Source organism: Rhizobium mayense (assembly GCF_030272705.1).
GTDB classification, from domain to species: Bacteria; Pseudomonadota; Alphaproteobacteria; order Rhizobiales; family Rhizobiaceae; genus Rhizobium; species Rhizobium mayense.
In genome coordinates this window covers 56,496-171,838 of sequence record NZ_JARFYM010000001.1, presented here as the reverse complement: position 1 = coordinate 171,838, position 115,343 = coordinate 56,496, and the positions used below count along the sequence as shown (strand labels likewise).

The window sequence follows — 115,343 nt, the reverse complement described above, 5'->3', positions numbered from 1 at the left end:
GCAATATGAAATATTTATCTATGCCCCCTGCTCTGCCCGAATGCCGCGATTGTCAACTGCATTTTTGCCCGGATCGGTAATTTGCCGTCGCAGCGCGAAGACCTAGAGATCAAATCGTGGTGAAGAGCGACTGAGCACCTTAGTCTTTGCATCGACCGACCATGCGCCAGCCAGGTTAGCGGCGAGGGTGGCGATCAATCTCGGCACATCAAGGCCTGCCGTTTGATGCATGGCCTCGGCAACGATCAGCACGGATCGCGTATCCTCCCGAACGGCAGAAAGTCCGCTCTGCCTGTTGGTCCAGCGCCGTGCATGCGCCCTATCCTCGCTATCGGCAAAGATGACCTCGCGGGGCTCCGGAAGCTCCGTCTCGCCGGCAAAGGTCAGATAGGTCTCTTTCCCGGTCGCATGTCTGACTTCGAGATCGCCGGAAATCTTCGCAAGATCGAAGACAGCGACAGGAATGGCGAAGGCGATCGAAACGGCGTTGCAGAGGTCGACCAGCGGATGCAGTTGCGGCAGCGATTTTTCCTGGCGGAATCGTCTGAGCAAGGCCTCGGAAGCACAGCGACATTGCGTCGGCTTCAGTCCCATTTTGGAGAAGGTGCGCCGCCAGGCCTGGATCTCGGGCAACTCACCTTCCGAACTGCTTGCCAGCCGTTCCTCGGCTATCGCATGGAACTTCCCGACACGATCAGCGACCACAACGTCTGCGGTGACCCCTTCTACGAAGAGTGCGCCGGGAACCAGATCGGGGAATTCGTTCCACATCTCGTTCGAATGGCGGAAATACATGGTTCTTCCTTCTGCGCGGTTTTTGACTTGGAGCAGCAGAAAAAACCGATCCGGGCATCCGGTCTTGAACGAAATTGCATATGCCGTCAGCGCATCGTGTCGGCATATGCGCGTGGCGACACACCAAAATTGCGCACGAAAATCCGTGTCATATGGCTTTGATCGGCAAAGCCGCTGGCAAAGGCCGCTTCCGCCAAGGGCATGCCCCCGGCAATCAGCCGCCGCGCGCCATGGATGCGGCGCTGAAGCAGATAGGCGTGCGGCGTCAGCCCGGTCGCCTTGGCAAAACCGCGCAGGAGCTGAAAACGGCTGAGCCCGCTCACTTCGGCGAGATCGGCGAGCGTGAGCGCCGCCGCCGGATCATCATCGATGAGATCGCGGGCGCGCATGATCGCGGCGGGAGCCGCGATACAGTCATCCACTTGCCGTTGCTCACGCATCACGTCCGCGACAACAGATAACAGCAGTCCATCGCGCCGCAGCGCGGTTTCCGGGCCATTCTGGATGATCACCGTCGAAAATAGCGTCCTGAAACGTGCTGCCGCCTGCCCACCGCGAATGACGGGGGAAGGAAATTCCGAGCCACGGGCGTCACCTCGGCCGATATCATCTAAAAGATCTGTAATCAGCTGCGGATCGAAATAGAGCATTGACCAAGCTCGGCTTTCGCCAACCGGCATGCCATCATGCACCTCGTTCGGATTAAGCGTGATGACGTCGCCGGCCTCGGCCTGCACCACGCCACGCCCGCTCAGTGATATCTGCGCGCCACGCTCGACGACGCCGATGCCGAACTGATCATGTGTATGCCTGGGAAAACTATGCCCCGTCTCCGCTGTCACCGCTTCGATGCCGGCGACGGAAGAGCGGAACATCCTGAACTGGCCGGGCTTCATGCGTGCCGCTCTTCTAGTTTGCTGAAATCCGTCATCTCAACGCTTGGCCGCGCAGCAATACGCGACCACCATGACGCCAATTTCGGATGATGCCCAATCATCTCACGTCCTTCGGGCGCCATCAGAAAATAGTCGAACATCGGCGCCACGTACAAATCGGCGAGCGTGAGATCCGGGCCGCAGAACCACTGTTCATCGCCTATGAGATCGGAAAGGGCGGCCAGGCTGATGGCGGCTTTGGAAAGGCTCGCCGCAATCCGCTCTTCGTCGGCGGCGATGCCCTTCGCCGGCTTCGATACCCGTTCCACACAAACGCCCCACACCAAGTGAGGATAGAGGTATGCATCGGCAATGCTGACGATTTGGTTCATCCGTGCCCGCTGCCGAGGGGGCACGGGCTGCAGGCGCGGCCCATCGAATGCCTCGTCGACATAGCGTGTAATCGCAGCCGTCTCATACAGCCGAAAATCGCCATGCTCGAACGCCGGAATCCGGCCGAATGGATGCCGCTCCAGATAGGATGCCGAAGGCCCGCCCTCGGCGAAAATGTCGATCGGCACCCTCCGATGATCGACGCCTTTCTCAAGCAGTGTCAGCCGCGCAATTCGCACATAGACGCTATAATCTGCGCCAAACAGGCAGGGCTTTTCCATGTCTCAACGCCGCTCCGTTCATCAACCGGCATTTTTTTCGAACTCGGTCGCTCGGTCAAGGCGAGTTCTATCGCCTCAACCTTCCCGCGCTCGCCGCACCTCGTAGGCCTTGAGATGCGCATAAACCGTCTCCAGCATGAAATAGGACGGACGCTTTGCCGGATCGGCGCGATTCAAGAGATCGCCGATGATCTGGTCGCTTTCGATGCGGCCGCCGGCCTGGATGTCGCGCAACATCGAAGCGGTGATCGCAGAGCCGGCGCGCGTCAGATTTTCACGGATCCGTTCTTCCGCGGCCTTGGAAAGCGCGAAGCCGTGTCCGGCTGCGATCTCGGCGCATTCACCGATCAGCTTCAATACCAGATTACCGGCGCCAGCGGCAACGAAGTCGCCGATGGAGGAGCGCATCAGGCAAGTCATCCCGGCCGTCGCCGCGATGAAAATCCACTTCTCCCACATGTCGCTGAGGATTGTCTCGCTCGCTTGCGCCGTAAAGCCGGCATCGGCGAAGACCGCGGCAATGGTTTCGATCCTCGCCGGCATGCCGCCGCGGCGATCGCCATAGGTCAGGCGGTGGAGATCGTTCATATGCAGGATCTCGCCATCTTGTCCGATCGTCGTCGAGATGAAGCAAGTGCCGCCGAGCACAGCTTCGGCGCCAAACCTCGCCTCCAGCCGGTCGAGATGCGCCATGCCGTTCAAGAGCGGCAGGATCGCCGTTTCAGGTCCAACAGCCGGCGCGAAGGAGGCTATGGCGTCTTCGAGATCATAGGCCTTGCAACTCAGCAAAATGAGATCGAGGGCCCCGCCGAGGTCGTCAGCGGTAACGAGTTTCGGCGCGGCGATATAGGCGTCACCCAGCGGGCTGCGGATGACGAGACCTTTTTCGCGTAAAATCTCCGCCCGCTTTTGTCGCACGAGAAAGGTAATGTCACGTCCAGCCGCTGCCAGCCTGCCCCCAAAATACCCGCCAATACCACCGGCGCCGACCACGAGAATACGCATACTGAAATTCCTTTGCCTGTAAGATAAGGAGTTTCAGGGTCGCCAAAATCGAAGGAAGGTCAAGCAACGAGATGACATGGCTGGGAAGCGATAGGCGCAAGATGCGCCTGCCCGACCCTTGTGATCCCGAACGTTAAGGCCTCCGCCATGCTAGTTGCGGTAAACTAACGATATCGGAAATTCGCCGAATCGGTAGGCTTGCATTAAAGTGACCGGTCATATAAATTTGGCGCTAGTTTTATCAGGATAGGTCGTCATGCCCAGACCCAGCGTGCGCGGAAAATTGGTGGATGCCGGATATGAAACCCTTTTTTCTCAAGGATTTCAGGGCTCCTCCATTCAGGACATCACCGAAGCCGCTGGCGTGCCAAAAGGTTCTTTCTTCAATCATTTCAAGACGAAGGAAGCATTGGTGCTTGAGGTGTTGGCGCGTTACGAAGAGGTCGGCCGCGGCGATCTGCTATTCGATGAAACCAGACCGCCGTTGCAGCGATTGCGGCAACATTTCGAGTTTTTGGCTGAAAGACTCGAGGGATGGGATTTCAATCGGGGCTGCATGATCGGCAATTTCGCAACGGAAATGGCAGACGCCTATCCGGCGATACGCGAAGCCCTGTTCGGCGCATTGACACGCTGGACCGATGCGGTCGCTGCCGTCTTACGCAACGCCCAGGCGGCCGGCGAAATCGATCCGCGCCAAGATGCCGATCTACTGGCGCGATTTCTCGTAAATAGCTGGGAGGGCGCGGTTATTCGCTTGCGTGTCATTCGAAGCCGACAGCCGCTGGACGAGTTTTTCACCATCTGCTTTGGAATGTTGCTGAAATAGGGCCGCTTCCGTGAGCGACCTTGTCAAAGGGTAGAAACTTTTCATTTGACAATTTAAAGTGACCGGTCATATTTGAATGCATCGTCACGATGGGAACCGGCTAAACATGGCAGGCAACCCGAACGTTGAGTTGAGGAATTTAAGATGCTTGCCATTCATTTGAACGCCTATGGCGATCCCGCCGAGAACCTTGAACTCGTCAATCTTCCCGAGCCGCCGACGCCGAGGCCCGGAGAGGTTCTTGTCGGTGTCGAATATTCGCCGATCAATCCGGCCGATCTTCTGCTCGCCATGGGCTACTATGCACTGCGTCCTGCCCTTCCGAGCGTCATCGGCAACGAAGGCGTCGGCGTCGTGCTCGCCGTCGGCGATGGCGTTGCAAACGTCAAAACCGGCGACCGCGTCGTCCCGCCGCTGTCGAGCTTCCTCTGGAGGGAGCGCGTAACCATTCCCGCCAAAAACCTGGCAGCCCTGCCGACCCAGGCCGATCCGAAACAATTGGCAATGCTTGCGGTCAATCCGGTGACTGCCGCTCTGCTGCTCAGCGAATTCAAGACGCTGAAGCCCGGCGATTGGATCGTCCAAAGTGCTGCCAATTCCGGCGTTGGCCGATCGGTCATCGCTTATGCGCAGCAGCGCGGCCTGAGGACCATCAATATCGTTCGCCGCGAGGAACTGGTGGCGGAATTGAAAGCCAAGGGCGGTGAAGTCGTTCTGGTCGACGGGCCTGACATCGTCGAGCGTGCCAAGGCATCAATCGACAATGCCGACATCGGTTTCGCTCTTGATTGTCTGAGCGGACCGGCCACAGCCATGCTCGGCGGTATCCTCTCGCAGGGCGGCATGCTCGTCAGCTATGGCGCCATGAGCGGTACGCCAATCTCGCTCAATCCCGGTGACTTGATCTACAAGGCGCTGACGATCCGGAGTTTCTTCCTGGGTCACGAGCAATATACCGCCAAGCTTCCGGCCTTGATCCAGGAATCGGCATACCTTGTCGCCTCCGGAAAACTGCATGTGCCGGTCGCAGCAACCTATCCGCTGACAGCCATCAAGGACGCCGTCGCCCACGCAAAACGTGGAGGCAAGATCCTGCTGGACATTTCCGGCGACTAAACGCCCAGAGCATCCCGCTTTCAGGTGGGCCACCTGAAAGCGGATAAGATGCTCCAGATTCAAAAAGACTAGAGCGACCTTTGTGCGTTCATGAACGCACGGCGCTCTAGGCAACATCTCTGAACTTTGGATCTCGCTGCCCACGCCGCGCCGAAGAGGCGCGCGACGAATACTGCATGCCTTTGATTTCGCGCAGAGTTTCATGTCTGAGGATCACAGGCTCCCGGGAACCTGCGCCAACACGGGAAAGGACCCGCTTATGCCCAATACCCTGAAAACCCTCACTTTTTCCACTGCCCTGCTTCTGTCCGCAGTCACTCTGCCGACGATCGGCTTCGCGCAGCAACACGGTAAGGTGCTGGTCATTCTGTCCAGCGCCCATCAGCTCGAACTCCGTGACGGCAAGAGCTACCACACCGGCTATTATCTCGATGAATTGGAAATTCCCCTCCGCAAGATCGTCAATGCCGGTTATACGCCGGTCTTCGCCAATCCCAAGGGTGACAATCCCAGCTTTGACCCGGTTTCCAACGACAAGATGTTCTACGGCGGTAGCGAGGCAGCCCGTGCAGACGCAGCAAAGTACGTCGAGGGGATCAAGGAATTGCATCATCCGAAGACGCTGGCGGCAATCTTGGCTGAAGGCACAAGCGACTATGTCGGCATCTTCATTCCCGGCGGCCATGCGCCAATGCAGGATCTGTCGCAGGATGAAACGCTCGGCAAGATCCTCGCGACTTTCCACACAACCGGCCGCCCCACAGGCATTATCTGCCATGGTCCGACGGCGTTGCTGTCGACGCTCGCCGATCCCGTCGCCTTCCGCAGAGCGATGGTTGCTGGTGATTTCAGCGCGGCTGCCAAACTTGCTGCCGGCTGGCCCTATGCAGGCTATCGGCTGACGGTATTCTCGTCCGGTGAAGAACATGCAATCGAAGGTCAGGGCAATCAGCTGGGCGGTTCGGTCCAGTTCTATGCCGCCGACGCATTGGCCCAAGCGGGCGCCCATGTCGATCGTATCGGCGCCTGGCAGGTCAATGTCGTAGAGGACCGCGAAGTGGTGAGCGGCCAGCAGCCCTTCTCTTCGGATGCGTTCGGCGATGCGTTCGTCGCAAAACTCAACGCCGCTAAATCGCTATAACATCCTCCGAGCGGCATTACCTCACTCCCCGGTCAGCCCCCGCTGGCCGGGTTTCCGCGTTCAGAATGGCAAAATCATCCCCACACTAACCCAATGAAGCCATGATTTCGCGATAGGCGGCCTCGGGGAACGCTTTCAGTGTACGCGTACGCACATTGCCGGCCATCCCAAGCTCCAAAGCGAAACGGGCGATCACCGCATCGTCGGGCGCCTCGCAGACAGAGACCATGTCATACTCACCCATGGTCAGGAAAAAATGCTTGAACGAACCGCCCATGTCTCCCAGCAGCTTCTTGGCTGCGTCCAGCCGCCGCGGCGACTCCTTTACGCTACGCACACCCTGGTCGGTCCAATTGAGCAGAACGATATAAGTGGTCATCTCACACCTCCTCGGCTGCGTCTCGCGCCATTGAACGCGCACGCAGTTGCGGTTTGATCCACACGTAGGCCCCTTTGAAAATCCACCCTGATTTTCGGGGTTACGCGCCGCCGCCTCGGTGTTTTGATGTCCCCTCCCGCAGATGCGATCCCCCAGGAAAAATCATAGGCTTATCAGCTCGCAGCGACAATAAACCTAATCCCCATTCATTCGGGTGACGAGGTGATGGGATCGCCGGCGATGCATCACCTGTCTGGTGTCTCGGCCTGCGCTTCCTGCGCTGTGGCGAACGATGCCCGAGTATCTGCTGCAACCGCTGCCGGCAGCGGAGTGCCCCGTTTGCGCTCGCGCGCGAGCGTCAGCAGGCCGGAAAAGATGATGAGGAGGATACCGAGCGCCATCGGCAGGTCGATATCGTCGTTGAACAGCAGATAACCGAAGCCGATCGCCCAAATCATCTGGCTATATTGCGGCGGCGCGACGAGATTGGCCGGTGCCAGATGCGCGGCAGTCATCAGCAGAACGGTACCGACAGCGCCGAGAAGACCGTAGCTTGCCAGGAATGTCCATTGCCACGCTGTCGGCCACATCATTTCGGGCAGCATAAGCAACCCGCTGACGATCAGCGAGCCGAACAGCGCCGCGCCATAAAGCGAGACTCGCTTCTCCTTCGACCCGAGCGCGCGATTGGTGACGATCGAGACTGCCCCACTTAAGCCGCCGATCGCCGCGCAGAGATGACCGATCGAAAGCTCACGAAATCCTGGCCGCAGCACGATAAGCACACCGACGAAGCCGAGGATCACCGCCGTCCAACGCTGCCAGCGCACATCCTCCTTGAGAAAGACGACTGACAGGATGGTGACGAAGGACGGCAGCAGGAACAACAGCGCGAAGGCTTCCGCCATCGGTAGCTTGGTAAAAGCCACGATCGAAACTATGGCGCTGGTAGCGCCTGAGGCAAAACGCAGCATCCACAACGGCCGGTTCGTCGTCTTGACGATATCCAGCCACCCATCTCCGCGCGCCTTCAAAAACGGGATCGCCGCAAATCCGAACAGCGAGCCGATGAAGGCCACCTCGTAGGAGGGCAGCGTCCCATTCAATATCTTGATTGACGCGTCACTGAAGGCGAAGACGGCATAGGATGCAAATGCCACGAGGACGCCACGAAGCGTGGAATGGCCGGCGGCCATCGAATTGGAATCAGCTGTGATCGATGTCATTGAAACTGTGCAATGCGAAGGGAGGGAATGAATCAGACGTTATCAGCCCCAATTGTATGATGAAATGGGCCGAATTTCGATCAGGCGAAGGAATAAACTATTGTTTCAAGCTGATGAGGCAGGTGTTGTCCTTCAATTGCCAGCAGCGCCGATCCTATCCAACTGGTTTGCGGAAACGTGACCTCTAACCGCATAGGAGAAGGCAACCACCTTCAAGGCCGCATCGTCAACGTTACATTTGAATGCCACCCTTAGCCAACCTTTCGGTGTCAGCACACCAGCTCCGTCGCCGACGAGATCAATATCCGACAGCATGGCCGGCGTAACCAGTGAGTTGAAAAAACCTTTCGCTTTTAGGTCATACCCGAATTGCAGCTTTTCCTCGCTATTGCAGAGCTGTTGCACTCTCGTACGTCGTGGCAACTTTTTCCAAGCATCCATTTCGTCCTTCGACAAACGCGCCATCTCCGTACCGGAGTAGAAACGTTTGGCCTGGATGAATTTGCCCTGCGGGCCGCCGGCCTTTTGCTCAGTCTGCGGCGGATCGGTCTTTGATGCCTCCTGTGTGCCATCTGCTGACGCCTGTTGTTGCGGCCGAGATTGAGGCTCTGGAACGAAGGCGGTTCCGGCCGTTGGGTCACTGGTGCTGCCGGATGTTGATTGATCCTGTGATTGCTGCTGTGGCGCCACGCCGCCAGTTGTCGGAACGGCGACATCCGGCGCGACCTTGGGATCAGCCGCAGCCTCCTGTTGTGCGTTCGGATCCACCTGCCCTTCCGCAGTTTTCGCCTGCCCCATTGCGAGGTCGGATGCGGTTCCGGGCTTCTGATCTGCCTGCGTGCCTGCTGCATCCGTCGAAGGCTTATCCGGTTCGGCAACCTGGGTGTCGGACGGCTGGTCCGTCGCCAGCTCTTGAGGTGTCAGAGCCGATGCGGGATCGCGGGCGTTCGGATCGGTTGCGGACGCCGCAGCAGCCGCCTCGGCTGCTTTTGCTTCCGCATTGGCCTGCGCCGCCTTCGCTGCCTCGGCTTGTTGCTGCGATTGCGTATCGGCATCGGTTGCGGGCGGCGTTGCGTCTTTTTGCTGCTGCGCTGCGGCTTCTGCGGCAGCCTGTTCGGCAGGCGTCGGCTGAGCCGGATCGTCGGTCGGCGGCTTTGTGCTGGCCTGATTCGCCTGCGTGTCTGGCTTTGGCTGATTCGCCGTTGCCTGCTCAGTCTGCCTATCAGGATTGGTAGTGGACGGCGTCTGATTCTGCTGTTGTGCGTCTGGAGGCATTGGCGTCTGATCTTGCGGCTTCGCTTGATCATCCGCCGGTGTCGGTGACGGTGCGTCGCCCGGCTGCGGCTTCGCATCCGCTTGCTCCGTGGGCGGAACTGACTGGTCAGCCTTTACATCAGCAGGCTTGTCAGCCTGCGCCGGCTCCTGCGATTTCGCGTTCTGATCCTGCGCATTGGGATCGGGAGCCTTCTCAGTCTTCGTCTTGCTCTCGTCGCTCAGCTTTTCGGCAGTCTGCTCGCCCTCTGTCTTGTCGGTGGACGCGACCTTCTGTTCCTTCTCAGGCTGCTTCTGGTCTGGCTTGGGTGTCGGAGTCGGTACGCGGCCGGATCGCTCGACCGGCTTTGTGGCATTCTTTGCCTGCTCCTGGGGCTGCGGCACCATTTCGACATTGATGCTCTGTTCCGGCTGCGGTACCGGCACGGCGACCACCGGCAAGAAGAAAAGCGCGGCGAAAAACACGATATGCAGCAGGATGGAAGGGATCAGTCCCCATCCACGCTTTTCCGGTTCCCGCTGTTCGGCGACGCGCTCCATCGGTCAGCGGTCGCCAGGCTGACGACACGGGGCAGACGGAGAGGCGGTCAATATTTTCATCCAAACCTTACCGAACAAGCGACATCCGATGATGCCTAGACTCCCGACATATGGTGTAAAAGATCAAGGCCGGAAAGAGGCAGTCGGGAAATTGTAAACTGTCCCTCCAAACCACAGCCTCGCGATGGCCGGAAAACAAACCTGCGTGATCCCGCCATCCCTACCAGTGCGTCCGCAGATATCCAAGAACGGAGGCGCGAGTTCTTGTCGAAATGCGCTCGGTGCTCCAGCAGGCCAACGCAATATCCCGACAGCGAAAGAGCGGTCAAGCGCTTCACGTTTGAGCGACAACCTGCAGACTGACGGTGCGAGGATATCCGGATAAAACAAAACCCGGCTCGCTTCCACGAACCGGGTTCTGATTTCGTAGCAATGCAAATCACTCAGCTATCGAGGAACGAACGCAGCTTGCGGCTGCGGCTCGGATGCTTGAGCTTACGCAGCGCCTTGGCCTCGATCTGGCGGATACGTTCGCGCGTAACCGAGAACTGCTGGCCGACCTCTTCAAGCGTGTGGTCGGTGTTCATGCCGATGCCGAAGCGCATGCGCAGCACGCGCTCTTCGCGCGGCGTCAGCGAAGCCAGCACGCGGGTCGTCGTTTCACGCAGGTTGGCCTGGATGGCCGCATCGATCGGCAGCAGCGCGTTCTTGTCCTCGATGAAATCGCCGAGATGCGAATCTTCTTCGTCACCCACTGGGGTTTCGAGCGATATCGGCTCCTTGGCGATCTTCAGCACCTTGCGCACTTTTTCGAGCGGCATGGCGAGCTTTTCAGCCAGTTCTTCCGGCGTCGGCTCGCGGCCGATTTCGTGCAGCATCTGGCGCGAGGTACGAACGATCTTGTTGATCGTTTCGATCATGTGCACCGGAATACGGATCGTGCGGGCCTGGTCGGCGATCGAACGGGTGATCGCCTGACGGATCCACCAGGTAGCGTAGGTCGAGAACTTGTAGCCGCGGCGGTATTCGAACTTGTCGACCGCCTTCATCAGACCGATGTTGCCTTCCTGGATGAGATCGAGGAACTGCAGGCCGCGGTTCGTGTATTTCTTGGCGATGGAAATGACGAGGCGCAGGTTGGCTTCGACCATTTCCTTCTTGGCGATACGCGCTTCGCGTTCGCCCTTCTGCACCATATGCACGATGCGGCGGAATTCCGAGATCGAAATACCGGTTTCGGTCGCAAGGTTCTGGATTTCCTGGCGGATGTCGCGGATCGTGGTGTTTTCGCTCTTGGCGAATTCCTTCCAGCCGCGAGCGGCCAGATTGCCGATCGACTTCATCCAGTTCGGATCGAGTTCGGCGCCCTGATACTGCTCCAGGAAGCTATCGCGCTTGACACCATAAGACTCGGCAAGACGCAGCAGCCGGCCCTCGTTCTGCACGAGCCGCTTGTTGATGTCGTAGAGCTGCTCGACGAGAGCGTCGATGCGGTTCTGGTTCAGCGACAGCGACTTGACCGATTTGACCAGCTCGTCCTTCAGCTCCTTGTAGCGGCGCTCCTGGGCCGAAGACAGCGTGCCGGAAGCCGACAGGCGCTGCTCGACCTGCTGGTCCTGCAGCTTGCGCAGCTTCTTGTAGGTCTCGGCGATCGTGTCGAGCGTCAGCATGACCTGCGGGCGAAGCTCGGCTTCCATGGCGGCGAGCGAGAGGCTGGATTCGTCCTCGTCCTCTTCCTCCTCCTCGATCGGCAGGCCTTCGCCGCCGACATCGGTAATGTCGTCGTCGCCCGAAGGACGACCACGACGGGCCTTTTCCTTCTCTTCGGCCGCCTTGCGGTCCGCCTCGATCTTTTCCGGGCTCTGGAACTGCGGCGCAGCCTTGGCCTCGGGACCGGAATAGGTGGTCTCGAGGTCGATGATCTCGCGCAGCAGCGTGGTGCCTTCGTTGAGTTCGTCGCGCCAGATAATGAGCGCCTGGAACGTCAACGGGCTCTCACAGAGGCCGCCGATCATGGTTTCGCGGCCGGCCTCGATGCGCTTGGCGATCGCGATTTCGCCCTCGCGCGACAGCAGTTCGACGGACCCCATCTCGCGCAGATACATGCGCACAGGATCGTCGGTGCGATCGGTCGGCTCTTTCTTCTTGGTGGTTGCCAGCGCCGAGCCACCGGAAGGCGCGAGTTCGCCGCCTTCACCATCCTCGTCGCCGCTGGAATCGTCGTCGTCGCCGCCGCCGGCTGCCGCGCCCGCCTCTTCGACATCCTCGTCTTCAATGACGTTGATGCCCATATCGGAGAGCATAGCCATCGTATCTTCGATCTGTTCGGACGTCACTTCTTCGGACGGCAGAACGGCGTTGAGCTCGTCCATCGTCACGTAGCCGCGTTTCTTCGCGGCCTTGATCATCTTCTTGACCGCGTCGTCGGAAAGATCGAGAAGCGGGCCATCGGAGGCGCCGTCGCGTTCGACTTCAGCTTCTTCGTTCTCTTTGACCTTGGTTGCCATCTCTATATCGTCGCTTTCCCTGACGCTTAAAACTTACACGCGGTGAATGGCCGCGCTGGCCCGGCGCGCCTCGCGCCAGCCCCGAATCACCGACAAACACCTAACGGAATGACCTTTAACGCCCAATTAACCACGATCACCGGCACCGGACAGCAAAGCTGGATTGCGTTTGGATTTCCGGCCATGGTATTATGTGATCCGCCTGATCCAGTTCACCGTTTTTCCGAGGACAAACGGTGATTCCTACAATTTTTGCTCCCGTCAAGCTTTTCCAGCAAAAAAGCCCCTTAAAAACGTGAAAAAGCCTTATCCACAGGCTCGAGCACGCCACAAACAATTGCTTCCGGTATTTAGGAAGTCCCTGCGCGATGACAAGAGCGTGTTTTTGAAACCGCCTGAATTTCCGCAGTTTGGCTGGCGTTGGTGATGCGATTAGGCCGCAAATCGGCTCAAATCCAGTCCATCACCACCTTGCCGGAGTTGCCTGTGCGCATCGCTTCGAACCCTTCGCGGAAATCATCGACGCCGATGCGGTGGGTAATGACCGGCGAGACGTCGAGTCCACCCTGAACGAAGGCGATCATCTTGTACCAGGTCTCGAACATTTCGCGCCCGTAGATGCCCTTCAGGTTCAGCATCTTGAAAATCACCTTGTTCCAATCGATCTCGAAGCCCGCCGGTGCTATACCGAGAATGGCGATCTTCCCGCCATTGTTCATCTTGTCGATCATGTCGCGGAAAGCGGGGGCGGCGCCTGACATTTCCAGACCGACATCGAAGCCTTCGGTCATCCCGATAGACCTCATCACGTCGGCAAGATTTTCTTTCGAGGCGTCGACGACATACTCGATGCCGAGCTTGCGGGCGAGTGCCAGCCGATTGGGATTGATATCGGTGATGACCACCTTGCGCGCGCCGGAGCGCTTGGCGACCATGGCGCCCATGATGCCGATCGGTCCGGCGCCGGTGACCAGCACGTCCTCACCCACCAGATCGAAGGAAAGCGCGGTATGCACTGCGTTGCCGAAGGGATCGAAGATCGCCGCTACTTCATCCGGAATATCGTCGGGAATCTGCACGACATTGGATTCCGGAATGCAGACGAATTCGCCGAACGAACCGGGACGATTGACCCCGACGCCCAGCGTATTACGGCAGAGATGTCCCCTGCCGGCACGGCAGTTGCGGCACTTGCCGCAGACGATATGTCCCTCGCCGGAGACACGTTCGCCAACATGATATTTGGTGACCGCCGAACCGATCTCGGCAATCTCGCCACAGAATTCGTGCCCGACGACCATCGGCACCGGAATGGTTTTTTGCGCCCATTGGTCCCAATTCCAAATATGCACGTCCGTGCCGCAGATCGCCGACTTCTTGACTCGGATCAGCACATCGTTCGGCCCGACCTCGGGCACCGGCACATTCTCCATCCACAGCCCGACTTCAGGCTTCGATTTGACCAGCGCCTTCATCATGTTCGACATAAGCTGTCGTCTCCATCCAATTCAAATGATTCCGAGTTCACGTCCCGCCTCTGCGAAAGCGGCGATCGCGCGTTCGACGTCGGCCCTCGAATGCGCCGCCGACATTTGGGTGCGGATGCGCGCCTGCCCCTTCGGCACGACCGGGAAGGAGAAGCCGATGACATAGACGCCCTTTTTCAGCATCAGCGCAGCCATCTCCTGTGCCAGCTTGGCATCGCCGAGCATGACCGGGATGATCGGATGATCGGCACCGGCCAAAGTGAAACCGAGCTTGGTCATCTCGCTGCGGAAGAACTCCGCGTTACCACAGAGCCGGTCGCGAAGGTCGTCGCCGTTTTCGATCAGATCGAAGACTTTCAGCGAAGCGGCGGCGATGACTGGAGCCAGCGTATTGGAGAAGAGGTAGGGGCGCGAGCGCTGCCGCAGCCATTCGACGATCTCGGCTTTCGCCGAGGTATAGCCACCCGACGCACCGCCGAGAGCCTTGCCGAGCGTACCGGTGATGATGTCGACCCTGCCCTCGACGCCGCAATATTCCGGCGAACCGCGACCATGATCGCCGACAAAGCCAACGGCGTGGCTATCGTCGACCATGACCATCGCGCCATATTTTTCGGCAAGATCACAGACGCCCTGGAGATTGGCGATGATGCCATCCATGGAGAAAACGCCATCGGTAGCGATCAGCTTGAAACGGCTGCCCTCGGCCTTCTTCAGCTCCTCCTCCAGAGCCGCCATGTCGTTATTGGCGTATCGGAACCGCTTCGCCTTGGAAAGGCGCACGCCGTCAATAATCGAGGCGTGGTTCAGCGCGTCGGAGATGATGGCATCCTCTTCCGACAGCAGTGTCTCGAAAAGCCCGCCATTGGCGTCGAAACAGGACGAATAGAGAATGGTATCCTCCATGCCGAGGAAAGCCGATATTCGCGCCTCGAGCTGCTTGTGCTCTTCCTGCGTACCGCAGATGAACCGCACCGAGGCCATACCGTAGCCGTAGCGATCGAGTGCCTGTTTCGCAGCTTCGGCCAGTTCCTCGTTGTCGGCGAGGCCGAGATAGTTGTTGGCGCAGAAATTCAGCACCCGCTTGCCGCCAGCGACCGCGATTTCGCCCGCCTGCTTGGAAGTAATGACCCGCTCGGATTTATAGAGGCCCGCATCCTTCAGACCGGCGATTTCGGATCGAAGATGGGAGATGAAGGCAGAAGTCATGATGAATGCGCTTTCTCTAAAAGAGATGGAACCGTCTGACGACGACATCATCGAATTAGCACATCTGCCCACGCCATGTCGCGAGGAAGGCGTCAAGGCGACGGCCAAAAGTGTCGCTGGTTTGAATATCGCCTTGATGATATATAGATATACAAAGGAGATATACATCGATGGCACTTTATATTCGCGATGCGGAAGTGGATTCTTTAGCCGCTGAAATCCAGAAACTGACGAATGCACCCACGAAAACGGAGGCCGTTCGCCAAGCGCTGAAACACGAGCTCGCACGCGCACGGAAGGAGCTTCCCCTACGCGAGCGATTTGCGCGCGCCAAAGCTATGGCTGACGCTTTAGGCCCCAATGACCCAAATTTCGATATGAAGGCGTTCACTGATGAAATGTGGGGCGATGCCTGATGTTTATCGACGCATCGGCAATTGTCGCAATACTTGGCGAGGAGCCCGGCTACGAAGAAATTGAAAAAAGCCTCGCGAAGGTCAACGGCGATTTCTTTGTATCTCCGCTCGTGAGGTTCGAGGCAACTTTAGCCCTCGCCCGCCGCAAAACGGCCACCCCAGGACAGAAACCATCACCGTCTCTTCTTCGACGGGCCGGACAAGCTGTCGATGCACTTATCGAAGATATCGGGGCACAAGAGATCGAGATTTCATCGGACATTGGCAAAGCCGCACTGGAAGCAAGCGCCCGATACGGCAAGGCGGTGGGTCACAAAGCCGATCTCAATTTTGGCGATTGCTTCGCTTATGCCTGCGCCAAGACCCTGAATGTGGACTTGCTCTACAAGGGAAATGATTTCTCTTTGACCGATATCGGGTAACGGACAACGCGCCCGCCGCTCATCACTCCTCAAACGCGCGGATCACCTTCAGGAACGCATCGCCGTAACGTTCCAGCTTCGCCTGCCCGACGCCGGAAATGCCCAGGAGCGCATCGCGGCCCGTTGGCCGCTCCGTCGCAAAAGCAATCAGCGTCGTATCCGGGAAGACGACATAGGGCGGCACGCCGAGCGCCTTGGCGATCCTCGCGCGCTCGCTTCTCAACGCCGCGAACAATGGCTGGGCCTCGCTCGACAGGTTTGATTGCCGCTTCTCGATCCGCGCTGCCTTCTTGGTGCGCCGACCAGTATCCGGCCTGTCCTTGCGGAAGAAAACCTGGCGCTCGCGCTTGAAAACAGCCCGCGCTTCCGGCTCCAACTTCATCGCGCCGAAAGCCGTATGATCGATGCTGACGAAGCCGCTCGCCAGCAGTTGACGGAAGACGGACTGCCAGGTGCGCGCCGGAATGTCCTTGCCGGCCCCGAAGACCGGCATGTCCACATGACCGAAACGCTCGATCTTCTCATTAACCGTCCCGATCAGCACATCGATGACGTGGCCCGTGCCGAAACGCTCGCCCGTGCGATAGACGGCGGCGAGCGCCTTGATTGCCGCTTCCGTCCCATCCCAAGTCTCGACCGGTTTCAGGCAAGTGTCGCAATTCCCGCAACTGCCGCCATGCCCCTCGCCGAAATGCGCAAGGATCGCCTGTCGGCGGCATCCGGCCGTTTCGCAGATGGCAAGCAGCGCGTTGAGCTTTGCACGCTCGACACGCTTGATCTCCTCCGCCGCATTGCCCTCGTCGATCATGCGCCGCCGCTGGATGACGTCGGCCATGCCATAAGCCATCCAGACTTCGGACGGCACACCGTCGCGTCCCGCGCGTCCCGTCTCCTGATAATAGGCCTCGACGGAGCCGGGCAGATCGAGATGGGCGACATAGCGGACATTCGGCTTGTCGATGCCCATGCCGAAGGCGACCGTCGCCACGAGGCAAAGATCCTCTTCCTTCAAGAAGGCATCCTGATTGGCGTCGCGAAGCGACCGATCCATGCCCGCGTGGTAGGCAAGCGCACGAATACCCTGCCCGTTGAGCCACTCGGCCGTATCCTCGACCTTGGCCCGCGACAGGCAATAGACGATGCCGCTATCGCCACGATGACCGTCGAGGAAACGCAGCAATTGCTGGCGCGGCTGATCGCGCTCGACGATCTCATAGGTGATATTCGGCCGGTCGAAGCTGGTGGTGAATACCTTGGCGTTGTCGAGCGACAGCCGCTCAATGATGTCGTCGCGCGTGTGTGGATCGGCCGTCGCCGTCAACGCTATGCGCGGCACATCTGGAAAGAGGTCCGCAAGCCTGCCGAGGTCGCGGTACTCCGGCCGGAAATCATGCCCCCATTGCGAGACGCAATGTGCCTCGTCGATGGCGAACAGGGCAATCTTTGCCCTGGCGATCATCTGCTGAAAGCCGTCCGTCAGAATGCGCTCGGGCGTGACGTAAAGCAGATCGAGCGTGCCGCTGGAGATGGCACGATAGACATCACTTGCCTCTTCCCGCGACAATGACGAATTCAGCGCCGCTGCCCTGATCCCGAGTTGCTTCATCGCCTCGACCTGATCGCGCATCAGAGCAATCAGCGGCGAGACGACAATGCCCACTCCATCGCGACACAGAGCCGGAATCTGGAAACACAGCGATTTGCCTGCACCGGTCGGAAACAGCACGACCGCGTCGCCGCCGGAAACGACATGGTCGACGACCTGCTGCTGCTTGCCGCGAAAGGCGGAATAGCCGTAGACCCGCTTGAGGATATCGAGCGGCGCGGCCCGCAAATTATGCGCGCCGAACAGCGCATCATCGGCGGAAAACCGCGGCTCCTGTCGATCTGGCTGTGACATCTATCCCTATTTCCCCGCGGCCCCTTTGATGCGGCCCGACAGCACGCCAAAACCGTCGATGATCGCTTCCTGGTTTTCCAGTCGCAAGGCTTCGAGCTGCACTTCCTGCAAAGCGCGCATCAACTGCTCGATGAGATCACCGTCGCCCTCTTCGGTTGCCTCGGCGATCGCGGTTTGCAGCTCGATCTTGTGCCAACGCAGTGCTTTCGAGCGTTTGTGAAGCGCAAGGGCCTGGCGATACCCCTCACGCGCATCTTCCGTGGCGGCTTCCTCGGTCGCCGTCCAAAGGCGGGCATTGCGCACCTGCTGGTCAAGGCTCTTCAGCAATGCCGCGAAGCCCTGCTCCTCCAACTGCTCGAGCAGCCGTTCGCGCGTGAGCTGCGGGCCGACCGTGGCTGCCGCCGCGCCGAGCATGGCGGACCACAGACGCTGCAATTCGCGGCTTTCATAATCGATGGCGGCGATCTCATCATATTCGTCCTGCAAAAGCAGCGGGTGATTGACGATGGTCACCGCCAGCACGCTCTCGCGCAGGCCCGGAATATCTTGATGGCCCTTGATCATGCCCGAACGCGTCAGGCGATCCGACGCGGTTATGTTGGCGACCTGCTGCCGATCCCTGCCCTGGCCGCCACGGCCGCCGAAATTGCGGCCTCTGCCATCGCGGGAAAAGCTGCGTCCCTGCTGATTGCTGCCGCGCTGGAACTGCGGCTGGAACAGCCCGTTTAGCCGATCGCGCATGTCCTGCTGATAGTGCCGGCGGACGTTCTCATCGGCGATGACCGAAACCATCTGCTTCAGCCGCGCCTCAAGCTCCGCGCGCGCCTCGGGCGTGTCGAAGGTGCCGCTGCCGGCTTCGCGGGTCCATATCATTTCCGCCAGCGGCTTTGCCTGCGCCATCACCTTGTCGAAAGGCGCGCGGCCATCGTGACGCACCAGATCGTCCGGATCCTTCCCATCCGGCAGGAGAGCAAAACGGACCGTACGGCCGGGCTTGATGTGCGGCAGCGCCAGATCGGCGGCGCGATTGGCGGCGCGAATGCCGGCGCCGTCGCCATCGAAGCAGAGCACCGGCTGCGGCGTCATTTTCCACAGAAGTTCGAGCTGGTTTTCCGTCAGCGCAGTACCGAGCGGCGCAACGGCGTTTTCTACACCTGCCTGATGCAGCGCGATGACGTCCATATAGCCTTCGACGGCGATGATCGTGCCGGCGCCGTCGTTCCCCTGAGCGGCGCGGCGCGCGCGGGCGAAATTGTAGAGCACATTGCCCTTATGAAAGAGCTCGGTCTCATTGGAATTCAGATATTTGGCCGGTGCGTCCGGCGACATGGCACGGCCGCCAAAGGCGATCACCTTTTCGCGCGAAGACAGAATCGGGAACATGATGCGGTCTCGGAAGCGGTCATAGGAGACCGGCACATTTTCATGCACGACCAGGCCACAGGCTTCCATCTGCTCCTTCAGCACGCCTTTGCCGGCTAGAAACTCCTTTAAGGCATTGCGGCTGTCCGGCGAATAGCCAAGGCGGAAGGTCTCGATGGTTCGGCCGGTCAGGCCACGATCGCGCAGATAAGCGCGCGCCCTTGCGCCGTTTGCCGTCTGGAGTTGATCCTGAAAGAACTGCGACGCCATCTCCATGACGTCGAGCAGCGACGTGCGTTCCTTCTCGCGCTTCGCCTCCAGGGGATCGGCGACCGGCATCGGAACGCCCGCCATGTCGGCGATCTGCTGCACCGCTTCGGGAAAACTGAGCCCCTCGAGGTCGGTCAGGAAACGGAAATGATCGCCTGTGACGCCGCAGCCGAAGCAATGGTAACGGCCCTTGCGGTCTTCGCAGTGAAAGCTCGGCGATTTTTCGCCATGGAACGGGCAGCAGGCCCAGTAATCGCCGCGCGGCACATTCGTCTTGCGCCGGTCCCAGGTCACACGTCGACCGATCACGTCCGAAATGGGAACGCGGTCGCGAATCTCATCGAGAAACGTATTGGAAAATCGCATGATTACCTCTGGCCTGCCTCCATATAATCAGGAACGCAGCTTATTGCCACGAGAACCGACCACCACGTACCGCTATTCACAGCCCCCTCCATGGGATGGACGAATTCAACTTTTCCGATCACAACTCCGTGAAAACCTCGGCACATCTAATGTTCGCACGTCTGCTTGGGAGCAGATTTGGGCATCGCCTCACAAACAATCCAATTGGCTCTCTGCAGCCTATATGTGCACAAAGGAAGCCCGCGATCACAGCTTTACCGCGCAATAAAAGTCAGCAAAAGCAAAGAGTTACTGATTATAAGAGAGGATGAGCAAGGACGTGCGATGATGCCTTCAACAACCATCGGCGAAGGGCGATGGGCACGCCGCCTCGCCCATTGGTGGCGCATTTGCGGCGCGGTTCGTAAGCCAAACATTATTTTTTTGTAATTTGATTGTTCGTGTGCAGCGCAATAGCGTTCTTCTCACGGGGCGAGACAAGCCGGCGAACAAAATGCTTCGCGACGCGACATGCCTAGACGCCCCGCCGAACGGAAAGCCAAAGGTACAGGTTTTCAGTTTAGGAGAATTCACAAATGCGCGTTCTGCTCGTACCCTCTGCTGCCGCTGCCCTCTTCGCCACAGCTACCTATAGCTCGGCTACGACAACAGACAGCGTAGCCCCAGCGGTAACGACAGACGTGCTTCCGGCACTTAAAGCCGGCATCAAGGTTCAGGCATCCTGGTCGCAGACGCAAGACGAGTCTCAGCAAGTCAGGATCATCAGGTAAAGTTCACCCCATACTCAGGTGAGGCACCATCCCTACCCCCGGCGCCGCCTCGCCTGAGTGCCTTTGCAATAGACGTTTGATTTTTGGGCCCCACCCTGCGTCATCAAACGGCTGCAAAGCGCAAGAAGGCAGGAGCTCCCCCAGCTCCTGCCTTCTCTATTTTTGCCGTTGGCGACAGCTCGCAATGCCCATCGACATCGCGTCATCAGAGCAAAGCAAATTCAATTGACAATCGTCTTCACCGTGCCAATGAATTTCCCAGTTCATCGGGAACCCGTGCATGCCGTTTACCGCAGACGAACTCGCATCTGATCCTATTTTCTTCAGGACTGTTCTCGGCTGCTCGCGGCAGATGGTTGCCGCCTATGCTGAAAATCCACGTATGAGCTCGATTTTTGCATCGCAGCAACGCTGGCTAATGGCACAGGCAGGCTTTGCGCTGTTTTACGGCGGAATCGACGGAGGGCAACCAGGCATCCATGCCGGCCGCTTTGCCGACTACGTTCTCAAGCATGAAATCGCCAGCCACAATACGGCGCTCAGCTTCATCCACGAAATGCTGGCCTATCGCTACCTGCGCTATCTAGCCGATTCGCCCAACAGGCGTGTGCGACCGATCGAGCCGACCGAAACGGCGGTCGAAAACTTCGCCAACTGGTTCCACATCCATCTGGCGCTACTCGACAGCCTGGATGGCGGCACGCGTGCCATGACTTTCGTCGAACGGCCGGAGATCGTTGCGGTACAGCAGCCGGCAATTGCGGCAAGGATCATCGCCAGCGACAAAGTCCGTCATCCCGGCGAAACCTTCGATCTTTTCACCTGGGCAAATTCCGGCGGCGTGATGATGGACTACCTGATCTCCCGTATCGAGACGTTCGATCCAATGGCGGCAAGAATCGCCATCGGCCCGATTTCATTCACTGAGATCTGCGACCGATTCCTTATCTCCAGAACGCATGTAAAGCGGCTGATGAGCAAGGCATCGGCCATGGGGAGCGTGGGCTGGATAGGCACTCCGGGAAAGAGCGCCTTCTGGCTGTCGCGCGGCTTTATTCAGGAATATTGGGACTATCAGGCCGAAAAATTCGCCATCATCGCCGCTGTATGGGAAGAGACTTTCGGCGCCCAGCCGGAGCCGGCGCCGACGGAAGGGCAGAAACTTACTTCAGCAGCTCTTTGAGGATCGCCGAAGCCTTGGCGAAATCCATCTGCCCGGCATAGCGCTCGCGCAGGGCGGCGACACATTTTCCCATGTCCTTCAAGCCCTGCGCACCGAGCTCGGCCACGACGGCGACGCAGATCTCGCGCACCTTCTCGTCGGAGAGCTGCTCAGGCATGAAGCCCTGGATGACAGCGATTTCCTCGCGCTCCTTGTCGGCCAGTTCCGGACGGCCGCCATCCATGTAGATTTTAACTGATTCTTCGCGCTGCTTGACCATCTTGGCCAGCAACTGGAGGATTTCGTCGTCGCTTGCCTGTTCCTTGCCGAGACCACGATTAGCGATGTCCTTGTCCTTGATCGCGGCGAGGACGAGGCGCACGGTCGAAAGCCTCGCCGTATCCTTGGCCTTCATGGCATCCTTCTGGGTGTTGGAAAGCGTTTCGCGGATCATGTTTTTAACTCCCTAAGCAGGCCGGCGACGATCACCTAGCCTCTCATTTCGCGTTGCCAGTCTCATAGACCATGAGCGGCGATCAATGCAATTGCGTCAGACGCACCGAAAGCCGGCGAATTCCTTGGCAGGAAACGAACGCAGCGCATTGACCGGCACGCCTTGTTTGGCTATGTCCAGCACCTGCACATTAGATCGATATTAAGGTCTCGAGCCGCGACAAGCGTCGCCGGCTGCAAATCTGCGATAAACATGGCGGAAGCCCCCGGTCTTTTCAAGGCCGCGCACGACGCCGGAAACGGGATGATAATGACCGCGACAGCCCCATGGACAAATGAAAAGCCGAGTGCCCTGCTCGTTCTCGCCGACGGCACCGTGATCGAAGGCAAGGGCATCGGCGCGACCGGCAAGGTCCAGGCCGAAGTCTGCTTCAACACGGCGCTGACCGGTTACGAGGAAATCCTGACCGACCCCTCCTATCTCGGCCAGATCGTCACCTTCACCTTCCCCCACATCGGCAATGTCGGCACCAACGACGAAGATATCGAAGATCTGACACCCGCCGCCCGCCACGGCGCCGTCGGCGTCATCTTCAAGGCCGACATCACCGATCCATCGAACTACCGCGCCGCAAAACATCTCGACCAGTGGCTGAAGGCTCGCGGCATTATCGGCATGTGCGGCATTGACACCCGCGCATTGACCGCCTGGATCCGCGAAAACGGCATGCCGAACGGCGTTATCGCCCATGATCCAAACGGCGTTTTCGACATCGATCAACTCAAGGCGGACGCCAAGGCGTGGAGTGGCCTGGAAGGTCTCGACCTTGCCAAGGTCGCCACCTCTGGCCAGTCGTCGCAATGGTCGCAGACACCCTGGATCTGGAACGAAGGCTATGGCGAACTCAACGCCGACGATGCCAAGTATCACGTCGTCTGCCTCGATTACGGCGTCAAGCGCAATATCCTGCGCCTCTTCTCCGGCCTCGACTGCAAGGTCACAGTATTGCCGGCAACCGCATCCACCGAAGACGTTCTGGCACTGAAGCCGGATGGCATCTTCCTCTCGAACGGCCCTGGCGATCCGGCGGCGACCGGCGAATATGCAGTACCCGTCATCAAGGACCTGCTGAAGACGGAAATTCCGTTGTTCGGCATCTGCCTCGGTCACCAGATGCTCGGTCTCGCGCTCGGCGCCAAGACCGCGAAAATGCATCAGGGCCACCACGGCGCCAACCATCCGGTCAAGGACCACACGACGGGCAAGGTCGAGATCGTCTCGATGAATCACGGCTTCGCAGTCGACTCGAACACCCTGCCGGAAGGCGTTGAAGAGACTCATATTTCTCTCTTCGACGGCAGCAATTGCGGCCTGCGCGTTTCCGGCAAGCCGGTCTTTTCCGTGCAGCACCATCCGGAAGCCTCTCCCGGCCCGCAGGACAGCCACTACCTCTTCCGCCGCTTCATCAATCTGGTGCGCGAGAAGAAGGGCGAAGCGGCGATGGCCGAGCGCGCCTGACGGAACTGGCCACCTGAACCCACAAAAAAGCCTCGGATTGGCAAGCAATCCGAGGCTTTTTTATGCGTCGACTTGGGAGGAATATGTCTTCACATCGGCTTAGAGCAATTCCAGGAAAAGTGCGAAGCGGCTTTTCGTCCAGAATTGCGTAAAAACAAAGGGATAGAGCGTGAAAGCGATTCCGTGAAACGCTGAACCGCTCTATGCCTGCAGACGACGCTGCTTCACGACTTCCAATTCGCTCGTCATGATCTCCTGCAGGAACTCGAAATCGGACTCCCCAAAGGCGACAAGTCCGGATCTCAATCTGTAACCCCAGTTCTTGTCCTGGGTAAAATCCAGCCAGCCCAGCAATGGGCGGAGCGGCTGTTCGGGTGCATCGAGCCAATCGACATCGCGCCGATAGGCCTTTCCGCAATCCATCTGGGCCGGATAAGGCTCGCCGTCACGGACATAGCCAATGGCCGTGAAGCTCTGGAAGCCGTCCTTGTCCCCCATCGTCAGCGATGGAGAATAGTAGACGATGCCGTCACCCGGCTTGACGCGCTTCAGCGGCCCCGGCCTGCCGTGGCAAACCTGCATGAAGCCCTGTGCCCTGCCGTGGCGAACATGCTCCGCGCAGGCAACTGCCAGCCAGTAGGATTTCCGTGCCGGTTCGGGTCGACGGCCGGATGCGTTGGCGTGAGGGAAGAGGCGAACCATCTTGCCCTGATCAATGGAATCTTCCCGCGGGAAAAGCGCGGCGTCAATACGATCGCTTGCTGTGAATGTCATGGTCATCTCCCGTCTTTGGTATGAGACGACTATAGACGAGCATGCTGTCAATTTTTGTCAGCAGTCTCCCGATCCATGATCGATTCCGCCGTCAGTTGGCCACCCGCTCCGAGCGCACCAGAATGTAGAACCGCGTGCAGAGCATCGTCGCGGCCGAGGCCAGCCCAAGGAGGAAGCCGAACCAGATGCCGATGCCGCCGAAGCCGAGCGGGAATGCCAGCAGCCAGGCGAGGAAGAAGCCGATCGGCCAATAGGCGATGAGCGCCATGATCATCGGCACGCGCGCATCCTTCAGCCCGCGCAACAGGCCGCTCGCAATTGACTGCAGGCCATCGACAAGCTGGAACAGGCCAGCCACGACGATCAGCGGCGCCGCATAGGCAAGCACCTGCGGCGCATCGGCCGACTTGACGTCAAGGAACCAGCTTCCGAGCCAGGCCGGCGCTGTCGCGAACAGGATGCTGCCACACAGCGAGATGAAGCTCGAAACGACGATCACGACGATCGCCGCACGCCTCAGCCCCGCGTGGTCCCCCTGTCCATGCGCAACCCCGACCCGAACAGTCGCCGCCTGGCTGAGGCCAAGCGGGATCATGAAGGCGATCGACGCCCATTGCAGCGCGATGCCATGCGCGGCAAGCTCGATCGTGCCGATCTGCCCCATCAGCAGCGACGCGGCCGTAAACAGGCTGACTTCGGCCAAAACCGTGACGCTGATCGGAAAACCAAGGCGAACGACTTCCCACAACGCATGCCAATCTGGCCGCCAAAGTCGGACGAAGATTTCGTAGCGGCGCGTCTCTTCGCGGCTTTGCACATAGGCGACGATGAACAAGAAGCCCGCCGTCTGCACCGCGACCGACACCATGGCAGCACCATGCAGCCCGAGCGCCGGCATACCGAAATGGCCGAGCACCAGGCAATAGGCAAGCACGGCGTTCATCACCAACATGGTGATGGTGACACAAAGGATGACGCCGGCTCGGCCGATGGCGCTGACCAAGGCGCGGATAACGTTGTAGAGCAGGCCCGGCAGCACGGCGAAATGGCCGATGGCGATATATTCGCTGGCAAGCTTTGCCACGTCGGGCTTCTGCCCCGCGGCCAAGAGGATCTGCTCGGAATAGAGAAAGGCCGGCTGCGCAATCAGCCAATAGACGCTCACCACCCAGAGACCCATGCGCAGTGCCCGTCGAACCGACGTGACATCACCCTGGCCATAGGCCTGCGCCACCAACGGCACGACGGCGATGGCGAAACCGGAACCGAAGAGCAGAATCGTAAACAGGAACTGGCCGGCAAGAACCATGGCAGCCAGTTGTTCGGCACCGAGACGGCCGATAATCATCACGTCCGTCGTATTAATGCCAAGCTGCGCCAATTGTGCGCCGATCAGCGGGATGCCGAGCGCCAGGGTGGCGCGGAGATGCGCAGACCACGAATTATTGTTGTCGTGCGCGAACGGGCGCGCAGCCACCGGCATATCCATCTCTAGAACTCGATTTTAAGACAGCGCAAACCGCCCTACCTAAGGGTGCGCAAGGCAGCCGCATTAACGCAACTTCGCCTAAAAAGCCAGTCCGCAAGGCCTTGATGCTGAAGAATTCATCAGATCATCAAAATATCTGATGATTATTTAGGCCACTTCTTGAATGGGTGCCTCGACGATGGCCTTCGGTTCATCCTTGCGCACCTTGGCAACGAAGACAACCACCGCGGCCAGGATCAGGATCGCTGACATGATGAACGGGGCACCGGCGAATACGACTGGTGCGGTCGGCGTGGTAAAATAGCGAAACAGATAGGGAAACAGCACCGGCCCGATGATCGCGGTAATGCTGGTGAGGCTGCCGAGAGCGCCTTGTAACTCACCCTGGGCCGACGGTGGCACCTTGCTCGCAGCGATGGAGCGCAATGGCGCATCCGACACATTTTCGATCACCGTTAACACGATGACGACATAGACCATCCAGCCCTGCCAGGCGAAAGCATATCCCAACAAGCCCAGGCCGGAGAAGCTAAGCCCGAATACCACGGTCTTCCATTCGCCCAACACAGCCACGATGCGGGGCAAAGCCAGCCCCATGACCAGCGCCATGCCGATGCCGTAAGTGCCAAGCGAAATGCCGATCTCCAACGAGGTCCATCCATACCGATAGGAGGTGACGAAGGACCAGACTGCCGGAAAGACGCCATGCGCCAGCCAGTTGAAGAACATGACGACGAATACCCAACCGAGGCCCTGATAACGGCGTACTTGCCGCAGCGCACCGAGCGGGCTGGCGCGCCAGAACTCGAAACGGCGGCGGCTCCTCGGCTCCAGCGTTTCCGGCAGCAGGAAATAGGCGCCGATAAAGTTTAGGAACGCAAGCGCCGCCGCGCCATAAAACGGCGCGCGCGGGCCGAGTTCGCCGAGGAACCCGCCAATGACGGGCCCGAGCACGAAACCGAGGCCGAAGGCCATGCCGATCAAGCCGAAATTCTTCGCCCTGTTCTCGTCTGTGCTGATGTCGGCGATATAGGCGGAGCATGTCGAGAAGCTCGCCCCGCTGATGCCGGCCAAGATGCGGCCGGCGAACAATATCCAATAGCTGCCGGCGATGGCGCAGATGAAATTGTCGATCGCGAAGGTCAACACAGAGGCAAGCAAGACCGGACGGCGGCCGAAACGATCGCTCAAATTGCCGATCAGCGGCGAGAACAGAAATTGCATCGCTGCATAGGCAAGCAACAGCCAACCGCCATCGGTGGCCGCCTCGCTGACCGAAGCGCCCGTCAGTTCTTCCAGGTATTTCGGCATGACCGGCATGATGATGGCAATGCCGATGACGTCCAGGAACAGGATGATGAAGACGAGGAACAGGCCGCGACGTACGAATTTCTGGTCGATCATGGAGTTTGCCTATGGGTGGCCCCATCTCCATGAAGAGACAGAACGTGAACGAAAAAGCGAAGCGTCCCCCTTACCTAAAGATTTTGCGGGAAACAATCAGTGAACGCTTCAATCTTCCTGATTTATCGACCGATTTTTTTGATCCTTGGCATGAGGACGACGCCTATGCTTCGTTCGTCCGACGCTGCTCCAATCTCAAGAAGTCGACGAAGGCGCGAAGCGGCGCCGGCATATGGCGGCGGCTTGCGTAATAGAGAAATGGGCCGGAAAAGGCTGCCTCCCAATCTTCGAGAAGCGATATCAACTCACCGCTTTCGATCTGTGGTGCAACGAATTCCGCGAAGGTTCTGATGATGCCGAGCCCCTCTACCGCGGCACTGCGTTCGATATCGACCGAATTGGTGGCGAGGACCATGGGCGGCGAAATGACGATCGTCTCGCCCTCCCTTTCGTACTCCCAGGGGAAAGCCGAGCCGCTAACGAAGCGGTGTCGGATGCAGCGATGGTGCAGAATGTCTCTGGGGTGACGGGGCGTACCGTTCGCCGCAAGATAGGCTGGCGACGCCGCAGTGACATAGCGTTGTTGCCGCGGCCCGATCGGCACCGCGATCATGTCCAGCTCCAGCCGCTCATCATAGCGAACGCCGGCGTCATAGCCAGCCGCCAGCACATCGATAAAACTATCTTCGGCGACGATTTCGACCGAGATGCCCGGATAGGCTTGCAGGAAACGATTGATGATCCCCGGCATGATGACGATGGCAGCAATCGTCGGAACGTTGAGCCGCAGCGTCCCGCCAAGACTGTCGCGAAATGAGTTGATGTCGTCGAGCGCGGTCGCGATCTCGCCTATCGCCGGCGCCAGCCGCTCGATCAGCCGCTCGCCGGCCTCTGTCGGCGTGACGCTGCGGGTGGTACGGTTGAGCAGGCGCACGCCGAGCCGCTCCTCGAGCCGTCGCAGCGCCTCGCTCAATGATGACGCGGAGACCTGGCGCTTGCGGGCCGCTTCACGAAAACTGCGCTCACGGGCGACGGCGGCAAAGGCATCGAGGTCGGCGAGCGGCAAATCATCCATTGTACGAAATTCCAAACAACCCGTTTCGATTTACACGGATTATCGCACAAAAGCCGATCAAGTAAAACCAATCGCCAAGACGCCGTTCGCAAGGAGCATGATCCGACAAATGTGACGGCGCCGCTGACCAAGGAGAACTGAAATGCAGAGGCATCAATTGGGCAAGACCGGCCCCGAAGTGTCCGCCATCGGCCTCGGCTGCATGGGCATGTCCGGCATGTACGGACCGTCTGACCGGGCAGAAAGCATCGCCACCATCCACGCCGCCCTCGACGCCGGTATCAACCTGCTCGATACCGGCGATTTCTATGGCATGGGCCATAATGAAATGCTGATCGGCGAGGCGATCAAAGGGCTCAAGCGCGACGATTTCCTGATCAGCGTCAAGTTCGGCGCGCTACGCGATCCGGCCGGCGCCTGGTTGGGCTATGATGCCCGCCCCGCCGCGATCAGGAACTTTATCGCCTATACGCTGCAGCGCCTCGGCGTCGACCATGTCGATATCTACCGCCCTGCCCGCCTCGATCCGAAGGTGCCGATCGAGGATCAGATCGGCGCGATGGCTGAGCTGATCAAAGAAGGTTATATCCGACACATCGGCCTTTCCGAGGTCGGCGCCGACACCATCCGCCGTGCCGCAGCTGTACATCCGATCGTCGATCTGCAAATCGAATATTCGCTGATCTCACGCGGTATCGAGGACCAGATCCTGCCCACCTGCCGCGAACTCGGCATCGGCATCACCGCCTATGGCGTTCTGTCACGCGGCCTGATCAGCGGCCATTGGCAGAAGGATGCGGCGCAAAAGGGTGATTTCCGTGCCTTCAGCCCGCGCTTCCAGGCCGGAAATGTCGAAAAGAACCTGGAACTGGTGGAAGCACTGCGCCAGATCGCGGACGCCGAAGGCGTCAGCGTCGCCCAGATCGCCATTGCCTGGGTCGCCGCCCAGGGCAAGGACATCGTCCCCCTCATCGGCGCCCGCCGCCGTGATCGCCTGACAGAGGCCCTCGGATCGCAGTCTGTCGAATTGTCCGCAGCGGATTTTGCGGCGATCGAACGCGCCGTCCCGAAGGGTGCCGCAGCCGGCGGCCGATATCCGGAAGCGCAGTTGGCGCATATGGATAGCGAAAAATAAGGTCTTTGCCTTCTCCCCCGGATGACCAAGGGGGAGAAGGCGCCAGAACTTACACCGGATTATTCAGCGTATCGCAATCAGTGAGCTTGCCTGATTGGAAGCCCTGCTTGAACCATTTCACACGCTGCGCCGAAGTGCCGTGGTTGAAACTGTCGGGGACGACATAGCCCTGGCTGCGCTTTTGCAGCGTATCGTCGCCGATCTGCTGCGCGGCATTCAGCGCCTCTTCGAGGTCGCCTTGCTGCAGAATGCCCTTCTGCTGGGTGAACTTGCCCCAGATGCCCGCAAAACAATCGGCTTGCAGTTCGATGCGCACGGACAACTTGTTCGCATCAACCTCGCTCATATTTTGGCGAGCCTGATTGAACTTCGGCAGGATCCCCAGCAAATCCTGAACATGATGGCCGACTTCATGCGCAATCACATAGGCTTGGGCGAAATCGCCGGATGCGCCGAATTGATCCTTCATCTGCTGAAAGAAGGCCATGTCGAGATACACCTTCTGATCACTCGGGCAGTAGAATGGCCCGGTCGCAGCCGAAGCGGTGCCGCAGGCCGAGGGGAAACGACCCGAGAATAGCACCAGCTTCGGATCCGTGTAGGTCTGGCCCATCGACTTGAAGATGCCTGTCCAAGTGTCTTCGGTATCGGCAAGCACCGTCGCAACGAACTGCTTCATCTCATCGTTGGCAGGCGCGGCATTGCCGCCGCTGGAATCACTCTGCTGGTAGCCGGGCCCGGTGCTGCCATCCAAGGCGCCGCTCTGCTGCAACAGCCCGATGACGTCGACGCCCATCGCTCTCAGCACCAGGAAAATCACCACCAGAATGACAATGGTGCTGATGCTCAAGCCGCCGCCGCGCCGCATGCCGCCGCCGGGAAAACCCATGCCGCCGCCGCCGAAGGGACCACCTCCGGAGCCGCCGCCCATCGGCGACGAGCCACGTTCATCCTCGATATTGTCGGATTGCCGACGTCCTTTCCAATCCATGATTGCACCTCCCAGCGATGCAGGTCCTTGAGAGAACGAAGTCTAACCCATTCTGAAATACATCGCCCCACTATAAATCATGAAAACCGGAAAGAAAATTTTCACCACCGTGTCCTTCGGACCTCAGGAAGCAACAAAATCTGGGCGAGCATTCTTTAAATATCTCCGGCGCCCACCTACGTCTTTCCACGCGCCAATACGTTGCATTTGATAACCATGTAGACAACCGCAATTCCGCGTTCGCGGTGCATTGTGGTTGAGTGGGTATATGCGCGTCATAATTGAAGTGTAAAGGCGCGAGAACAATGCGCTATGCGCCGAGGGTTTGATGAAACGATCGATGAGTGTGTCGCTGCTGCTGATGGGAACAGCCGCACTGACGGCCTGTGGCCAGAAGGACAATAACACCGCCAAGATTTACAAGGACGTTGATGCCTGCATCGCCGATGACACCTATACGGCGGAGAGGTGTCGATCCGATTTTGCGGCGGCGGAAAAAGAACGCCTCCAGAATGCACCGGCCTACGAAACGGTGGCGGCATGTGAAAAGGACTATGGCGTCAACGATTGCCAGCCGACGACAGACGCCCACCGTGCCGGCCTGGGCCATTTTATTCCTTTCATGGCCGGCTACCTCGTCGGCAACGCCACGCAGACCTACAACGCCAACGCATTGTACCAGCCACGCGGCAGTAGCGATTTCAGGACCGCCGCCGGGCGAAGCCTCGCCAACGGCACGCCTATTGCCAATACCGATTATGCGTCGCGGAAGAAGGATGATGGCAACCAGCCCTCCTATTCTTCGTCATCCGGCGGTGGCAGTGGCGGCGAATCCTGGCGCGGCTATTCGAAACCATCCGCCAGTTCGACGACAACGGTGGAACGCGGCGGCTGGGGCTTCCGCGGTTTTCACCTTGCGGGTTGAGGAATAGCCGCCGATGAAACGCGTGGTCGTCAACGAAAGACCAGATTGGCAGGCCGATGCCGAGGCCTGCGGCTTTACCATCCACTCCATGTATGGCGAGCGCTATTGGGACGAGCGCCACGCCTACCTCTTCACTCTGGACGAGATCGAAACCAGGCTCGAGGACCCGTCCGCCACGCTGCTGCAAATGTGCTACAGCGCGGTCGACAGGATCGTTGCCGACCCCGGTCTGATGTCCCGCATGGCGATCCCGCCGGAATATCATGACGCCATCGCCCGGTCGTGGCTCAACCGGGAGCGCGATCTCTATGGCCGCTTCGACCTCGCTTACGGCGGCGATGGACCGGCGAAACTTTTGGAGTTCAACGCGGATACCCCAACGAGCTTGTTCGAGAGCGCCGTCTTCCAGTGGCGATGGCTGGAGGATATGAAGGGGCGTGGAGAAATCCCGCGGACCGCCGACCAATTCAACTCGATCCACGAGCGACTGATCGATGCCCTACGGTTTCTCACAGGCCCATCCGGACGAATGCATTTCGCCGGCATTCTGGAATCGGAAGAGGATTTGGTGACGCTGAACTATCTGGTCGACTGCGCCGTCCAGGCAGGATGCGAGACGACGTTGCTCGGCATGGCCGATATCGGGGTCGATGCCAAACATTGGCTGACCGACTTGCAAGATCGCCGCATCGATTGCTTGTTCAAGCTTTATCCGCTGGAGGACATGGTGCGCGAGCCCTTCGCTCGCCATTTGCCGGCGACGCCGACCAGGGTGATCGAGCCCCTGTGGAAATTGACGCTTTCGAACAAGGGACTATTGCCGGTTCTATGGGACATGTTCCCCGATCATGAAAATCTGCTTCCCGCTTATTTCGATGATGATCCCCGCGCCGAAAGCCTAGGCTGGACATATGTCCGCAAGCCGCTGCTCTCCCGCGAGGGCGCCAATGTGACGCTCGTCAACCATCAGGCGGACGGAGGTAACTATCGTGTCGACGGTCCTTATGGCGCGGAGGGCTATGTCAGGCAGGCGATGCGGCTCCTTCCCCGCTTCGGCGACGACTGGACCGTCATCGGTTCCTGGATTGTCGCCGGACAGCCGGCCGGCATCGGCATCCGCGAAGACGACACGCCGGTCACACGCGACACCTCGCGTTTTGTGCCGCACTATATACTGGATTGACGGGTATTCGCGACGCGGCGGAGTTCCAGCAGTTAAAGCCCGCGTCGACAATGCCAGACACCGCAACGGCCTTCTCTTCTGGATTCCTGTCGAATCCGCGATTTATGGGGTTCCGTTTGCAAATACATTTGCCTATAAGCCGCTTCTAGCCTGAAAATGTTTGCCCATGCGCCTCGGCCGGTGACCTCCCACCCTGGCCGGGTTTTCGCGCAACAAAAAAAACGGATGTGAGCCCATGCCGAAGCGCCAAGATATCAAATCGATCCTCATCATCGGCGCAGGACCGATTGTCATTGGCCAAGCTTGTGAGTTCGACTATTCCGGTACGCAAGCCTGCAAGGCGCTCAGAGAGGAAGGCTATCGCGTCATCCTCGTCAACTCCAATCCCGCAACGATCATGACCGATCCGGGCCTGGCGGACGCGACCTATGTCGAGCCGATCACGCCGGAAGTGGTCGCCAAAATCATCGCCAAGGAACGCCCGGATGCGCTGCTGCCGACCATGGGCGGCCAGACGGCACTCAACACGGCGCTCTCGCTGAAGCGCATGGGTGTGCTGGACCGCTACAATGTCGAGATGATCGGCGCCAAGCCGGCGGCGATCGACATGGCCGAAGACCGCGCCCTCTTCCGCGAAGCCATGGCCCGCATCGGCCTTGAAACCCCGCGCTCGATGCTGGCGAACGCCACCGACATCAAGGAGCAGGACCGCAATGCCCATGAGGCCGAGCGCGCCAAGGTACGCGACAGTCTGTCCGGTGAAGCACTCGACAAGGCGCTCGACGAGCTGGAAAACCAGTGGAACCTTGGCGAAAGCGACCGCAAGCAGCGCTACATGAACCACGCCATGGCCGTCGCCGCCCAGGCGCTCGATCATGTCGGCCTCCCCGCCATCATCCGTCCGTCATTCACGCTCGGCGGCACCGGCGGCGGCATCGCCTACAACCGCTCTGAATTCTTCGAGATCGTCGGCGGTGGCCTCGACGCCTCCCCGACGACGGAAGTCCTCATCGAGGAATCGGTTCTCGGCTGGAAGGAATTCGAGATGGAAGTGGTCCGCGACAAGGCGGACAACTGCATCATCATCTGCTCGATCGAAAACATCGACCCGATGGGCGTTCATACCGGCGATTCGATCACCGTTGCCCCGGCGCTGACCCTGACCGACAAAGAATACCAGATCATGCGCAACGCCTCGATCGCGGTTCTGCGCGAGATCGGCGTCGAGACAGGCGGCTCAAACGTGCAGTTCGCTGTCAATCCGAAGGATGGCCGCCTCGTCGTCATCGAAATGAACCCGCGCGTGTCGCGTTCTTCGGCCCTGGCGTCGAAGGCCACCGGCTTCCCGATCGCCAAGGTCGCCGCCAAGCTGGCGATCGGCTATACGCTGGACGAACTCGAAAACGACATCACCGGCGGCGCCACGCCGGCATCGTTCGAACCGTCGATCGATTACGTTGTCACGAAAATTCCGCGCTTTGCCTTCGAGAAATTCCCGGGCGCCTCGCCGGTGCTGACCACCGCCATGAAGTCGGTCGGCGAAGTCATGGCGATCGGCCGCACCTTCGCGGAATCGCTGCAAAAGGCGCTTCGCGGCCTGGAAACCGGTCTTACCGGCCTCGATGAGATCGAAATCCCCGGCACCGAAGAAGGCGAAGGCAGCCAGAACGCCATCCGCGCCGCCATCGGCACGCCGACGCCGGATCGCCTGCGCATGGTTGCCCAGGCGCTGCGCCTCGGCATGTCGCCGGAAGAGGTGCATGAAGGCTGCAAGATCGATCCCTGGTTTATCGCTCAGCTGAAGAACATCGTCGACATGGAAGCCCGCATCCGCGAACACGGACTGCCGCACGATGCCTCCAATCTGCGCATGCTGAAGGCCATGGGCTTCTCGGACGCGCGCCTCGCGACGCTGACGGGCAAGCGGCCAAAGGAAGTGGCGGAGCTGCGCAACAGCCTAAATGTTCGCCCGGTCTTCAAGCGCATCGACACTTGCGCCGCCGAGTTCGCCTCGCCCACCGCCTATATGTATTCGACCTATGAAACGCCCTTCGTCGGCACCGCCCGCTCCGAAGCGCAGGTCTCCGACCGCAAGAAAGTCGTCATCCTCGGCGGCGGTCCGAACCGTATCGGCCAAGGCATCGAGTTCGACTATTGCTGCTGCCACGCGGCCTTCGCGCTGAAGGATGCTGGCTATGAAGCAATCATGATCAACTGCAACCCGGAAACCGTCTCAACGGATTACGACACCTCTGACCGGCTTTATTTCGAGCCGCTCACCGCTGAAGACGTGATCGAAATCCTGAAGATGGAACAGGAAAACGGCGAACTGGTCGGCGTTATCGTCCAGTTCGGCGGCCAGACGCCGCTGAAGCTTGCGGAAGCCCTGGAAAAGAACGGCATCCCGATCCTTGGCACCGCGCCGGACGCGATCGACCTTGCCGAGGATCGCGACCGCTTCCAGAAGCTGTTGATGAAGCTCGACCTCAACCAACCGAACAACGGCATCGCCTATTCGGTGGAGCAGGCCCGCCTCGTCGCCGCCGAAATTGGCTTTCCGCTGGTCGTGCGCCCGTCCTATGTGCTCGGCGGCCGCGCGATGCAGATCATCCACTCGGAAAGCATGCTGCAGACCTATCTTCTCGACACCGTGCCGGAGCTTGTGCCGGAAGACATCAAGCAGCGTTATCCGAACGACAAGACCGGCCAGATCAACACCCTGCTCGGCAAGAACCCGCTGCTATTCGACAGCTATCTCACCAACGCCATCGAAGTCGACGTCGACTGCCTGTCCGACGGCACCGACGTCTATGTTGCCGGCATCATGGAGCATATCGAAGAGGCCGGCATCCATTCGGGCGACTCGGCCTGCTCGCTGCCGCCGCGCACGCTGTCTCCTGCCATGATCGACGAACTGGAGCGGCAGGCGAAGGCCATGGCAAAGGCGCTAAACGTCGGCGGGTTGATGAACGTGCAGTTCGCAATCAAGGACGGCACGGTCTACGTGCTGGAAGTCAACCCGCGCGCTTCGCGCACCGTGCCCTTCGTCGCCAAGACCATTGGCGCGCCGATCGCCAAGATCGCCGCCCGCGTCATGGCCGGCGAAAAGCTGGATGCAACCTTCGCCGCCTATGGCGAAAAGCCGAATCCGCGCAAGCTCAAGCATATCGCCGTCAAGGAAGCCGTCTTCCCCTTCGCTCGCTTCCCGGGCGTCGACATCCTGCTCGGACCGGAAATGCGCTCGACCGGCGAAGTCATTGGCCTGGATACGGATTTTGCATTGGCCTTCGCCAAGTCGCAGCTCGGCGCCGGCGTCGAACTGCCGCGTGACGGAACCGTCTTCGTCTCCGTGCGCGACGACGACAAGCCGCGTGTCCTGCCCGCCATCCGCATGTTGACCGAGCTGGGCTTCAAGGTGCTCGCGACCGGCGGCACCCAGCGCTATCTGGCCGAACAGGGTATCAGCGCCACCAAGATCAATAAGGTGCTGGAAGGCCGCCCGCATATCGAGGATGCCATCCGCAACCGCCAGGTTCAGCTCGTCATCAACACGACCGACAGCAACAAGGCGATCTCCGACTCGAAATCACTCCGTCGCGCGACGCTGATGCAGAAGGTGCCCTACTACACCACCATGGCCGGCGCGGAAGCCGCCGCCATGGCGATCAAGGCGCTCAAGGCTGGCAACCTCGAAGTCCAGCCTCTGCAGAACTACTTCTGAGAAGTTGTTGACGATGACGGGGCCGACACAGCGGCCTCGTCATCGCCGGTTTATAGCGCTCGCCCCTCGATGGAGGCTCGGAGGTCGGCACATTCGCTGCCGCGCATTTAGACTGCGATTATGCGGCAATTCCTAAAGAGTGTTTTCAGTTTATAGCGGATAGTCCGCGGTGCGATATCGGTTTAGACGATGCCAGATCTCGCGTGAACGCCTCTCCCATGCGTTCGCTTCTCTCCTGGAAAACAGGTCATCGTTAAATGTCCGACATAGAAATGGCGGAGGCGGAAGCCTCCAATGAAGCACGGCCGTTCATGGTGCTCTTCGCCTCCATGACCGGCATCATGCTGGTTTCGCTCGATGTCTCGGTGGTCAACGTCGCCGTCGAATCGCTGCAATCGTCTTTTCGCGTCCCGCTCGAAGAATTGCAGTGGGTGCTGAACGCCTACACCCTTTCTTATGCCACTTTCCTCCTCAGCGCCGGCGCGCTCAGCGACCGCATTGGCGCCCGCGCCACCTTCCTCTGGGGTTTCGGCATTTTCCTTGCTGCTTCGCTCGTCTGCGGCGCAGCCCCGAACTTCCTGACCCTCACTCTGGCGCGTGTAGCGCAAGGATTGGGAGCGGCATTGTTGGTGCCTTCCGCCATGGCATTGCTCCAACGTGCCTTTCCGGAAAGCCGGGAACGCGCCAAGGCGGTTGGCCTCTGGGCCGGCTCGGGAAGCCTCGCTATCGCCGCCGGTCCGCTGGTCGGCGGCGCCTTGATCAGCCTTGTCGGCTGGCGAACGATTTTCCTGATGAACGTGCCGATCGGCATCATCGGCATCTGGTTGACGCTTCGTCACGGCCCGACCCTGCTCGCAAGGGTGAAGCGCGATTTTGACCTCGCCGGACAATTCGCCGCCGCCGCCGCGCTCGCGTGCCTGACAGCCGCCGTCTCGCATGCCGATGTGGCCGGCAGCGGGGTCTGGATCGCCGCCGGCCTGATCATAGCCGCCCTGTTTGCCGCCGCCTTCCTTTATATCGAGAGCAGCATTCGTCAGCCGATGGTTCCGCTTGGACTGTTTCGCAACACCGGCTTCACGGTTGCGACGTTCACAGGCTTTATCCTCAACCTGGTCTTCTATGGAATGATCTTCGTCTTCAGCCTGTTCTTCCAGACCGTGCAGGGTAAATCCGCTTTTGCCACTGGCGTCGCCTTTGTGCCGATGAGCGCCGTGATCATGATCGTCAACGTTGCGGCCGGCCGGTGTGCCGCGCATTTCGGTATCCGTCCGACCATGATCGTCGGCCTCTTATTGGCGACGATCGGCTATGCCGCCATGTGTTTCATCGGCCCTGACGCCAGCGCATTCATGGTCGCTCCCACCTTCATGATTGCCGGAGCAGGGATTGCGCTTGCGATCCCCTCGGTGATGGCGGCGACACTGGCCTATGCCGATCCCCAATCCGTTGGCATCGCTTCAGGCGTTGTGAATGCCGCAAGGCAGGTCGGCGGCGCGATCGGCGTCGCCCTGTTCAGCGCCATCATCGGCACAGCGGTCGGCAGCGAATTCGTCGCCGGCATGCATATTGCGAGCATCATCTCCGCCGTCGGCCTCATCATCGCCGCGACCTGCGTTATCTTGATCGTGCCGACACTCCATAATGCGGAGGCCCTGCCGATCAGCGGAATGACGGAGCACTAGCGAAGGCATCTCCCTGCCCGCTTAGGGATTGGCAAGCGCCCCGAACTGCCGGCGGACGGGTGCATAAAATCAGGCTTCAGCGCGTATCGGCCAACGCCGGCCTCGCCATAAGTCACCGAATTTTCTGGAAATCGTCTGTCGCAATCTGCTATAGATGACAGAATAATGGCTCTGTATGGTTCCGAAGTACCGCTTCGGGACCTGTTTTCTTTTGTGTCTGCGACAGAGCAACGCAGGGAGTGAAGGACAAGAAAAATGGTTGAAAAGGTACCGATGACGCAGAACGGGTTCGTCAAGCTGCAGGAAGAGCTGCGCTGGCGTCAGCAGGAAGAGCGCCCGCGAATCATCGAGGCAATTTCGGAAGCACGCGCCCATGGTGACCTTTCCGAAAACGCCGAGTACCACGCCGCCAAGGAAGCCCAGAGCCACAACGAAGGCCGCATCAGCGAACTCGAAGATCTGACGGCGCGCGCCGAAGTCATCGATCTCGCCAAGATGTCCGGCTCGAAGATCAAGTTCGGCGCCAAGGTGAAGCTCGTCGACGAGGACACCGAGGAAGAGAAGATCTATCAGATCGTGGGCGATCAGGAAGCCGACGTGAAGGCTGGCCGCATCTCCATCTCCTCGCCAATCGCCCGCGCCCTGATCGGCAAGGAAGTCGGCGATTCCATCGAGGTCAACGCGCCCGGCGGCGCCAAGGCCTACGAAATCCTCTCCGTCACCTGGGGCTGATCGCCCGTGCGCGATCGCGACGCATCGCACTCAAGCGATCTCAGCGAGATCGAGGTCATTGCGACGAACTTCAAACGCCGGCTCTCCGGCGTTACCTCGACGATCGTGCAGCTGATCCCGAAGCAGATCGAACTCGGGTGCCATATCGCGACACTTGGTCCGGGCTTGCCGGAAGATCTGCCCAAGCTTGGCTGGGCGCGGCTTCCCGGCCTCTGGGTGAAGCCGCGCCGCCATCGTGTCCGTGTCTGGCATGCCCGCCGCAATAACGAGATGCTGGTCGGGCTGTTGCTGCGCTCCGTGCTGCGCATGCCGCTGAAACTGGTCTTCACGTCAGCCGCCCAGCGTCGCCACACTGCCTATACGCGCTGGCTGATCCGCCGCATGGACGCCGTGATCGCCACAAGCACCCGATCCGGCAGCTTCCTGCAGGTGCCGCACACCGTCATCCAGCACGGCATCGACCTGAACATGTTTCATCCGCCGGAAGTGCCCAGCGATCGCATGGCCTCCACCGGCCTGCCCGGCACCTATCTGATCGGCTGCTTCGGTCGCGTTCGCCATCAGAAGGGGACGGACCTCTTCGTCAAGGCGATGATCGACCTCCTGCCGCGATACCCGGACTGGACCGCCGTCGTCTGCGGCCGGGTAACCGCCGAACATCGCGGCTTCGGCGACGAACTGGTAAAGATGGTCGCCGAAGCCGGCCTTGATGATCGCATCCGCTTTCTCGGCGAAGTCGACGATATCAGGCCTTGGTATCGCCGGGCGACACTTTACGTCGCCCCTTCCCGCAACGAAGGTTTCGGCCTGACGCCGCTGGAGGCCATGGCCTCGCGCACGGCCGTCGTCGCCTCCGATGCGGGCGCCTATGCCGAGTTGATCCTGCCTGGGGAGACCGGCGCGGTCGTACCTGCGGGCGATGAGGAGGCGCTGACCAAGGCCATCGCCTGGTATCTGGCCAATCCCGAACAGGCGCTTCAACAGGGTGAAAACGCCGTGCGCCACGTGCGCAGCGAATTTGCGCTCGAAAAGGAAGCGACGGCGATCGGCGACATCTATCGGCAATTGCTCGGCACTGCCCGCTGAACAGGCGGGCTTATTGGCCGAGGTCGATACGGTTGCGCTCGATGAACTCGACCATGGCTCGATCCTCGATCAGATCTTCCTCGATGCTTTTGACGATCGACAAAACCTTGTCCCGATACTTGGTCGGCGAGGCATCATAGGTCCATCCGCGCGCCAGCTTCGCCATCAGCTCTTCACGGGATTTGGTGTAGTAGTGATTGAGCTGCAGGAACCGGTTCGAGTAGAAATCCGGCGATTTGCGTGCGCGGCGCGTGAAACGCTTTCCGGCATCGTTCGCCGTCAGATCGCCGAATTCCCGTGTCTTGAACTGATGCACGCTGACTTCGATCACCTCGCAGGGATCGACGATACATTTGAAATTACTGACATTTTCCTTGCGGGTCATTGGATCGGCCCCGCGCCTCGTGTAGTTCAACGCCAGCGGACCACCAGGTGGCGTTTCATGGCCGCTGGTGGCAAACATGTGCCATGGCAGCGAAACATTCGGGAAGTCGCCCACGGCTTCGAGCGCCTGCTCCACCGTACGCCCCTCTTTCGGCAGCAGGAATTCGTCGACGTCGATGAAGGCCATCCAGCGGTATGCGCCGCCGAAATTGAGGATGGCGTGGGCAAAGACGATGACCTGACCGTTCAAAGGCGCGCCCGTGGTCGCGTCGATCATACGTCCCGTCCAAGGGATGATCGTCAGCGTGTCGGCATCCAGGAGATCGCGCAGAATGGCGTTGGTCTCGTCTGTCGAACCATTGTCATAAATATAGAAGTGACGGATACCGACGGCCTGGTGGAAGCGCACCCACTCCTCGATATAGCGCGCCTCATCCTTGACGCAAACGGCAATCGCGATGCCGTGCCGGCCCTCCTGCGGCTTCGGCGGATCGATTGTAAGCTGCTTCGCATCCGATATCTTGGGCTTCAGCCAACCCATATGCCCGTCCCCTGCAACTCAGTTCGTCGATACCGCGGCAAATCGGGCATCATAACCAAATCCATACTTCAATAGCGCCGAAACCGGCGAATGGTTGACAAATGTCACGCCTCGCTCCGAGGCGATTTCCTTTGCCAGAACAAAATGTTCGAGGATGCGAGCTTCAGCCCGCGCGATACCGGAAAAGGCGGTTTCATCGCTGGTTTCATAAAAGCGGGGTTCACCAGCATTGGAAATGTCGATGCCGAGGAAGCCGATCGTTTTGGGCGAGCAATAAACCGCGAACTGCAGCGCCGACACCGCGACCGAGCCGCCTTGGAAAACACCGCGATCCGGCGCAAGGGAAAATCCGGCGGAGCCGGTTGTATTGAGCCGCACAAAATCGAGCCGCTTCATGTCATCGACGGAACGACGGCGCGCGCCGTAGGGCTTGCGGATGTCATCGATCAGAATGACTGTCTTGTCCGCGAGCCAGCGGCCGTCGAGCTCCGAAAGCGCCCGCAGCACGGCGACGGAAAACAGGCAAATCGTGCCGGACCTGATCTTGCCCAGCATCATCTCCGAATGCCGCCAGACGAAACGCTCGTCCTCCACGGCGATGGCAAGTGGCACGGCGATCTGCTCGCCGATCAATCCAATGGCGCCATTCAACAGAATGGCGCTGCCTTTCTCCAGTTCGGCCAGATCGCAGTCGCGGATCGATGGGCCGGAACCGACCACATGGATGATTCCGCTGGACTGCTTACGCAAACGGTCTGCGGAAGAGAGTTCGGCAACCTTCGTGCGGCGATAAAATACCTCCCCTGCGCCGTTCCTCCGGACGACATTGAGTCCTGGAAATCCGTCCTGCACATGGCCGCGCGAACCGCCAAGCAGCAGGCGCGCGCCGGTCTTGATCAGTGATCGGTGCCAGGGGCGGTCAGCCATCGTCTCAGAGTTCCACTAGGCCGAGTTTCTTCACCTGCCGTATGGTCAGCATGGTGCGCACCGTATCGACATGCTCATTCGCTGTCAGCACTTCGATGACGAAATCCTGAAACCGGGTGAGGTTTTCCGCAACACAATGCAGCAGGAAGTCGCTGTCGCCGGACACCATCCATGCCTGGCGCACAAGCGGCCACTCCGCCGTCGCACTGGCAAAAGCTTTCAGATTGGCCTCCGATTGATGCTTAAGACCGACCATGCAGAACGCAACGAGATCGAAACCGAGCTTCGGGCTGTTGAGCATGGCATGATAACCCTCGATGACACCAGCCTCTTCCAGCTTGCGCACCCTGCGAAGACAGGGCGGCGCCGAGATGCCGACACGATCGGCGAGCTCGACATTGGTCATGCGACCGTCGCGCTGCAGTTCCCGCAAGATCTTGATATCGATGGCGTCGAGTTCAGCCCGCAGCACTTTTATTGCCTTTCCTTAATTCCCCACCGGCAGCTTCTATACTTTCTTTAAATCCCCACCGGCAGCTTCTATATAAAGCGGGGAAATACGCAAGAAAGTTTCCCTCGCGTAACCGAATCTTACACAAAGCAGATTTGCCCTGTTAGTAATGCAAGGCTGCCCTTGAATAAATGCATAAGGCAATCATAAATGGGTCGGCGGATCGTGAAATCGCCTGCTTTACCCATTTTGAAGCCGACGCTTGCGAAACGCTGAGATTGAAAGGACTTACCATGCCTGCCCGCCACACCAAGGTGCTCATCATCGGTTCCGGCCCCGCCGGCTATACGGCTGCCGTTTATGCCGCGCGCGCCATGCTGAAGCCGGTTCTGATCGCCGGCCTTGAACAGGGCGGTCAGCTCATGATCACCACGGACGTCGAAAACTATCCGGGCTTTGCCGATCCGATCCAGGGGCCGTGGCTCATGGAGCAAATGCTGCAGCAGGCACAACATGTTGGCGCCGAGATCGTCAACGATCTCGTCACCGAAGTCGACACCAATCAGCGCCCTTTTGTGGCTCGGACCGATAGCGGCCAGGTCTGGACCGCCGACACGTTGATCATCGCGACCGGCGCCAAGGCCAAGTGGCTCGGCATCGAGAGCGAACAGCATTTCCAGGGCTTCGGCGTTTCCGCCTGCGCCACCTGCGACGGCTTCTTCTATCGCAACAAGGATGTAATCGTGGTCGGTGGTGGCAACAGCGCAGTCGAGGAAGCGCTCTATCTCTCCAACATCGCCAAGTCGGTTACCCTCGTACATCGCCGCGATTCGTTCCGCGCCGAAAAAATCCTGCAGGAGCGCCTGTTCGCCAAGGCAAACGTCAATGTCCTCTGGAATACCGAAGTCGCCGAAATCACCGGCACGCCGGCCAAGCCGCCGATGCCGCCGTCGGTTTCCGGCGCGCGCCTGCGCGACACCCGCACCGGCGTAGTCACCGACGTGACGATCGACGGCGTTTTCGTCGCAATCGGCCATGCACCGGCGACCGAGCTTTTCAAAGGCAAGCTGAAGCTCAAGGACAATGGCTATCTCTGGACCGCACCGGATTCGACCGCGACCAGCGTCGAGGGCATCTATGCCGCCGGCGATGTGACCGACGATACGTTCCGACAGGCGATCACGGCAGCGGGGATGGGCTGCATGGCAGCACTTGAAGCGGAACGCTACCTGACCGGGCATATGCCCGTCGCCGTGGCTGCGGAGTGATGCAGCCGATGAGGGGAAACGGCATGCCATTGGACTGGGACAAGCTGCGTATCTTTCACGCGGCTGCCGAAGCGGGATCGTTCACGCACGCAGCCGACAAACTGCATTTGTCCCAATCCGCCATCAGCCGTCAGGTCAGCGCCCTCGAGCAGGATGTCGGCATCAAGCTGTTTCATCGCCACGCTCGCGGCCTGATCCTGACCGAACAGGGCGAACTGCTTTATCGTACAGCGCATGACGTTCTCTTGAAGCTCGAAACGGTCAAGATGCAATTGACCGAGACGACCGACAAGCCGAGCGGCAAGCTGCGCGTGACGACGACGGTCGGCCTCGGCCAAGGCTGGCTGACCGACAAGATCCAGGAGTTCCTGCAGCTTTATCCCGACATGTCGATCCAGCTTATCCTCGACAACGAGGAGCTGGACGTGAACATGCGCCATGCCGACTGCGCCATCCGCCTCCGCCAGCCGCAACAGTCGGATTTGATCCAGCGCAAGCTCTTCACCGTGCACATGCATGTCTACGCTGCCCCCTCCTACATCAACCGACATGGCGAACCGCAATCGGTGGAGGATCTGGACAATCACCGCATCATCAGCTTCGGCGAACCGGCGCCGAACTATCTGCTTGACGTCAACTGGCTGGAAATCGCGGGCCGCTCGTCGGACAACAAGCGCGCTCCGCATCTGCAGATCAACAGCCAGACCTCGATCAAGCGCGCCTGCCTGCTCGGCATCGGCATCGCCGTGCTGCCGGACTACATTGTCGGTCGCGACCCGGGACTCATTCAGCTCGCGATCAACGCCGACGTGCCGTCCTTCGACACCTATTTCTGCTATCCCGACGAAATGAAAAATGCCGCCAAACTAAAGGTTTTTCGGGATTTTATCGTTGCAAAAGCTCGAAACTGGAACTTCTAAGTCAGCTAAGACTCTGAGAAACAAGTCTTTTTTGCAGTGATACACCTGCTACGCGTATGACGCATGGCTGATATGCATAAAAATAGAGTTGAAGCCTGCCCATTTAGCTACCATATCCCACGCCAGCTGATGCATTTGGTGGCTTTTCCTCCCAGTTCCACCGCATTGGCTGTTCCCCTCTGGAGGTTTTTAACCTTCATACCTATAGGGCCCTGGTTGTTACCGGTGGCCCTTTTTTTTGCCTTTTTGCACCCGACGTAGCAAACGCATAACTGCCATGCACAAAAAAGCATTGCGCACTGCACAAATTAGCATCATATAGCACACAGCTGATGCACATGGTGGCTTTTCCTCCCAGTTCCACCGCAGCAGCTGTTCCCCTCTGGAGGTTTTTAACCTTCACACCTATAGGGCCCTGGTTTACTCCGGTGGCCCTCTTTTTTTGCCCAATTTCTGAGCACATCGCCGGCGCGCCTTGCATAAAATAATTTGCTGCCGCGCATCTTGATATATCGAAAATCGACGATACATAAATCGTCTCTTTTCGATATAGACCTGGTGAACACCATGGACAAAACTGAGATACTGAAGGCATTGGCCCACCCGGCCAGGCTCGAAATCCTCAACCAGCTCAAAGATCCGCAGGTACATTTTTCGACCCAGGAACATCCGTTGGAGCTGGGCGTCTGTGCCAGTCAGTTCGAGCGTTGCGGCCTGTCGCAGTCCACCGTCTCCGCCCATCTTGGCACTTTGCATCGCGCCGGCCTGGTGAGCACCAGGCGCCTCGGCCAATGGATTTTCTACAAGCGTAACGAGGAAACCATCGCTGAATTCCTCGCGACCCTGCAAAAGGAACTTTGATATGCCGCTTGCACTCCTTGTCCTGGCACTGAGCTCCTTTGCCATCGGGACAACTGAATTCGTCATCATGGGCCTGCTGCCCGAAGTTTCCGCCGATCTCGCCGTCACCATCCCCCAAGCCGGCTGGCTGGTCACTGGCTACGCGCTGGCCGTGGCGATCGGCGCGCCGATCATGGCTGTCTCGACGGCGCACCTGCGCCGCCGTTCGGCGCTGATCATGCTGATGGGCTTCTTCATACTCGGTAACCTGCTCTGCGCCATCGCACCCGGCTATTGGGTCCTGATGATTGCTCGCATCGTCACCGCGCTTTGCCATGGCGCCTTCTTCGGCATCGGCTCGGTCGTTGCCGCAAGCCTAGTTGCCGACGATCGCAAGGCCCGCGCCGTCGCATTGATGTTCACTGGCCTGACGCTTGCCAATGTGCTCGGTGTGCCGCTTGGCACCGCATTTGGCCAGGCCTTCGGTTGGCGCGCGCCCTTCTGGATCGTCACCCTGCTCGGCGTCGCCTCGCTGGCCGGCTTGATGCTTATCCTGCCCAAAGGCGAGGAAGTTCGTCAGGGCAATCTTGCCCGCGAAATATCCGCGTTGCGCGGTGTTGGCCTGTGGCTGTCGCTGCTGACGACGGTGTTCTTCTCCGCCGCCATGTTCGCACTGTTCACCTATATTGCGCCGCTGCTGCGCGACGTAACCGGCGTATCTCCGCAATGGGTAACCTTGACGCTGTTGCTCATCGGCGTCGGCTTGACCATCGGCAATCTCATCGGCGGCAAGCTGGCCGACTGGCGTCTCGGCACCACACTTGCCGGCGTCTTCGCGGCAATCGCGCTGACCTCCGCCATCTTCAGCATCACCAGCCATTCCTTCATCCCAGCCGAAATCACCCTCTTCCTCTGGGCTGCTGCGAGCTTCGCCGCCGTGCCTGCGCTGCAGATCAACGTCGTCGGTTTCGGCAAGGATGCGCCGAACCTGGTGTCGACGATCAACATCGGTGCCTTCAATACCGGCAATGCGCTCGGCGCCTGGGTCGGTGGTGCCGTCATCGACGCCGGCTTCTCACTGTCGCATGTGCCGCTTGCCGGTGCTGCCATGGCCCTGCTCGGCCTTGCCGCCGTGGCATTGACCTTCGCGACCGTCAAAGCGAAAAGCGCCGCCCTCGCCTCCTCCTAAGACCCCTCCCTCATCATACTCGAATACTGAGAAAGGACCTCCCATGACCAAACTCTTCGAACCGACGAAACTTGGCGATATCTCCCTCGCCAACCGCATCGTCATGGCGCCGCTGACGCGTAATCGCTCTCCGAATGCGATTCCGAACGACCTGAACGTCAAATATTATGCCCAGCGCGCCACCGCCGGCCTCATCATCACCGAAGCGACTGCCATCACCCACCAGGGCCAGGGCTATGCCGACGTACCCGGCCTCTACAGCAAGGAAGCCCTCGACGGCTGGAAGAAAGTGACCGATGCCGTGCACGCCAATGGCGGCAAGATCGTCGTGCAGATGTGGCATGTCGGCCGTATTTCCCACACCACGCTGCAGCCGAATGGTGGCAAGCCCGTCTCCTCCACCTCCAAGCGCGCCAATGCCAAGACCTATCTGGTAAACAGTGACGGCAGCGGCGGCTTTACCGATGTCTCGGAACCTCGCGCTCTTGACGCCTCCGAAATTCCGGGGATCATCGAGGACTACCGCAAGGCCGCCCGCGCCGCGATCGAAGCCGGTTTTGACGGCGTCGAAATCCATGGCGCCAACGGCTATCTCATCGACCAGTTCCTGCGCGCCGGCGTCAACGATCGCACCGACCAGTATGGCGGCTCGATCGAAAACCGCGCCCGCTTCCTCTTCGAGGTGGTCGACGCCGTGACCAAGGAGGTCGGAGCCGGTCGCACCGCGATCCGCATCTCGCCGGTAACGCCGTCAGGTGATTCCAGTGATCCGCATCCGCAGGCGCTTTTCACCTATGTCATCGAAGGTCTGGCCAAGTACGGCCTCGCCTATATTCACGTCGTCGAAGGCCAGACCAGCGGCGCGCGTGACTTCCTGCCCTTCGACTATGACGCCCTGCACGCCGCCTATAAGGCTGCGAGCGGCAAGTCTGCCTGGATGCTCAACAACGGCTATAGTCGCGAAATGGCGATCGAAGCGGTCGACAGCGGCAAGGCCGACGTCGTTGCCTTCGGCAAGCCCTTCATTTCCAACCCGGATCTCGTTCGCCGGCTGAAGGAAAACGCACCGCTCGCAGCCCTCGACCAGGCCACGCTTTATGGCGGCGGCGAAAACGGCTACGCCGATTATCCGACCCTGGACGAAGCGGCTTAACTCCCACCGCTTCGACCCTGATGGAAAATCCCGCTGCAAGGCGGGATTTTCTTTTTGAGGATAGCCGCTAGAGCAATTCCAGGAAAAGTGCGAAGCGGTTTTCCGTCCGGGATTGCGAAATAGCATAAAGATTGAGCGGTTCTGAGATTCCCTGAAAAGCTGACCCGCTCTAGAGTACCCGCATGTTTGAGCCCTACCTGAAGCGCTGGTCGCTCACGCCGGATGGCGAGGCAATCATCACCCGTTCCAGCCATCTCCTGCCGGTTATCTGGTGCGGCTTGCCCGCCATGCTGAAAGTCGCGCTTGATATTGACGAGAAACTCGGCAGCCAGGTCCTGCGCTGGTGGAACGGCGACGGCGCTGCGCATGTCTACGAACATGATAGCGACGCCGCTCTTCTGGAACGGGCGACCGGACCGGGCTCTCTGCTGACGATGGCAATGGACGGCAATGATGACGAGGCGAGCCGGATCATCTGCCGCACGGCCGCAAAGCTTCACGCGCCGCGGGCAACGCCGTTGCCGGATCTGGTCCCTCTTGACCGCTGGTTTCGGGAGTTGGAGCCGGCCGCACGCGCCCATGGTGGTCTCCTCGCCACGTGCGCCGGGATAGCGCGTCACCTGCTCGCCGATCAACGCGACCTTACGGTGCTGCACGGCGACATCCACCACGGGAATATTATGGATTTCGGCTACCGTGGCTGGCTCGCCATTGACCCAAAGCGCGTCTACGGCGAACGCGGTTACGATTTCGCCAACGCCTTCTGCAATCCGGAACTCCCCATCGTCACCGCCCCCGGTCGCCTGCAGCGGCAATTGCCGATCGTGTGCACCGAAGCAAGGCTGGAGCCGAAGCGAATGCTGCATTGGATCGTCGCCTATGCCGGCCTTTCCGCCGCCTGGTTCCTCAGCGACGGCGATACCAGAAATGCCGAGTCGGATTTCAGCGTCACCAGGATTGCGCTCGCCGAACTCCAGATCTGACCCCCGCGCTCATCGCGCCGGTAAGCAGCCGATTGCCACAAGGCTCGCCTTCACCGCCTCGTCGATCGGGGTATGCGGCTCCTCACCAAGGACTGCCACCAGCTTGTCGTTGCGCATCTGCAACGGCACATCCCAGAGGTAGCGCATTTCCCGCAACTCTCTCATGACTGTCACGAAGGGTGCGGCGAACGGCAGAATCCACCAGGGAAATGCCTTCTCTTTGACCTTATGCCCGACGACACGCTCGATCGCGGCAACCATCTGCCGACCGTCGCCATCCCAATGACCGCGCATGTGATAGACGGCAAAGGCAGGAAGCGCGTCGCCCTTCTCGATCAGGCGGACCATCGTTTCGGCGACATCCGGCAGATAGGCCCATTGATGGCCGATGCCGGCGCTGCCCGGATTGGTGACCGATGTCACCGGCTTGTCGGGCTTGACGATGCCCTGCGAAAACCAGCTATTGGTGGCCTGGCCGAAGAAATCACCGGCGCGTACGATGATGACCGGCGTGCCGCTCTCCGCCGCCGCTTTCAGCCGCTTCTCCATCTCGACGCGGATCGCGCCCTTGCGTGTCCTGGGGTTCTGCGGACTCTCCTCCGTGACGTCAGGAAAGACATCCGGTCCGAAATTATAAACGGTGCCGGGGAGGACGATCCGCGCACCGACGGCTTTTGCCGCTGCAATCGTGCTGTTCAACATTGGCAGGACGAGTTGCGCCCAGTTCCGGTAGCCGGGCGGATTGACGGCATGTACGATCACATCGACACCCGCAGCCGCCTTCAACACATCGCTTGCCTGCATCGCATCGCCCTGCACCCAGTCGAGGCCGGGCTCGCGCCGCGCAGCTTCCGCCGCATTGCGGTTCAGGGCCTTGATGCACCAGCCGCGGGCGGCGAGCGTGCGCGCCACGGTACCGCCGATACCGCCGGTGGCGCCCAGGATAAGAGCGGTCTTTCCATTGTTCATCTGCTCAGTCATCGTCATCTCCATCGGTTTGATGAGCTGACTATGCTGCGCAACCACGGTAAACGAAATTGCCGAAAAATCTGGATATGATATACAAAAATTTATGACAACATCGGAACCGAGCTGGGATTTCTACCGCACCTTCCTTGCCGTGCTCCATCACGGCTCGCTGTCGGCTGCCGCTCGAGACCTCGGCCTGACCCAGCCGACCATCGGCCGCCATATCGATGCGCTGGAACAAGCCGTTGGCAGCGAACTCTTTACCCGCTCGCAGCAAGGTCTGCTTCCAACAGATGCGGCGCTTGCCCTCAGGCCCTATGCCGAGACGCTGGCGAGTACTACCGCTGCCCTGCTCCGCGCGGCCTCCGGAGCGCGCGACAGCATCAGTGGCACGGTGCGCATCAGCGCCAGCGAGGTGATCGGCACCGAAGTCCTGCCGCCAATCCTGGCCGAGCTACAGGCGGCACATCCCGACCTGACGATCGAACTGTCGGCATCAGACAATGTGGAAGACCTGTTGCAGCGCGAAGCTGATATTGCCGTGCGTATGGTGGTCCCGGCCCAGGATGCGCTGCTCGCGCGTCGTATCGGCACCATCCCCCTCGGCTTCTTCGCGCATCGCAACTATCTCGAACGATATGGCGAACCGAAAAGCGTCGGCGAACTGCGCGAGCACAAGCTGATCGGCTTCGACCGCCAGACCGCCTTCATTCGCGCCATGTTGAAGCGCTACCCGATGTTTGGGGACATTCCCTTCGCTTTCAAGTCAGACCACAGCATCGTCCATCATAACGCGTTGCGTGCCGGCATAGGTATCGGCTTCTATCAAGTGCCGCTGGCAAAAAGGGATGAGAATCTCGTCCGGCTGCTGCCCGAGATCGAAATATCGCTCGATACCTGGGTCGCAATGCACGAAAACCTGAAGACATCACCGCGGTGCCGCGTGACGTTCGATGCACTGGTGACGGGGTTACTCGACTACGTCAAAGCCGGCGCAGAGCGGTAAAGATCATGCCAACGAGCAATCCGGCTGAACTTTAGGCACCGGGAGCCGTATCGACCGGCGGAAAATGCACCTTGCCGTCGACAACCTCCGTTTCCGGTCGATCGCCGCCGTCGGTATATTCTTCGTGCCATTTGCCCCGCTCGTCCTGCCAACTGATCTCGGCCGAATCGCCGCCAATCTGCTGCTCGGCCGCCACGATCCTGGCCGCCTCTACCGCTTCGGAATGGGTCGGAAACGCCTCGGAATAGACGTCGCCAAAACGATACGCCCATCCGCCATCATGTGGCACGATTTCGTAAGTGACCTTGACCATGCATACCTCCTTTTCCTCTGCCAAGACCTTAGGATCCGGGTGCCACCCGGCGGGACCGCGGTCCATTTGAGACGATTTGCAAGGATGCCGCGATATTGGGTTGGGCAGACCGATCTCGATAGTATTCCATTAAACGGCCCGGACTGCAAATTTTGTCATCTACGCGCATGCTTGATGTGGGAAATCACTGATTTAGACTGAGAAAGTGAATCTGTACGAGAGGTGGGGACCTTGGCGACATCAAGCTGGCTGAAGCGGGAAACGTTCCTGATCATTGCATTTGCCGTCGGTGTAATCGCCTATTTTGGCGAACATGCGGTGCTGGATATGGGACAGGCCGCATCGCTGTTGGCGGCAACCGCACTGATTGCAACCATCATACTCGTCTCCATGCGTGTCGCCCATCACGCCGAAATTCTGGCGACGAAAGTCGGCGATCCCTATGGCACGATGATCCTGACGCTGTCGGCCGTCTCCGTTGAAGTGATCATGCTGGCGATCCTGATAAGCGGCGAAAGCTCGCCGACATTAGTGCGCGACACGATCTATTCGGCCGTCATGCTCGACATCAACGGCATCCTCGGCCTCGCCGCCCTTCTCGGCGGCCTGAAGCACGGCGAGCAGCCTTACAACGACGATTCCAGCAAGACCTATGGTGTGATGATCTTCACGGCCATGGGAATTTCGATGATCGTGCCGGAATTCATCCCAGACGCGAAATGGCATTACTACTCAGCCTTCACCATCGTCGCGATGATCGCGCTCTATGCGCTGTTTCTGCGCATGCAGGTGGGCAAGCACAGCTATTTCTTCAGCTACACCTATCCGCGCGTTGAGAAGAAACATGGCGCGGAAGAGGATCACCATGGCGAAGAGTCAACGACTGCCTCGATCGTCACGATCCTGGCCGGCGTCATATTGATCGGCGGGCTTGCTGAATTCATGTCGGCCTTCATGGATGTCGGCCTTAGGAATAGCGGAGCGCCACCGGCGATTGCCGCTATCGTCGTCGCCGCCATTTCCGCCGCCCCTGAAATCCTGACAGCCTTGCGGGCGGCGCTGCGCAACCGCATGCAGGCCACGATCAACATCGCCATGGGCGCCTCGCTCTCGACCGTCATTCTCACGGTGCCGGTCATGGAGGCGATCGCGCTCTATACCGGTCAGCCCTTCATCATGGCCATGTCGCCTGTGCAGACCGTGATGATCATGATCACCCTCATCGCCGCCGCCATCAACCTCAACGATGGCGAAACCAACGCCATCGAAGGCATGACCCACTTTATTCTCTTCGCCACCTTCATCATGCTGACCGGATTGGGGCTTTGACCTTGATTTCAAGGACTTGCGCCAACAGGCGGACTCAAAGTCTTAAGCGCTTGAATCATTTGACGAACCCGAAATCATCGGCCTGAATGCAAAAAGCCCGCCATCTCTGGCGGGCTTTTCATTTGAAGGACTAATAATCGCTTACTTGCAAGCCGCACAGAAGCGCTGGATGCGGCGGCATGCTTCCTCGAGAAGCTCTTCCGAGGTCGCGTAGGAAATGCGGAAGTTCGGGCCGAGACCGAAGGCGGAGCCGTGAACGACGGCAACACCTTCCGATTCCAGCAGTTCCGACACGAAATCTTCGTCCGTCTCGATGACCTTGCCGGTCGGCGCGGTCTTGCCGATCAGGCCAGCACAGGACGGGTAGACGTAGAAAGCGCCTTCCGGCACAGGGCAGGAAATGCCCTTCGCCTGGTTCAGCATAGACACCACGAGGTCGCGGCGGCCTTCGAAGATCTTCTTGTTGCGCGGAATGAAATCTTGCGTGCCATTCAGCGCTTCGACGGCAGCCCACTGGGCGATCGAGGTCGCACCCGAGGTCTGCTGACCCTGGATCATGTCCATCGCCTTGATGAGCTGCAGCGGGCCTGCCGCATAGCCGATACGCCAGCCAGTCATCGCATAGGCCTTGGAGACGCCGTTCATCGTCAGCGTGCGGTCATAGAGGCTTGGCTCGACTTCGACCGGGGTAGCGAACTTGAACTCGCCATAGGTCAGGTGCTCATACATGTCGTCGGTCAGGATCCAGACATGCGGATGTTTGACCAGTACGTCCGTCAGAGCCTTCAGCTCGGCATGCGAATAAGCAGCGCCCGACGGGTTCGACGGCGAGTTGAACATGAACCACTTGGTCTTCGGCGTGATCGCAGCTTCAAGATCGGCAGGCTGGAGCTTGAAGTTATTCGCCTGCGTCGTCGCGACGAAAACCGGGGTACCGCCGCAAAGCGCCACCATTTCCGGGTAGGATACCCAGTATGGCGTCGGGATGACGACTTCATCGCCGGCGTTCAGCGTCGCCATGAAGGCGTTGAACAGGATCTGCTTGCCACCGGTGCCGACGATCGTCTGCTCCCAGGTATAGTCGAGATTGTTCTCGCGCTTGAACTTCGCAGCGATTGCCTTGCGCAGTTCCGGAATGCCGGAAACCGGTGTGTACTTCGTCTCGCCGCGGTTGATCGCGTCGATGGCGGCTTTCTTGATATTATCCGGCGTATCAAAATCGGGCTCGCCGGCACCGAGGCCGATCACGTCGCGTCCTTTTGCTTTCAGATCGCGCGCTTTCTGGGAAACAGCGATAGTGGCAGAAGGCTTTACACGGGAAAGAGCGTCGGCAAGAAAGGCCATGATGATCGGTCCTATTCGGTTGAAATGGGCAGAAAGCCTGTGGACCAGATTTCTGCGCTAAGCTCTATGTCGAATGTAGGCCGCCGTTTCAAGCACAAAGGCGTCACAGTGACGTTATTTCCGGGGCTGCGGCGTTATATCATTGGTGCCGAACTGGTGGAAACCAGCGACAAGCAGGTCACGCCACGCAAACAGACGGCTTCGATGGACACAAAGCCGTTATCGCGGCCGGAGCGCCTTGACCAACAATCCGCCCACCCCACGTTGCTTACATGGCCCGCCGAAGGGAGGAGACGGATTGAAGCGCCTTCACGGAAAGGGATATTGCGTTATCGCTGCGGCTTCCGCGCTGCTGACAGTAAATGCTGCTCTCGCCGCGCCGGCCAAGACGATCGACACGCAGAAGGTCAAGGTCAAGGTCGAGACGATCGCAAGCGGGCTCAATCATCCCTGGGCAGTCGAAGTGCTGCCGGACGGCGCCTACCTCGTGACCGAGCGGCCGGGCCACATGCGCATCATCCGTGACGGCAAAGTGTCCGCTCCGATCACCGGCCTGCCGGATGTCTATGCCCACGGCCAGGGCGGCTTGCTCGACGTGGCCCTCGATCCGAAATTCGCCAGCAATCGCACAATTTATTTCACCGCCTCCATTGCCGAGAACGGAGGCAGCGGCACGGCGGTCTTCCGCGCGGTCCTGTCGCCGGACGAACGGCGGCTGACCGATGTAAAGCGCATTTTCGTGATGAATAAGATGTCGCGCGGCGACCTGCAGTATGGCTCGCGCATTGCAATCGCCAAGGACGGCAGCCTGTTCGTCAGCCTGGGTGACCGCTTCGAACAGGATCGCGCCCAGGATTTCCACGACGATGCCGGTTCGATCATCCATATCGGGCCTGACGGCAGTATTCCCGCCGACAATCCGTTCAGGGACGGCGTAAAGGCTTTGCCGGAAATTTGGTCCAAAGGACATCGCAATCCGGAAGGCATCACCTTCGATGCCGCCGATAGCAAGCTCTATACGGTTGAACACGGCCCCAAAGGCGGCGACGAGATCAACACGCCGGAAGCGGGCAAGAACTACGGCTGGCCGGTCATTTCCTATGGACGTAACTATGACGGCACCAAGGTCGGCATTGGTACGGCCAAACAGGGCATGGAGCAGCCGATCTTCTATTGGGACCCGTCTATCGCACCCGGCGCCATCGCCGTCTATCGCGGTCGGATGTTTCCGGAATGGAAAGGCGATTTCCTTGTCGCCGCGCTGAAATTCAAGTTGTTGTCACGTCTCGATCGCGACGGTAGCGGCAAGGTGACCGAACGTGAACGCATGTTCAACGGTGATTTCGGCCGGCTGCGCGATGTCCTGGTCGCGCCGGACGGCGCGCTGTTGATTACGACGGACGAAGATGACGGCGCGTTGCTGCGCGTTTCCAGAGCGGCAGAATAGCGCGCCGCCGCCGGCGTCTTTCGCCTTGCCCCGAGGAGAAGCAGCTGCTAACCGTCGGTTTCCCCCTTCCTCCCCCTTCCGTAGGATATTGATGACTCGCATACAGGCGAATTTGGTGTTGTTGTTGGCGGCCGCCATATGGGGCGGCGGTTTCGTCGCGCAGTCGACGGCGATGAAGGCCATCGGGCCGTTCTGGTTCATCGGCCTGCGCTTCGCCGTCGCCACGATCGTCGTCCTGCCCTTCGTCTGGATGGAAAACCGCAAGACAAGGAAGCCGCTGACACGGCGGAATTGGCTTTCCTTCTTTCTCATCGGCGTCGCACTCTTCGGCGGAGCGGCAACGCAGCAGATCGGACTGCTGACGACGACCGTCACCAATTCCAGCTTCATCACCGGCCTCTACGTCGTCTTCGTGCCGCTGATCGCCGTCGTCTTCCTGCGCCGACCGCCGCATTGGATCATCTGGCCGGCCGCAACAACGGCCCTCGGCGGCATCTATTTATTGTCCGGCGGCTCCTTTTCGCGGCTCACCGTCGGCGATTTCCTGACTGTGGTCTGCGCCCTTTTCTGGGCAGCGCAGATCACTCTTGCCGGCTCTTCCGTCAGTGAGACCGGTCGGCCGCTCGGAATCTCCGCCATGCAGTTTGCCGTCACCGCGGTCGCCGCTCTTGCCGTCGCCGTGGTTGCCGAGCCGATCAGCATCGCCGACATTCAAGGCGCGCTCGGCCAAATCCTCTATGTCGGCATCTTTTCCTCCGGCCTTGCATTCGTGCTGCAGGTCATCGGTCAGCGCTACACAACCGCGCCTCAGGCTGCGATCTTCCTCTCGTCAGAGGCGCTGTTCGGCGCCTCGCTGGGTAGCTTGCTGCTCGGCGAGACCATGGGACCGCTCGGCTATGCCGGCTGTGCCTTGATGTTTATCGCCATGCTTGCAGTTGAATTGGTGCCGGAACTCGTCCGACGGCGCAGTGTCGCCGCCTAAAAATTTGCCCCGAATACCCGTTATGGCTGTTTTACGCTGCCCTTAGTGAATTTTTTTCGAATGATCCGAAAGACTGATTCTGAGTATGTTGTTTGGGAAATTTTCGCCGAAATTATATCGCAAACGATACAAAAACCTTAGAAAATCGTTCTCAGCGAGGGAAAATTTCCGATTCGCGCTAACACACTTGCGTTACGGCAGTGTGCTCTCCCGGACACGTTAAAAAACTTTTGCTTGCCAATTAACGATAAACACAGCACTCTCAGTAGTGTTCGGGCATTTTTAGAGCATGGGAAGTCCTTAATAAAGTTGCGCGCCGGAAACGCTAAATATTCCGGTCAGCCCGGTTGCGAAGCGAGCAGGAGTGTCGTTTCAATACCGCGCCGAGGTATAGGGGACCTTTTCCTTCAAATTGCGAGAACTGCCTGCAAGCGCCCGCGAGGGCTATACAGCAATGCTGCCCGTGTGGATGGTGGGCAGAGAGAAAAGGACCTGAGGCATGGCCGAGACTGGCACTGTAAAGTTTTTCAATACCGATAAGGGCTTCGGTTTCATCAAACCGGACAAAGGTGGCGCGGACATCTTTGTGCACATTTCCGCAGTACAGGCTTCTGGTCTGGCAGGATTGTCGGAAAACCAGAAGGTGAGCTTCGACACGGAACCGGATCGCCGCGGCAAGGGACCGAAGGCCGTCAATCTTCAGATTGCTGGCTGAGCGCGCCCTACGGCTGTCATTCGAGTTGAAGCCCGGCAGAGATGCCGGGTTTTATCATTCAGTCTGTATTCAGCTTGCTGTGGCTAGTCTGTCCACCATGAAAGTTTGGGAATCACGGTCTTCCGGTTCCCCCCAGAGGACAGGCTCATGAACATGCTCGGCAAATCCCTCCTTATGTCCACGATGGCTGCAGCACTGGCGCTGGCATCCGTCTCCACCGCTTCGGCCGATGAGTGGCATCATCACAATGGGGAGGGTTGGGCGCTTGGCGCGGCAGGCCTCGCCACTGGCCTTATCGTCGGCTCGGCGATCGCCAGCCAGCCGCGTTATGTCGAACCCGGTCCGGTCTACGTGGACCCCGATTACGCGCCGGCACCGCCCTATTACTATCGGGCTCCGCCGCGCCGCGTCTATGTCGAGCGTGATGTCGGCTACTACGACCCGCAACCGGTCGGCTTGCGTCCCTGGTCGTCCCAGTGGATGCGCTATTGCTACGACCGTTACAGCAGCTTCGACGGCCGCAGCGGTACCTATCTCGGCTATGACGGCATGCGCCACTTCTGCACGGCGAACTAATCGCCGAATCGGTTGATGCCCGGAAACGAAGCGCCGCCATTTCGCGGCGCTTTTGTTTTGGCTTCAAAGTCCGCGCAGGAAAGGATTGGTGCGACGCTCCTCGCCGATCTGGCCTCCGGGGCCATGACCGCAGATGAAGCCCACATCATCGCCGAGCGGAAATACCTTGTCGCGAATCGACTCCAGAAGCTGCTGATGATTGCCGCCCGGCAGGTCGGTGCGGCCGATCGAACCGTGAAACAGCACGTCGCCGACATGGGCAAATTTCTGCGTTTTGTTGAAATAGATGACATGGCCCGGCGCGTGGCCGGGGCAATGGAAGACTTCAAACTCATGCTCGCCGAAAGAAACCTTGTCACCGTCTTTCAGGAAGCGGTCAGGCACCACGTTGCGTACGCCGTCGATGTTGAACATCTTGCTCTTTGCCTCGATATCCTGCAGCAACGATCGGTCGTCTTCATGCGGACCGATGACCTCGATGCCCAAAGTTTCCCGCAGCTCATCGGCGCCGCCAGCATGGTCGATATGGCCATGCGTCAGCCAGATTGCCTTCAATGTGATGCCATTTTCGCGCACCGTCTGCAGGATGACGTCGACATCGCCGCCGGGATCGACCACGACGCCCTCTTTCGTGTCCGGATCGAACAGGATGGTGCAATTCTGTTCGAAGGGTGTCACCGGAATGATGCCGGCCTGGAGCATGCCCATGGGAAACGCCTCGTCTGTTGAATGCATATCCAGCCGGTATAGTCCCAAACACCGGGTAAAACAGCCCCTTCCTCCTGGAAAACGCCCAGGCTCCGGGTACGGCATGGCGGAACCCTCCGCCCTTACGGGCGTTTGCAAAGGGTAGACTCCGCAGATCAAAGGAGAAAGCCAATGCCCTCGAAAAGAAACCTGCTGCTGACGGGCCTCCTGCTCCTGGGCAGTGCCGGCCTTGCGCAAGCCCAGATGACAGCGACAACAGTGACCGATCTTGACGTCCGCACCGGTCCGGGTCCGCAATATCCGACTGTCGGAATGGCAACCCGCGGCTCGGAGGCAAGCCTTGACGGCTGCATCCAGGGCAGCAACTGGTGCCGCATCGATGTCAACGGCATGCGCGGCTGGGTGGATGCCCAGACATTAAGCGTCGAGCAGAACGGAAATCCTGTAGTCGTCGAGGAGCACTACTCGGAGCTCGGCGTACCGACGGTCACCTATACTCAAACCGATCCCACGACGACGGGCAGCGTCTCCCCCTCACCGGACGATGAACTGATCGGTCCGATCGGACAGGTCGAGATCGTCACTCCGCCGGATGAAGTCCATACCTACATCACGCAAAACCCGGTCAAGACCGTGCGGCTGCGCGGCGACGTCGCGGTCGGCGCCACCCTGCCCGAAAGCGTGGTCGTCCATCGTATCCCGGATTATCAATACAGCTACGTAGAGGTGAACCGCCAGCCGGTACTGGTCGATCCGGATACCCGCCGCATCGTCTATGTCTACCGCTGATTCGCCAACACCAGCAGCTATTCGTCAAAATCATAGGCGGCCAAAGGGCCGCCGCTCTTTCTGCGCCGGTTTTCCCCTGGATTATCGCAGAATTCTCCCGTTTGAGTTGCCGTTCTATTCCCACCGGCCGATGCATGATGTAATTCTAATATCGATGAGGATTACCGCCGCTCCCGAGGCTCGGTCCGGGATGCGGCGTCGGGGCTTCCGGAAATGGCTTCCGGAACAATGGGAGAAGGGTAATCATGGAAAGTTTGGGGCCAATCATCACACAACTGATCGCTGGTGCAATCGGCGGTAACGCGGCCAGCGCCGCCCTCAAGCAGGAGGGGATCAATCTCGTCGCGAGAACGATTGCCGGCGCCGTCGGCGGCCTTGGCGGCGGCCTAATCCTCAACATGATCGGTAGCGAAGCGCTGACCGGCCTTATCGCGCAGGGTATTTCCTCGCTGATCGCCGGTGGCGTGCTCTCGGCGATCGTCGGCGCAGTTCTCGGTCGCAAATAAGCCGAGGTATCGGACAACAAAAGCCGGACGACCAACTGGCCCCCGGCTCTCGTTGAACATTCCAAAGCCTTATTCGGCAGCCGCGGCAGTCGGATAGACTTCCTTCATATAGTCGTTCATCAGCGCTTCGCTGATCGATGCCGGCGTGAACCGGTAAGGACCGATTTCCGACACCGGGGTTACTTCCGCAGCCGAGCCGGTGAGGAAGCATTCGCTGAAATCGGGCAGTTCTTCCGGCATGATCGCGCGTTCGACCACCTGCAACCCGCGGCGTTTGGCCAGTTCGATCACGGTCTGCCGTGTGATGCCGTTCAGGAAGCAGTCCGGCGTTGGCGTATGGACGACACCGTCCTTGACGAAGAAGATGTTGGCGCCCGTCGCCTCCGCCACCTGGCCTCGGTAGTCGAGCATCATCGCGTCCGCATAACCCTTGGCTTCGGCGGCATGTTTGGAAATGGTGCAGATCATGTAAAGGCCGGCCGCCTTCGAGGCGCAAGGTGCCGTCTTCGGATCGGGGCGGCGATATTCGGCGATATCGAGACGAATGCCCTTCAGCTTTTCGGCCGGATTGAAGTAGCTGCCCCATTGCCAGATCGCGATCGCCACGTTGATGCGGTTATTCTGGGCGGACACGCCCATGCTTTCGCTGCCGCGCCAGGCGATCGGCCGCACATAGGCTTCGGAAAAGCCCTGGCGCTTCAGGAGCTCGATCGTCGCCGCATCCAGTTCGGCAACGCTATAGGGAATTTTGAAGCCGAGAATGTCGGCGGACTTGTGAAGACGCTGATTGTGCTCCGTCAGCTTGAAGACCCGGCCGCCATAGGCGCGCTCGCCCTCGAAGACTGCGCTCGCATAATGCAGACCATGGGTCAGTACATGAATCTTAGCGTCCTTCCAGGGCACGAATGCACCATTGAACCAGATCTCCCCATCCAGTTGATCAAAAGGAACCGTTGCCATCTTAATTCTCCTCCGGCGCCCGGACGCCATGATAGTTGATTGTTGTCCCCATTACGCATTATCCACGATGCAGATGGGGAAAATATGAGACGGGTTGGAATTTTTGCGAAGCCGGGCTTAGTTTCCAAATATGGCCATATCCGTCCGGGCGGCGCAAGATCGGCGGAAACTAGCAGCGGCGTAAAAATACGTCAATAATGCTGACATATTTTTGCGTAAGTTTCCCGATTGCCCCAAAATAGGAAAGGAAATGCCAGGTGCCACGACAGACGAGCCAAAAGGCGGCGAAACCGGAGCTGCTGGCGACGCCGATGGAGAATGCGGGGATCATCGATTTCGAGATCATCGAGCTGCTTTTCTTTGCCTATCGTGATTTCGTGTCCGATCCGGATCAGATCCTGGTCAAGAGCGGATTTGGGCGCGCGCATCATCGGGTTGTTCATTTCGTTAACCGCGAACCCGGCATGACGGTTGCGGACCTGTTGGAAACGTTGAAGATCACCAAACAGAGTTTGGCGCGGGTTCTCAAACAATTGATCGATTCAGGCTATATTCGCCAGGTGGCTGGGCCTGAGGATCGCCGGCAGCGTAAACTCTACCCGACGCAGGCCGGCCGCGATCTGGCATTGGCGCTGGCCGAGCCGCAATCGCGCCGTATTGAGCGGGCATTCGGAGGGGCATCCGATGCGACACGCGAAAGCGTCAAACGGTTCCTGAGGGGAATGCAGGACTGAGATATGATCTCGAGCCGCGGAACGCGGTCTTGTGTAAGATCATCTCAATCAAATAGAGAAAACAAAGATCGAGACGGATTGAATGACGACAAAGACAGCAATTTCGGACGATGCAGCGCACCTCCTGGTCGTCGATGACGACACGCGTATCCGCGCTCTGCTCAACCGTTATCTCATGGAAAAGGGATACCGGGTAACGGCCGCCGCCGATGGTGCCGAGGCGCGCCGCAAGCTCGAAGGGCTCGATTTCGACCTGATCATCATGGACGTGATGATGCCCGGCGAATCGGGAATTTCGCTCACGGCGAGCCTGCGAGCCATCAAAAATATTCCGATCATCATGCTGACCGCCCTTGCCGAATCGGAAGCCCGTATCGCCGGGCTGGAAGCCGGTGCCGACGATTATCTGCCGAAACCTTTCGACCCGCGCGAACTCGTGCTGCGCATCAACAATATCCTCCGGCGCAATGCACCGGCCGATGCGCCGAAGATCGAACAAGTGATGTTCGGACCCTACACTTTTTCGCTGACCCGCAAGGAGCTGAAGAAGGCCTCGGAGCTCATCCGCCTGACGGATCGGGAGCAGGAAATCATGCTGCTCTTTGCCAAGCGCGCCGGCGACACCATTCCTCGCCACGAGCTGATCGGCAACGATGCCGAAGTCGGCGAGCGCACCATCGACGTGCAGATCAACCGCTTGCGCCGCAAGATCGAGGACGATCCGGCCAACCCCGTTTGGCTGCAGACGGTGCGCGGCATCGGCTATCGTCTGAGCATAGATTGATAACAACTCCCTGGGATCAGCGGCGATGGTGACATTCGACTCGATCAGGCGCGATCAGGAGCACACGCCCTCCAACGGCCTGCGTTGGCTTTCGCGCTGGTTGCGCCGGCGGCTGCCGACCGGCCTCTATGCGCGCACGCTGCTGATTTTCATCCTACCGATGATCATCCTCCAGGCAGTCGTGACCATCGTCTTCATGGAGCGCCACTGGCAGATGGTGACGCAACGGCTGTCGATGGCCACCACCCGCGACATTGCCGCCATCATCGACATCATCCAAACCTATCCGCAGGACGCCGACTTTTCCGATGTCACGCAGATGGCCCGGCAAAAGCTCGATCTCAGCATCTCGATCGAGCCCGGTGGCGAATTGCCGCCGCCGCGCGAAAAACCGTTCTTCTCGATTCTCGACGGCATCCTGAGCGACGAGATCCGGGACCAGATCAACCTCCCCTTCTGGATCGACACAGTCGGCAATTCCAGCCTTGTCGAAATTCGTATCAAGTTGCCGGACAAGGTGCTGCGCGTCTTTGCCAAGCGCAGCCAGACCTACGCCTCGAATACGCATATCTTCATTCTCTGGATGGTCGGTACATCGCTGGCGCTGATTGGCATCGCCGTGCTGTTCCTGCGCGGCCAGATCCGGCCGATTCTCGCGCTGGCACAGGCAGCGGAAAGTTTCGGCAAGGGCCAGCGGCGAGACGACTATTCGCCACGCGGCGCCGACGAGGTCCGCCGCGCCGGCCTCGCCTTCATCCTGATGCGAGAGCGCATCGAGCGGCAGATCGAGCAGCGCACGGCTATGCTCTCGGGCGTCAGCCACGACCTGCGTACCGTGCTCACGCGCTTCAAGCTGCAGCTCGCTCTCATCGGCGACAACCCCGATCTTGTCGGCCTCAACGAGGATGTCGAGGACATGCAGAGCATGTTGGAAGGCTATATGGCCTTCGCCCGCGGCGAGGCGGAAGAAGATGTCGGCACGCTCCGCCTCAGCGATATCCTCGACAAGGTCGAACAGGATTTCTCGCTACACGGCAAGTCCATGACCTTCTCCATCGAGGGCGACAACGATATCTCCGTGCGCCCGAATGCCTTTACGCGGCTGGTGACGAACCTTGCTTCCAACGCCCGCCGTTACGCACACACCCTGCGCATCGAGGCCAAGCACAGCACCAAATGGCTGACGATCATTTTCGATGATGACGGTCCCGGCATTCCCGTCAACGCGCGCGAGGATGTGTTCAAGCCGTTCTTCCGGCTGGACGAGGCGCGCAATCTCGATAATTCCGGCACCGGCCTCGGCCTTGCCATTGCCCGCGACATCGCACGCAGCCATGGCGGCAACGTCACGCTCGGTGACAGCCCGCTGGGCGGCCTGCGCGCCACCATCCGCATTCCCGCTTAAGACTTAACAGAGGACATTGTATGCCGATCGACATCAACGACATGCATTGGCTGAATTTGCCGCCGGCTTGGGAAATGAACAACGGCCGGCTCATCGTCCGCTCCGGCAACAAGACCGACTTCTGGCAGGGAACCTACTACAACTTCCACCGCGACGGCGGCCATTTCCTCGGCCGGCAGTGGCGCGGCGACTTCACCGCCGAGATCACGTTCATCGGGCACTATCGCGAACTCTACGACCAGGCCGGCCTGATGGTGCGCCACGACGCCACGCACTGGATGAAATGCGGGATCGAATTTACCGACGGCGCCAAACATTTCAGCGTCGTGGTCACCAACGGCAATTCCGATTGGTCCGCCTTCCGGCTCGATCATGAGTTCGGTGCCCTGTCGGCACGGGTGACCCGCAACGGCGACGCGCTTTTCATCCAATATCGCACCGACAAGATGACCGAGTGGCGCATGGCCCGGCTCGCCTGGTTCGATCCGGCTCTCGACGAGGTTTCCGTCGGTCCCGCCTTCTGCTCACCCCAGCGCGACGGTTTCGAGGCGGAATTTCTGGATTTCAGTATATCGGAGCCGCTTTCGCGGGATATTCATTGAAAGCCCTTCGCCCCAACGGGGAGAAGGTAAGTATCACATCATCTTCTTACCGTTCGGCACCGGCTGCGTCACGGCCGCAAGCACGATCGCGCCGGCTTCATCCTCGAAACCGAGGGTCAGCACTTCGGAACGGACGGGGCCGATCTGGCGCGGCGGGAAATTGACGACGCCGAGAACCTGACAGCCGATGAGCGACTCCGGCGTGTAATGCACGGTGATCTGCGCAGAAGAACGCTTGATGCCGATCTCCGGTCCGAAATCGATCTTCAACTTGAAGGCCGGCTTGCGTGCTTCCGGAAAAGGCTCCGCCTCGATGATCGTTCCGACACGGATATCCACCCGCTCGAAATCGCCATAGGTGATCTCATCCGCCATATGCACACCCTTTTGATGCTCGGATATTTAACCGGCCAGTTCCTGCGCACGCTTGCGCGCCGCCTCCAGCGCCTCGTCGAACAGAGGCTGCATGCCGTCTTCCGCCATCAGAACGGCAAGAGCGGCGGCGGTGGTACCGCCGGGAGACGTTACGTTCTGGCGAAGGCGCGATGCGTCATCGGGGGACTGATGCAACAACTCACCAGCCCCCGCGACAGTTTCCCGTGCGAGTCGCATGGCGAGGTCCGCCTGCAGGCCAAGCTTCCGGCCCGCCTCCGCCATGCACTCGACGAGATAAAAAACATAGGCCGGTCCGCTGCCGGAAACGGCCGTCACGGAATCGATGTCGGCTTCGGCCGGCACCCACTCGACCGGACCGGACACCTTCAGAAGATTTTGCACCAACTGCCGCTGGCGCTCGCCGACTTGGGCATTGGCAAACGCACCGGTGACGCCCCGGCCAACCATGGCCGGGGTGTTCGGCATGGCGCGCACCATCGCCATTTCACCCAGATGTTTTTCAAGGAAGGCCAGCGTCTTGCCGGCGGCAATCGATACCACCACCGTATTCGGCCCTACAGTCGCCTTGAATGGCGGCAGTACCGCCTCCATGACTTGCGGCTTGACGGCAATGAAGAGAACGCCTGGGGTAACACCAGCCGGAACGCCGACGACATGGCTCGCGCCGGCGTCAGCGATCAATTTCAGCATCGCCTCGGACGGCTTGGGATCGACGACGATCACCGAAGAACCCGGCACACCGCTTTTCAGCCAACCCGTCAGCAGCGCGCCGCCCATATTGCCGGCCCCGATCAGGATGATGGGGCCAGAGGATGCGAAAGCGCTCGAGGATGCTTCTGTCGCCATATCAGGCTTCGCCTACGGTTTCGAAAAGCACGGCTTCCATGGCGCGGTTAGCGTCAAGGCCGGACCATACTACAAATTGGAAAGCCTGATAGTAAGCCTCGCAGGTGTCAAGAGCGTTGGATAACAGCACTTCCACCTGCCGGTTCGTCGGCTCCGCGCCGCCGGAGAGCAGCAGCGACTGCCGGAAGATCACGATATCCTCCTGCCGCCACAGATCGAAGTGTCCCATCAGCACCTGCCCATTGATGCAGGACAAGAGCTTGATCACTTCGTTGACACGCGGATCGGGAACTTTGATGTCGAATGCGCAGGCTATATGCAGCGCCTCGAACTCCTCCATCCAGGAGAATGAGACGTGATAATCGGTCCATCGCCCCTCGACAGTCATGGCGATTTCATCCTCGCCCGACCGCTCGAACGACCAGTCATTGTTGGCAGCCACGAACTCGATCATGTCGACCGGGTTCGATTGTCGTTCGACTTCCATTTCCATAAGGCTCATGCAGCACCTTCTTGACCGGAACGAATGCAGCTTCCCCGTGTTCAAACACCTGAAAGAACGCAAACAGTTTTACTCCGGAAACATCCTCGGGATGATGTTGAACGGCTGCCAGACTAACGCATCCACCCTGCCCGGAGCTTACCAAGTCCGTTTCGAATCATCATTTAAAATCAGTGTATAACGGCATGCCCGGCATGCCAGCCCCTCATCAGTGATTTTGGCGAAGGGCGCTGTGGAAAGCTCTTCCGATGTCTATTCAGAAGGGAGTCATAACTGACTCTGGCGATTGGCTTTTTTGCCTATGTCCACAGGTGGAAAAACTACCGAAAATTTTAAAGGAAAAATGCGCGGCAGACATGCGCCGCGCCGATTTCTCGCAAAATGAATCGCGACTATTTGCCTTCGGAGGAAAGACGGGCTTCCAACGCTTCGATTCTGGCGCGCAACGCGTCGTTTTCATCCCGCGCCTTGATCGCCATTTCGCGAACGGCTTCGAACTCCTCGCGCTTGACGATATCGAGGTTGTTCAGCCAACGCTCGGCCTGGGCATTGAAGGCCGTTTCGATCTCCCGGCGCACGCCCTGGGCAGCACCGGCGGCATCGGTCATCAACTTGGCGAATTCGTCCAAGATACGGTTCGGTCCAGTGCTCATAGTGGTCTCCTTGCGGCCGTCGGCCCCGAAAATGGACGGCATCATCATATAGGGCCAGATAGATCTGAGGTAAGATTTCCCAGGGTCCGATGCAAGCAAATTGAGATAGAGCGGGACAACCCGGCCCGAGACAAGAGACACACGAATAATCGACTTGACCGTTTCAACAGCGAACGCCATGTTCCGCCGACACTGGATTTAGCATGCGCTTATCCAAAAACTGCCGATAGTTTTGGGAATCATGCTCTAACGGACCCGACAATCTTGCTGACATCCGCCAATCTCGCCGCCATTCTGCCGTTTCCCGATATCGATCCGATCGCCTTTTCGCTCGGTCCGCTGTCGATCCATTGGTACGGCCTTGCCTATGTCGCGGGCATCCTGCTCGGCTGGTTCTATGCAAGACGGCTGGTCGACAATGGCAAGCTCTGGCTGAACGACGCCGCGCCGATGACGCGCGCGCATCTGGACGACTTCATTCTCTGGGTCGCCTTCGGCATCGTGCTCGGCGGACGCATCGGCTATATCCTATTTTACGATCTCGATCCGGTGCTCGCCAATCCGATCCGTGCCATTCAGGTCTGGAATGGCGGCATGTCCTTCCACGGTGGATTAATCGGCACGACCATCGCCATGATTCTGTTCGCCAATCGCAACAAGATCCCTATGTGGAGTCTGTTCGACATCGTTGCCGCCGTCGCCCCCATCGGCCTTTTCTTCGGCCGCATCGCCAATTTCATCAACGGCGAACTTTGGGGCCGGACCGCCGACGTGCCTTGGGCGATGGTTTTCTGCAGCCCGCATGTCATCGCCGCTCACGAGGGTGTCTGCCCTGCCGGCCTTGATCCGCGCCATCCAAGCCAGCTCTACGAAGCCGGTATCGAGGGCATTGTGCTCTTTTCCGTCCTCTTCATCCTCACCCGGTGGGCTCTGGCGCTGAAGAAGCCCGGCACCGTCAGCGGCGTCTTCGTCATCGGTTATGCCTTCTCGCGCATTTTCGTCGAATTCTTCCGCCAGCCTGATGAGCAACTGGGCTATCTCCTCGGCACGAACTGGCTGACCATGGGCATGGTGCTCTCGCTGCCGATGGTCGCGGTCGGCCTGTGGGCCATCATCCGCGCCCGCCACGTTGCAGCCAGGCAGGCGGCTTGAACTCTGGGTTTAATGTCGCATGACCTTTCCGAAAGCCGCCTCACATTTCTCGGGACCATGCTTTAGCGAGACCAAACGATGACGACCGCGCTCGGGGAAAAAATCAAGGCCATCATCCGCGCCAACGGGCCGATCAGCATCACCGATTATTTCTCCCTCTGCCTCGCAGACCCGCAGCATGGCTATTACAAGACGCGGGAGCCCTTCGGCCGCGCCGGTGATTTCGTCACGGCACCCGAGGTCAGCCAACTCTTCGGCGAGATGATCGGCGTCTTCATGGTGCATGCCTGGCAGCGCCACGGCACGCCGGCCGACATCCGCCTCGTCGAAATCGGCCCCGGCCGCGGTACGATGATGGCAGACATGCTGCGCGTCATCGCCAAGCTCGCGCTGCCGCTCTATGACACGATGAGCGTGCATCTGGTCGAAACCAGCGAGCGGCTGCAGGGCTTCCAGCGCCAGACGCTCGAGGCCCATGGCGACAAGATTGCCTGGCATTCGGACTTCGATGACGTGCCGGCGGGTTTCACCTTGCTTGCCGCCAACGAGCTGTTCGACGCTATTCCCATCCGTCAGTTCGTCCGCACCGCCAACGGCTTTCGTGAGCGCACGGTCGGGCTCGACGCCAGTGACGAATTGGCCTTCACGGCCGGTGTTGCGAGCCTCGACCCCGCTCTTCTTCCGGACGGGCCGTTTCCGCCGATCGGCACGATCTTCGAGATCGCCCCTGCCCGTCAGGCGGTGATGACGACGATCGGCGACCGGCTCGCCGCCCATGGCGGCACGGCGCTCGTCATCGATTACGGCCATATGGCGACGGGTTTCGGCGATACGCTGCAGGCCGTACGCATGCATGAATACGACCCGCCGCTGGATCATCCCGGCGAGGCGGATCTCACCAGCCACGTCGATTTCCAACATCTGGCCGAAACCGCTCTCGCTTCCGGCCTGCATATCAACGGATGCTGCCATCAGGGCGATTTCCTCATCGGGCTCGGGCTGCTGGAGCGGGCTGCGGCGCTTGGCCGCGACCAGGACGCCGCCACGCAAGACGGCATCCGCGCCGCCGCTGAACGGCTGGCCGGCGCCGGCGAAGGCAAAATGGGAGAGTTGTTCAAGGTGCTGGCGGTCTCCAGCCCGGCGATCGATCTGATGCCCTTTCGGCAGGTGCGCTGAACAACTGTGTTGATCTCCGCGGATTGACAGAGCGCGCATGGCTGGGCCAACATCGCACTCAAAATCGAACCGCTTCGCCACAGAAGCGTTTATTTCCATCACGAAAGAACACTCAAGGGACGCAGCATTGCCGACTCCGATCGAAAGCACGCTGCTGAGCGCCGCCAAGAGCGCCGGCATCCGCCACGGCTATTTCAGCCGTGACGGTGGCGTTTCAGAAGGTCTCTATCGCGGATTGAACGTGGGCCTCGGCTCCAACGACAATCGGGAACACGTGCAGGAAAACCGCCGCCGTGTCGCCGCCTGGTTCGGCCTGCCGCCGGAACGGCTCGCAACAGTGCATCAGGTCCATTCGCCCGACGTGATAGCGGTCGACGCAGGCTATGACGGCACTCGCCCGCAAGCCGACGCGATGGTGACGGCGACGCCGGGGATAGCGCTTGGCGTGCTTGCCGCCGATTGCGGGCCGATCCTTTTCGCAGATCCCGAAAATCGGGTCATAGGTGCCGCCCATGCCGGCTGGAAGGGCGCGCTGACCGGCGTCCTGGAAAACACCATCGAAGCCATGATCGCGCTCGGCGCCGAGCGGGCGAAGATCATTGCCTGCCTCGGCCCCTCGATCAGTCAGGCAAGCTATGAGGTCGGTCCGGAATTCGTCGACAGATTCGTCACTTACGACCCGGACTACGCCAAGTACTTCATCCCGTCCGAGCGGGTCGGCCACGCGATGTTCGATCTGCCTGGCCTGACGATCGAACGTTTGCGCAAGGCCGGCGCAACCGCCGAAAACCTTGATCTCTGCACCTATCCCCATCCCGATCGTTTCTTCTCCTATCGCCGCGCCACGCATGCGAAGGAGCCGGATTACGGCCGGCAGATTTCCGCTATTGCCATCGAGGAGACATTCTAAAATGGCTCTGCATTTCGAACGCAGCGAATTCGACAACCGCCTGGCCCGTCTTCTCGCGAAAATGCAGGAGGAGAAGCTCGACGCCATGCTGCTCTTCGCGCAGGAGAGCATGTTCTGGCTGACCGGCTACGATACGTTCGGCTACTGCTTCTTCCAGACCATGGTGGTCAAGTCTGACGGTACGATAGTCCTGCTCACCCGCTCGGCCGACCTTCGCCAGGCGCAGCTCACATCGGTTATCTCGGACATTCGCGTCTGGGTCGACCGCGTCAACGCTGATCCGACGCTCGATCTCAAGGAATTGCTGGTGGAGCTCGATCTCCTCGGGGCCCGTATCGGCGTCGAATACGATACCCATGGCATGACCGGACGTGTCGCCCGCTTGCTCGACAACCAGCTCGCCACCTTCGGCCAGATCGTCGACGCGTCCTACCTGGTCAGCCGTCTGCGTCTCATCAAAAGCCCCGCCGAAATCGCCTATGTGGAGCGCGCCGCCGTTCTCGCCGACGATGCATTGGACGCAGCGCTCGCTTTGATCAAGCCTGGCGCCGACGAAGCCGATATTCTTGCCGCCATGCAGGGCGCGATCTTTTCCGGCGGCGGCGATTACCCCGCCAATGAATTCATCATCGGCTCCGGCGCCGAAGCGCTCCTCTGCCGCTACAAGGCCGGCCGCCGCAAGCTGGATGCCAACGATCAGCTCACCCTCGAATGGGCTGGCGCCTATGTCCATTACCACGCCGCCATGATGCGCACGGTCGTCGTCGGCGACCCCACGCACCGCCACCGCGAACTCTACAACGCTTGCCTCGAAACGATCCAGGCGATCGAAACTGTGCTGAAACCCGGCCATACATTTGGCGACGTCTTCGATATGCACGCCAAGATCATGGATGAGCGCGGCCTTGCCCGCCACCGGCTGAACGCCTGCGGCTATTCGCTCGGTGCCCGCTTCTCTCCCTCCTGGATGGAGCATCAGATGTTCCATGCGGGCAACCCGCAGGACATCGAAGAAAACATGTCGCTCTTCGTGCACATGATCATCATGGACTCCGACACCGGCACCGCGATGACGCTCGGCCAGACCTATCTGACGACGTCCCAGGCGCCGAAAGCTTTGTCGCGCCATCGGCTCGAATTTCTTAACCGTTAGCAGCGTAAAATAGCGATCCTGAACGGGGAGACCGTCGAAGGAAAGGATCGCGCAAATGGGACTGGTCAGGACAACGTTGATTTCCGTTGGCTGCTGCTTTGCGCTCGCCGCCTGCAACACGACGGACGCCCTGACACCACCCGAAAGCATCGGCGATGCCGGCTCCAGTCCCGTCACTCAACGTGATGTGGAGCGCATGGCCGCCACGCCGCAGCGCCAGCAGAACTATGAAACCGCGCAGGACAGCTACGGCTACCAGCGGCAAGGCTATCAGCAGCAGGGTTACCAGCCCCAGAGCTATGGCGGTGGTGGCTCGCTCGACGATCAGGCGGCTGCTCTCAAAAGCAGCGGCCGCAACCCCTACGCCTCCCGCCCGCTCGACGATTCCAGGACTGCCTCCATTCGATCGCAGGATGCGCAAACCTCGGACTCCGACGAACAGCGCGAGGCAGACCGCCGCCTCGCCGACGATCCGCCGCGGCAACAGCAACAAGCGACAGAGGATCAGCAGCAGCCGGTACAACAGCAAGCTTCCCTTCCCCCAGCGGCGGCCGCGGAGAAAAACAGCGTCCGTTTCCTGCCGATCATCGGCGCACCGGTTCAGGCCGTTACACCGCTGTCGCGTCAGCTCGGCGCCGAAGCCCGCGCGCTCGGCCTGACGATCAAGAGTTCCGGCGATTCCAGCGCCGGCTATATCCTGAAGGGTTATCTCTCCGCCTTCGAGGACGGACCTCAGGTTTCCGTCACCTATGTCTGGGACGTCCTCGACAACAGCGGTGCCCGCTTGCACCGAATCCAAGGATCGGAAAGCGCGCCGCTGAAGCGCGGTGATCCCTGGGCCGCCGTCCCGCCGTCCGTCATGCAGAAAATCGCCACCGAAACCATGTCGGAATTCAACGCCTGGCGCGACTCTCGCCGTGGATAGCCACAAGCTTTGCAGAAATATGAAAGCTATCGCACTCTAGCCCCTTGCATTCGAGAGCGAGGCGGTTAAAAGCGCGGCTATCAGGTTGGTAACAGGCGGGCCACAATGAAGGTTTTCGCAGGCAATTCGAACCGGCATCTTGCCGAAGCGATCTGCAATTATCTCAACGTTCCCTTGGGCAAGGCCAGTGTCAGGCGTTTCGCGGACCAGGAAATCTTCGTTGAAATCCAGGAAAACGTGCGTGGCGAGGACGTATTCGTCGTCCAGCCGACCTCGTTCCCGACCAACGACCATCTCATGGAACTGTTGATCATGATCGACGCGATGCGCCGCTCCTCGGCGCGGCGTATCACGGCCGTTCTTCCCTATTTCGGCTATGCCCGTCAGGATCGCCGCGCCTCCGGGCGCACGCCGATCTCGGCCAAGCTGGTGGCCAATCTGATCACCGAGGCCGGTGCCGACCGCGTTCTTACGCTCGACCTGCATGCCGGCCAGATCCAAGGCTTCTTTGATATCCCCACCGACAATCTCTACGCGCTGCCGATCCTGACCCGCGATATCAAGGCGAATTACGATATCGGCAACGTCATGGTCGTCTCCCCTGATGTCGGTGGTGTCGTGCGCGCCCGAGCGCTGGCCAAACGCCTCGACTGTCTGTTGGCGATCGTGGATAAGCGCCGTGAGCGCCCCGGTGAGTCCGAAGTGATGAACATCATCGGCGAAGTGACCGGCAAGGATTGCATCTTGATCGACGATATCGTTGATTCCGGCGGCACGCTCTGCAACGCCGCCGATGCCCTACTTGCACGAGGCGCGGCAAGCGTCACCGCCTATATCACCCACGGCGTTCTCTCCGGCGGCGCCGTGACTCGCGTGGCAAACTCGCAGCTGAAGGAACTGGTGATCACCGATTCCATTCAACCGACCACGGCCGTGCAATCGGCGCCCAACATCCGTGTCATCAGCACCGCCAGCCTGATCGGCGAAGCCATCAACCGTACCAGCCAGGAAGAATCGGTTTCGAGCCTGTTCGACTGAACACCAGCCGGCTCTTCTCACGCAGGCTTCGCGCCGACCGGATGGCTTTGCCTCCAGGCAAGCAGCCCTATTCCGATGAGCCCCGAGGCAAAGACGGCCGCACCGGCGCCCATGATCGACGGGCCGATGCCGAACCAGGCAAACAGGCTGGGCGACATGAGATAGGCGAGGAAAAGGCCTAAGAAGATCGCACACATCAGCAATCGGTAGATCTGCGCCAGACGATGGGGTTCGCTGCGCGTCTGCATCAGATATAGCATCGCAAGGTTCTCAAAGGGACCGTTGATTGCGGCGAGACACGCGATGGTCATCAGCCATAGGCGATCATGCACCAGCGGCAGCAAGAAGACGCCGGCGCCGAAAATCAGCTTTGCAGCGATGATCCAAACGACCGGTCTGCGCGGTCTTATGTTGCTGAGGATGAGGTTGGTCGTCAGGTTGCCGACGCCATAGGCTGTCATCATCAGGCTGTAATCCGTCAAGGGATCGGCGCTGGTTTCGCGCAGGTGCAGGATCATCCCGAGCAAAATGCCTATCGCCCAAGCGACGTTCCCCATCAGGTTCGTGAACAGGCCATAGAGTATGGCGGCATGGCCACGCGCCATTCGCCATCCACCCAACACACCGTCGACCACCGCGGCCATCCCGGAGTATTCGCGACGCCGAGGCGCAGACGGGAACCTGGCGACAGCCATCCAGACCGCCAGGGCAGAAAGCAGGAATGTCGCCGCCGTCACCGTGAAAAACTGCGATTTCGGCAGAAAACCGTTGACCAAAGCAATCATGCTCGGTCCGAGGATACGAGCCATGCGCCTCGTCGCGTCGAACAGTCCGTTGGTCGCGTGACGAACATCGGGATCGATCGCAATGGTCGGAAGCGTCGCCTGCAACGACGGATCGAAGGTGGAGGTCAGCAAGGCAATGCATCCGGCGAGTACCATCAGCAACGGCAGGCTCATGAAATGCATGAGACCGGCGACGGACAGCACCAGTAGTAAAAGCGCTCGCAGGACGTCGGCCGAGATCATCGTCGTGCTGTGTCGCCAGCGATCGGTTAGGATGCCACCGAACAGGCTGCCGAAGAGAAGCATCCCCGATTGCAACGCGGAAACGTAGCCCGCGTCGCTGCCGATGAAATCCGCCGCTATCCAGACGACGGCGACCATATAGAACTCAGATCCGGTCGCCGCCAAAACCTGACCGGCCCATAGAAGCGAAATCGAGCGTTGGGCCAGCGGCTTCAGGACAAACATGATTGCATTCTGAAATTCGGTCGACTTATTTGATGACTTGTCCGTTGATTGTCACGGACTGGTCGTCGGCGACGCTGACGTCCCAACGCGAGCGCCCATCCGGATCGGTCTTGGCGAATCCCTTGGCCATCATCAGGCCGAAGGACAATTGATTGAGGTCGGCGTCCCTCTTTGCAGCATCCTGAACGGCAGCGATGGTCTTATCGAGATCGCGGGCAAGCACCGTCATCTTCACGGTCGCACGGTCCTTCTCGTTCAACCAGCCACGCATGCTGCCGGAAGCTTCGATGTCGTAAAGGCCCGAAATCGCGCTGATTTTCGGGAAATTGATCGTCATCGTTCCGTCCGGGAACATGGCCCGCTGCAACTTGTCATCCATAGCTGGCGTTCCCTCAGGATTGTTGAAATCGGCCTGCTGCAGAACATCCATCAGGGCGGTAAAATTCAGATTCGGTATCTGCATCTGCAATTCGGCCGCATCGGGAATGAAGGCGACATAATCCTCGGGCACGACACCTGAGGCCACGGTCAGCTTTTCAGCACTCATACCGAAATCGGCATTCATCGCATTGGTCGGCCCGGCTACTTTGAACGAGTAGCCCAGCTGCTGTAGTCCGCCGTCGCCGAGCGGTGTCGTCACGGAAATATCCTTGGCGGAGATCGACTCTTCAAAAGAGCCGGCCAGCGGCATCGCGTTTTGCAGCAATGCCTTGAGCGCCGCGGTTTCGCTATCAGAGAGGGTCTTCGTATCTTTATGATCGGAGATGAAGCGCAGAATTTCATTCAGCGCCTTCAGCGGCAACTTGGTCGCATTGGCCTTGAAATCGATCGCGCCGATTTTGAACTCTCCAAACGGCTCGGTATCGGAGGAGATCTTGTCCTGGAGAGATTGCAGGCCACCGTTCATCTGCATGTCGAGCCTGTCCGGCTCGCCACCGCTGGACGAAGAGAGCGTATAGCCGACACCGTCGATCGTGATGTCGTTCTTCTCTACGCCATTGTCGGTGGTCTTGGTGGCGAGCGTGATGCCGCTGCCCTTCACATCCATCGAGCGGAGATAGTGGAGCGCAGGGTCGAAGACGCCCGTGAAACTGGAGGATGCAAGCGCATAGCGGAACTCGGCATCGGGGCCACTGCCGGGCTTCGAACGAGCGGTTACGTCGATCGCATTCTTGCCCTCGATATTCCACAGCCCGTTATCCTGCGGCGTCGCCAGAGCGATGAGCGGCTTGAGCCCGGTGATGTCGAAACCGGTGATGTTCAGCTTGTCGAAGAGTTTCTGCAGGTCATAGGTCACCTCGTAGTGACCGCTCGCCGGATCCACCGTAATGAACCCGCTCTTGACGAGATCGTCGGGCAGGAAATGCGTCAGATTGGCAAGCAGGTCCTTGGCCCCCTGCTCGTTGACGTCGGCCGCCTGCGCGGCGCCAGCCAGACCGGCGGCGAAAACCGCCGCGGTGGCAACTGCCTTGAAACGCATAATTCACTCCCCCAATGATGCTAGGAAAAACAATTTGAAAACGGGAAACCCTAAACGCGATTCTCAATTGAATGATGACGCCACAACCTGCACCCGCGGCAAGCCCGGACGAGGCGTCAAAGCCCCTTCATCACCTGCCCGTTCACCGTAACGGTCCGGTTTTCATCCATTGTGACATCCCAGCGCAGCCGACCATCCGGATCGGTCTTGGCAAAGCCTTTGGCTGCCATCAGGCTGAAGGAAACGCTGTTCAGTCGCTGTTCGGTCTTTGCGGCATCCTGAATGGCCGCGATCGTCTTGTCGAAATCGCGGGCAAGGATCGTCGCCTGCAGCGAGTAGCTTGGATGGTGTCTCGTGGAGCCCTTCAACTCGCCGGAAACCTCAACGTCATAGACACCGGAAGCCGCGCTGATCCTCGGGATTTCGAGGGTCCCATAGCCGCTCGGAAACATGATGCGCTTCAATGCTTCGCCGGAGACGGGGGTGGCTCGTGACGTCACTGCTTCCAGAACCGTGTCAATTAGACCATCGAAATTGACGTTGGGAATCCCGAGCTGCACATCGAGCGTCTCCGGCAGGAAGGCCGCGTAGGCTTGCGGAATGAGGTCGGCGTCGGGCGTGAAATGCTCCGCCCGCAGGCCGAAATTGATGTTGGAGGCCTTGGTCAGACCATCCATCTTGAAATTGTAGTCCAGTGTCTTGACGCCGACCTTGCCCTTGTCAGTCGCCACCAGCGCGTTGTTCAGCGTCACTGACTCATTGAACGAACCAAACACAGGCAAGGCACGGTGCACCAGCTCCTCGAACTTCTCGCTGCCGCTCTCCGACAACTGTTTTGCCTTGACGTGCTGAACGAAGAAGCGGACGAGTTCACGCAACTCCTTCACAGGCAAGCTCGTCGCGGTCACTTTGACATCGACGCTGTCGGCGCTCAGGTTGACAGGTGGGACGCCGGGCGCTGCCGCCGTGACTTGTTCATTGGGGCGCTGCAGCGTGCCCTGCGATTGCAGGTCCACTTTGCCGGCTTCGGTGCTGTCCGTCACCGCATGGGTGAACGACGCGCTATCGATGGTGGCATCTATCTTGTGCCCGCTATTTTTGCCGTTGCCGATGCTGGAGAACTTGATGCCAGTGTTCTTCATCTCCACTGACCGCATCATCTCGATCGTCGGATCGAAAATGCCGTCGAGCGAGCTGGATGCAACTGAATAGGTGGCGTCAGACGCGGGCGAATGAACCGAAATGTCGAGGCTATTGTCGCCGTTGAGATGCCACCTGCCTTGGTCGACCGGCCGTGCGAACAATGTTAGCGGCTTCAGGCCGGTAATGGAAAATGCGGAGGAATTGATCTTGTCGAAGAATTTCGCGAGATCGTAGGTGATCTCATATTGTTCGCTGGCGGGCTTGACCGCGACGAAACCGCTGCGGGCGAGATCGTGCGAGAGCGAATGCGTCAGGATGTTGCGCAGCTCCCTGGCGCCCTGCTCATTGACGTCGGCCGCCTGCGAAACGCCAGCGAGACCGATGAAAAAAACTGCGGCGGCGATAGCCTTGGGGCGCATACCCGATCTCTCCTTGCACGCTAATCGATTGGAGTCGACTGTTGAAGAGGCCGACGGTATATGTCAAGCCATTGATAGAAATAGCCTCATCGGCCTTCACCACGAGTTGCAGTGTCATCACAGATGCGCTTTCTCCGGAGATGCTTGCGCCATCGGCCTCTTTGTATTATACGCCACGCGTCCGCGTAGACACCCTTGGAGGCAACGCAGATGAGGCAGGGCTTGCCCTCCTCCAGTTCACCCGGTTCCCATGAACGGATGAACTCTCCAAATAACCTCGAAAGGAATAGCCATGAGCCACGAAAGCTACGAGCTCAAGGCCGAGGCGCGCGAACGGGTTGGTAAGGGGTCCGCCCGTGAACTTCGCCGCAACGGTTTCATTCCCGCTGTCATCTATGGTGACAAGCAGGCCCCCATTTCGATCGCTCTCAACACCAATGAGGTGACGAAGCGTATCCATGCCGGTGGTTTCCTCACCACGATCGCGACGATCGACGTCGACGGCAAGAAGATCAAGGTTCTGCCGAAGGACTACCAGCTCGATCCGGTCCGTGACTTCACGGTCCATGTCGATTTCCTGCGCGTCTCCGGCAATACTCAGGTGACCGTCGAAATCCCGGTTCACTTCGTCAATCACGAACAGTCCCCGGGCCTCAAGGCTGGCGGCGTGCTGAACATCGTTCGCCACGAAATCGAAGTCCACTGCCCGGCCGATGCGATCCCGGAATTCTTCACGGTTGACCTGGCCGGTCACAAGGCTGGCGCCAGCATCCATATCTCGGATATCACCCTGCCGAAGGATGTGGCCCCGGTCATCACCGACCGCGACTTCACGATCGCAACGATCGCCGCTCCGGCTGCCGGTCTTGCAGAGGAAGAAGCAGCAGGCGAAGAAGAAGCCGGCGCTTAATCGGCATCTTCATTGCGACGCATTCAGACCCGCCTCCCCTTCGGGGATGGCGGGTTTTTTGTGTCAAGATTCTAATAAAGGTAGTAAAATATCTAACAATTCGTGAAATTGCAGCGGTATTTTAATCCGTTAACCCCATGGTTTCAGCAACATTTAACACATTTATGAAAGTTTACGCCAAAGAGTTGTAGAGAACGGCCAACCCCAAGATCAGCCGGTCTGCGACTGGGGAGTAAAGCGGAACTATGAGCCATTCCGTCGAAAACAGGTTTTTCGCGATCGTCTGCGGTGCGCTGCTGATTTTCGTCGCGCCGCTCTTCGTATTGTTCCTTTTCCTGTCGTCCGAGCGCGCTGAAAAGGAAATCAAAGATCACATCTCCGTCCTGCTCGTCGCAAACGCCCAGGCGCTGGCCAAGCCCCTATGGGACCTCGACGAGGACAGCGTCACCCAGATCAGCGCAACGACGGTCGCAGAGGGCGCAATCGTCAAGGTCAATGTCCGCGACCTCTCCGGCCAGCTCGATGTTACTCAATCGACCATCCCGAAATCCTATAAGGGTCAACTGGAGTCCATTGCCCGACCGATCATCTACAACGGCGTGGACGGCGCGAAAAATCTCGGCACCATTACCGTCTACTACCCGGCGCTTGGCCTCTTCGACGGCTTGAAGAGTGAGGAAATCGTCTTCACCTTGATCTTCATCTTCGCCGTATTGACTGTCTTCGGCGCTGCCCTCATCGGTAACCGCATCTTCGTCATCCAGCCGTTGATGCGGCTGACCCATGCCATCGAAGCAACACGGCGGCTCGGCTCCCGTCATCACGTCGATTGGCAGTCGAACGACGAAATGGGACGCCTCGCCAGCAGCTTCAACGACATGCAGAGCAAGCTGGAGCGCGAGGAAACCGAACTGAAGCTTGCGCACCGCCGCGCCACCGACACCTACAATCTGACGCCCGCAATGCTGTTCTCGCTCGACAAGGACGATTGCATCGCAGCCGTCAGCGATTATTGGCTGGCCGCCACGGGCTACGCCCGCGCCGACGTGGTTGGACGCAAGTTCGCAAGCCTGGTCCTGCCGGAATCGCGCGAGATTTACACCGAACGCAAGCGCAGCCGTCTGGACAGCGCCGCCCGTCTCGACGTCACCGTAAAATTCCTTTGCTGGAATGACCGGGTCATGGACGTGCTGATCCTCGAGACGACTGCGATCCAGGATGGCCTGTCGCTCTCGGTCATGACCGATGTGACCGATCTCAAGCAATCCGAAGACCGCAACCTGCGCCAGGCGATCACCGACCACCTTACCGGGCTGCTGAACCGTCAGGGATTCGAGACAGCGCTCGACGCCAAGATCAACGAGGCAGACCTGCGCAAGCGCGAGCTTGCCTGCCTGTTCGTCGATCTCGACCGCTTCAAATGGATCAACGACAATATGGGCCATGCTGCGGGTGACGCGGCGCTGCGCGAACTTGTTTCGCGCATGCAGGCACGATTGGCGCCCGGCGACATCGCTGCCCGCCTCGGCGGCGACGAATTCGCCATCCTTCTGCTTGCCGAAGACGCCGAGAAACGGGCGTTCGACATGGCGGCGCGTATCGCCGAACTCTTCGAGACGCCGTTTGTCGGCGACGCCCGCCTTAGTGCGAGCATCGGCATCGCCGTTTACCCGCGCCATGCCGCGAACGCCGCAGAGTTGCTTCTAAAATCCGACATCGCGATGTACGCCAAGAAGCGCGACGGCAAGAACGGTGCGCAGATCTTCGACAACAGCATGCTGGACGATTCCCGCCGTCGCGCCGAGCTGGAGAGCTATATCGAAGGTGGATTGAGCGATGACTGGTTCGAAGCCCACCTGCAGCCGATCGTCAATATCGATGATCGCTCCATCGCCGGCTTCGAGGCGCTGATGCGACTGCATCATCCGCAGAAAGGCATCCTGCCGCCGGCCAGGATCATCGACGTCGCCGAGGAGACCGGTTCGATCGTGCGCATTGGCAACCGCATCATGGAAAAGGCGATCTCCCACTTCGCCCGTCTCTCACGCCTCGACGGCATGCAGAACACCTACCTCGCCATCAATTTTTCGCCGCTGCAGTTCGAGTCCGGACTGCCGATGCGCATCGCCGCGCTGCTTTCCCGCCACGATATCCGCCCGGAACGGATCGTCGTCGAGATCACCGAGGCCGTGCTGATGGACGACAATCCGGAGACGCGTACGGTCATCAACGAGATCTGCCGCTACGGCTGCCGCATCGCGCTCGACGACTTCGGCACCGGCTATTCGTCCCTGAGTTATATCAACCGCTTCCCTGTCGACATCATCAAGATCGACCAATCCTTCATCCGCGCGATCGACGATACCGCCTCCGATGTTAGTGCCAAGAGCCGCATGCTGGTCGAAAGCATCACGACGCTGTCGCACAAGATGAACTGCACCGTGATCGCGGAAGGCATCGAGACTGAGGAAGAGTGCGCAACCCTGCGCGCCATGGGTCTCGATTACGGCCAGGGCTACTTGTTCCATCGCCCGCAACATCCGAACGATCTCATGAAGATGCTCACTGGACCGCGAGTTGATTACATCAGCCCTGTGGCGCAGGCATCATAGCGAGGCGAGAAAACACATGCGAAAACTGCTGCTCCCGGTATTTTTCAGCCTGTCTTCTCTCAGTCTTTTCTCGATAGCCCAAGCCGAAACGGTCCATTTTACCACCGAAGAATATCCACCCTTCAATTATCGTGACGGCAAGACCCCCGCCGGCGCGACCGTCGAGCAGGTGGAGAAGATAATGAGCGATATCGGCGTCGACTATTCGATAGACGTGATGCCTTGGGTGCGAGCCTATACCCAGGCGCAGACGACGCCGATGACCTGTGTCTTTGCGACCGCCCATAACGACGCGCGCGACAAGCTGTTCAAATGGGTCCTGCCGCTGCTGGTCGATCGCAACATCCTGATCAAGCATACCGGATCCAACGTCACAGCCACCACAGTCGATGAAGCCCGGAACTATCTCGTCGGCACATGGCGGGACGATTATACCGAGACGACGTTGCGACAGGCCAACTTTACGCGGATCGATATCGGCAGCGACTTCAAGGCTACGCTAAAGAAGCTGATGAGTGACCGCATCGATCTGATGCCCATTTCCGAAATCTATTTCGACAAGCTGGAGAAGGATCGCATTGCAGTGCAAGAGGTGGGCGTTCTCTCCGAACAGCCGATGGGTATTGCCTGCCAGAAGGATTTTCCGGACGATCTCCTGAAGAAGATGCAAGCCGCGCTCAATCGCCTGATCGCCGACGGCACGCAAAAGCAGATATTCCTGAAGTACGGCCTGCACCTCGCTAACTGACGAGATTGCCGCCTTGACTTTGCCGTCAATTCGCTGTCGTGAAGGACATCGGCATTTTCCAAGGGGTGAAGCGCAATGCTTCTTATCGCGGGTCTCGGCAATCCCGGCGCCAAATATCAGAGCAACCGCCATAATATCGGCTTCATGGCCGTGGACGCCATCCATCGTCGCCGTAGCTTCTCGCCCTGGTCAAAAAAATTCAGGGCAGAGATCGCGGAAGGCGAGCTCGGCGGCCAGAAAGTTCTGCTGATCAAGCCGCAGACCTTCATGAACCTTTCCGGCGAATCCGTCGGCGAGGCCATGCGTTTCTACAAGCTCGAGCCGTCCGATCTTGTCGTGATCTATGACGAGCTCGACCTGCCTGCCGGCAAGGCGCGGCTGAAAACCGGCGGCGGCCATAACGGCCATAACGGCATCAAGTCGATCGACGCCCATTGCGGCCGGGAATATCGCCGGCTGCGTCTCGGCATCGGTCATCCCGGCGTCAAGGAACTCGTGCATAATCATGTGCTCGGCGACTTTGCCAAAGCCGACCAAAGCTGGCTGGAGCCGCTGCTCGACGCACTCGCCGACAATGCCGACATGCTGGCGCGCGGCGAAGACTCGCAGCTCATGAACAAGATCGCGCTTGCCCTCGGCGGCAAGGTGGAAGAAGAGACGCCAAAGCCGGAAAAGAAAGCCGTGGCCAAGTCGCATATCCATCAGGCTCGCAATCATAACCAGCAACGGATGCCAGAAAGTGGCCCGATGGCCGAGATGCTGAAGAGAATGTTCGGCAAGAAGGACGATTGAGTGGCAGAGGCAGCAACAGACGGGGCCGCAGATATTGTGATCCGCCCGGTCGCAGCCGGTGACCTGCCTACGCTGCTGGCGCTCTACCGCCATCTCAACCATGACGATCCCGATATGGATCCCCAGCTTGCGAGGGATCGCTTTGCGGCGATCTCAGCCCATCCCGGCATGACAATCTTCGCCGCCTTCGAAGGCGACATCGCCATCTCCTCGGTTACCCTGGTCGTCGTCCCCAACCTGACGCGTCGTGGCGCTTCCTATGCTCTGATCGAAAACGTCGTCACCCATGTCGATCATCGCCAGCGCGGCTATGCACGGGCGCTGATCGAGGCAGCCGTCGCGACGGCTTGGAAGCAGAATTGCTACAAGGTGATGCTGCTCACGGGCTCCAAGGAGCCGGCGACGCTGCGCTTCTACGCCAATTGCGGCTTTTCACAGGACAAGACCGGATTCCAGATCCGGCGCCCCGCCGCAGGCTGATTTCCCCGCCCGAGCCTATTCTTCCGGTTCGGTGGTAAACATCAGCGGAAAGCCGGCACTCTTCGCCAGATCGATGGCTTCCTGCGCTTTGGTCTCGGCAATATCCCTGGCGCAGACCATGACCACGCAGGTGCCGAGCTTATGCGCCGTCATCATGACGCGATAGCCGGTTTCCTCGCTCATACGGAAGACGGCCTTCAATACCATGATGACGAATTCGCGCGGCGTGTAATCGTCATTGACGAGAATGATCTTGTAAAGCTTCGGCCGGTCAAGCTTCGGCTTCGTTGTGGTCTTCGGTTTTAGGACAACATCATTGTCACTCATCGGACTCACCGTTGATGACAGGGAAAACAGATTTGTGGCTGATAGCCAATTTATACTGCACCGCAACCAACCATTCAAGGAAAACAACGTTTTCGGAACGGCCATCAGATCAATCGACCGTGAGGAGCAGCTTCTCACACACCAGCAGAGATCATGACGCCATCACAATCACCGGTGTCGTCGCGGCGCTCTCCCCCAATAGAAAATCGGCGCATCCTCCGCGCAAGGCTTGACCCGCAACGACCCTTCCCCCATACGCACAACAAAGTTTTTCAAGATATGGACAAGGTGCCATGGGTTTCAAATGCGGTATCGTCGGGTTGCCGAATGTCGGCAAGTCCACTCTGTTCAACGCGCTGACCAAGACGGCGGCGGCGCAGGCGGCTAATTATCCGTTCTGCACGATCGAGCCGAACACGGGTGAAGTCGCCGTGCCCGATCCGCGCATGCGCAAGCTTGCCGACGTCGCCAAATCGAAGGAACTGATCCCCACGCGCATTTCCTTCGTCGACATCGCCGGCCTCGTTCGCGGCGCCTCGAAGGGCGAAGGCCTGGGCAACCAGTTCCTTGCCAATATTCGCGAGGTCGACGCCATCGTGCACGTGCTGCGCTGCTTCGAAGACAGCGACATCACCCACGTCGAAGGCCGCATCAATCCAGTGGCCGACGCCGAGACGATCGAAACCGAGCTGATGCTCGCTGACCTCGAGAGCTTGGAGCGCCGCACCGAGCAGACGCGCAAGCGCGCCACGGGCAAGGACAAGGAGTCCATGGCGATGTTGCCCATCATGGAAGCCTCACTCCAGTTGCTGAACGAAGGCAAGCCGGTGCGCACCCTGCTGTCGAAGCTCGATGCCGAGGAAACCCGCATCCTCAAGGGCCTGAACCTTCTGACCTCGCATCCGGTCCTCTACGTTTGCAACGTCGCCGAAGCCGACGCCGCGACCGGCAATGAACATACAGCCGCCGTCGCTGCCATGGCCAAGGAGCAGAATTCTGAAGTGGTGATCATTTCCGCCGCCATCGAAGCGGAAGTGGCGCAGTTGCCAGATGAGGAATCCAAGGAATTCCTCGCCGCTCTCGGCCTCGACGAAGCCGGGCTCGACCGGCTGATCCGTGCCGGCTACAAGCTGCTGCACCTCATCACCTATTTCACCGTCGGGCCGAAGGAAACGCGCGCCTGGACGATTGAACAGGGCACCAAGGCTCCGCAGGCGGCCGGCGTCATCCATTCCGACTTTGAACGCGGCTTCATCCGTGCCAACACCATCGCCTATGACGACTACATCGCCTACAACGGCGAAACAGGCGCCAAGGAAGCCGGCAAGGCGCGCGACGAAGGCAAGGAATATGTCGTCCAGGACGGCGACGTCATCCATTTCCGCTTCAACACGTAAGACATGACGGGATTGCCGGCCTCACCTGAGCGCCGGCAGTCTTCCCTGGACGGATGCCGGCAGCAGCCGCACGACAGTACGGCGCAGGTGCGGCCAGCCAACGCCGATCACCAGCACGATCAAGCCGACGATCATCAGCACGATGAAGCTGACCTTGTCTAGGCCGGCATTGTTCTGTCGCAGAATAGCGCCAATCGCGATACCGAGCGACATCAGACCCGCGGTCACGAAAGCGCGTCTGTCGATGATCAGGCCCACCAGCATCATGATCACCACAATGGCGACGATCGTCAGCGCCTGCGTATAGCCACTATGCTCCACGCCGGCAAACAAGAATGTGCCGCTGTTGCCTGCTTCAATCTGAAATGCCAGCAGGATCGCCGTGTAGAGCAGCGCAGGCGCTGTGGCGAGATGCAGCCAGAAGGCCACATCCGAGCGACGTGTCCTGCGGTCGGGATCGCTAAGATCGAAGCGCATCGCCACGGCAAATACCCCGAGTGCGGCCGCAAACATGATGACGAACGCCGGCAGCGGATAATCCAGCACAACGTTCGATGTGCCGGTGGCAAGGCCGATCAGATAGAAGACGCCGGCAAGCAGCAGAGTGAATAGCGAGAAGATGAGCATCGCCAGCGACAGCGGCACACGATAGCGCCAATGATATAGCGCAAGCAGCGGCGGGAACGGCAAGGCCATGGTGATCCAATGGCTCATCAGGCTCGAGCCGACGGTATCCGCGGTGCCGAGATGCATCGCCGTCACCCAGAATATCCAATAGACCAGCGAGATCGTCAGGACGACGGCGGGAAGCGCCAGACGCTGGCGGCGGACCAGGATTTCGGCCAGGATGATGATGGCCGGCAGCGGCCCGTAATAGCCGGTGAGCCCCCACAGGCCGACGAGCAGGACGACGATGCCGATGGTGATCAGCACGTCATGAAAGCCGCGGATGAAACGTGGCGCTTCGCTATCCTCCAGCGGGTTCGCCAGACCGTCCTCGCGAGGTTGCGAAAGATCGTTTCTGACGACCGTCGCGTTGATGCCGATATTTCGTTCGGCCAGATAAGGCAAAAGCCGGTTAGCCTGATCGGAGGAAATGATCCCCTCGCCGGCAGCGCCTTCCAGCACAGTCTTGAGATCGCTCATGTCTATCCCTGCATGGTGACGATGTTACCAAGCCTCATCACATCGTCGGTCTACAATCAAGGGCTGCTAAGCCTCGGCACGCGTTCGCCGCGGCTCTTTCGCGCGACGGCCATGAAAACGCTTGCGCCATTGCCGCCCGGCATGCGATTGCGCACAAACCGAATGAAGAGGCCGGTGACGGATATGGCAAAACTGACATATGAGGATTTTCAGCCGGGGCAAGTGTTTCCGCTCGGACCGAAACATGTGACGGCGGAAGAGATCATCGAATTTGCGCGCGAGTTCGATCCGCAACCGATGCATCTTGACGAAGCTGCCGGCCGCGCAAGCATTCTGGGTGGGCTTGCCGCTTCCGGTTGGCACACCTCGGCAATGTTCATGCGCATGATGACTGACAGCTATCTACTCAACACGAAAGCCGAAGGCGCACCGGGCATTGATTTCATGGACTGGAAAAAGCCGGTTCTGGCAGGCGATACGCTGTCCGGCCGCTCGATCGTGCTCGAATCCCGCGCCATGCGCTCCCGCCCCGGAATCGGCATCGTGAGGTTCCGCCACGAAGTTGAAAACCAGCGTGGCCAGCTCGTTTGTCTCGGCGAGAATTCGATCATGATCCGTATGCGCTTGCCCGTGGAGGCGTCCGCATGAAGATGACTGAGCTTTACCCGATCGGCGAACGGGCCGAGATCGGCAGCCACACGTTCACGGCCGAAAACATCGTCCGTTTCGCCTCACGCTTCGATCCGCAGATTTTCCACATGGACGCGGAAGCGGCCAAGCACACATTGTTCGGCGGCCTTTGCGCGTCAGGCTGGCATAGCTGCGCGGTCTGGATGCGCACCTTCGTCGACTATTGGAGGGGCGAAACCACCCGCATTCGCGACGAAGGCGGAAAACCGCCAAATCTCGGCCCCTCGCCCGGCTTCCAGAAGCTGCAGTGGCTGCGCCCGGTCTTTGCCGGCGACACCGTAACCTATGGCGTCACCTTGCTTGCCAGCCGCCCGCTGAATTCACGCCCGGGCTGGACGCTCAACACCATCCTCTGCGACGGAACCAACCAGCACGGCACGGCGGTGTTGCGGTTCGAGAGCACCGTGCTGGAGTTTGACTGACAGCTTCACGAAGCCAGAAGCTTGCGAAAGGCGGAGCAAATGCGTGTCTCGCCCTCTGCGGGCGAGATCTTCAATGCCCGGAAAATTCCACCAGGGTGTGAACCGGCACATCGAGCGCTTCGAGCTTCTTGCGGCCGCCCAAATCCGGAAGGTCGATGACGAAGCAGGCGGCAACGATCTCGGCGCCGATCTGGCGCAACAACTGTGTAGCCCCGACGGCGGTGCCGCCAGTGGCGATGAGATCGTCGACCAGGATCACCTTCTCGCCGGGATTTACCGCGTCGCGGTGCATCTCCATCTCGTCGACGCCGTATTCAAGGCTGTAGGCGATGCGCACGATGTCGTGCGGCAGCTTGCCCTTCTTGCGGATCGGCACGAAACCGGACGACAACTGATGCGCTACGGCGCCGCCGAGAATGAAACCACGTGCTTCCATGCCGGCGACCTTGTCGATCTTGGTGCCGGCATAGGGCTGCACCAGCGCGTCGACTGCACGGCGGAATGCCTTGGCATTGCCGAGCATCGTGGTGATGTCACGGAAGATGATGCCAGGCTTGGGATAGTCCGGAATGGAGCGGATGCTGGCAGCAAGCTCCGAAGCAATAGTGTGCATGTAGATATGTGCTCTCAGGCTATGATAAGGCCGACGCACCCTATCAAGACCCGTGCCCGATACCAACAAAAAAGGCGACCGCAACGGGCCGCCTTTTTGTCTGATTGCATGCCTGAGCGGCTTAGTGAGCGCCGGCCTTGGCGTATACCGAGCGTTTGGTCAGATAGATCAACGTCGTGAAAATCAGCAAAAATACCATGACCATGAAGCCAAGGTGCTTGCGGTCTTCGAGATGCGGCTCCGAGGCCCACATCAGGAACGAGGCGACGTCCCGCGCATATTGATCGACCGTCTGCGGCGAACCGTCGTCATAGGTGACCTGGCCGTCGGAGAGCGGCTTCGGCATGGCGAAGGTCGCAGCCGCACTGAAATACGGATTGTAGTGCGAGTTCTGCGGCACCTGGAAGCCAGCCGGAGGCTCTTCGTAGCCCGTCAGCAGCGAGTAGATATAGTCCGGGCCGCCTTCCTGATACTGGGTGAAGATATCGAAGATGAACTGCGGGAAACCACGTTCGATTTCGCGCGCCTTGGCAAGCAGCGACATGTCCGGCGGCACGGCGCCATTGTTTGCGACGGCTGCCGCTTCGTCATTCGGGAACGGCGACGGGAAGTGGTCGGATGGAAGCGCCTTGCGGGTAAACATCTCGCCCTGGGCGTTTGGACCGTCCTGCACTTCGTAATTCGCCGCGAAGGTTTTGACCTGGGCGTCCGAGTAGCCGAGATCTCCTAACGTACGGAAAGGAACCAGCTTCATGGAATGGCAAGCGGAACAGACTTCCGTATAGACCTTCAAACCGCGCTGAAGCTGCGCTTTATCGTAGGAACCGAAGGGGCCGGAGAAGGTCCAGTGCTGCTCCCTCGGCTCCTTGAGCGGATAATGCGGCGTCGCTGCTTCCGCGGCGGGCTTGGTCTCCTGAGCGACGGCGGCAACCGTGGCGAAGCCGCCGATGAGTGCGATCGACAGAAGGCCGGCAACAAGCTTTTTCATTGTTCTCTTCCTCTATCGCCGGTTACGCTTCAACCGGAGCGGCCGCTTTGCCGCTCTGCTTTTCAAGAACCGCCTCCGTAATCGAATTCGGAATGCGCCTTGGTGTTTCGACCAGGCCAAGGACCGGCATGGCGACAAGGAAGAACAGGAAGTAGAACAGCGTCGCGAACTGCGAGATCACGACGAAGTTGCCTTCCGCCGGCTGCGAGCCAAGCCAGCCAAGCAGGATGGCATCGGCGACGAACAGCCAGAAGAACAGCTTGTACCACGGACGATAGACCGCCGAGCGAATCTTGGAGGTATCGAGCCAGGGCAGGAAGAACAGCACGATGATGGCGCCGAACATCGTCAAAACGCCGCCCAATTTGGAGTCGATCGGACCGATGTTGAAAGTGATCGAACGCAGCATCGCGTAGAACGGCAGGAAGTACCATTCCGGAACGATATGGGCCGGGGTCTTCAGCGGATTGGCCGGAATGTAGTTGTCCGCATGGCCGAGGAAGTTCGGCAGATAGAAGACGAAATAGGCGAATACCAGCAGGAAGACGGAAACGCCAAGCGCGTCCTTCAGCGTTGCATAGGGTGTGAAGGCCACGGTATCGGTCTTGGACTTGACTTCAACGCCGGTCGGGTTTGTCTGGCCGGTGACATGCAGCGCCCAGATATGCAGGACAACAACGCCCGCGATCATGAACGGCAGCAGGTAGTGCAGCGAGAAGAAGCGGTTCAGCGTCGGATTGTCGACAGCGAAGCCGCCGAGCAGAAAGGTCTGGATCCAATCACCGACCCAGGGAAAGGCCGAGAAGAAGCCGGTGATAACGGTAGCGCCCCAGAAGGACATCTGACCCCAGGGCAGAACGTAACCCATGAAGGCCGTCGCCATCATCAGCAGATAGATGATCACGCCGAGAATCCAGAGGATTTCACGCGGCGCCTTGTAGGAGCCATAATAAAGACCGCGGGCGATGTGGAGATAGACCGCCACGAAGAAGAAGGACGCGCCGTTGGCGTGCAGATAGCGCAGCAGCCAACCGTGGTTGACGTCGCGAACGATCTTTTCGACGGAGTTGAAGGCGATCGTCGTTTCCGCTGCATAGTGCATGGCAAGAACGACGCCGGTCAGAATCTGCAGAACGAGCATGACGGCCAGCATGGCCCCGAACGTGTAGGCATAGTTCAGATTGCGCGGGACCGGATAGGCGATGAAACTGTCATAGACCATACGCGGCAGCGGCAGCCGCGCGTCGACCCATTTTTCGAGCCCCGTAGATGGCTCGTAAGACGAATGACCACTCATGATTCAGCTCCCCCTCAACCGACCTTGATTTTCTTTTCTGCGGTAAACGCATATACCGGAATAGCGAGGTTCTGCGGCGCTGGCCCATGGCGGATGCGACCAGCGGTGTCATAGACTGAACCATGGCAGGGACAGAACCAACCGCCATATTCCCCCGCCTGACCGAGCGGTATGCAACCGAGATGGGTGCAGACGCCGATCATAACCAGCCAGTTCTCCTTCCCATCACCGGCCGAACGCGCCACATCGGTCGCTTGCGCATCTGCCGGCAAATTGGCATTGCGGGCGATCGGGTCCTTCAGATCGGAGATCTGCGCACCCTTCGCATCGTCGATTTCCTTCTGCGTACGGTTGCGGATGAAGACCGGCCTGCCACGCCACTTCACCGTCATCGACATGCCGGGTTCCAGGCTCGATACATCGACTTCGATGGAAGCAAGAGCGAGCGTCGAGGCATCCGGCCGCATCTGGTCGATAAACGGCCAGGCGAAAGCGACTGCGCCTACTGCGCCAGCCATGCCCGTCGTCAGATAAAGGAAATCTCGGCGAGTCGGCTCGCCCGTGGTTTCACCGGTTGTTATATGCTCGCTCAACGCTGGACCATCCTCTTCCGCAAAACCCACAGCTTGACGCTGCGGTACCCCCTCAATGCCGGCGAATCAACGCGACCATAATTCCGCCATAGATTCCTCCGTAACCCGCCGCGTTCTAAGCTTGATCGCAAATTATGTCCAGTCTTGGCAAGGGGTGTGGGCACAATGTCGCGGGAAAAGAGCGCTATTTGGCTGCGAGTACCGAGCTTAAAATCTCCGACGTCAGTCAAACCGCCGTAAGCACATGAAAAATCGTGAGATTCGCACAATAGATTTTTCCATTGCGGAGCAAAATAAACAGTGATTTCAATGCTGCATTGCAACATAATCGGCCACACGCCGACCGATGATCTATAATAAGCTCTACTTCCTACTCCTTATATCCGAGTGGATTTTAGGAACAGCTTATGGCCTTTTATGGCGCCTCCGCCGCTCTTGGCGGCCAGCACAAATATGGCTGAGGACACAATTATGAGACATACGATCTATTGCGTTCTATGCGTCCTTGCCACGCTGGCGCTGGCCATCCTCACGGCACGTTATGCAACGGATCTCTGGCTGCTGGGCTTCTTCGAGAGCCTTCAGACCCACATCAGCCTTTTCGGGATCGCGCTCGCCCTGCTCGCGTTGCTTTTCAAGCGGCATTGGTATGCGGTTTTCCTGCTGGCTGTCGGTGTCGGGCTTGCAGTTCATTCCGTTGTAATGCTGCGCGAGTACGCCGCCGTCCCTCCGGTACATCCGCCGGCAGCCGCCGGTGCCAGCAAGAGCTTTAAGCTGCTCTCGTTCAACATCGACGACGATAACACTTCCGAAAACGGCGTGCGCATCGCCGATCTCATCGTCGGCTCGAAGGCCGATGTCGTGGAGATCTTCGAGGCGCGCTCGATTCAACCGGAGCTGAAGCGAATAGCCGATATCTATCCGTATCGTATCGGCTGCGGCGTCATGACGACCGATTGCGATTCGCTGCTGCTGTCGAAACGTCCGCTCCTGACGCAGGACATGCATAGCCTCGGCAGCCTTTGGGACAACCGCTTCATTCACGCGACCATCGATATGGATGGCCAGACGGTCAATTTTGTCTCGGCTCACCTCAGCAAACCCTATTTCGACGAGTTCCACACAGTCGAGTTGAACATCCTCGCCCCGATCCTGAAAGATATTCAAGGGCCACTGATCCTTGCCGGGGATTTCAATGCATCGGTCATTATACCCGACATGAGAGACTTCCTTGGCGACACCGGTCTGCGCCACGTCTTCCCGGAACCCGCCACCTGGCCGATCAAGGGAGGCGCCTACGGCATCGCCATCGACCATGTTTTCGCGCGCGCGCCACTGCGGCTGGAGTCCGTCCGGCAGATACCGGATGCCATGGGTTCAAACCATTTTGGCTTGGTGACGGAATTCAGCGTTTCAAAATAGCTCTTTGAATTTGCACGAGCTTGGCGGAGCGCCGCCGGGTATTTTCGGTGGCGGCGCTACTCGGCTGCGATGAAGCCGCCGGACTGGCGCGCCCATAGCTCGGAGTAGAGGCCGCCGCGGACAACCAGCTCGTCATGGGTGCCGTCTTCGATGATCCTGCCCTTGTCGATGACGATCAGGCGGTCAAGCTTGGCGATGGTCGACAGCCGATGCGCGATTGCAAGTACGGTCTTGCCTTCCATCAACGATTCCAGATTGGACTGCAGCGCCGCCTCGACCTCTGAATCCAGCGCCGAGGTTGCCTCATCCAGCACCAAGATCGGTGCATCCTTCAGCATGACGCGGGCGATGGCGATACGTTGGCGCTGGCCGCCAGACAATTTGACGCCGCGCTCCCCAACGTGGGCGGCATAGCCCTTGCGGCCCTTCTGATCCTCCAGCGTCATGATGAACTGATCCGCTTCCGCCCGCCGTGTCGCCTGTGTCATCTGCTCCTCACTCGCCTTCGGGCGACCAAAAAGGATGTTGTCGCGGATGGAACGATTGAGCAGCGCTGTGTCCTGCGTCACCATGCCGATCTCGCTCCGCAGCGACTCCTGGCGGACCGCGGCGATATCCTGTCCATCGATCAGGATGCGGCCGCCTTCGAGATCGTAGAAGCGCAGCAGCAGATTGACCAGCGTCGTCTTGCCGGCACCTGAACGGCCAACGATGCCGATCTTCTCGCCGGCACGGACGGTCAACGAAAAATCGTCAATGACACCGCGGCCGCGGCCGTAGTGGAAGGCCACATGCTCGAAACGAATATCCGGACTGACGATTTGCAGATCCCTGGCGCCCGGCTGGTCCACCAGGCCGATCGGCTCGGAGATCATCTCGGCGGAATTCTGGATCGTGCCGAGATTGCGCATGATTGCATTGAACTGCGCCATCATGCGACCGAACAACATGTTGAGCCGCAATACCATGCTGAGCGTGAAGGCAACGCCGCCGGTCGAAATCTCACCGGCGAGCCAGAGATGGATGGCAAGTGCCGCGATCGTCGTGATCATCACGCCGGACAACAGCGCCAGCGACGAACGCACGCCAGTCAGAAGCCGCGTGAACGGCATGACGGCGGCCTGGAAGCGATCGAAGCCATTGCGGATGTAGTCGTCGTTCTGCTCTTCTCGACCGAAGAGTTTCAGCGTCTGGATATTGGCGTAGGCATCGACCATGCGGCCGTTCAACATCGACGACGCCTCGGCGGCGTTGCGCGCATGGCGCCGGATACGCGGCACGAAATAGCGAGCAAGCATCGAGAAGATGCCGATCCAGACCGCGATCACCAGCGCGAGGCGCCAATCGAGCCCGCCGACCAGCGCTATGGTCGAGGCGGCATAGATAATGATGAACCAGACCACCTGTAACAGCGACACGACAAGATCGCCCGTCGACTGCCCCGCCGACCAGACCTTGGTAACGATCCGGCCGGAGAAATCATTCTGGAAGAAGCTCACCGACTGGCGCGCGACATGCATATAGGCCTGCCAGCGCACGAGATTGAGAAAGCCGGGTACGACCACCTGCTCCTCGACCAGCGCCCCGAGGCTCACCACCACGAAGCGGACGACCAGCACGACGAAAACCATGCCGAGCAGCGCGCCGCCATGGCCGGAAAGCAATCCGGCCCAGCCCGCCCCCGGCCGCACTTTGTCCAGTATGTCGACCAGATGCCCCACGAACCAGAACAGCGCCGCTTCCAGCATCGCGACGGCGCCGCCAAGCACCGCCATCGCCAGAAATGGGCCTTTCGCCTGACCGACATAGTACCAGATGAAAGCCCAAAGTGATCGCGGCGGGCGAAGATCGCCGGTGCGGTAATAGGGATCAATCCAGGTTTCGAACAGGCGGTAGACGGAGCGGATCAGCATCCCCGCGATATAGGAAGTTTTACCTGGGGTGCAAAGGAAAGTTGCGGTCGCGAAGGGTTATATTTTCGTGATGTTCCACAATTGGAAGCTGCAGTGCAAATCATCATCGAGCCGGAACCATGCCTATTTCAGCTTGATGCTCATACCATTGCGATTCATAAATTACGGACGCTCCATGCTTCGCATACTTCAGACGATGACTTATCAGCGCTGGGAACGACGGCTTCGGGATGAGCGCGCTCGCGCGGCGATTGCTGCGCGACTTTCCCGTTCAGCATTTGGTCTTGCGGCGATATCAAACCGGACGGCGAGGGTGTGAATGAAATGCGTATCCACTATGGACCGGGCTACCGAGTCTATTTTGTTCAACGCGGCGGAGAGATCATTATCCTCCTGTGCGGTGGCGATAAGAGCAGCCAAGCCAGAGATATCGAACAGGCGAAAATACTCGCCAAAAATTCGGACGAATTTAACCCCGCCGTCGATGAATTCATGAAAGACGCCTTTGAAAGCGGTGATGCGGGATACATCGCCCATGCGCTCGGCGTCGTCGCACGTGCAAAAGGCATAACTGGAATAGCGTAAGAGATTGGCATGGCGCGGGAAGCGCTCTATCGCTCCTTCGCATCGGACGGCAACCCGACACTGAAGTCGGTTCTCGCGGTTATGCAATCACTGGGTTTTGAATTAACGGTCAGACGGCACGATGTTTAATATCGTCGGCGCTCTATCGGTCGTTTTGTAGCTAACGATCCGAAGATCAGACAAAACACTGACCCTCATGATAGGTTAGCCAAAACAAAAAGGGCGAGCCCGAAACCCGCCCCCTTTTTCATTCCGCCGCCGCCTCGGCCTCTTCGTGGTCGGCGAGGAACCCGCCGGACTGCCGGTTCCAGAGGTCGGCGTAGATGCCGCCAGTTTGGACCAGATCGTGATGGGTACCCGTCTCGATGATGCGGCCCTTGTCGAGGACGATGAGGCGGTCCATTTCTGTCAATGTCGACAGCCGGTGGGCGATGGCGATCACCGTCTTGCCCTGCATCAGCGCGAAGAGGTTTTCCTGGATCGCCGCTTCCACTTCGGAATCGAGCGCCGAGGTCGCCTCGTCCAGCACCAGGATCGGCGCGTCCTTCAGGAAGACGCGTGCAATCGCGATGCGCTGCCGCTGGCCGCCGGAGAGCTTGACGCCGCGCTCGCCGACCTGAGCGTCGAGCCCCCTGCGACCCTGCATGTCGGCGAGCCCTTCGATGAACTCCCAGGCGTTGGCGCGCTTGGCCGCCTGGATCACGTCGGCATCGGTCGCTTCCGGATGACCATAGGCAATGTTGTCGCGGATCGAGCGGTGCAGCAGGGATGTATCCTGCGTCACCACGCCGATCAGTGAGCGCAGGCTGTCCTGCGTCACCTTGGCGATATCCTGGCCATCGATGGTGATGCGTCCGCTTTCGAGATCGTAGAAGCGAAGCATCAGGTTCATCAGCGTCGTCTTGCCGGCGCCGGAGCGGCCGACCAGACCGACCTTCTCGCCGGCTTTGATGTCGAAGGTCAGGTTCTCGATGACACCCTTGGCCTTGCCGTAGTGGAAGCGGACGTGATCGAAGTGGATCGCGCCCTGCTTGGCCGTGATCGCCGGTGCCGCCGGTACGTCGACGATATCATGCGGCTTCGTCAGCATCTCGATGCCGTCATAGATCGTGCCGATATTCTCGAACAGCGCCGAGACTTCCCACATGATCCATTGCGACATGCCGTTGACGCGCATGGCAAGGCCGATGGCGATGGCGATGGCGCCGACCGAGATCGAACCGCTCAGCCAGAACCAGATCGACAGCGCCGAGATGACGAACAACGCCACGCAGTTGTTGACGTAGACTGCGATGTAGAACAGCGTCACCTTGCGCATTTGCCCGTAGACGGTGTCCAGGAATTCGCTCATACCGGCCTTGGCATAGCCCTCTTCACGGCCTGCATGCGAAAACAGCTTCACCGTCGCGATGTTCGTATAGCTGTCGACCACCCGACCCGTCATAGTCGAGCGTGCATCCGCCTGAGCGGCGGCGATCTTGCGCAGTCGCGGCACGAAATAGCTGACGATGCCGATATAGATCCCCAGCCACGCCAGGATCGGCAGCATCAGCCGCCAGTCAGCAGCCGCGATGACCAGGATCATCGACAGGAAATAGGTGACGACATAGACGAAGACGTCGAGGATCTTCATCACCGCTTCGCGCACGGCAAGCGAGGTCTGCATCACCTTGGTCGCGACGCGGCCGGCGAACTCGTTGGCGAAGAAGGTCATGCTGTGGCGCAGCAGGAAGCGATGCATCTGCCAGCGGGCGATCATCGGATAATTGCCGAGCAGCACCTGATGCATGATGATGGAATCGAGCACGGCCGCCAGCGGCAGGCCGACCAGCACCATCGCGCCCATCCAGAAGAGCCTCTGCCACTGCGTCTGCAGGAACGTCGCCTTGTCCGCGTGCGTCAGCCAATCCACGATGGCGCCCAGGAACTGGAACAGCGCCACTTCGCCGATGGCAATGAGCATGGTGAGAACGGCCATGGCGATCAGCCAGGGTGCGGCCGGCTTGGTATAGTGCCAGCAGAAGGCGAAGAGACCCCGCGGCGGAACGTCGGGCACTTCGCTCGGAAAGGGATTTAATCGCTGTTCGAACCAGCCAAACATGAAATTGCTCCAAACTCGACCCTTCGGCACCGCTTCTGCATCTCAAGGGATCGCAGAGATATGGTGGCCGGGCGATAAAAGAACGAGGCCATACCGGCCGCGTAATGAATCGAAAAGGGGAAACTCGCGAAAATGCGCGTTAAAGCGCCTGGATCATAGCCATGGGGTCATGGCCGGGAGGCGCATCATCACAAACCAAATATTCATCTGAGCCTCCTCTGTCACAAGTTGTAGAGCGGTTCTCTTTTACCGTGCATCGTTCGCTTTGAAAAGTGAAATGTGCCCAGAAACCCGCCGAAAATCTTCAATTCTGCTGATGAAGACATCACAGAAACAGGGGGATTCGACAAAAGGCGAAGACAACTCCCGGCAATTTCGCTAGTTGCAAGACATGACATCGCTGCGCATCGCCCTCTACCAGCCCGATATCCCTGGCAACACCGGCACGATCCTCCGGCTCGCCGCCTGCCTCGGCCTTGGCGTCGATGTCATCGAGCCGGCCGGCTTCGACATATCGGATCGCAACCTCAAGCGCGCCGGCATGGACTACCTCGCCTCAGTCACGCTGACGCGGCATATCAACTGGGAACGTTTCGAAGCCTGGCGGGCGGAAAGCGGTCGCCGGCTGGTGCTTGCCTCCACCAAGGCCGCTGAACGCTACACGGACTTCGTCTTCCGGAAGGACGACATATTGCTCTTCGGCCGCGAGAGCGCCGGCGTGCCAGATCATGTGCATGAAAAGGCCGGCGGCCGCATCTTGATCCCGATGGTTGCCGGTCAGCGCTCCATCAATGTGGCCATGTCGGCCGCGATGATATCGGGCGAGGCACTGCGGCAGACAAACTGGTCGTAAATGTCGCGGCAAATCTGGGTGCCGCGGCGGCCAATTGCCGTTGGCATGCCCGGCAAAGTGTGAGAAGCTTTGACCTGGAAATGCTTTACCTAACGGCAGCCTTGGCGAGGTGACCCATGTTCCAGACGGCATTCACCCTCACCCTTACTCAATTCGCACGCACCCTCAGCCTACCCGAGCGCCTGCAGCGCTCACCGGTGCGCAATCTAACCCTGGAAGCCCTTCGCCAGCGCAACACGGCGCTCGATGCGCTGTTCTACGACGTCAAGGTCATCACTCCGGAAGAGGCTTTCTACATCAGCGGATCGCTCGCGGCCGAAGGCTCCATCATGATCGTGCCACCGAGCGGCGGTGGTAAGCTCACCCTTTGCGAAACGCTGGAAGAGTTCGTACTCCGCGGTGGCCAGAAGGCGCAGGCACTGACCGCCGCCGGCATCGGAGGATCGGCTCTCGGTGCGGCCGCCTTCGCCCGCAATGTCGCAGACGCGATCGGCACGCCAGTTGCTGTCGTCGTCTCCGGATATGGTCTGGCTGACATCATCACCGAGGCCTTCGGCGGCCATTTCTTCTTCGGCCATCTGAAAGGCCTGCGGCCTGTCTTCGAAATGCTCGACGATCTTGCCGGACGACCCCAATTCGGCGTCGCCGACACCAATGGCGGCGAGACGGCCGCCCGCACCAGCCTCGTCACTAGGACGGTGCGCGCGCTGCTCGGCGACCCCCGCCTCTCTTTCCGCCTGCTTGCCGGCCACTCCAAAGGCAACCTGGTGATTTCGGCTGCCCTTCATGATCTCTGCGAGGAGGACGAATTCCGGGCCGCACAACTGGCGGAGACGGTGAAGATCGTCACCATCGGCACCCGCATCGCCATGCCGCCAACCTTCTCGGATGTGGTCGATGTCATCGGCGAATGGGACTGGTTCGGCGAAATGAACTCCCGGCCATTCATTTCGGCCGATCAGCGCGTCCCACATGCCTGGCATCACACCAATACGGATTTGAACGGCCATCTGCCGGTGACTTCCGTGCTCAAGGAGATTTTGGCCACCGCCTCGACTGCGGAAAATACAGAAGAGGCGCCGGCATTACACGTCGTGGCCGAGCCGGAGGCATCGGTTGCTGCGACGACCGAAACCGCAGCCCCATCGCACTCGGAGCTGCCGACACGACGGCCTGCAACGGTCAAGAATGTGAAAGAGGCTTTCTCCGAAAGAGCGTTGCCTGATATCCCGCCCACGCGCGCCGACGTCTCCCGCGAGATGCAGCCGCCGAAACCGCACTAAAATCAGGCACTGCGCAAATATTGTCCCGATATGTCGCTCGCAGTGTTGGACCACGGCCTGCCGCGAGCGTATAATCTTTAGCCGGCAAGCAATATTGCCGCGTTTCACCGGGCATGTCCGGATAAAGAAATCCATGCCTTTTCAGTGATTTCCGTTCGATTTCTGATAATCGCTGAAAACATGGTAGCATGAGAAAGACATAAAAAGACAAAATGGAATCCACCGTCGTAATGATCAATCTGTTCGGGGCTGTAGCCTTGCTACTGTTCGGCCTTGCGCAGATAAAGGATGGGGTATCGCGCGCCTTCGGCGCCAAGCTCAGAACCGGCCTTGCCAGCGGCACGCGTGGCAGGCTTCGCTCCTTCACCTCCGGCTTCTTAGCAACGATCGCGTTGCAGAGCTCGACCGCAACGGCGCTGATGATCGCCTCCTTCGTCGAGCGTGATCTCGTCTTGCCGAGCATGGCGCAGATCGTGCTGCTCGGCGCCAATGTCGGCACCGCAGTGACGGCCTGGATCGTCGCAACCGGCATCGAATGGCTGTCACCGCTGATCATTCTCATCGGTATCGTGCTCTATCGCCGCGCGTCCACCGCCCAAAAGGGCGCCGGCACGGCGCTGATCGGCATCGGCCTGATGCTTCTGTCGCTGCAATTGCTAAGCCTCGCCACCGCGCCGATGCGGCAATCGCCGGCGCTCGGCGCCTTCATTGGCCTGCTCGACGACGCTCTGCCCGTGGCCTTGATCTTTTCGGCAGTGCTCGCCTTCGCCTCGTCCTCCAGTCTCGCCATGGTCGTACTGATCCTGTCGCTCGCATCGACCGGCATTCTCTCTCCAGCCCTGACGGTCGCGCTCGTTCTCGGTGCCAATCTCGGCGGCGCAATCCCACCGGTCATGGCTACCCTCTCCGGGCCTGCCACTGCGCGACGAGTGACGCTCGGCAATCTCATCGTGCGCACCATCGGCTGCCTCCTTGTCCTGCCCTTTGCAGACTATATCGGCGCATGGATGCAGGCCCTGCATTTTTCGCAGGCCAAGCTGCCGGTCGACGTCCACCTGCTCTTCAATATCGCGCTTGCCATTTGCGCCTGGCCTTTCTCCTCTTTCCTCTCGCGCATGATGCAACGGGTGATCCCGGACGATCCGCAGGCCGATGACGGGCCGAAGTTTCTCGATCAGCAGGCCCTGCACACGCCGGTCGTTGCGCTCGCCAGCGCGACGCGCGAGGTCCTGGGCGTTGGCGATCTCATCGAGCGCATGTTGATCCGCACGGAAAACGCGTTCAACAAAAACGACCTGGCTCCTTTGAAGGAGATCGCAGTTCTGGAAAAGCGCGTCGACCGGATCCAGCAGGAGGTGAAGATCTACCTGTCGAAGCTCGGGCACGAGGGGCTGGATGACGAAAACAGCCGTCGCTCAATCGTCATCATCGACTACGCCATCAACCTCGAACATATCGGCGACATTATCGAAAAAGGCCTGGCCGAACAGGTGGCAAAGAAGATCGGCAAGGGCCTGGCCTTCTCCGACGACGGCTACCAGGAGCTCCGGAGCCTCTTCGACCTGACGGTCGATAATCTGCGCATCGCCCAGACCATCTTCGTCACCCGCGATTTCAACCTCGCCCGTCAGCTGATGGAGGTCAAGGTCGATGTCCGCCGACTGGAAAAACAATCCGCCGAGCGTCACCTCGAACGCCTGCGCGACGGCCGCGCCGATAGCCTGCAGACCAGCACGCTTCATCTCGACATGCTGCGAGACCTGAAGCGCATCAATGCTCACATTGTTTCCGTGGCGCATCCGATCCTGGATGAAAGCGGACTGCTGATCGAGAGCCGGCTGCGCAACACGCAATAGCCGGTTCAGGCCTCCCCAATAAAAGACCGTCAAGGCTATTTTTTGGTGGCTTGAGCTCTCGTCATTGCATTATCGCCATTTTAGAAGGCTATTTTGTAGGGCATTCACAAATGACAGATGGAGGAAAGGTCATGCGTCTGAATGCCTACCTGATCTTCGACGGCGATTGCCGGCAAGCCTTTGAATTCTATCATCAATGCCTCGGCGGTGAACTCACCGTCATGGACTACAGCCATCCGGATGTGGTGAGCCACACGCCGGAACACTGGCGCGAGAAGGTCATGCATGCGCGGCTGACGACGGGTGACGCCGTTTTGATGGCCTCGGACGGCAGGCCGGGCGAAACCGGCAAGAAATACGGCTTCTCGGTTTCCCTTCAGGTCGACAAGCCGGAAGATGCGGACAGGCTGTTTACAGCGTTGCAGGAGGGCGGGACGGTGACCATGCCGATCGGCGAAACGTTCTGGGCGGAGCGTTTCGGCATGCTGGTCGACAAATTTGGCGTGCCGTGGATGATCGATTGCGAGCGTTCGACCGCTTGAACATGTGCGTCGTTTCAATCGGCTGACGGCAGGCGTCGCATAGTGAATTCGATGCGATCGCCTTCGACCTGCCGCCAGCTTTCGACTTCGGTCCAATAGGCGGCTTTCGGAAATTCGTCGAACCACTCGCGCGCCTTGGCGCGCGCTTCCGGGCGACTAAGGCAGAAGGTCTCGCGAACAAAATCACCTTTGCCGCCGGCGGGCTTTTCCTGCCGGTAGCGTGATATTCTGCGTCTCAACCCGTCAAGGGGCGGCGGTCCGGGTATTTTCGTCATGAAACCTCGCCTTTGAGAGGGAAGATAATACCGCATTTGCCAATTTGCGAGTCGATTTTCCCGACGAACCTGCACGCTGGTTAGGGTGCGATGTTGCTGATATTCAAAACGAGAATCGATAATACGCGAATCGCGGGCGTCTCGCCGCCCGCAACGCCGGAGAGCATGCATGGAACGACCGGAACTTCCCAAAGGACTACCCGAGGACATCGAAGAGAAGAAAGACGCCGCCAAGGGCTGGTTTGAAAGCCTGCGCGACGCGATCTGTGCTCAGTTCGAGCAGTTGGAGCACGAGCTTACCGGCCCCCTCTCCGACCAGGAGCCGGGGCGTTTCGTCGCCAAGGATTGGCTTAGAGAGAACGGCCAAGGCGGCGGCGGGCGCATGTCGATCATGGAAGGCCGCGTCTTTGAAAAGGTTGGCGTTCACACCTCCACCGTTTACGGCGAATTCTCGCCCGACTTCCGCAGCCAGATTCCTGGGGCCGAAGAAGATCCGCGTTTCTGGGCCTCCGGCCTGTCGCTGATCGCCCATCCCGTCAACCCGAATGTGCCGACCGTGCATATGAACACCCGCATGGTGGTAACGACCAGCCATTGGTTCGGCGGCGGCGCCGACCTGACGCCCATGCTCAACCGCCGGCGCACCCAGGAGGATTCCGACAGCGTCCTCTTCCATCGCGCGATGCAGATCGTATGCGACCGCCATTCGGTTGCGGACTACCAGCGCTACAAGACATGGTGCGACGAATACTTCTATCTGAAGCATCGCAATGAACCTCGCGGCGTCGGCGGCATTTTCTTCGACTGGCTGCATTCTGGGGAGGAGGCAGGTGGCTGGGACGCCGATTTCGCCTTCACGCGCGATGTCGGGCGCGCATTTTCCATGGTCTATCCCCGGATCGTGCGCTCGAATTTCAATGACGTATGGTCCGAGGAGGATCGTGACGAACAATTAATTCGTCGCGGGCGTTATGTGGAGTTCAATTTGCTTTACGATCGCGGTACAATATTCGGGCTGAAGACGGGCGGAAACGTAGAGTCGATCTTATCGTCCCTGCCACCCGTCGTGCGTTGGCCATAGAGCAGTGGCGTAAACAATCAGAAAAAGCTTATATGAAATAGTTAGGAGGAGTACCTAGGTTAGGTAATGCTCGTTTCAATCGGAGGAGGTTGTAATGGCAGTACAGAATCAAGTGGCAGAAGCCGCGAATGAAAAGAAGCTTTCGCGGGCAGTCGATACGCCGGAGTTCGTCGTCCGGCTGGCTGAGGATATGAGGATCAGAAGCGGGTCCGATCTGCCACTCTCCTGCTTCATACAGCAGGTCAGAATGCAGTTGGCTGGGAAGTCTCCAGGCGATGTCGCTCGCATGGTGTCCGACCGTCCGTCAAAACAAGCGCCCATTCCGAAGTATCAATCTTCGGATTGCTTCAAATCCTGGGCTATGCCGGATTAAATATCCGGAGAGCATCGTCCGGCAGGGTGGAGGCTCTGCCGGACATCCGAAACCTTTCCCCATCTTTTGCGTTTTGACCTTCATGCCGTTTGGCATGAATGATTTCGTGGCGTCGAAATTTCAGGAGGCAGATATGCGACTGTTCGAATGTGGTACGCTCGTTCCCGGCTGCGACTGGCACACTCGCGCCAATGACGATGCCGAAGTTGTTCGCCGTGCCGTCGAGCACATGCGTAACACCCATGGCGAGACCATCATCCGCGAAAACATGATCGACAATATCAAGGCCCGCATTCGCGATGAAGCGAACGCCGCCTGATTGCTGGCGACAACCATCAGGACTCGATCAATTCCTTGAGCCGGGCGAGAAGAGTCGCTCGGGTCAGGGCAAAATTGCTGTCGAGCCATTGTTGTTCGAGTTTGCCAAGGATATCGCCGACCCGAGGCCCTGCGCTGAGCCCCGCAGCCAGAGCGTCTGCGCCATTGACCGGAAAGACGGGCTTCTTCCAGCGTGTCGTCCGCTCAAGCAACTTGCTCAGCCGCGCCGTGCGCGCCATCTCCTCGAAATCGCCTTCCGCCTTGCCCCGCGCGACGGCAAGCGCAAGTTTCAACTGCGCGCCGATGCCAATTGGACCATAGCGATAAAGCAAGCGATCGAAGGCTGCTTCTGACGCATCGTCCTTGATACCCGGCGCATTCGCCCAGTCCTGCAAGTAGCTCGCTTCGACCTTCGACAGCCGTAGCCGTTCGCCAAGCTTTGCCAATCTTGCAGCATCCGGCGGTACGACGGCCGCCAACCGCTGCAGCGGATCGGGCGCCCAGCCGAGCGCCTGTTCCGTGACCACAAGCCCCGGAATGGCATCGATGCCCCACTTCTCGGTCTCCGGCAGCACTTCGGTCAATATTCCGACCTGCCGCATCCAGAGCAGCGCGCGGCCGGGATCCTTGGCAGCGAGCAGCTTCTTCATCTCCGACCAGACGCGCTCCGCCGAAAGCGTTGCGATTTTCGAGCGCGCAGCCGCGCAGGCTCGCAACCCGTCCGCATCCGGTCTGCCGCTGCCGTAATAGGCGAAAAAGCGAAAGAAGCGCAGGATCCGCAGATGATCCTCGGCAATCCGAGTCGCTGCGTCACCGATAAAGCGGATATTGCGGCGTTCCAGATCGGCAAGCCCGCCGACCAAGTCGACCACTTCGCCATTGGCGGAAGCATAGAGCGCATTGATCGTGAGATCGCGCCGTTCGGCATCAGCCTGCCAATCATCGCTGAAGGCTACCAGAGCGCGACGACCATCCGTCTCAACATCGCGCCGTAAAGTGGTGATTTCGAAAGGTTTTCCATCGACGACCAGCGTCACGGTCCCATGCGCGATGCCCGTCGGCACCGCCTTGACGCCAGCGGCAACAGCCCTTTCGACGACCGTCTCGGGCAGCAACGTCGTGGCGATATCGATATCGGCAACAGGAAGACCCAACAGGCTGTTGCGCACCGCACCGCCGACGACACGCCCCTCGCCGCTATCGGCGTTCAGCAACGCCAGCACCCGCTGCAGCGCTTCATCCTGGAACCAAGTCTCACCGGCCACAGATGTCATGAATACAGCCTTTCGTAAAGCGTGCGGACAATGCCGGCGGTAATGCCCCAGATCATACGCGGACCATAAGGCATACGATAGAAATGACGTTCGACCCCGTTCCAAACCATCGTATCGGTCGCATGATGACCGGGATCCATCAGGAAGGAGAGCGGCACCTGGAAAGCATCGTCCACTTCGGTCGGATTGAGCGCCAGTTCGAACCCGGGCTTGACCACCGCGAGGATCGGCGTGATGCGGAAGCCGGTCGCGGCCAGATAAAACGGCAACCGTGCCACGGGCTCGATGAAAACATTCGCCAACCCGATCTCTTCACCGGCCTCACGGATCGCCGCCATTTCCGGCGAAACATCCTCGGGATCAATGGCGCCGCCGGGAAACGCGATTTGGCCGGAATGCTTGCGCAATGTCGAGGTGCGCAGCGTGAAAATGACATTGGCGTCGTCACCGTCGTCCACCACGGGCACCAGCACCGCAGCGTCGCGCAGCTTCAGACCCTCGACGTGCAAGATATTGTCCGGATTGAGCGCGTGGTCGCCGTGGTCGCGCCAGGCAAGGTCGACCGGGCCGCCGCTCTGGTTGAGCGCGCGGCGCCGGAATTCGGCGGCGGAATAAAGGGGATAATCGCTCATCGCGTCAGGGCATCCAATTCGGCAACCGGCATGACCGGGAAGATCGTGCCCCCGGAGCGCACGCAGAACATCTCGCGCCCGGCTATCACAGCGGTCTCGCCGAGTTCGACGAGATCATACATGACCGCCCGCGTCACCAGCGCTTCCAGCCGGCCGCGAACATGCAGATAGGGTTTCAGCTCGTCATTCTCACCACGAATGATGAAGCGGATCGGATGCTCCCTGCCTGCCTCGACGACATCGCCGACATTGGTGCGGAACGTCAGTACCCGCTTGCCGTCGCGCTTGGTCACGCTCATCTCAACGGCGATGAAAGGAGCATCGACGACGCGGATGCCGACCTTTTCGACAGGTGTGACCAGGTAGGTCTTTTGATCCGCATCCTTGCGCAGCACCGTCGAAAACAGCCTGACCAATGGCGCGCGGCCGATCGGCGTTCCCATGTAGAACCAGGTGCCGTCGGCGCGGATTTCCATGTCGATATCCCCGCAAAACGGGGGATTCCACGCGTCGACGGGCGGCAGGTTTTTCTTGCGTCCACCAGCATCACCGGCCGCGCGTGAAATCAGCGCAGCCAGACTTGCCGCATCGCTCGCCCCCCTGATTTCTTCGGTTGCCATTCTTCCGTCCCGGTTTGTGCTTAGTTACAAATACGACCGTTTCTCACGAGATAGTCATTCGAAACGCGCTTGTCAGCCTTCTCGATGGCGATAAGTTGTATTGATTATGAGGCAAATGTGTAAGGTCTGCGAATCGCGCGTACCGTTTTTTAGCCTCCGGAGATGCAAATGAGCATGATCAAACCGACCGAGACGAGCCTCGACGACCAGGCCATCATCGCATCCGCAGAACAGGCGTTGAGCGATATCGCCTCCATTCGTACCGAGATCTCGAAGGTCATCTTCGGTCAGGAAAGCGTCGTGGAGAACACGCTTCTTGCCGTGCTGGCCGGTGGCCATGCTCTGCTTGTCGGCGTGCCGGGCCTTGCCAAGACCAAGCTGGTGACCACGCTCGGTGCCGTCCTTGGCCTTGCCGCCAACCGCGTGCAGTTTACGCCGGACCTGATGCCGTCGGATATTCTGGGTTCGGAAGTGATGGACCAAGATGAAAGTGGCCGCCGTTCCTTCCGTTTCGTCAAGGGTCCGGTCTTCGCGCAACTGCTGATGGCTGACGAAATCAACCGCGCTTCGCCGCGTACCCAATCGGCGCTGCTCCAGTCGATGCAGGAATATCATGTCACCATCGCCGGCCAGCGCTACGATTTGCCTGCGCCGTTCCACGTTCTGGCAACCCAGAATCCGCTGGAACAGGAAGGCACTTATCCGCTGCCGGAAGCACAGCTCGACCGCTTCCTACTGCAGGTCGACGTCGGTTATCCCGAGCTTGCCGACGAACGCAAGATCCTGCTCGAAACCACGGGCCTCAGCGAAGCGACGCCGCATGCAGTGATCGATGCCGAGCGATTGATGCAAATCCAGAAGCTGATCCGCCAGATGCCGGTCAGCGATGGCGTTGTCGATGCCATCCTGTCGCTGGTGCGTTCCGCCCGCCCGGGCCAAGGCAACGAGGCGACCGACAAGCATGTCTCCTGGGGTCCCGGCCCACGCGCCGGCCAGGCGATGATGCTCTGCGCCCGTGCCCGCGCGCTTTATGAAGGCCGGCTTGCGCCGTCGCTCGACGATGTGCGCGCGCTCGCCGAGCCGGTGCTGGAACATCGCATGGCGCTGACTTTTGCGGCGCGCGCCGAAGGCATGTCGGTGCGGGACGTAATCGCAGGGCTGGTCAAGCGGTCAAGATCGTAACCGGGGATGTCAAGGAGAGTATAGCGCGTGGCATCCATCGGACAGATCGTCAGCCCGACCTCAGGCAATGATGCCCTCTCCCGAGCCCGCAGCCGTGCTGCCCTCGTGCCGGATTGCCTTGTCGAAGCCAAGCGCATCGCCAACACGGTGATTGCCGGTTGGCATGGCCGGCGCAAGCGCGGCATCGGCGAGAATTTCTGGCAGTTCCGTCCCTATACCGAAGGCGAGAGCCTGTCTCGCATCGACTGGCGCCGCTCGGCCCGCGACGACCATACCTATATCCGCGATCACGAGTGGGAAGCGGCTCATACCATCTGGCTCTGGGCCGACATGTCGCCGTCGATGATGTACAAATCGACCTACGGCCATGCCTCGAAGGAAGGCCGCGCGCTGGTGTTGATGCTGGCGCTTGCCGAAATCCTGGCGCGTTCCGGCGAACGTATCGGCTGCCCCGGCGTCATGGAGCCGGTCTCCTCCCGCAATGCCGCCGAGCGGCTGGCGGCGGCTCTGACGCACACGCCGCTCGAAGGCGGCCTGCCGCAAACCGCCATGATCCGTGGGTGGAGCGACATCGTGCTGATCGGCGATTTTCTCGACGATGCCGACAGTGTCATGGGCCGCATCGGGCCGCTTGCCCGCCGGGGATTGCGCGGCCATGTGGTCGAGGTCGCCGACCCGGCCGAGGAAATCTTTCCCTATAGCGGCCGCACCGAATTCACCGATCCGGAAAACGGCTCGAAGCTGGTGGCGGGCCGTGCGGAAAACCTGCGCGAAGATTATCGCCGCGCCTACCTCGCCCGCCGTGAAAATCTTGGCCAGTCGCTGCGCCAACTCGGCTGGACCTTCGTAAGCCACCGTACCGACCGCCTGGCGTCGGAAGCGCTGGTCGCCGTGCATATGTATCTTTCCGGCATGCCGGCCAAAGCAACGTTTGGAGGGCAGCCATGAGCGCACTCCCCTTCGCTTTCGCCTCCCCGGCGATCCTCGGCGCATTGATCCTGCTTCCGGCGATCTGGTGGCTGCTGCGCCTGACACCGCCCCATCCGCGAGCAGAAGTCTTCCCGCCGCTCCGTATCCTGGCAAGGATTCTGAAGCGCGAAGAAACGCCGGCGCGCAGTCCGTGGTGGCTGACGCTGCTGCGCATGGTGCTTGCCACCCTCGTCATCCTCGCCATCGCCAACCCGACGTTCAATCCGCGGACCAATACGCTGTCGACGGCTGGCCCCTTGGTGCTCATCGTCGACAATAGCTGGGCTAGCGCCACCGACTGGGACCGCCGTGTGCAGACGGCCGATGCGCTGATCGACGACGCCGACGCCAAGGGCGTCCCCGTTTCCATCGCCTTCACCGCCGACCAGCGCAACGACACCACCCCGGGGGCCGCCGCTGCCGCCCGTGACAAGCTGCATGCGGCCAACGCAAGGCCACTGGTGCCGGATCGCCAGCGCGCAGTCCAGGCGATCAAGGCCGCGTTGAACGGCACCAAGCCAGGCACAGTCGCCTTCCTCTCCGACGGCGTCGCAAGCAAGAATGACGACGATACTCTCAAACAGCTCTCTGCCCTGGAGCCGAGCGAGTTGCGCCTGATCGAAGGCGACGGCAACGGGGTGTTGGCAATCACCGGCGCCACCAACGCAGCCGACAACATGACGGTCACCGCGAGCCGGCTGAACGGCACCAGCCCGCTCCGGCTTGGGCTCAGCGCGCTCGACAATCAAGGGCGGCCGATCGCGGCTGGTTCGTTGAATTTCGGCGGCGGGCAGACGGTGGCGACCGGCACAATCGCGGCCCCCTTTGAGATGCGCAATGATTTTGCCCGCATCAGCATCGACCGCTACGCAAGCGCGGGCACCGTGCATCTGCTCGATGACGGCTTCAAGCGCCGCCGCGTGGCGTTGCTGTCCGGGCAGGCCGCCGACGAATTCCAGCCGATCCTGTCCCCGCTCTATTACATCCAGCGCGCATTGCAGCCCTATGCCGATCTTGTCCAGCCGAACAGCGCGGATCTGGCAAAGTCGATCCCTCAACTGCTCGCCGGCAACCCTTCCGTCATCATCATGGCCGATGTCGGCCGCCTGCCGCAGGAAAGCTACGCGCCGCTGCAGCGATGGATCCAGAACGGCGGAACGCTGGTGCGCTTCGCAGGGCCGCGCCTTGCCGCCGCGCCCGCCGACGACCCATTGGTGCCGGTGACGCTGCGCCAGGGCGAACGCACCTTCGGCGGCGCGCTCTCTTGGGCCGAGCCACAGCCGCTTTCCGATTTCCCCTCCTTCGGCCCCTTTGCCGGCATGCCGAAGCCCACCAACGTCCTGATCAAGCGACAAGTGCTGGCCGAGCCGACGCCCGATCTTGCCGAACGCACCTGGGCAAGCCTTGCCGACGGAACGCCTTTGGTGACCGAAAAGCAGATGCAGGCGGGCCGCATTGTGCTGTTCCACGTCAGCGCCGAACCCGAATGGTCCGATCTGCCGATCTCGGGCGATTTCGTCGAAATGCTGCGCCGCATCGTGCAGCTTTCGCGTTCCGGCGGAGTCAACTCGACCGAAAACGCGCCGAAGACCAGCGAAGCCCTGCCGCCATTCCGGCTCCTGGACGCCAAAGGCGTGCTGACCAGCGAGACCGGCAATGCCCGTCCGCTCGATCCGAACAGAAAAGGCGCGATCGCTGCCAGCTTCGATAACCCGCCCGGCCTTTACGGCTCGGAGGAAGGCTTTACCGCGCTCAACGTCCTGCCCGACGGCACGGAGCTTAAGCCGCTGGATGCGTCCGGCGCGAGCCTCTCGGTTGCGCGTGAAGGCCTGATCGGCGGCGAGGCTTGGTCGGCCAAACCGATCCTCTTCACCATCGCCTTCCTGGTGCTTCTGGCAGACAGCTTGATCGTACTTTTCCTGAATGGCGCCTTCCCGCGGCTCAAAAGATCGACGAAGACGATGGCGGGCGGTGCGGCGGTGCTGTTGCTTGCCGTCTCGGTTGCTGTCTTCCTGCACCCGGCGAACAGTTGGGCCGATGATTCCAAACCCGGCGACGACACCATTTATTCGCGGCTCGACAAGACCCACCTTGCCTATGTCGTCACCGGTGAATCCGAGGTCGATCATATTTCCGAGCGCGGCCTTGCCGGCCTCTCCGATTTTCTGACCTATCGCACCACGTTGGAGCCGGGGCCACCGGTCGGTCTGGATCTCACCAAGGACGAGCTCGCCTTCTATCCGATCATCTATTGGCCGATCTCCGCCAGCGCGCCGATGCCGTCCAACGATGCCATCAATCGCATCGACGCCTATATGCGCAACGGCGGCACGGTGCTCTTCGATACGCGCGACGCGATCGACACGATGGGCGACAACACCACGCCGAGCCCGAACGGCCAGCGACTGCAGGCGATCCTCGCCAATCTCGACATTCCGGCGCTGGAGCCCGTGCCGTCAGGACACGTGCTGACGAAGTCCTTCTATTTGCTCTCGAGCTTTCCCGGCCGCTACGCCGATAGCCCGCTCTGGATCGAGGCGCGGCAGGATACGCGCGGCGACAGCAATGCTGTCTCCTCTTCGGACGGCGTGACCCCGATCATGATCACCGGCAATGATTTCGCCGGCGCCTGGGCGACCGACGACAATGGCTCGCCGCTGCTGCCGACCGTGCCGCCCGATGAGACGCAGCGCGAATATGCCTACCGCACCGGCGTCAACATCATGATGTACATGCTGACCGGCAACTATAAGTCCGACCAGGTGCATATTCCGGACATCCTGGAACGATTGGGGCAATGAGATGAATATTGGTTTCGCCCCCTTCCTGCCCTGGCCAGTTCTCGCCGCCCTTGCGGTGCTGGCGCTCGGCATCGCCGCGCTCGCGATCTACCGGCGCATGCGCGGCAGTTGGATCCGCGCGCTGGCGGCATTCGCCCTGCTGGCTGCGCTTGCCAACCCCGTGCTGATGCAGGAGGATCGCGACCAGCTTTCCACCATCGTCCCCGTCATCGTCGACCGTAGTCCGAGCCAAGAGACAGCGGAGCGTGCCAAGATGACCGACGATGCGCTGACAGCGCTGAAGGACCGGCTGGCGCAATTCCCGCGCATCGAGCCTCGCATCGTCGAAGTGCGCGAACCCGCCGAATCCGAGTCTCCCTCGACAAGGCTCTTCACCGCGCTCTCCTCGGCGATCGCCGATGTGCCGTCCGGCCGCGTCGGCGGCGCGATCTTCCTGACAGACGGCCAGATCCACGATATTCCCGGCGTCAATCAGGCACTCGGCTTCGACGCGCCGATCCATGGTCTGATCACAGGCAAGCCGGACGAGTTCGATCGGCGCATCGAGGTGGTGCGGGCGCCTCGTTTCGGCATCGTGAACGACGAACAACAGCTCGTGCTGCGCGTGGTCGACGACGGCAAAAGCCCCGGCGGCACCGCAGCAGTGACCGTGCGGATGAACGGCGATGAAATCGCCACGCTGCAGGCGACACCCGGCCAGGATACGCCCTTCAGCTTCAAGGTGCCACGCGCCGGCAACAACGTCCTCGAGTTCGCCGTCGCCGAAGTGCCGGGCGAAGTGACTCCCGTCAATAATCGCACTGTTCAACTGATCGAGGGCATTCGTCAAAACATGCGCGTGCTGCTGGTTTCCGGCGAACCGCATGCTGGCGAGCGCGCCTGGCGCAATCTCCTCAAATCCGACCCTTCCGTCGACCTCGTCCATTTCACCATTCTGCGTCCGCCGGATAAGCAGGATGGTACGCCGATCAACGAGTTGTCGCTGATTGCTTTCCCGACACGCGAACTCTTTGTCGACAAGATCAATTCTTTCGACCTGATCATCTTCGACCGTTATCAGGACCGTCCCAACGTTCTGCCGGCGATCTATTATGATTACATGGCCCAATATGTCGAAAACGGTGGCGCATTGCTGGTGGCTGCAGGTCCCGAGCATGCGGGCGGCAACTCGATCGCGCTGACGCCGCTTTCCTCGGTGCTGCCGGCCGAGCCGACCGGCCAGATGATCGAGAAGCCCTTCTATCCGCGCCTGTCGGAACAGGGCCGCAAGCATCCCGTCACGCGCGGTCTTGACGGATCGGACTCCGAGCCGCCGCATTGGGGCCGCTGGTTCCGCAGCGTCGATGTCGAGAAGCCGCAAGGCCAGACCGTGATGGTCGGCGCCGACAATCATCCGCTGCTGGTGCTCAATCGCGTCGGCCAGGGCCGCGTCGCCATGCTGCTCTCCGACGAAGGCTGGCTCTGGGCGCGCGGTTTTGAAGGCGGCGGGCCGCATGTCTCGCTCTATCGCCGCATTGCCCATTGGCTGCTGAAGGAGCCGGCTCTGGAGGAAGAGGCACTGACGGCGCGCGCCTCCGGTCGTGCGCTGGAAGTCACTCGCCAGACGATCGGCGACGATCCCGGCCCCGCCACCATCAAAGCGCCTTCCGGCAAGACACAGACTCTGCAGTTGAAACAGACGCAACCGGGTCTCTATCAGGCTGAGAAGCATATGGACGAGATCGGTCTCTACCAGATTACCAACGGCAATCTCTCGACGCTGGTGCATGTCGGCGCCATCGACGCGCCGGAATTCAAGGCGATGATCTCGACCACCGACACGCTGAATCCCCTGGCGGAAAAGACCAAGGGGCTTGTCACCCGCGTCGCCGGTACCGCCGGCGGCGTCACGGTCCCGCCGATTCTCCCTGTGCGGGGCGCCGTGCGCATTGCCGACGATCAGCGTCTTACCATCCGCATGACCGACGAAACCGTCTTGAAGGGCATCAACACACTGCCACTCTTTGCGGGCTTCGCCGGTCTTTCCGCCCTCCTCTTCGCCTTCTCCGCCATGTGGTGGCGCGAAGGCCGGTGATTTCATGCCCCTGTTTGATGTGACGGACGCTCCCTCCGAAGGTGACCTTGCTGCGATCGGCGAAGGCCTCACCGCTTTCAACGCCGCCGATATCGGCCCCTCCGGGCGCCGCCCGCTCGCTGTGCTGATTCGCGACGAAAGCGGCAAGGCGATCGGCGGCATCTCCGGCTACACCGGCTGGGGCTGGCTGTTTACCCAATGGCTGTTCGTGCCTGAGACGCTGCGCGGCCAGGGCACGGCAGGCAAGCTTCTGGAAGCAGCCGAGACGGAAGCCATCGCCCGCGGCTGCCACGGCGCCTGGATCGACACTTTCAATCCGCAGGCGCTGCGCGCCTATCAACGGCAAGGCTACGCCATCTTCGGCGAGCTACCGGAATTTCCGATCGGCCGCAGCCGCTTTTTTCTGCAGAAAAAACTATCGTCCCGTTGAAGCAAACAGGGCGATAGCCTGCTGATTACAAAGCTTTAGACAGCAATCTTGCCGCCGCCGATTCTGGTGATAACCACCACCGCCGGGCGGACAGGCATGTCCGGCTTGAAGTCCGGCCAACGCGTGGACAGGTCCTCATAATAGGACGTACGACCATGACCGGCCCAATCGTCGCCGCCATCGCCAGGGTGCTGGACGGCGACGAAGGCCGTCTGATCATCGGGAAGGAATAGCGGGCCGCAAAGCTCGGCGCCGACGGGCACGCGATAGAACAGTTTCGACGTCGTCCGCGCATCGCCTTCCGTATCGACAGCCCAGAGGCCATCGGTGCGCCCGGTCGCCTTGTTGTTGTTGCCGTCAGTCGCCACCCAAAGGCGGCCGGCGGCATCGACCGAACAGTTGTCCGGCATGCCGAACCAGCCGTTCTTCGTCGTGTCGGTCGAGAAGGAGGCGCCGACGTCGGCAACGGAAGGATCGCCGCATTTCAGCAGCACTTCCCACTTGCCCGAGGTCGCGGAAAACGCTCCGTCATCCTCGCTGATCTCGATGATATGACCGAAAGCATTGTCGGCGCGCGGATTGGCGGCATCGAGCTGTTCCGGCTTGCGCTTCGTGTTGTTGGTCAGCATGACATAGACCTTGCCGTTGACGGCATTGGGCTCGATGTCTTCCGGTCGGTCCATCTTGGTCGCGCCGAGCAGGTCGGCGGCACGACGCGTTTCGATCAGCACGTCGGCCTGGCTGGCGAAGCCGTTTTCCGCAGTTAGGGGGCCTTGGCCGAAGGTCAGCGGCAGCCACTGCAGCGTGCCGTCCTCGGAGAACTTCGCCACATATAGCGTGCCATTGTCGAGCAGGTCGAGATTGGCGGCGCGGTCGGCAGCGTTATACTTGCCGGCGGTCACGAACTTGTAGACGTAGTCGAAGCGTTCGTCGTCGCCGAGATAGAGGACCACGCGGCCATCCTTGGAGACGATGTTGGCCGCACCCTCGTGCTTGACGCGACCGAGGGCCGTGCGCTTCTTCGGGACCGACTGCGGGTCGAAGGCGTCGACTTCAACGATCCAGCCATAGCGGTTCGGCTCATTCGGTTCCTTGGACAGATCGAAACGATCATAGTAGCTCGCCCACTCGTAGCCGCCTTCCGGTACGCCGTAACGCTTGTAGTTGGCGGTTTCCTTATGACCTTCCGGCAGCTTGCCGGAGAAATAGCCGTGAAAGTTTTCCTCGGCCATGATGTAGGTGCCCCAAGGCGTGACCCCGCCGGCGCAATTGTTCAGCGTGCCGATGACCTTGGTGCCGGTCGCATCCGCAGATGTCTTCAGCCGGTCGTCGCCGGCGGCCGGCCCGGTTAGTTCCATCTCGGTGATCGCGGTGATGCGCCGGTTATATTGGCCGTCCGGCACGATCTGCCATTTGCCGTCAACCTTGCGGATCTCGACGATGGTGCCGCCGTGCGCCGCCATTTCGATGTCGACCTGCGCCTGGCTCAGCCGCGCTTGCTTGATCTTACCGTCGGCAATCGTCACGAGGCCCGGAAACATGAGATGCGGATTGGTATATTCGTGATTGACCACCAGCAGCCCATGCTCGGAGGAGCCGTTCAGCGGGATGTAACCGACATAGTCGTTGTTGTAGCCGAACTGGCGGCGCTGTGCCTCGGCCGTCTGGTTCTTGGGATCGAAGGCAGGCGAATCCGTAAAGATGCCGTCGCCCCAGCGCAGCAGCACGCTGGCGTCATAGCCTTCGGCCACGTGATGATCGGCATCGACGCCGGCTTCAACCTCCTTGAATGCGAAAGCGGAGCCGCCGGCCGCACGAGCCTTTTCCGCGCTCACCAAAGCGAGCGGCCCCACCGTCGCGGCGATTGCGGAAACGGCGAGCGATCCCTGCAGGAATCCGCGGCGCGAAAAGCGACGTCCGATGATTTCCCCCATCGTCGGATTGTCAGTGCGATTGTGGCCTTCGCCGTCGGCCTCTTCCAGCTGGCTGGTCGGGAATATGTCTTTCTGTGTGAGATGTCCGGTCATTGCATTACCCCCAAGTTTAGCAAGAGTCCTAAATTAGGACCGAGGAAACTCTAGGTTGGCCGTATGACAGACACATGAAAAATGCCCGCGCTGATAGCGCGCCGGCAGTAAGCTACCCGCACTTGTGGAAATCGCCGTGGCTAGACCGCGATTGCCGTCAGCGGCATATCCTCATCGTCATCCTCCGCGTCGAAGACAACAAGGGTAGCCGCATCACGCCAAGCGATCGTACCCTTCAGCCGTGCATGGGTATCGGCGGCGATCGGCACGACGAGAACCCTGTTAGGATCGACCGGCCCCGGAAACGTCAGCGCATTGTAAGCGACCTTCTCGAAGCCGAGCGGGCCGTAATACGGCGGATCGCCCACCAGAATCACGGCCTCCGACCCCTTGCGCCTGGCGGCCTCGACTGCAATCCGCACAAGCTGGCGGCCGATTCCCTGGTTCTTGTGCGACGGCCGAACGGCGAGCGGTCCCAGCAGATGCCCTTTGACCGAACCGGCCAGCACCGGCGTCATGCGGACGGAGGCGATCGTCTCGCCATTGTCGGTGCAGATGAAGGAGAGCGAGCGGTCATGCGGCCCTTGCTCGCGAATCCGCGCTGCGGCACGGGTAAACCGGCCGGGACCAAATGCTTCTTCGTTGATGAGTTCGATGACAGCATCATGCGACGCGTCCTCAGTGAGGTAGACCAGATCGTGCTTGTACATTAGACCAAGGAAACCAGATAGACAGACGGGATGGTTCTCGAAAACGCTTGTCGAGCGTTCGGGATCATCGGCGTCGTCGCAGGCTTCTGGTTGCTTTCATGACAAGTGGTCCTCAAAGTGTGACAAGCCCGATAGCAGGAAATATTCCGCCCGTCCAATGTAAAATGCGAGCGGCGCTTTGTTGACGCATGATCATGTCGGGATGATGTCGTTTGCCCAACCATGATCTCATCCGAAAACCGCT

110 protein-coding genes are annotated in these 115,343 nt (G+C 59.8%); 63 read left to right on the top strand and 47 right to left on the bottom strand.

What is annotated here, in order from left to right:
* Positions 1-102 precede the first annotated feature (102 nt).
* The 4 genes from PY649_RS00825 to panE form a co-directional block, all read right to left on the bottom strand.
* A complete protein-coding gene (locus tag PY649_RS00825) occupies positions 103-795 on the bottom strand; it encodes a B3/B4 domain-containing protein (protein WP_285866183.1) in 693 nt (230 codons plus the stop codon).
* 86 nt (positions 796-881) lie between these two features.
* Positions 882-1,691: an AraC family transcriptional regulator gene (locus tag PY649_RS00820; RefSeq protein ID WP_285866182.1), complete on the bottom strand. Its 810-nt coding sequence runs from the start codon at positions 1,689-1,691 to the stop codon at positions 882-884.
* Positions 1,688-2,344: a glutathione S-transferase family protein gene (locus tag PY649_RS00815; RefSeq protein ID WP_285866181.1), complete on the bottom strand. Its 657-nt coding sequence runs from the start codon at positions 2,342-2,344 to the stop codon at positions 1,688-1,690. Before PY649_RS00815 ends, PY649_RS00820 begins: the two co-directional genes overlap by 4 nt.
* Positions 2,345-2,419: 75 nt before the next feature.
* Positions 2,420-3,349 (bottom strand): 2-dehydropantoate 2-reductase, encoded by a 930-nt coding sequence (gene panE, locus PY649_RS00810; protein ID WP_285866180.1) that lies wholly within the window; start codon positions 3,347-3,349, stop codon positions 2,420-2,422.
* Between the two features lie 256 nt (positions 3,350-3,605).
* Here panE and PY649_RS00805 point away from each other — a divergent pair, with 256 nt between their 5' ends.
* The 3 genes from PY649_RS00805 to PY649_RS00795 all read left to right on the top strand — a co-directional run bounded on the left by PY649_RS00805 (position 3,606) and on the right by PY649_RS00795 (position 6,435).
* The gene (locus PY649_RS00805) at positions 3,606-4,178 is read left to right on the top strand and encodes a TetR/AcrR family transcriptional regulator (protein WP_285866179.1); all 573 of its coding nucleotides are present in this window, start codon (positions 3,606-3,608) and stop codon (positions 4,176-4,178) included.
* A gap of 144 nt (positions 4,179-4,322) precedes the next feature.
* Positions 4,323-5,294 carry a zinc-dependent alcohol dehydrogenase family protein gene (locus PY649_RS00800; RefSeq protein ID WP_285866178.1) on the top strand — a complete coding sequence of 324 codons (972 nt, stop codon included), beginning with the start codon at positions 4,323-4,325 and terminating at the stop codon, positions 5,292-5,294.
* A 259-nt stretch (positions 5,295-5,553) separates the two neighbouring features.
* Positions 5,554-6,435 (top strand): type 1 glutamine amidotransferase domain-containing protein, encoded by an 882-nt coding sequence (locus PY649_RS00795; protein WP_285866177.1) that lies wholly within the window; start codon positions 5,554-5,556, stop codon positions 6,433-6,435.
* An 85-nt stretch (positions 6,436-6,520) separates the two neighbouring features.
* On the opposite strand, the gene PY649_RS00790 is transcribed toward PY649_RS00795, so the two are convergent.
* The 4 genes from PY649_RS00790 to rpoD form a co-directional block, all read right to left on the bottom strand.
* Positions 6,521-6,814 (bottom strand): GYD domain-containing protein, encoded by a 294-nt coding sequence (locus PY649_RS00790; protein ID WP_285866176.1) that lies wholly within the window; start codon positions 6,812-6,814, stop codon positions 6,521-6,523.
* Between the two features lie 245 nt (positions 6,815-7,059).
* Positions 7,060-8,040, bottom strand: coding sequence for a DMT family transporter (locus PY649_RS00785; RefSeq protein ID WP_285866175.1), 981 nt, complete (start codon positions 8,038-8,040; stop codon positions 7,060-7,062).
* Positions 8,041-8,172: 132 nt separating this feature from the next.
* Positions 8,173-9,852 carry a DUF930 domain-containing protein gene (locus PY649_RS00780; protein WP_285866174.1) on the bottom strand — a complete coding sequence of 560 codons (1,680 nt, stop codon included), beginning with the start codon at positions 9,850-9,852 and terminating at the stop codon, positions 8,173-8,175.
* A gap of 443 nt (positions 9,853-10,295) precedes the next feature.
* The gene (rpoD, locus tag PY649_RS00775) at positions 10,296-12,359 is read right to left on the bottom strand and encodes an RNA polymerase sigma factor RpoD (protein ID WP_285866173.1); all 2,064 of its coding nucleotides are present in this window, start codon (positions 12,357-12,359) and stop codon (positions 10,296-10,298) included.
* A 163-nt stretch (positions 12,360-12,522) separates the two neighbouring features.
* Here rpoD and PY649_RS00770 point away from each other — a divergent pair, with 163 nt between their 5' ends.
* Entirely contained in the window at positions 12,523-12,786 is a 264-nt protein-coding gene (locus PY649_RS00770; protein WP_285866172.1) for a hypothetical protein, read from the top strand.
* A gap of 22 nt (positions 12,787-12,808) precedes the next feature.
* On the opposite strand, the gene tdh is transcribed toward PY649_RS00770, so the two are convergent.
* Together tdh and PY649_RS00760 are read right to left on the bottom strand one after the other, a co-directional pair.
* Complete coding sequence (gene tdh / locus PY649_RS00765; protein ID WP_285866171.1) at positions 12,809-13,846, bottom strand: L-threonine 3-dehydrogenase; 1,038 nt, start codon at positions 13,844-13,846, stop codon at positions 12,809-12,811.
* A gap of 21 nt (positions 13,847-13,867) precedes the next feature.
* The gene (locus PY649_RS00760) at positions 13,868-15,055 is read right to left on the bottom strand and encodes a glycine C-acetyltransferase (protein WP_285866170.1); all 1,188 of its coding nucleotides are present in this window, start codon (positions 15,053-15,055) and stop codon (positions 13,868-13,870) included.
* A gap of 170 nt (positions 15,056-15,225) precedes the next feature.
* Between PY649_RS00760 and PY649_RS00755 the strand changes: the two genes are divergently transcribed.
* Entirely contained in the window at positions 15,226-15,471 is a 246-nt protein-coding gene (locus PY649_RS00755) for a type II toxin-antitoxin system VapB family antitoxin (protein WP_285866169.1), read from the top strand.
* On the top strand, positions 15,471-15,893 hold the full coding sequence (locus tag PY649_RS00750; RefSeq protein ID WP_285866168.1) for a type II toxin-antitoxin system VapC family toxin: 423 nt from the start codon (positions 15,471-15,473) through the stop codon (positions 15,891-15,893). Before PY649_RS00755 ends, PY649_RS00750 begins: the two co-directional genes overlap by 1 nt.
* Positions 15,894-15,915: 22 nt before the next feature.
* Here the strand turns inward: PY649_RS00750 and recQ are convergent, their stop codons facing one another.
* Positions 15,916-17,793, bottom strand: coding sequence for a DNA helicase RecQ (recQ, locus tag PY649_RS00745; RefSeq protein ID WP_285866167.1), 1,878 nt, complete (start codon positions 17,791-17,793; stop codon positions 15,916-15,918).
* Positions 17,794-17,799: 6 nt separating this feature from the next.
* Positions 17,800-19,791 (bottom strand): DNA primase, encoded by a 1,992-nt coding sequence (gene dnaG / locus PY649_RS00740; RefSeq protein WP_285866166.1) that lies wholly within the window; start codon positions 19,789-19,791, stop codon positions 17,800-17,802.
* A 575-nt stretch (positions 19,792-20,366) separates the two neighbouring features.
* On the opposite strand from dnaG, the gene PY649_RS00735 reads away from it, so the two are divergent.
* The gene (locus tag PY649_RS00735; RefSeq protein ID WP_285866164.1) at positions 20,367-20,561 is read left to right on the top strand and encodes a hypothetical protein; all 195 of its coding nucleotides are present in this window, start codon (positions 20,367-20,369) and stop codon (positions 20,559-20,561) included.
* A gap of 280 nt (positions 20,562-20,841) precedes the next feature.
* Positions 20,842-21,744, top strand: a complete 903-nt coding sequence (locus tag PY649_RS00730) for a hypothetical protein (RefSeq protein WP_285866163.1) — start codon at positions 20,842-20,844, stop codon at positions 21,742-21,744.
* On the opposite strand, the gene PY649_RS00725 is transcribed toward PY649_RS00730, so the two are convergent.
* Positions 21,725-22,177, bottom strand: coding sequence for a GatB/YqeY domain-containing protein (locus PY649_RS00725; RefSeq protein WP_285866162.1), 453 nt, complete (start codon positions 22,175-22,177; stop codon positions 21,725-21,727). The genes PY649_RS00730 and PY649_RS00725 overlap by 20 nt on opposite strands.
* Positions 22,178-22,486: 309 nt before the next feature.
* Here PY649_RS00725 and carA point away from each other — a divergent pair, with 309 nt between their 5' ends.
* Entirely contained in the window at positions 22,487-23,695 is a 1,209-nt protein-coding gene (gene carA / locus PY649_RS00720; RefSeq protein WP_285866161.1) for a glutamine-hydrolyzing carbamoyl-phosphate synthase small subunit, read from the top strand.
* Between the two features lie 201 nt (positions 23,696-23,896).
* Here the strand turns inward: carA and PY649_RS00715 are convergent, their stop codons facing one another.
* The 4 genes from PY649_RS00715 to PY649_RS00700 all read right to left on the bottom strand — a co-directional run bounded on the left by PY649_RS00715 (position 23,897) and on the right by PY649_RS00700 (position 28,437).
* On the bottom strand, positions 23,897-24,469 hold the full coding sequence (locus PY649_RS00715; protein ID WP_285866160.1) for an EVE domain-containing protein: 573 nt from the start codon (positions 24,467-24,469) through the stop codon (positions 23,897-23,899).
* Between the two features lie 91 nt (positions 24,470-24,560).
* Complete coding sequence (locus tag PY649_RS00710; protein WP_285866159.1) at positions 24,561-25,958, bottom strand: MATE family efflux transporter; 1,398 nt, start codon at positions 25,956-25,958, stop codon at positions 24,561-24,563.
* Positions 25,959-26,105: 147 nt separating this feature from the next.
* Positions 26,106-27,362 carry a TCR/Tet family MFS transporter gene (locus PY649_RS00705; protein WP_285866158.1) on the bottom strand — a complete coding sequence of 419 codons (1,257 nt, stop codon included), beginning with the start codon at positions 27,360-27,362 and terminating at the stop codon, positions 26,106-26,108.
* Positions 27,363-27,525: 163 nt separating this feature from the next.
* Entirely contained in the window at positions 27,526-28,437 is a 912-nt protein-coding gene (locus tag PY649_RS00700) for a LysR family transcriptional regulator (protein ID WP_285866157.1), read from the bottom strand.
* Between the two features lie 142 nt (positions 28,438-28,579).
* Between PY649_RS00700 and PY649_RS00695 the strand changes: the two genes are divergently transcribed.
* Positions 28,580-29,572 (top strand): aldo/keto reductase, encoded by a 993-nt coding sequence (locus PY649_RS00695; RefSeq protein WP_285866156.1) that lies wholly within the window; start codon positions 28,580-28,582, stop codon positions 29,570-29,572.
* 49 nt (positions 29,573-29,621) lie between these two features.
* Here PY649_RS00695 and ypfJ read toward each other — a convergent pair whose 3' ends face one another.
* Positions 29,622-30,563 (bottom strand): KPN_02809 family neutral zinc metallopeptidase, encoded by a 942-nt coding sequence (gene ypfJ, locus PY649_RS00690; RefSeq protein WP_285866155.1) that lies wholly within the window; start codon positions 30,561-30,563, stop codon positions 29,622-29,624.
* A 346-nt stretch (positions 30,564-30,909) separates the two neighbouring features.
* Between ypfJ and PY649_RS00685 the strand changes: the two genes are divergently transcribed.
* The 6 genes from PY649_RS00685 (at position 30,910) to PY649_RS00660 (ending at position 39,892) form a co-directional block, all read left to right on the top strand.
* Positions 30,910-31,488: a DUF1190 domain-containing protein gene (locus PY649_RS00685; protein WP_285866154.1), complete on the top strand. Its 579-nt coding sequence runs from the start codon at positions 30,910-30,912 to the stop codon at positions 31,486-31,488.
* 13 nt (positions 31,489-31,501) lie between these two features.
* A complete protein-coding gene (locus PY649_RS00680) occupies positions 31,502-32,671 on the top strand; it encodes a glutathionylspermidine synthase family protein (RefSeq protein ID WP_285866153.1) in 1,170 nt (389 codons plus the stop codon).
* A 235-nt stretch (positions 32,672-32,906) separates the two neighbouring features.
* Positions 32,907-36,392, top strand: coding sequence for a carbamoyl-phosphate synthase large subunit (gene carB / locus PY649_RS00675; RefSeq protein WP_285866152.1), 3,486 nt, complete (start codon positions 32,907-32,909; stop codon positions 36,390-36,392).
* Between the two features lie 257 nt (positions 36,393-36,649).
* Positions 36,650-38,074: an MFS transporter gene (locus PY649_RS00670; protein ID WP_285866151.1), complete on the top strand. Its 1,425-nt coding sequence runs from the start codon at positions 36,650-36,652 to the stop codon at positions 38,072-38,074.
* 255 nt (positions 38,075-38,329) lie between these two features.
* Positions 38,330-38,806 (top strand): transcription elongation factor GreA, encoded by a 477-nt coding sequence (gene greA / locus PY649_RS00665; protein ID WP_120704739.1) that lies wholly within the window; start codon positions 38,330-38,332, stop codon positions 38,804-38,806.
* Between the two features lie 6 nt (positions 38,807-38,812).
* Positions 38,813-39,892, top strand: a complete 1,080-nt coding sequence (locus tag PY649_RS00660) for a glycosyltransferase family 4 protein (protein ID WP_285866150.1) — start codon at positions 38,813-38,815, stop codon at positions 39,890-39,892.
* 10 nt (positions 39,893-39,902) lie between these two features.
* Here the strand turns inward: PY649_RS00660 and PY649_RS00655 are convergent, their stop codons facing one another.
* From PY649_RS00655 to PY649_RS00645, 3 genes are read right to left on the bottom strand one after another with little or no spacing between them, the layout of a single operon-like run.
* Positions 39,903-40,817 (bottom strand): glycosyltransferase family 92 protein, encoded by a 915-nt coding sequence (locus tag PY649_RS00655; protein ID WP_285866149.1) that lies wholly within the window; start codon positions 40,815-40,817, stop codon positions 39,903-39,905.
* A gap of 18 nt (positions 40,818-40,835) precedes the next feature.
* Positions 40,836-41,744 (bottom strand): glycosyl transferase, encoded by a 909-nt coding sequence (locus PY649_RS00650; protein ID WP_285866148.1) that lies wholly within the window; start codon positions 41,742-41,744, stop codon positions 40,836-40,838.
* Between the two features lie 4 nt (positions 41,745-41,748).
* Positions 41,749-42,216, bottom strand: coding sequence for an Lrp/AsnC family transcriptional regulator (locus tag PY649_RS00645; protein WP_133705283.1), 468 nt, complete (start codon positions 42,214-42,216; stop codon positions 41,749-41,751).
* A 272-nt stretch (positions 42,217-42,488) separates the two neighbouring features.
* On the opposite strand from PY649_RS00645, the gene trxB reads away from it, so the two are divergent.
* The 6 genes from trxB to PY649_RS00615 all read left to right on the top strand — a co-directional run bounded on the left by trxB (position 42,489) and on the right by PY649_RS00615 (position 48,548).
* Positions 42,489-43,463, top strand: a complete 975-nt coding sequence (trxB, locus tag PY649_RS00640; protein WP_285866147.1) for a thioredoxin-disulfide reductase — start codon at positions 42,489-42,491, stop codon at positions 43,461-43,463.
* Positions 43,464-43,486: 23 nt separating this feature from the next.
* Positions 43,487-44,383: a LysR family transcriptional regulator VtlR gene (locus tag PY649_RS00635; protein ID WP_285866146.1), complete on the top strand. Its 897-nt coding sequence runs from the start codon at positions 43,487-43,489 to the stop codon at positions 44,381-44,383.
* 567 nt (positions 44,384-44,950) lie between these two features.
* Positions 44,951-45,244, top strand: a complete 294-nt coding sequence (locus PY649_RS00630) for an ArsR/SmtB family transcription factor (protein WP_285866145.1) — start codon at positions 44,951-44,953, stop codon at positions 45,242-45,244.
* Between the two features lies 1 nt (position 45,245).
* Positions 45,246-46,412, top strand: coding sequence for an MFS transporter (locus PY649_RS00625; protein ID WP_285866144.1), 1,167 nt, complete (start codon positions 45,246-45,248; stop codon positions 46,410-46,412).
* Between the two features lie 43 nt (positions 46,413-46,455).
* The gene (locus PY649_RS00620; protein ID WP_285866142.1) at positions 46,456-47,565 is read left to right on the top strand and encodes an alkene reductase; all 1,110 of its coding nucleotides are present in this window, start codon (positions 46,456-46,458) and stop codon (positions 47,563-47,565) included.
* A gap of 182 nt (positions 47,566-47,747) precedes the next feature.
* Entirely contained in the window at positions 47,748-48,548 is an 801-nt protein-coding gene (locus tag PY649_RS00615; RefSeq protein WP_285866141.1) for an aminoglycoside phosphotransferase family protein, read from the top strand.
* A 9-nt stretch (positions 48,549-48,557) separates the two neighbouring features.
* Here the strand turns inward: PY649_RS00615 and PY649_RS00610 are convergent, their stop codons facing one another.
* A complete protein-coding gene (locus PY649_RS00610; RefSeq protein ID WP_285866140.1) occupies positions 48,558-49,529 on the bottom strand; it encodes an NAD(P)H-binding protein in 972 nt (323 codons plus the stop codon).
* A gap of 91 nt (positions 49,530-49,620) precedes the next feature.
* Here PY649_RS00610 and PY649_RS00605 point away from each other — a divergent pair, with 91 nt between their 5' ends.
* A complete protein-coding gene (locus PY649_RS00605; protein ID WP_285866139.1) occupies positions 49,621-50,523 on the top strand; it encodes a LysR family transcriptional regulator in 903 nt (300 codons plus the stop codon).
* Positions 50,524-50,554: 31 nt separating this feature from the next.
* Here the strand turns inward: PY649_RS00605 and PY649_RS00600 are convergent, their stop codons facing one another.
* Complete coding sequence (locus tag PY649_RS00600; RefSeq protein WP_120704751.1) at positions 50,555-50,836, bottom strand: DUF2188 domain-containing protein; 282 nt, start codon at positions 50,834-50,836, stop codon at positions 50,555-50,557.
* Between the two features lie 231 nt (positions 50,837-51,067).
* Between PY649_RS00600 and PY649_RS00595 the strand changes: the two genes are divergently transcribed.
* Positions 51,068-52,165 (top strand): calcium:cation antiporter, encoded by a 1,098-nt coding sequence (locus PY649_RS00595; protein ID WP_285866138.1) that lies wholly within the window; start codon positions 51,068-51,070, stop codon positions 52,163-52,165.
* A 141-nt stretch (positions 52,166-52,306) separates the two neighbouring features.
* Here PY649_RS00595 and PY649_RS00590 read toward each other — a convergent pair whose 3' ends face one another.
* Positions 52,307-53,509: a pyridoxal phosphate-dependent aminotransferase gene (locus tag PY649_RS00590; RefSeq protein WP_285866137.1), complete on the bottom strand. Its 1,203-nt coding sequence runs from the start codon at positions 53,507-53,509 to the stop codon at positions 52,307-52,309.
* 298 nt (positions 53,510-53,807) lie between these two features.
* Between PY649_RS00590 and PY649_RS00585 the strand changes: the two genes are divergently transcribed.
* The 4 genes from PY649_RS00585 to PY649_RS00570 all read left to right on the top strand — a co-directional run bounded on the left by PY649_RS00585 (position 53,808) and on the right by PY649_RS00570 (position 57,229).
* Entirely contained in the window at positions 53,808-54,956 is a 1,149-nt protein-coding gene (locus PY649_RS00585; RefSeq protein ID WP_285866136.1) for a PQQ-dependent sugar dehydrogenase, read from the top strand.
* A gap of 91 nt (positions 54,957-55,047) precedes the next feature.
* Complete coding sequence (locus PY649_RS00580) at positions 55,048-55,938, top strand: DMT family transporter (RefSeq protein ID WP_285866135.1); 891 nt, start codon at positions 55,048-55,050, stop codon at positions 55,936-55,938.
* A 499-nt stretch (positions 55,939-56,437) separates the two neighbouring features.
* Positions 56,438-56,653 (top strand): cold-shock protein, encoded by a 216-nt coding sequence (locus PY649_RS00575; RefSeq protein ID WP_004116423.1) that lies wholly within the window; start codon positions 56,438-56,440, stop codon positions 56,651-56,653.
* Between the two features lie 147 nt (positions 56,654-56,800).
* On the top strand, positions 56,801-57,229 hold the full coding sequence (locus PY649_RS00570) for a BA14K family protein (protein WP_285866134.1): 429 nt from the start codon (positions 56,801-56,803) through the stop codon (positions 57,227-57,229).
* 63 nt (positions 57,230-57,292) lie between these two features.
* Here the strand turns inward: PY649_RS00570 and PY649_RS00565 are convergent, their stop codons facing one another.
* Positions 57,293-57,937, bottom strand: a complete 645-nt coding sequence (locus PY649_RS00565) for an MBL fold metallo-hydrolase (protein WP_285866133.1) — start codon at positions 57,935-57,937, stop codon at positions 57,293-57,295.
* Positions 57,938-58,108: 171 nt separating this feature from the next.
* Between PY649_RS00565 and PY649_RS00560 the strand changes: the two genes are divergently transcribed.
* Entirely contained in the window at positions 58,109-58,726 is a 618-nt protein-coding gene (locus tag PY649_RS00560; protein ID WP_285866132.1) for a DUF1236 domain-containing protein, read from the top strand.
* 245 nt (positions 58,727-58,971) lie between these two features.
* Complete coding sequence (locus tag PY649_RS00555) at positions 58,972-59,232, top strand: hypothetical protein (protein ID WP_285866131.1); 261 nt, start codon at positions 58,972-58,974, stop codon at positions 59,230-59,232.
* Between the two features lie 69 nt (positions 59,233-59,301).
* On the opposite strand, the gene PY649_RS00550 is transcribed toward PY649_RS00555, so the two are convergent.
* Positions 59,302-60,192 (bottom strand): branched-chain amino acid aminotransferase, encoded by an 891-nt coding sequence (locus PY649_RS00550; protein ID WP_285866130.1) that lies wholly within the window; start codon positions 60,190-60,192, stop codon positions 59,302-59,304.
* Positions 60,193-60,449: 257 nt separating this feature from the next.
* Here PY649_RS00550 and PY649_RS00545 point away from each other — a divergent pair, with 257 nt between their 5' ends.
* From PY649_RS00545 to PY649_RS00530, 4 genes are all read left to right on the top strand, one after another.
* Positions 60,450-60,926, top strand: coding sequence for a MarR family winged helix-turn-helix transcriptional regulator (locus PY649_RS00545; RefSeq protein WP_285866129.1), 477 nt, complete (start codon positions 60,450-60,452; stop codon positions 60,924-60,926).
* An 82-nt stretch (positions 60,927-61,008) separates the two neighbouring features.
* Positions 61,009-61,710, top strand: coding sequence for a response regulator (locus tag PY649_RS00540; protein ID WP_285866128.1), 702 nt, complete (start codon positions 61,009-61,011; stop codon positions 61,708-61,710).
* A 25-nt stretch (positions 61,711-61,735) separates the two neighbouring features.
* On the top strand, positions 61,736-63,115 hold the full coding sequence (locus tag PY649_RS00535; RefSeq protein WP_285866127.1) for an ATP-binding protein: 1,380 nt from the start codon (positions 61,736-61,738) through the stop codon (positions 63,113-63,115).
* 20 nt (positions 63,116-63,135) lie between these two features.
* Positions 63,136-63,717 carry a DUF1349 domain-containing protein gene (locus PY649_RS00530; RefSeq protein ID WP_285866126.1) on the top strand — a complete coding sequence of 194 codons (582 nt, stop codon included), beginning with the start codon at positions 63,136-63,138 and terminating at the stop codon, positions 63,715-63,717.
* Between the two features lie 33 nt (positions 63,718-63,750).
* Here the strand turns inward: PY649_RS00530 and PY649_RS00525 are convergent, their stop codons facing one another.
* The 4 genes from PY649_RS00525 to PY649_RS00510 all read right to left on the bottom strand — a co-directional run bounded on the left by PY649_RS00525 (position 63,751) and on the right by PY649_RS00510 (position 66,114).
* Positions 63,751-64,092 (bottom strand): tRNA-binding protein, encoded by a 342-nt coding sequence (locus PY649_RS00525; protein ID WP_285866125.1) that lies wholly within the window; start codon positions 64,090-64,092, stop codon positions 63,751-63,753.
* 27 nt (positions 64,093-64,119) lie between these two features.
* Positions 64,120-64,959, bottom strand: a complete 840-nt coding sequence (gene proC, locus PY649_RS00520) for a pyrroline-5-carboxylate reductase (protein ID WP_285866124.1) — start codon at positions 64,957-64,959, stop codon at positions 64,120-64,122.
* Between the two features lies 1 nt (position 64,960).
* Entirely contained in the window at positions 64,961-65,461 is a 501-nt protein-coding gene (locus tag PY649_RS00515; RefSeq protein WP_104823731.1) for a type III secretion system chaperone family protein, read from the bottom strand.
* A 392-nt stretch (positions 65,462-65,853) separates the two neighbouring features.
* On the bottom strand, positions 65,854-66,114 hold the full coding sequence (locus PY649_RS00510; RefSeq protein WP_120704768.1) for an accessory factor UbiK family protein: 261 nt from the start codon (positions 66,112-66,114) through the stop codon (positions 65,854-65,856).
* 264 nt (positions 66,115-66,378) lie between these two features.
* Here PY649_RS00510 and lgt point away from each other — a divergent pair, with 264 nt between their 5' ends.
* The 6 genes from lgt to PY649_RS00480 all read left to right on the top strand — a co-directional run bounded on the left by lgt (position 66,379) and on the right by PY649_RS00480 (position 72,468).
* A complete protein-coding gene (gene lgt, locus PY649_RS00505) occupies positions 66,379-67,266 on the top strand; it encodes a prolipoprotein diacylglyceryl transferase (RefSeq protein ID WP_285866122.1) in 888 nt (295 codons plus the stop codon).
* A gap of 78 nt (positions 67,267-67,344) precedes the next feature.
* A complete protein-coding gene (locus PY649_RS00500) occupies positions 67,345-68,442 on the top strand; it encodes a class I SAM-dependent methyltransferase (protein WP_285866121.1) in 1,098 nt (365 codons plus the stop codon).
* Between the two features lie 127 nt (positions 68,443-68,569).
* Positions 68,570-69,352, top strand: a complete 783-nt coding sequence (gene pgeF / locus PY649_RS00495) for a peptidoglycan editing factor PgeF (RefSeq protein ID WP_285866120.1) — start codon at positions 68,570-68,572, stop codon at positions 69,350-69,352.
* A 1-nt stretch (position 69,353) separates the two neighbouring features.
* A complete protein-coding gene (locus tag PY649_RS00490; protein ID WP_285866119.1) occupies positions 69,354-70,505 on the top strand; it encodes a M24 family metallopeptidase in 1,152 nt (383 codons plus the stop codon).
* Between the two features lie 55 nt (positions 70,506-70,560).
* Positions 70,561-71,430, top strand: a complete 870-nt coding sequence (locus PY649_RS00485; RefSeq protein WP_285866118.1) for a hypothetical protein — start codon at positions 70,561-70,563, stop codon at positions 71,428-71,430.
* Between the two features lie 105 nt (positions 71,431-71,535).
* Positions 71,536-72,468 (top strand): ribose-phosphate pyrophosphokinase, encoded by a 933-nt coding sequence (locus PY649_RS00480; RefSeq protein ID WP_285866117.1) that lies wholly within the window; start codon positions 71,536-71,538, stop codon positions 72,466-72,468.
* Between the two features lie 17 nt (positions 72,469-72,485).
* Here PY649_RS00480 and PY649_RS00475 read toward each other — a convergent pair whose 3' ends face one another.
* The 3 genes from PY649_RS00475 to PY649_RS00465 form a co-directional block, all read right to left on the bottom strand.
* Positions 72,486-73,721 carry an MFS transporter gene (locus PY649_RS00475; RefSeq protein WP_285866116.1) on the bottom strand — a complete coding sequence of 412 codons (1,236 nt, stop codon included), beginning with the start codon at positions 73,719-73,721 and terminating at the stop codon, positions 72,486-72,488.
* A 25-nt stretch (positions 73,722-73,746) separates the two neighbouring features.
* On the bottom strand, positions 73,747-75,201 hold the full coding sequence (locus PY649_RS00470) for a hypothetical protein (RefSeq protein ID WP_285866115.1): 1,455 nt from the start codon (positions 75,199-75,201) through the stop codon (positions 73,747-73,749).
* Positions 75,202-75,317: 116 nt separating this feature from the next.
* Positions 75,318-76,763: a hypothetical protein gene (locus tag PY649_RS00465; RefSeq protein WP_285866114.1), complete on the bottom strand. Its 1,446-nt coding sequence runs from the start codon at positions 76,761-76,763 to the stop codon at positions 75,318-75,320.
* A 292-nt stretch (positions 76,764-77,055) separates the two neighbouring features.
* Here PY649_RS00465 and PY649_RS00460 point away from each other — a divergent pair, with 292 nt between their 5' ends.
* From PY649_RS00460 to PY649_RS00440, 5 genes are all read left to right on the top strand, one after another.
* Positions 77,056-77,673, top strand: coding sequence for a 50S ribosomal protein L25/general stress protein Ctc (locus PY649_RS00460; protein WP_285866113.1), 618 nt, complete (start codon positions 77,056-77,058; stop codon positions 77,671-77,673).
* Positions 77,674-77,918: 245 nt separating this feature from the next.
* Positions 77,919-80,285 carry an EAL domain-containing protein gene (locus tag PY649_RS00455; RefSeq protein WP_285866112.1) on the top strand — a complete coding sequence of 789 codons (2,367 nt, stop codon included), beginning with the start codon at positions 77,919-77,921 and terminating at the stop codon, positions 80,283-80,285.
* 16 nt (positions 80,286-80,301) lie between these two features.
* Positions 80,302-81,033 carry a substrate-binding periplasmic protein gene (locus PY649_RS00450; protein WP_285866111.1) on the top strand — a complete coding sequence of 244 codons (732 nt, stop codon included), beginning with the start codon at positions 80,302-80,304 and terminating at the stop codon, positions 81,031-81,033.
* A gap of 75 nt (positions 81,034-81,108) precedes the next feature.
* Positions 81,109-81,825: an aminoacyl-tRNA hydrolase gene (gene pth, locus PY649_RS00445; RefSeq protein WP_285866110.1), complete on the top strand. Its 717-nt coding sequence runs from the start codon at positions 81,109-81,111 to the stop codon at positions 81,823-81,825.
* Positions 81,826-82,305 (top strand): GNAT family N-acetyltransferase, encoded by a 480-nt coding sequence (locus tag PY649_RS00440; protein ID WP_285866109.1) that lies wholly within the window; start codon positions 81,826-81,828, stop codon positions 82,303-82,305.
* 15 nt (positions 82,306-82,320) lie between these two features.
* Here PY649_RS00440 and clpS read toward each other — a convergent pair whose 3' ends face one another.
* Complete coding sequence (gene clpS / locus PY649_RS00435) at positions 82,321-82,632, bottom strand: ATP-dependent Clp protease adapter ClpS (protein WP_285866108.1); 312 nt, start codon at positions 82,630-82,632, stop codon at positions 82,321-82,323.
* A gap of 293 nt (positions 82,633-82,925) precedes the next feature.
* Here clpS and ychF point away from each other — a divergent pair, with 293 nt between their 5' ends.
* Positions 82,926-84,029, top strand: coding sequence for a redox-regulated ATPase YchF (ychF, locus tag PY649_RS00430; RefSeq protein ID WP_285866107.1), 1,104 nt, complete (start codon positions 82,926-82,928; stop codon positions 84,027-84,029).
* Positions 84,030-84,050: 21 nt separating this feature from the next.
* Here ychF and PY649_RS00425 read toward each other — a convergent pair whose 3' ends face one another.
* Positions 84,051-85,175: a DUF2339 domain-containing protein gene (locus PY649_RS00425; protein ID WP_285866106.1), complete on the bottom strand. Its 1,125-nt coding sequence runs from the start codon at positions 85,173-85,175 to the stop codon at positions 84,051-84,053.
* A gap of 183 nt (positions 85,176-85,358) precedes the next feature.
* Here PY649_RS00425 and PY649_RS00420 point away from each other — a divergent pair, with 183 nt between their 5' ends.
* A complete protein-coding gene (locus PY649_RS00420) occupies positions 85,359-85,823 on the top strand; it encodes a MaoC family dehydratase (RefSeq protein ID WP_285866105.1) in 465 nt (154 codons plus the stop codon).
* Entirely contained in the window at positions 85,820-86,287 is a 468-nt protein-coding gene (locus tag PY649_RS00415; protein WP_285866104.1) for a MaoC family dehydratase, read from the top strand. Before PY649_RS00420 ends, PY649_RS00415 begins: the two co-directional genes overlap by 4 nt.
* Positions 86,288-86,357: 70 nt before the next feature.
* On the opposite strand, the gene PY649_RS00410 is transcribed toward PY649_RS00415, so the two are convergent.
* From PY649_RS00410 to petA, 4 genes are all read right to left on the bottom strand, one after another.
* A complete protein-coding gene (locus PY649_RS00410; protein WP_285866103.1) occupies positions 86,358-86,900 on the bottom strand; it encodes an adenine phosphoribosyltransferase in 543 nt (180 codons plus the stop codon).
* A gap of 121 nt (positions 86,901-87,021) precedes the next feature.
* Positions 87,022-87,888 carry a cytochrome c1 gene (locus PY649_RS00405; RefSeq protein WP_285866102.1) on the bottom strand — a complete coding sequence of 289 codons (867 nt, stop codon included), beginning with the start codon at positions 87,886-87,888 and terminating at the stop codon, positions 87,022-87,024.
* Between the two features lie 22 nt (positions 87,889-87,910).
* Entirely contained in the window at positions 87,911-89,185 is a 1,275-nt protein-coding gene (locus tag PY649_RS00400) for a cytochrome b (RefSeq protein ID WP_285866101.1), read from the bottom strand.
* 14 nt (positions 89,186-89,199) lie between these two features.
* Positions 89,200-89,778, bottom strand: coding sequence for a ubiquinol-cytochrome c reductase iron-sulfur subunit (gene petA, locus PY649_RS00395; protein WP_285866099.1), 579 nt, complete (start codon positions 89,776-89,778; stop codon positions 89,200-89,202).
* Positions 89,779-90,249: 471 nt separating this feature from the next.
* Between petA and PY649_RS00390 the strand changes: the two genes are divergently transcribed.
* Positions 90,250-91,200, top strand: a complete 951-nt coding sequence (locus tag PY649_RS00390) for an endonuclease/exonuclease/phosphatase family protein (RefSeq protein WP_285866098.1) — start codon at positions 90,250-90,252, stop codon at positions 91,198-91,200.
* A 56-nt stretch (positions 91,201-91,256) separates the two neighbouring features.
* On the opposite strand, the gene PY649_RS00385 is transcribed toward PY649_RS00390, so the two are convergent.
* The gene (locus PY649_RS00385; RefSeq protein ID WP_285866097.1) at positions 91,257-93,113 is read right to left on the bottom strand and encodes an ABC transporter ATP-binding protein; all 1,857 of its coding nucleotides are present in this window, start codon (positions 93,111-93,113) and stop codon (positions 91,257-91,259) included.
* Positions 93,114-93,437: 324 nt separating this feature from the next.
* Between PY649_RS00385 and PY649_RS35140 the strand changes: the two genes are divergently transcribed.
* The gene (locus tag PY649_RS35140) at positions 93,438-93,698 is read left to right on the top strand and encodes a type II toxin-antitoxin system RelE/ParE family toxin (protein ID WP_432761314.1); all 261 of its coding nucleotides are present in this window, start codon (positions 93,438-93,440) and stop codon (positions 93,696-93,698) included.
* A gap of 9 nt (positions 93,699-93,707) precedes the next feature.
* Entirely contained in the window at positions 93,708-93,827 is a 120-nt protein-coding gene (locus PY649_RS35025; protein WP_349644399.1) for a helix-turn-helix domain-containing transcriptional regulator, read from the top strand.
* 118 nt (positions 93,828-93,945) lie between these two features.
* Here PY649_RS35025 and PY649_RS00370 read toward each other — a convergent pair whose 3' ends face one another.
* Positions 93,946-95,799, bottom strand: a complete 1,854-nt coding sequence (locus tag PY649_RS00370) for an ABC transporter ATP-binding protein (RefSeq protein ID WP_285866096.1) — start codon at positions 95,797-95,799, stop codon at positions 93,946-93,948.
* Positions 95,800-96,190: 391 nt separating this feature from the next.
* On the opposite strand from PY649_RS00370, the gene PY649_RS00365 reads away from it, so the two are divergent.
* From PY649_RS00365 to PY649_RS00350, 4 genes are all read left to right on the top strand, one after another.
* Complete coding sequence (locus PY649_RS00365) at positions 96,191-96,652, top strand: tRNA (cytidine(34)-2'-O)-methyltransferase (protein ID WP_285866095.1); 462 nt, start codon at positions 96,191-96,193, stop codon at positions 96,650-96,652.
* Positions 96,653-96,768: 116 nt separating this feature from the next.
* A complete protein-coding gene (locus PY649_RS00360; protein ID WP_285866094.1) occupies positions 96,769-97,935 on the top strand; it encodes a hypothetical protein in 1,167 nt (388 codons plus the stop codon).
* Positions 97,936-98,147: 212 nt separating this feature from the next.
* Positions 98,148-99,791 carry a Na/Pi cotransporter family protein gene (locus PY649_RS00355; RefSeq protein WP_285866093.1) on the top strand — a complete coding sequence of 548 codons (1,644 nt, stop codon included), beginning with the start codon at positions 98,148-98,150 and terminating at the stop codon, positions 99,789-99,791.
* Between the two features lie 131 nt (positions 99,792-99,922).
* The gene (locus PY649_RS00350; protein ID WP_285866092.1) at positions 99,923-100,333 is read left to right on the top strand and encodes a VOC family protein; all 411 of its coding nucleotides are present in this window, start codon (positions 99,923-99,925) and stop codon (positions 100,331-100,333) included.
* A gap of 14 nt (positions 100,334-100,347) precedes the next feature.
* On the opposite strand, the gene PY649_RS00345 is transcribed toward PY649_RS00350, so the two are convergent.
* Positions 100,348-100,608, bottom strand: coding sequence for a hypothetical protein (locus tag PY649_RS00345; protein ID WP_285866091.1), 261 nt, complete (start codon positions 100,606-100,608; stop codon positions 100,348-100,350).
* Between the two features lie 169 nt (positions 100,609-100,777).
* On the opposite strand from PY649_RS00345, the gene hemF reads away from it, so the two are divergent.
* From hemF to PY649_RS00330, 3 genes are all read left to right on the top strand, one after another.
* Positions 100,778-101,689, top strand: a complete 912-nt coding sequence (gene hemF, locus PY649_RS00340) for an oxygen-dependent coproporphyrinogen oxidase (RefSeq protein WP_285866090.1) — start codon at positions 100,778-100,780, stop codon at positions 101,687-101,689.
* 94 nt (positions 101,690-101,783) lie between these two features.
* The gene (locus tag PY649_RS00335) at positions 101,784-102,062 is read left to right on the top strand and encodes a hypothetical protein (protein WP_285866088.1); all 279 of its coding nucleotides are present in this window, start codon (positions 101,784-101,786) and stop codon (positions 102,060-102,062) included.
* Between the two features lie 133 nt (positions 102,063-102,195).
* Complete coding sequence (locus PY649_RS00330; RefSeq protein WP_285866087.1) at positions 102,196-102,381, top strand: DUF1059 domain-containing protein; 186 nt, start codon at positions 102,196-102,198, stop codon at positions 102,379-102,381.
* 16 nt (positions 102,382-102,397) lie between these two features.
* Here PY649_RS00330 and PY649_RS00325 read toward each other — a convergent pair whose 3' ends face one another.
* From PY649_RS00325 to PY649_RS00315, 3 genes are read right to left on the bottom strand one after another with little or no spacing between them, the layout of a single operon-like run.
* Positions 102,398-103,654: a CCA tRNA nucleotidyltransferase gene (locus PY649_RS00325; RefSeq protein ID WP_285866086.1), complete on the bottom strand. Its 1,257-nt coding sequence runs from the start codon at positions 103,652-103,654 to the stop codon at positions 102,398-102,400.
* Positions 103,651-104,286 carry an NUDIX hydrolase gene (locus PY649_RS00320; protein WP_285866085.1) on the bottom strand — a complete coding sequence of 212 codons (636 nt, stop codon included), beginning with the start codon at positions 104,284-104,286 and terminating at the stop codon, positions 103,651-103,653. The genes PY649_RS00325 and PY649_RS00320 overlap by 4 nt, the downstream gene beginning before the upstream one ends.
* Positions 104,283-104,906 carry a DUF1285 domain-containing protein gene (locus PY649_RS00315; protein ID WP_285866084.1) on the bottom strand — a complete coding sequence of 208 codons (624 nt, stop codon included), beginning with the start codon at positions 104,904-104,906 and terminating at the stop codon, positions 104,283-104,285. Before PY649_RS00315 ends, PY649_RS00320 begins: the two co-directional genes overlap by 4 nt.
* 168 nt (positions 104,907-105,074) lie before the next feature.
* Between PY649_RS00315 and PY649_RS00310 the strand changes: the two genes are divergently transcribed.
* From PY649_RS00310 to PY649_RS00290, 5 genes are read left to right on the top strand one after another with little or no spacing between them, the layout of a single operon-like run.
* The gene (locus PY649_RS00310) at positions 105,075-106,088 is read left to right on the top strand and encodes an AAA family ATPase (RefSeq protein ID WP_285866083.1); all 1,014 of its coding nucleotides are present in this window, start codon (positions 105,075-105,077) and stop codon (positions 106,086-106,088) included.
* Positions 106,089-106,115: 27 nt separating this feature from the next.
* A complete protein-coding gene (locus tag PY649_RS00305; RefSeq protein ID WP_285866082.1) occupies positions 106,116-107,036 on the top strand; it encodes a DUF58 domain-containing protein in 921 nt (306 codons plus the stop codon).
* Positions 107,033-109,858: a DUF4159 domain-containing protein gene (locus tag PY649_RS00300; protein WP_285866081.1), complete on the top strand. Its 2,826-nt coding sequence runs from the start codon at positions 107,033-107,035 to the stop codon at positions 109,856-109,858. Before PY649_RS00305 ends, PY649_RS00300 begins: the two co-directional genes overlap by 4 nt.
* Position 109,859: 1 nt before the next feature.
* Positions 109,860-111,932 carry a hypothetical protein gene (locus PY649_RS00295; RefSeq protein WP_285866080.1) on the top strand — a complete coding sequence of 691 codons (2,073 nt, stop codon included), beginning with the start codon at positions 109,860-109,862 and terminating at the stop codon, positions 111,930-111,932.
* 4 nt (positions 111,933-111,936) lie between these two features.
* Positions 111,937-112,362, top strand: coding sequence for a GNAT family N-acetyltransferase (locus PY649_RS00290; RefSeq protein WP_285866079.1), 426 nt, complete (start codon positions 111,937-111,939; stop codon positions 112,360-112,362).
* Positions 112,363-112,397: 35 nt separating this feature from the next.
* Here PY649_RS00290 and PY649_RS00285 read toward each other — a convergent pair whose 3' ends face one another.
* Positions 112,398-114,389, bottom strand: a complete 1,992-nt coding sequence (locus PY649_RS00285; RefSeq protein WP_285866078.1) for a PhoX family protein — start codon at positions 114,387-114,389, stop codon at positions 112,398-112,400.
* Positions 114,390-114,529: 140 nt separating this feature from the next.
* Positions 114,530-115,099, bottom strand: a complete 570-nt coding sequence (locus PY649_RS00280) for a GNAT family N-acetyltransferase (protein ID WP_285866077.1) — start codon at positions 115,097-115,099, stop codon at positions 114,530-114,532.
* Positions 115,100-115,343: the final 244 nt, after the last annotated feature.

Coding starts and splice junctions, on each gene's coding strand:
- PY649_RS00490 (WP_285866119.1), top strand. CDS start 69,354: ATGGCTCTGCATTTCGAACGCAGCGAATTCGACAACCGCCTGGCCCGT.
- PY649_RS00450 (WP_285866111.1), top strand. CDS start 80,302: ATGCGAAAACTGCTGCTCCCGGTATTTTTCAGCCTGTCTTCTCTCAGT.
- PY649_RS00815 (WP_285866181.1), bottom strand. CDS start 2,344: ATGGAAAAGCCCTGCCTGTTTGGCGCAGATTATAGCGTCTATGTGCGA.
- PY649_RS00410 (WP_285866103.1), bottom strand. CDS start 86,900: ATGCACACTATTGCTTCGGAGCTTGCTGCCAGCATCCGCTCCATTCCG.
- PY649_RS00795 (WP_285866177.1), top strand. CDS start 5,554: ATGCCCAATACCCTGAAAACCCTCACTTTTTCCACTGCCCTGCTTCTG.
- PY649_RS00570 (WP_285866134.1), top strand. CDS start 56,801: ATGAACATGCTCGGCAAATCCCTCCTTATGTCCACGATGGCTGCAGCA.
- PY649_RS00715 (WP_285866160.1), bottom strand. CDS start 24,469: ATGACATTCACAGCAAGCGATCGTATTGACGCCGCGCTTTTCCCGCGG.
- PY649_RS00355 (WP_285866093.1), top strand. CDS start 98,148: ATGGAATCCACCGTCGTAATGATCAATCTGTTCGGGGCTGTAGCCTTG.
- trxB (WP_285866147.1), top strand. CDS start 42,489: ATGCCTGCCCGCCACACCAAGGTGCTCATCATCGGTTCCGGCCCCGCC.
- PY649_RS00695 (WP_285866156.1), top strand. CDS start 28,580: ATGCAGAGGCATCAATTGGGCAAGACCGGCCCCGAAGTGTCCGCCATC.
- PY649_RS00700 (WP_285866157.1), bottom strand. CDS start 28,437: ATGGATGATTTGCCGCTCGCCGACCTCGATGCCTTTGCCGCCGTCGCC.
- PY649_RS00635 (WP_285866146.1), top strand. CDS start 43,487: ATGCCATTGGACTGGGACAAGCTGCGTATCTTTCACGCGGCTGCCGAA.
- PY649_RS00590 (WP_285866137.1), bottom strand. CDS start 53,509: ATGGCCTTTCTTGCCGACGCTCTTTCCCGTGTAAAGCCTTCTGCCACT.
- PY649_RS00415 (WP_285866104.1), top strand. CDS start 85,820: ATGAAGATGACTGAGCTTTACCCGATCGGCGAACGGGCCGAGATCGGC.
- ypfJ (WP_285866155.1), bottom strand. CDS start 30,563: ATGGATTGGAAAGGACGTCGGCAATCCGACAATATCGAGGATGAACGT.
- dnaG (WP_285866166.1), bottom strand. CDS start 19,791: ATGCGATTTTCCAATACGTTTCTCGATGAGATTCGCGACCGCGTTCCC.
- PY649_RS00560 (WP_285866132.1), top strand. CDS start 58,109: ATGCCCTCGAAAAGAAACCTGCTGCTGACGGGCCTCCTGCTCCTGGGC.
- PY649_RS00710 (WP_285866159.1), bottom strand. CDS start 25,958: ATGGATATGCCGGTGGCTGCGCGCCCGTTCGCGCACGACAACAATAAT.
- PY649_RS00330 (WP_285866087.1), top strand. CDS start 102,196: ATGCGACTGTTCGAATGTGGTACGCTCGTTCCCGGCTGCGACTGGCAC.
- PY649_RS00480 (WP_285866117.1), top strand. CDS start 71,536: ATGAAGGTTTTCGCAGGCAATTCGAACCGGCATCTTGCCGAAGCGATC.
- PY649_RS00600 (WP_120704751.1), bottom strand. CDS start 50,836: ATGGTCAAGGTCACTTACGAAATCGTGCCACATGATGGCGGATGGGCG.
- PY649_RS00465 (WP_285866114.1), bottom strand. CDS start 76,763: ATGCGCCCCAAGGCTATCGCCGCCGCAGTTTTTTTCATCGGTCTCGCT.
- PY649_RS00515 (WP_104823731.1), bottom strand. CDS start 65,461: ATGAGCCTTATGGAAATGGAAGTCGAACGACAATCGAACCCGGTCGAC.
- PY649_RS00400 (WP_285866101.1), bottom strand. CDS start 89,185: ATGAGTGGTCATTCGTCTTACGAGCCATCTACGGGGCTCGAAAAATGG.
- PY649_RS00650 (WP_285866148.1), bottom strand. CDS start 41,744: ATGGCTGACCGCCCCTGGCACCGATCACTGATCAAGACCGGCGCGCGC.
- proC (WP_285866124.1), bottom strand. CDS start 64,959: ATGGCGACAGAAGCATCCTCGAGCGCTTTCGCATCCTCTGGCCCCATC.
- PY649_RS00310 (WP_285866083.1), top strand. CDS start 105,075: ATGAGCATGATCAAACCGACCGAGACGAGCCTCGACGACCAGGCCATC.
- PY649_RS00785 (WP_285866175.1), bottom strand. CDS start 8,040: ATGACATCGATCACAGCTGATTCCAATTCGATGGCCGCCGGCCATTCC.
- PY649_RS35025 (WP_349644399.1), top strand. CDS start 93,708: ATGGCGCGGGAAGCGCTCTATCGCTCCTTCGCATCGGACGGCAACCCG.
- PY649_RS00625 (WP_285866144.1), top strand. CDS start 45,246: ATGCCGCTTGCACTCCTTGTCCTGGCACTGAGCTCCTTTGCCATCGGG.
- PY649_RS00615 (WP_285866141.1), top strand. CDS start 47,748: ATGTTTGAGCCCTACCTGAAGCGCTGGTCGCTCACGCCGGATGGCGAG.
- PY649_RS35140 (WP_432761314.1), top strand. CDS start 93,438: ATGCGTATCCACTATGGACCGGGCTACCGAGTCTATTTTGTTCAACGC.
- PY649_RS00610 (WP_285866140.1), bottom strand. CDS start 49,529: ATGACTGAGCAGATGAACAATGGAAAGACCGCTCTTATCCTGGGCGCC.
- PY649_RS00405 (WP_285866102.1), bottom strand. CDS start 87,888: ATGAAAAAGCTTGTTGCCGGCCTTCTGTCGATCGCACTCATCGGCGGC.
- hemF (WP_285866090.1), top strand. CDS start 100,778: ATGGAACGACCGGAACTTCCCAAAGGACTACCCGAGGACATCGAAGAG.
- greA (WP_120704739.1), top strand. CDS start 38,330: ATGGTTGAAAAGGTACCGATGACGCAGAACGGGTTCGTCAAGCTGCAG.
- PY649_RS00535 (WP_285866127.1), top strand. CDS start 61,736: ATGGTGACATTCGACTCGATCAGGCGCGATCAGGAGCACACGCCCTCC.
- rpoD (WP_285866173.1), bottom strand. CDS start 12,359: ATGGCAACCAAGGTCAAAGAGAACGAAGAAGCTGAAGTCGAACGCGAC.
- PY649_RS00360 (WP_285866094.1), top strand. CDS start 96,769: ATGTTCCAGACGGCATTCACCCTCACCCTTACTCAATTCGCACGCACC.
- PY649_RS00455 (WP_285866112.1), top strand. CDS start 77,919: ATGAGCCATTCCGTCGAAAACAGGTTTTTCGCGATCGTCTGCGGTGCG.
- PY649_RS00300 (WP_285866081.1), top strand. CDS start 107,033: ATGAGCGCACTCCCCTTCGCTTTCGCCTCCCCGGCGATCCTCGGCGCA.
- PY649_RS00825 (WP_285866183.1), bottom strand. CDS start 795: ATGTATTTCCGCCATTCGAACGAGATGTGGAACGAATTCCCCGATCTG.
- pth (WP_285866110.1), top strand. CDS start 81,109: ATGCTTCTTATCGCGGGTCTCGGCAATCCCGGCGCCAAATATCAGAGC.
- PY649_RS00605 (WP_285866139.1), top strand. CDS start 49,621: ATGACAACATCGGAACCGAGCTGGGATTTCTACCGCACCTTCCTTGCC.
- PY649_RS00760 (WP_285866170.1), bottom strand. CDS start 15,055: ATGACTTCTGCCTTCATCTCCCATCTTCGATCCGAAATCGCCGGTCTG.
- PY649_RS00390 (WP_285866098.1), top strand. CDS start 90,250: ATGAGACATACGATCTATTGCGTTCTATGCGTCCTTGCCACGCTGGCG.
- PY649_RS00680 (WP_285866153.1), top strand. CDS start 31,502: ATGAAACGCGTGGTCGTCAACGAAAGACCAGATTGGCAGGCCGATGCC.
- PY649_RS00280 (WP_285866077.1), bottom strand. CDS start 115,099: ATGTACAAGCACGATCTGGTCTACCTCACTGAGGACGCGTCGCATGAT.
- PY649_RS00350 (WP_285866092.1), top strand. CDS start 99,923: ATGCGTCTGAATGCCTACCTGATCTTCGACGGCGATTGCCGGCAAGCC.
- panE (WP_285866180.1), bottom strand. CDS start 3,349: ATGCGTATTCTCGTGGTCGGCGCCGGTGGTATTGGCGGGTATTTTGGG.
- PY649_RS00335 (WP_285866088.1), top strand. CDS start 101,784: ATGGCAGTACAGAATCAAGTGGCAGAAGCCGCGAATGAAAAGAAGCTT.
- PY649_RS00565 (WP_285866133.1), bottom strand. CDS start 57,937: ATGGGCATGCTCCAGGCCGGCATCATTCCGGTGACACCCTTCGAACAG.
- PY649_RS00315 (WP_285866084.1), bottom strand. CDS start 104,906: ATGGCAACCGAAGAAATCAGGGGGGCGAGCGATGCGGCAAGTCTGGCT.
- PY649_RS00320 (WP_285866085.1), bottom strand. CDS start 104,286: ATGAGCGATTATCCCCTTTATTCCGCCGCCGAATTCCGGCGCCGCGCG.
- PY649_RS00800 (WP_285866178.1), top strand. CDS start 4,323: ATGCTTGCCATTCATTTGAACGCCTATGGCGATCCCGCCGAGAACCTT.
- PY649_RS00555 (WP_285866131.1), top strand. CDS start 58,972: ATGGAAAGTTTGGGGCCAATCATCACACAACTGATCGCTGGTGCAATC.
- PY649_RS00730 (WP_285866163.1), top strand. CDS start 20,842: ATGCCGTTTACCGCAGACGAACTCGCATCTGATCCTATTTTCTTCAGG.
- PY649_RS00365 (WP_285866095.1), top strand. CDS start 96,191: ATGACATCGCTGCGCATCGCCCTCTACCAGCCCGATATCCCTGGCAAC.
- PY649_RS00805 (WP_285866179.1), top strand. CDS start 3,606: ATGCCCAGACCCAGCGTGCGCGGAAAATTGGTGGATGCCGGATATGAA.
- ychF (WP_285866107.1), top strand. CDS start 82,926: ATGGGTTTCAAATGCGGTATCGTCGGGTTGCCGAATGTCGGCAAGTCC.
- PY649_RS00525 (WP_285866125.1), bottom strand. CDS start 64,092: ATGGCGGATGAGATCACCTATGGCGATTTCGAGCGGGTGGATATCCGT.
- PY649_RS00290 (WP_285866079.1), top strand. CDS start 111,937: ATGCCCCTGTTTGATGTGACGGACGCTCCCTCCGAAGGTGACCTTGCT.
- PY649_RS00500 (WP_285866121.1), top strand. CDS start 67,345: ATGACGACCGCGCTCGGGGAAAAAATCAAGGCCATCATCCGCGCCAAC.
- PY649_RS00470 (WP_285866115.1), bottom strand. CDS start 75,201: ATGCGTTTCAAGGCAGTTGCCACCGCGGCGGTTTTCGCCGCCGGTCTG.
- carB (WP_285866152.1), top strand. CDS start 32,907: ATGCCGAAGCGCCAAGATATCAAATCGATCCTCATCATCGGCGCAGGA.
- PY649_RS00425 (WP_285866106.1), bottom strand. CDS start 85,175: ATGAGCGATCTCAAGACTGTGCTGGAAGGCGCTGCCGGCGAGGGGATC.
- PY649_RS00575 (WP_004116423.1), top strand. CDS start 56,438: ATGGCCGAGACTGGCACTGTAAAGTTTTTCAATACCGATAAGGGCTTC.
- PY649_RS00510 (WP_120704768.1), bottom strand. CDS start 66,114: ATGAGCACTGGACCGAACCGTATCTTGGACGAATTCGCCAAGTTGATG.
- PY649_RS00620 (WP_285866142.1), top strand. CDS start 46,456: ATGACCAAACTCTTCGAACCGACGAAACTTGGCGATATCTCCCTCGCC.
- PY649_RS00820 (WP_285866182.1), bottom strand. CDS start 1,691: ATGAAGCCCGGCCAGTTCAGGATGTTCCGCTCTTCCGTCGCCGGCATC.
- PY649_RS00295 (WP_285866080.1), top strand. CDS start 109,860: ATGAATATTGGTTTCGCCCCCTTCCTGCCCTGGCCAGTTCTCGCCGCC.
- PY649_RS00540 (WP_285866128.1), top strand. CDS start 61,009: ATGACGACAAAGACAGCAATTTCGGACGATGCAGCGCACCTCCTGGTC.
- PY649_RS00750 (WP_285866168.1), top strand. CDS start 15,471: ATGTTTATCGACGCATCGGCAATTGTCGCAATACTTGGCGAGGAGCCC.
- PY649_RS00460 (WP_285866113.1), top strand. CDS start 77,056: ATGAGCCACGAAAGCTACGAGCTCAAGGCCGAGGCGCGCGAACGGGTT.
- PY649_RS00420 (WP_285866105.1), top strand. CDS start 85,359: ATGGCAAAACTGACATATGAGGATTTTCAGCCGGGGCAAGTGTTTCCG.
- PY649_RS00325 (WP_285866086.1), bottom strand. CDS start 103,654: ATGACATCTGTGGCCGGTGAGACTTGGTTCCAGGATGAAGCGCTGCAG.
- PY649_RS00385 (WP_285866097.1), bottom strand. CDS start 93,113: ATGCTGATCCGCTCCGTCTACCGCCTGTTCGAAACCTGGATTGATCCC.
- PY649_RS00670 (WP_285866151.1), top strand. CDS start 36,650: ATGTCCGACATAGAAATGGCGGAGGCGGAAGCCTCCAATGAAGCACGG.
- PY649_RS00780 (WP_285866174.1), bottom strand. CDS start 9,852: ATGGAGCGCGTCGCCGAACAGCGGGAACCGGAAAAGCGTGGATGGGGA.
- PY649_RS00735 (WP_285866164.1), top strand. CDS start 20,367: ATGCGCGTTCTGCTCGTACCCTCTGCTGCCGCTGCCCTCTTCGCCACA.
- PY649_RS00655 (WP_285866149.1), bottom strand. CDS start 40,817: ATGGGTTGGCTGAAGCCCAAGATATCGGATGCGAAGCAGCTTACAATC.
- clpS (WP_285866108.1), bottom strand. CDS start 82,632: ATGAGTGACAATGATGTTGTCCTAAAACCGAAGACCACAACGAAGCCG.
- recQ (WP_285866167.1), bottom strand. CDS start 17,793: ATGTCACAGCCAGATCGACAGGAGCCGCGGTTTTCCGCCGATGATGCG.
- tdh (WP_285866171.1), bottom strand. CDS start 13,846: ATGTCGAACATGATGAAGGCGCTGGTCAAATCGAAGCCTGAAGTCGGG.
- carA (WP_285866161.1), top strand. CDS start 22,487: ATGACCGCGACAGCCCCATGGACAAATGAAAAGCCGAGTGCCCTGCTC.
- PY649_RS00790 (WP_285866176.1), bottom strand. CDS start 6,814: ATGACCACTTATATCGTTCTGCTCAATTGGACCGACCAGGGTGTGCGT.
- PY649_RS00530 (WP_285866126.1), top strand. CDS start 63,136: ATGCCGATCGACATCAACGACATGCATTGGCTGAATTTGCCGCCGGCT.
- PY649_RS00345 (WP_285866091.1), bottom strand. CDS start 100,608: ATGACGAAAATACCCGGACCGCCGCCCCTTGACGGGTTGAGACGCAGA.
- PY649_RS00755 (WP_285866169.1), top strand. CDS start 15,226: ATGGCACTTTATATTCGCGATGCGGAAGTGGATTCTTTAGCCGCTGAA.
- PY649_RS00285 (WP_285866078.1), bottom strand. CDS start 114,389: ATGACCGGACATCTCACACAGAAAGACATATTCCCGACCAGCCAGCTG.
- PY649_RS00475 (WP_285866116.1), bottom strand. CDS start 73,721: ATGTTTGTCCTGAAGCCGCTGGCCCAACGCTCGATTTCGCTTCTATGG.
- PY649_RS00550 (WP_285866130.1), bottom strand. CDS start 60,192: ATGGCAACGGTTCCTTTTGATCAACTGGATGGGGAGATCTGGTTCAAT.
- PY649_RS00725 (WP_285866162.1), bottom strand. CDS start 22,177: ATGATCCGCGAAACGCTTTCCAACACCCAGAAGGATGCCATGAAGGCC.
- PY649_RS00630 (WP_285866145.1), top strand. CDS start 44,951: ATGGACAAAACTGAGATACTGAAGGCATTGGCCCACCCGGCCAGGCTC.
- PY649_RS00705 (WP_285866158.1), bottom strand. CDS start 27,362: ATGATCGACCAGAAATTCGTACGTCGCGGCCTGTTCCTCGTCTTCATC.
- PY649_RS00370 (WP_285866096.1), bottom strand. CDS start 95,799: ATGTTTGGCTGGTTCGAACAGCGATTAAATCCCTTTCCGAGCGAAGTG.
- PY649_RS00485 (WP_285866118.1), top strand. CDS start 70,561: ATGGGACTGGTCAGGACAACGTTGATTTCCGTTGGCTGCTGCTTTGCG.
- PY649_RS00580 (WP_285866135.1), top strand. CDS start 55,048: ATGACTCGCATACAGGCGAATTTGGTGTTGTTGTTGGCGGCCGCCATA.